Below are 113,235 nucleotides of genomic sequence, written 5' to 3'. Positions count from 1 at the left end.
GCATGGACGACCAGGGCTCGACCTCGTCCTGGTATGTCATGAGCGCGATGGGTTTCTACCCGGTCGATCCTTCGACCGGCGACTACATCCTGGGCAGCCCCCTCTTCGACCGGGTTCGCCTGCACCTGGGCAATGGCAAGGTGTTCGAGATCGTCGCGCGCAACAACTCGGCCCGCAACCTCTACATCCAGTCCGCGACCTTCGACGGCAAGCCCTGGACCAGGCCGTGGTTCAGCCAGGCCGACATCGCGAACGGCGGCACGTTCGTGTTCACGATGGGCCCGGAACCGAACCAGGCCTGGGGCGCCGACCCGCGGCAGGCGCCGCCGTCAATGTCGGGGAAGCAGGCAGGGTCCTTGAAATAAAATCCTGGACGTTACACCACGGCGGCGCCGAACGACTCGGGCCGCCGTGCAAGCAGATGGGACAGCCGTTGAAGACCCGCCTGCAAGCGTCCACGGTCCTTGATGCTGCCCAGGGAGATCCGGATTGCATTCACCGATCCGCTGCCGGTGGCGAATGCCTCCGCCGGCGTGACTGCGATGCCCTCGCTATCGGCTGCACGCGCAAGCTGCGAGGAGTTCCAATACGCCGGCAAATCGATCCATACATGCAGGCCGTCTCCGGCGCCGCCGTAGCGCCCCGCCAGGATGTCCCGCGCCATCCGGTGGCGCAGGCGCGCCTCCTTGCATACGCCCGCCATCAATGCGCCGGCCGAACCATCGAGGATCCACTGGGTGGCCAGTGCGGCCGTCAGGGGCGCGGCCATCAGCGCGAATGATCGTAGCGCGACCAGGAAACGTTCGCGTTCGTCCGGGTCGCGTACGAGCACGAAGGCGACCCGCAAGCCTGGTGTCAGGCATTTCGACAGGGTCGAGATGTAGACCACCTGTTCCGGGGCAAACGAGGCAATCGGCCGTGGCGGGGCATCGGCAAGGAGCCAGTAGGGATCGTCCTCGACGATGCGTACATTGCAGCGCTTGGCGATGCCGGCGAGCTCCTTGCGCCGGCGTTCCGGCATCGTAATGGCGGTCGGGTTCTGCAAGGTCGGATTGAGGTAGACCAGCCCGGGCTTGTGCCGGCGGCACGCTTCCTCGAGCATCCCGGGCAGCATCCCGTGCCTGTCCACTTCCACCGCGATGAGGCGCCGGCCGAACTGGGTCGCCGCGGCGCGCAAGCCGGGATAGGTCGTCGGCTCTGCCAGGATGGCATCGCCAGGCGCCGTCAGCGCGAGGATCAATGCGGCGATCGCCGCCTGCGCACCCGGACAGACGACAAGCTGGCGGGAATCCAGTTGTCCGAACATCGGTGCCAGCCAGGTGGCGCCGGCCTTGCGGTCGGCATCGCTTCCCCCGCCCAGGTGGTAAGTCATCAGCAATTCATTATCCGCCCTCATCAATACTTGAGACAAACCCTGTCTCAGCATGTCGTCGAAGTCCACGCCGTCCGGCGGTGGCGGGGTATTCATGCTCAGGTCGAGGATCGAGGTCAATTCGACTTTCGGCGCCGCGACATAGGTGCCCCGGGCGCCGCGGCCCTCCAGCAAGTTGCGGCGCCTGGCTTCGTCGTAGGCGCGCGTGATCGTCGTCAGGTCGACGTCCAGCTGTGCCGCCAACCGGCGCTGCGGGGGCAGCCGGTCGCCCGGTTTCAGCGATCCGTCCGCCACCGCCGCCTGCAAGGCATCCGCAATCTGCAGGAAACGCGGTCCTTTGTTCCCGGCCAGTCGCGGCAGCCAGCTTGGCAGATCCTCATCTTGTATGGTTCTCAACTGGGACATTTTGTCTCAATGTATGGAAATTGCTTTTAAGTAGAATGCCTCAGAACCTGCAGTAATACCATCCTTGCACCGCGGTCGCTGGCGTTTTCCCATCTCTCACCTCTCTTCTCTCATCTGCATCGGCAAATCATGGACTGGATCCCAATCGTCTTCGTCATATTCAAGTTTCTCGTGCTCGCCACGGGCATGTTCTTCGCCATCAAGTGGCATTACGATCAAGGGAAGAAGGATAAGGACAAGAAGAAGGAGGCACGCGCGGTGCTGCGCGCGGGTGTCAAGGTGGCCGCGATCTTCGTGCTGTCGCTGCTTGGCCTGGGGCTCGTCACCTTCGAGCTGATCAAGATACTCGGTATGTAAGCACGAACAGCGCAAAAAAAAACCGGAACACAAGGTTCCGGTTTCGATACTGCAGCCAGCTAGCGGCTCAACGCTTGCGCGGCGGCGGCAGGTCGGTGCAGACGCCTTCGTAGGCTTCCGCCGCCATGCCGATCGACTCGCCCAGGGTCGGGTGCGGGTGGATGGTCTTGCCGATGTCCACGCCGTCCGCGCCCATCTCGATCGCCAGGGCGATCTCGCCGATCATGTCGCCGGCGCTGGTGCCGACGATGGTGCCGCCGACGATGCGGTGGGTCTCGGCGTCGAACAGCAGCTTGGTGAAGCCTTCCGAACGGCCGTTGGCCACGGCGCGGCCAGAAGCGGCCCACGGGAAGTGGCCCTTCTCGACCTTGATGCCCTTGGCCTTGGCTTCGTCTTCGGTCAGGCCGACCCATGCCACTTCCGGATCGGTGTAGGCCACCGACGGGATCACCTTGGCGTCGAAGAAGGCCTTCTCGCCATGCGCGGCTTCGGCGGCGACGTGGGCTTCATGCACGGCCTTGTGCGCCAGCATAGGCTGGCCCACCAGGTCGCCGATCGCGAAGATGTGCGGCACGTTGGTGCGCATCTGGCCGTCGACCGGGATGAAGCCGCGGTCGGTGACCGCCACGCCGGCAGCTTCCGCGCCGATCTTCTTGCCGTTCGGGCTGCGGCCCACGGCCACCAGCACCAGATCGTAGACCTGGGCTTCCGGCGCCGGCTGGCCCGCTTCCGCCGCTTCGAATGTCACCTTGATACCCTCCGGCAGCGCTTCCACGCCGACGGTCTTGGTCTTCAACATGATGTTGTCGAAGCGGTGGGCGTTGAACTTCTGCCAGACCTTGACGGCCTCGCGGTCCGCGCCCTGCATCAGGCCATCCATCATCTCGACCACGTCGATGCGCGCACCCAGGGTCGAGTACACGGTTGCCATCTCCAGGCCGATGATGCCGCCGCCGATCACCAGCATGCGCTTCGGTACCTGGCGCAGTTCCAGCGCGCCGGTCGAATCGACGATGCGCGGATCTTCCGGCACGAAAGGCAGCTTCACGACCGCCGAACCGGCCGCGATGATCGCCTTCTGGAACCGGACGACTTTCTTGGTGCCGTCCGGACCGGTCACTTCGATGTGGTTCGGGCTCAGGAATTGTCCGACGCCTTGCACCACATTGACCTTGCGCGCCTTGGCCATGCCGGCCAGGCCGCCGGTCATGGTCTTGATGACCTTGTCCTTGTAGGCGCGCAGCTTGTCGATGTCGACGCTAGGTGCGGCGAAGCTGACGCCGATGTCGGCCATGTGCGCGGTCTCGTCCATGATGTGGGCCACGTGCAGCAGCGCCTTGGACGGGATGCAGCCCACGTTCAGGCAGACGCCGCCCAGGGTCGCGTACTTCTCGACCAGTACGGTGTTCATGCCGAGGTCGGCGGAGCGGAAGGCGGCCGAGTAGCCGCCCGGGCCCGCGCCCAGCACCATCATTTCGCACTCGACGTCGACCTGGCCGCCGTAGCTCGAGGCGTTCGGCGCCGGCACGGCGTTCGGTGCGGCCGCATCGGCCTTATGGGCCGGTGCGTAGGAATCGGTCGGGGCGGCGGCGGCGGTCGGTGCGGCGGCCTGGGCGCCGATCTGCGCTGCCGGCTTGTCCGAGGCCGGTGCGGCCGGTGCCGATGCGCCGGCGCCGGCTTCTTCCGACACGGTCAGCAGCAGCGAACCTTCGTTCACCTTGTCGCCGACCTTGACCTTCAGTTCCTGCACGACGCCGGCGTGGGTCGACGGGATCTCCATGCTGGCCTTGTCGGACTCCACGGTCACCAGCGACTGGTCGACCTTGATGGTATCGCCCGGCTTGACCATCAGTTCGATGACCTCGACGTCCTTGAAATCGCCGATATTCGGGACTTTGACTTCCACGGTGCTCATCTTGTCGGCTCCTTACAGCAGCGTCTTGCGCAGGTCGGCCAGGACGTCGGCCAGGTAGGCGGCGAAGCGGGCCGCACCGGCGCCGTCGATCACGCGGTGATCGTAGGACAGTGCGATCGGCTGCATCAGGCGCGGCTGGAAGGTCGAGCCGTCCCAGACCGGCTTCATCGCCGACTTGGACAGGCCCAGGATGGCCACTTCCGGTGCGTTGATGATCGGCGTGAAGTTGGTGCCGCCGATGCCGCCCAGCGACGAGATGGTGAAGGTCGCGCCCTGCATGTTGGCCGGCGACAGCTTGCCTTCGCGCGCCTGCGCGGACAGCTCGCCCATCTCGGTGGCGATCTGCGAGACCGATTTCTTGTCGGCGTCCTTGATGACCGGGACCACCAGGCCGTTCGGCGTGTCCGCCGCGAAGCCGATGTTGTAATACTGCTTCAGGATCAGCGCGCCGTTCGGCTCGTCCAGCGAGGCGTTAAATGCCGGGAACTTCTTCAGCGCGGCAACCGATGCCTTGATCACGAAGGCCAGCATGGTCAGCTTGACCGGCGACTTGGCTTTCGCGTAAGCGGCGTTGGAGTCGACACGGAAGGCTTCCAGGTCGGTCACGTCGGCTTCTTCGAAGTGCGTGACGTGCGGGATCATGACCCAGTTGCGGTGCAGGTTCGGGCCCGAGATCTTCTTGATGCGCGACAGCGGCTGGGTTTCGGTCGGACCGAACTTGCTGAAGTCCAGCGACGGCCACGGCAGCAGGTTCATGCCGGCGCCACCGCCGGCGGCTGCCGGTGCGGCGGTCGGGCCCGCGGCCATCACGCCCTTCACGAAGCCCTGCACGTCCTGCTGGGTGATGCGGCCTTTCGGGCCGGTGCCCTTGACCTTGCCCAGGTCGACGCCGAGTTCGCGCGCGAACTTGCGCACGGACGGCGATGCGTGGGCGCTGGCGAAGCTCGGGGCCGGGCCGGACGATGCTGCGGCCGGAGCAGCTGCAGCTGCCGGTGCTGCTGCCGGTGCGGCGGCGGCCGCCGACGGCGCGGCTGCCGCAGGAGCCTGAGCGGCCGCGGCAGGTGCGGCGCCGGCTGCCGCTTCGACCAGCAGCACCAGCGAACCCTCGCCGACCTTGTCGCCCACCTTGACCTTGATTTCCTTGACGGTACCGGCGTGGCTGGATGGGATCTCCATGCTCGCCTTGTCCGATTCGACCGTGATCAGCGACTGGTCGACCTTGATCTGGTCGCCCGGCTTCACCATCACTTCGATGACTTCGACTTCCTTGAAGTCGCCGATGTCCGGCACGGTGACTTCGACGATGCCGCCCGATGCCGCCGGAGCGGCTGCTGCGGGTGCCTGCGCCGCAGCCGGAGCCGGTGCAGCGGCTGCAGGCGCCGAAGCAGCAGCGGCCGGCGCCGGGGTCGCCGCACCAGCGGCTTCTTCGACGGTCAGCACCAGCGAACCTTCGGCGACCTTGTCGCCGACCTTGACCTTGATTTCCTTGACGACGCCCGCATGGCTGGAGGGGATCTCCATGCTGGCCTTGTCCGATTCCACCGTGACCAGCGACTGGTCGACCTTGATGGTATCGCCCGGCTTGACCATCAGCTCGATGACTTCCACTTCCTTGAAGTCGCCGATGTCGGGGACTTTGACTTCCACAATGCTCATGTTTGTTAGCTCCGTATTTTTGTCATAGGCTTCAGAGGGCCGTCATCCCCGTGAAAACGGGGATCCATACTGAGCTGAGCAAAGTCGCGTACGTCGGCAACTTCGGATTCTCAGCATGGGTTCCCGCTTTCGCGGGAACGACGCTTACTCGAGCATTACAGGGTCGGTGGATAAGGCTTGTTGGCATCGATGCCGTACTTGGCGATCGCGTCCGCCACGGTCTGGGCCGGGATCTTGCCTTCCTCGGCCAGGGACTTCAGCGCGGCGACCGTGATGTAGTAACGGTTCACCTCGAAGAAGTCGCGCAGCGCGGCGCGGGTGTCCGAGCGGCCGTAGCCGTCGGTGCCCAGCACCTTGTAGGTGCGGCCGTTCGGGATGTAGGCGCGGATCTGCTCGGCGAACATGCGCATGTAGTCGGTGGTCGCGACGATCGGGCCCTGCGAATCCTTCAGCAGCTGGGTCACGTACGGCAGACGCGGCGACTGGGTCGGGTTGTGCAGGTTCCAGTGGTCGGCTTCCTGGCCGTCACGGGCCAGCAGCGTGAACGACGGGCAGGACCAGACGTCGGCGGCGACGCCCCAGTCGTTCTTCAGCAGCTCCGCAGCGAAGACCGACTCGCGCAGGATCGTGCCCGAACCCATCAGCTGGACGCGGTTGGCGGCCGACTTGTCGCCTTCCTGGAACAGGTACATGCCCTTCAGGATGCCCTCTTCCTGGCCCGGCTTGATGCCCGGCTGCTCGTAGCTCTCGTTCATGATGGTGATGTAATAGAACACATCTTCCTGCTTCTCCACCATGCGATGCAGGCCGTTCTGGATGATCACCGCCACTTCGTGGGCGTAGGTCGGGTCGTACGGAATGCAGGTCGGGATGGTCGCCGCGATGATGTGGCTGTGGCCATCTTCGTGCTGCAGGCCTTCGCCGTTCAGCGTGGTACGGCCGGCGGTGCCGCCCATCAGGAAGCCGCGGGCGCGGATGTCGCCTGCCAGCCAGACCAGGTCGCCGACGCGCTGCATGCCGAACATCGAGTAGAAGGTGTAGAACGGGATCATCACGCGGTTGTTCGTCGAGTACGACGTCGCCGCGGCGATCCACGAGCACATGCCGCCCGCTTCGTTGATGCCTTCCTGCAGGATCTGGCCGGCCTTGTCTTCGCGGTAGTACATCACCTGGTCCTTGTCGACCGGTTCGTACAGCTGGCCCTGCTGGTTGAAGATACCGATCTGGCGGAACAGGCCTTCCATACCGAAGGTACGCGATTCGTCGACCAGGATCGGCACGATGCGCTGGCCGATTTCCTTGTCCTTCAGCAGCGAGGTGATCACGCGGACGTAAGCCTGGGTGGTCGAGATCTCGCGGCCCGGGGCGGTCGGATCGAGCACGGCCTTGAAGGTTTCCAGGGCCGGCACCGGCAGCTTCTCGTCGGCCTGTTCGCGGCGCGACGGCAGGTAGCCGCCGAGGGCCGCGCGGCGCTCGTGCAGGTACTTGATTTCAGGCGCGTCGTCGGCCGGCTTGAAGAAGGGGATCTCGGCCAGCTTGTCGTCCGGGATCGGGATGGCGAAGCGGTCGCGCATTTCGCGGATGGCTTCGTCGTCCAGCTTCTTGGTCTGGTGCGCGGTGTTGCGCGCCTCGCCCGACTTGCCCATGCCGAAGCCCTTGACGGTCTTGACCAGCAGGACGGTCGGCGAGCCCTTGTTTTCCTGGGCGTTCTTGAAGGCGGCGTAGATCTTGTGCGGATCGTGGCCGCCGCGGGTCAGGCGCCAGATGTCGTCGTCGGTCATGTTGGCAACCATCTTCAGCAGCTCGGGGTGCTTGCCGAAGAAATGCTTGCGCACGTAGGCGCCGTCTTTCGCCTTGTAGTTCTGGTATTCGCCGTCGACGGTTTCCATCATCACGCGCTGCAGGATGCCGTCCTTGTCCTTGGCCAGCAGGGCGTCCCAGCCCGGGCCCCAGATGACCTTGACGACGTTCCAGCCGGCGCCGCGGAAGTCCGCTTCCAGTTCCTGGATGATCTTGCCGTTACCGCGCACCGGACCGTCCAGGCGCTGCAGGTTGCAGTTGACGACCATGACCAGGTTGTCGAGCTTCTCGCGCGCGGCCATGCCGATCGCGCCCATCGATTCCGGCTCGTCCATCTCGCCGTCGCCGCAGAAGACCCAGACCTTGCGGTTGTCGGTGTCGGCGATGCTGCGGGCCTGCAGGTATTTCAGGAAACGCGCCTGGTAGATCGCCATCAGCGGGCCCAGGCCCATCGACACGGTCGGGAACTGCCAGAAGCCCGGCATCAGTTTCGGGTGCGGGTAGGAAGACAGGCCCTTGCCGTCGACTTCGCGGCGGAAGTTCAGCATCTGTTCTTCGCTGATGCGGCCTTCCAGGAAGGCGCGCGCGTAGACGCCCGGCGAGGAGTGGCCCTGGATGTACAGCAGGTCGCCGCCGTGATTCTCGCTCGGGGCCTTCCAGAAGTGGTTGAAGCCGATGCCCAGCACGTTGGCCAGCGAGGCGAAGGACGACAGGTGGCCGCCCAGGTCGCCGTCGGCGCGGTTGGCCTTGACGACCATCGCCATGGCGTTCCAGCGCATCCACGAGCGCAGGCGCTCTTCATATTCGAGGTTGCCCGGGCAGTGCTCTTCGAGGTGCGCCGGGATGGTGTTGACGTATGCGGTATTGCTGGAGAACGGCATCTGGGCGCCGCGGCGGCGGGCCAGATCGACCAGGCGCTCCAGCAGGTAGTGGGCGCGGTCGGTGCCTTCGAATTCGATGACTGCTTCGAGCGCGTCGAGCCATTCCTTGGTCTCGATCGAATCCGGATCATTGGCGGCCTGGGCCGTCAACTGGTCGAGTTGAGCTGACATTGCTACGTCTCCTTGAGTTGGTGCCCCACCCGACCTTGAGCCTGATTGCGGACGTTTGGTGGCGAAAAGACTATCCCTAAATTAAAGCCTGTCGATTCTACCAGTGGAGTACCTGTTTTTCAAAATACGATATACGATTTCATAATATGAAAAATGCTGAGCCGTAACGCATACGCGCTACGTAGGCCGTGCCCGCCGCTTATATATATGTCGCCCCCGCACATATCTTCGCTACCCTACTCAACGGCAGCATCCATAAATATGACGTCGAACGTCCCATCGCGGCGCGCGATACCGGACGGGCACGTATAATTTCGTTTTTGTCCAGAAGCCGAGTCCCGCCATGCCTGCCCAACTGATCGACGGAGTCAAACTTTCCCACCAACTGCGCGCCGACATCGCCCGCCGCGCCGCCGAACTCACCGCCGAAGGCCGCCAGCCCGGCCTGGCCGTGATCATCGTCGGCGACGATCCGGCCAGCCACGTCTACGTGCGCAACAAGGTCAAGGCTTGCAACGAAGCCGGCTTCCACTCGGTACTGGAAAAATACGAGGCCGACTTCAGCGAGCAGGCCCTGCTGGACCGCATCGCGGCCCTGAACACCGAGCCAAGCATCCACGGCATCCTCGTGCAGATGCCGCTGCCCAAGCACATCGATCCATCGAAAGTGATCGAAGCGATCGCCACCACCAAGGACGTGGACGGCTACTCGGTGCTGTCGGCCGGCGAACTGGTCGCCAACCTGCCGGGCTTCCGTCCGTGCACGCCGTACGGCTGCATGAAGCTGATCGAGACCACCGGCGTCGACCTGCGCGGCAAGCACGCGGTCGTGATCGGCCGTTCGAACACGGTCGGCAAGCCGATGGCCCTGCTGCTCTTGCAACAGAATGCCACCGTCACCATCTGCCATAGCGCGACGCCGGACCTGGGCTACCACACCCGCCAGGCCGACATCGTGGTTGCCGCCGTCGGCCGCCGCAATACCCTGACCGGCGACATGGTCAAGCCGGGCGCCATCGTGATCGACGTCGGCATCAACCGCGACGACGAAGGCAAGCTGTGCGGCGACGTCGATTTCGCCAGCGTCAGCGAAGTGGCCGCGCACATTACGCCGGTTCCGGGCGGCGTCGGCCCGATGACGATTACCATGCTGTTGATGAACACGCTCGAGTCCGCGGAACGCGGGCTTGCCAAGAATCAAGCACAGCCTGGCCAGGCCTCGGGCATGGACCCGAAGCCCGGCCTCGCCTGAACACTGAAAGGAATACCATGAGCATCGATGCCAGCAATCCTCTTCTCGCGAATCCACTTCTCGATTTCTCGGGCCTGCCGCGCTTCGATGCGATCAAGCCCGAGCACGTCACCCCGGCGATCGAGCAGCTGATCGCCGATGCTCGCAAGGTGGTCCGGCAGCTGGAAGCGCCCAGCGGCAACGTGAGCTGGGACAGCTTCGTGGTCCCGCTCGAGGAAGCCACCGAGCGCCTGGGGCGCGCCTGGGGCGTGGTCAACCACCTGAACCACGTGATGGACACGCCCGAGCTGCGCGCCACCTACAACGAGAACCAGCCGAAGGTGACGGAATTCTGGACCGAGCTGGGCCAGAACGAGGCGCTGTTCGCCAAATATAAACAGCTGCACGCCAGCCCGGAATTCGTGAACCTGACGCCGGCGCGCAAGCGCATCGTCGAGAACGCCCTGCGCGACTTCCGCCTGGGCGGCGCCGAGCTGCCGGAAAAGCAGAAGGAACGCTTCGCCGAGATCCAGGAGCAGCAGGCTGCGCTCTCCACGCGCTTCTCCGAAAACGTGCTGGACGCCACCAACGACTTCAAGCTGCTGGTCGAGAACGAAGCCGACCTGTCCGGCCTGCCGGACGACGCCAGGGCCGCGGCCCGCGCCGCCGCCGAGCGCGACGGCAAGAGCGGCTGGCAGTTCAGCCTGCACTTCCCCTCCTACTTCCCGGTGCTGCAGTTCGCCGACAACCGCGAGCTGCGCGAGCGGATCTACCGCGCCAACGCCACCAAGGCTTCCGAGATGGGCGTGGTGTTCTCCGACGTCGAGAAGTGGGACAACACCAGCAACATCGCCCAGCTGCTGAAGCTGCGCGACGAGGAAGCCAAGCTGCTCGACTTCCGCAGCTTCGCCGACGTCTCGCTGGAGCCGAAGATGGCCGAGAGCCCGGAACGCGTGATCGAGTTCCTGGAAGACCTGGCCCGCCGCGCCCGCCCCTACGCCGAGAAGGACCTGGCCGAGCTGCGCGCCTTCGCCAAGGACGAACTGGGCATCGAAGAGATGCAGGCCTGGGACGTCGCCTACGCCTCCGAAAAGCTGCGCGAGAAGCGCTATGCCTTCTCGGCCCAGGAAGTGAAGCAGTACTTCCCCGAGCCCAAGGTCGTGGCCGGCCTGTTCGGCGTGATCTCCAAACTGTTCGGCGTGAGCATCGCGCCGGACCAGGGCCCGGTCTGGCATCCGGACGTGCGCTTCTACCGCATCGAGCGCGACGGCAAGCTGATCGGCCAGTTCTATCTCGATCCGTATGCGCGTCCCGGCAAGGGCCAGGGCGCGTGGATGGACGATGCGCGCGGCCGCCGGATGGCGACGGGCGGCATCGTGCAGACGCCGATCGCCTACCTGGTCTGCAACTTCACCCCGCCGGCCATCGTCGACGGCCAGCAGCAGCCTTCGCTGTTCACCCACGACGAGGTGACGACCCTGTTCCACGAGTTCGGCCACGGCCTGCACCACATGCTGACCGAAGTCGACGAATTGAGCGTGTCCGGCATCTCGGGCGTGGAATGGGATGCGGTCGAGCTGCCGTCCCAGTTCATGGAAAACTTCTGCTGGGAGTGGGACGTCCTGCAGGGCATGACCGCCCACGTGAAGACGGGCGAACCGCTGCCGCGCGAACTCTACGACAAGATGCTGGCGGCGAAGAACTTCCAGTCCGGCATGCAGACGCTGCGCCAGGTCGAGTTCTCGCTGATCGACATGCACCTGCACTACGATTTCGACCCGAACAGCCAGAAGACGGTGCAGGCGCTGGTCGACGAGGTGCGCAGCAAGTTCTCGGTGCTGATCCCGCCCGCGTTCAACCGCTTCCAGCACAGCTTCGGCCATATCTTTGCCGGCGGCTATGCGGCAGGCTACTATAGCTACAAGTGGGCGGAAGTGCTGTCGGCCGATGCCTATGCCGCCTTCGAAGAAGCGGTCGAGGCGGGTGGCGGCGCGCTGGATGAAACGGGTAAACGCTTCCACCGCGAGATCCTGTCGGTGGGCGGTTCGCGTCCTGCGCTCGAATCGTTCAAGGCCTTCCGCGGCCGCGAACCGCAGATCGACGCCCTGTTGCGCCACAACGGCATGCAGGCGGCTTGATGGCCCTGGGGCCTGGACGGAGGCGAGCATGAGGGATAGGCAACTCAAGTACCGCGGATGGATGCTGCTGTCCGGCTTGCTGCTTGCCTTCGCCTCCGGCTCTGCTTCCGCCCAGGTCTATAAATGGACCGACGCCCAAGGCACGGTCCACTACGGCGACGCGCCGCCGCCGCAAGCGGCGTCCAGCCAGCTGAAAACGCCGTCCCAGGACGGGGCCGGCCAGGGCGCCGCCCTCCCCTACGAACTGGCGCGGGCGGTCAAGGCCAGCCCGGTCACGCTGTACACCACGACGCAATCCGCCTGCGCCGGCTGCGACCAGGGCCGGGCCCTGCTGCGCGCCCGCGGCGTGCCCTATACCGAAAAGACCGTCAATACCGACGAGGACAAGGAACTGCTGCGCCGGCTCGACGCCAGGCTGGAACTGCCGCTGCTGGTGGTCGGCAGCCGCAAGGTCGCCGGCTTCCAGGAGGCCGCCTGGCAGGCGGCATTGACGGCGGCCGCCTATCCGCGCTCGGCCCAGCTGCCGTCCGGCTACCGCCAGGCGGTGCCGGAACCGGCCGCAGCCGCTTCTCCGACCACCACGGCGCCGGGCAAGCCCTACGGCGTGCGCAACCCCGCGCCGCCGGACGAAGCCGCGGCCCAGGCCGCGGAACAGCAGCCGCACCGCCCGGCCGCACGCGACGCATCTCCGCCCACGACGGCGCCCGGTTTCCAATTCTGACGCATCGAACGCCCATGACCCGGATCGACTTCCATACGAATATCCCCGACAAGCTCGGCTACGCCTGCCGGCTGGCGCGCAAGGCCTATGCCGCGCGCGGCAAGGTCGTGCTGCTGGCCGAGACCAGCGACCAGGCCGACCAGCTCAACGAGGCGCTATGGACGCTGTCCGGCACCGACTTCATTCCGCACGTGATGGCGGGCGATCCGCTGGCACCGGAGACGCCGGTGATCGTCACCTTCGACGAACGCGCCGCCCTGCCCCACCACGACATGCTGGTCAACCTGACGCGCCGCACGCCGGAAGGCATCGACCAGTTCGCGCGCGTGTTCGAGATCATCTCGACCGACGAGGAAGACGCCGCCGCCGGGCGCGCCCGCTACGTCGCCTACCGCAAGCAGCAGTATCCGCTGACCCACTTCGTGGCAGGCCAGTCATGACCGATACCCCATCCTTCGACGAGATCCCGGTCCTGACCGAGGTGGTGGCCGAGCCGGCGCCTGTTTCTGCGCCTGCGCCGGATGTGGTGGCGGAGACGGCGGCGCTTGCCGAACCGGCTGCCGCCGCTGCCGTCGCGCCGATCGAGGATGCCGCCCCGCCCGCAGCTTCGGCGTCGGCCCCTGCGCGGGCCGACGCCGGCGCCCTCGACGACGAGGCCTGGCGCACCCTCGAGGAACGCCTGGTCACGCGCGTACTCGATCGCCTGCAGCCGCGCATCGACGTGGTGCTGGAAGACCAGGTGCGCGACCAGATGGCGATCGTGCTCGACCACGTGGCCGAACGTCTCGGCATGGAACTGCGCGCCGCGCTGCAGCAGTCGATCGAACACGTGGTCGCCCGCGCCGTCCAGCAGGAACTGGCCCACCTGAGCGCGCGCCAAACCTGAGCATTTCGCGGCTTTTCCGACCCGCCGCGGGGCAAGTCCGCACCGGCTTCGTGCAGTCTTCAGCTTTTGCTTTTCCAGTCCGGAAAATTGATGTACCTTTTCCTGGCGTATGACGCAAAACTACTGGAGAACTCGGAGACACGCATGCAGGCCAAACTGAAACTCACCCTCATCCCGGCCGCCGTCGCGCTGGCCTTCGCCGGCTCCGCCGCGGCCCAGCAGGTCGTCAAGATCGGCCATGTGGCGCCGATCTCCGGCCCCAGCGCCCACCTCGGCAAGGACAACGAGAACGCCGCGCGCATGGCGGTCGACGAGCTGAATGCCAAGCCCTTCACGATCAACGGCCAGAAGGTCACGCTGCAGCTGGTCTCCGAGGACGACGGCGCCGATCCCAAGCAGGGCACGGCGGTCGCGCAGAAGCTGGTCGACGCCCACGTCAACGGCGTGATCGGCCACCTGAACTCGGGCACCACGGTGCCGGCCTCGAAGATCTACAACGATGCCGGCATCGTGCAGATCTCGCCGGCCACCACCGCGCCGGCCTACACCCGCCAGCGCTTCCCCGGCGCCTTCCGCGTGGTGGCGAGCGACGCCAAGCTGGGCGGCACGCTGGCGAAGTATGCGGCCAATACGATCAAGGCGAAGAACATCGCCGTCATCGACGACCGCACCACCTACGGCCAGGGCGTGGCCGACGAATTCGTGAAGGGCGCGAAGGCGGCCGGCATCCGCGTCTCCGGACGCGAATTCACCAACGACAAGGCGACCGACTACACCGCCATCCTCACCTCGATCAAGGCGAAGAAGCCGGACCTGGTCTTCTTCGGCGGGATGGACTCGGTGGCCGGACCGATGCTCAAGCAGATGAAGGCGCTGGGCATCCAGGCCGTCTTCATGGGCGGCGACGGCATGTGCACCGAAGCGCTGGGCCGCCTGGCCGGCGACGGCCTGGTGGACGGCAAGGTGATCTGCGCCGAGGCGGGCGGCGTGAAGGGGCCGCAGGAAAAGGCGATGGACGACTTCCGCGCGCGCTACAAGCAGAAGTTCAACCAGGACGTGCAGCTGTACGCGCCCTATGTGTACGACTCGGTGATGGTGATGGCGACCGCGATGCAGAACGCGAAATCGGCCGATCCGGCCAAGTACCTGCCGGTGCTGAAGAACATCAAGTACGAGGGCGTGACCGGCACCATCCAGTTCGACCCGAGCGGCGATATCAAGGACGGGGCGCTGACGCTATATACCTACAAGGGTGGGAAGCGGAGCAAGATCGACGTGGTGCGTTGATTAGCTATGGCATGAATATGAAAAAAGCGCCCTGTTTTCGAGGGCGCTTTTTTATTTCATTGCAGCAGCGTGCGGCTTATTTCTGCGCCAGCACCCACTTGACCAGGCTGCGGGCTTCGGCCTCGCTCACCTGCGGATTGGCCGGCATCGGCACCGGTCCCCAGACGCCCGAGCCACCCTTCATGACCTTTTGCACCAGCTTGTCCTCGGCGCCTTTTTGACCTGCGTACTTCGCAGCGACATCCTTGTAGGCCGGGCCGACCAGCTTGGAGCCGATCGCGTGGCACGCCATGCAGTTCTTGGCTTTGGCCAGGTCGGCCTGCGCGAAGGCGCTGGTCGACACCAGGGCGGAGACCGCCATCAACAACATCAGGGACCGTTTCATTCCGTACTCTCCAAAGTGAAATCCTATGCAAGATTCTATCTTGTTTCCTCTGCGTAGGTGCAGTGGATACAGTCCGTAACGGCTGATACACATTTCGGTTGACGGAATGGCAGGATTTCGTTGCTCAAAGGAACTATTATTGTAAGATGGCCGCAGAAAGTAAAGGAACTCTCATGCCGCTCATCCTCCTGCTCGCCGCCCTGGTCGCCCTGCGCTTCTTCGAAGTCTGGAGGTTCGCCCAACTGTCCTGGGGGTGGATCGTCGCCCTGGCCGTGGTCGCCTTCATCTGGTTCGAATTCATCGAAAAGATGCTCGGCCTCGACAAGAAAAAAGCCCACAAGACCGACGAAGCCCGCCGCAAGGAAAGAGTCAAGCAAGCCTTCGACAAACGCAAATAAAAATTCGGGGTCAGAGCACATTTCGCCCCGAATTCGGGGTCAGAGCACATTTTGCGGCAATTGCTTTCGGTATCGGAATGCTGGCTTGCGGCCTTCCGCTTTGCTGTCCACGCCTGTCAGCGCCAGCTCGCCTATCTTCCTGGTAGAAATTGATCGAAAAAGTGCTCTGACCCCGAACTGGGGTGGAAAAGTGCTCTGACCCCGAATTTGGTTTGCGCGGCTGTGATACATTTCGCGAATAGATGAGTCGGAAATTGCGGGAAATGCATATCACATGAATCTGGAACTGCGTCAGCTGCGCTACTTCGTCACCGTCGCCGAGGAGCTGCATTTCGGGCGGGCGGCGGCGCGCCTGCATATGACTCAGCCGCCGCTGTCGCAGGCGATCGCGGCGCTGGAGGAGTTGCTGGGGGCGCCGCTGTTCGTGCGCAACCGCCGCACGGTGGAACTGGCGCCGGCCGGCAGCGCCCTGCTGCCCGAAGCGCGCCGCATGCTGCTCGAGGCGGATGGCTTGCCGGAGCTGGCGCGGCGCGCGGCCGCCGGCGAGGCGGGTCGCCTGGCGCTGGCCTTCGTCACCTCCTGCGACTACAACGTGCTGCCGGCCTTCCTGCGCCGCTACAGCGAGCGCTATCCGGCCGTCCACCTGAACCTGATCGAAGCGACGTCGGACGTGCAAGCCGAGGAGCTGCTGCGCGGACGCATCGACGCCGGCCTCCTGATCCCGCCGCTGCCGGACAAGTCCCTCGGCCAGCTCGATTACATGAAGGTGCTCGACGAGCCGCTGATCCTGTGCGCCCCCACCGGCCTGGATGCCCTGCGCCGCGAAGGCCCGGTCAAGCTGCAGGACCTGCCGCGCCTGCCCCTGATCGTCTTTCCGCGCGAGATCTCGCCGGCCCTGCACGACGCCATCCTGTCCTGCTTCCGCGCGGCCGGCATCACCCCCGTGATCGGCCAGCTGGCGATCCAGATGCAGACCATCGTCAGCCTGGTGTCCGGCGGCATGGGGCTGGCACTTGTGCCACAATCCGTGTCCAACCTGATGCGGCCCGGCGTAGAATACCGTGCCCTCGCGGACCCGACCCCGCTCGTCGAGACCGGCATCGCCTGGCGCCGCGACAACCCGTCGCCGGTGCTGAAGGGCTTTCTGGAACTACTGAGGAATCACTGATCATGCTCGTCCATCCGAACCCGGACCCCGTCGCTTTCTACATCGGCCCCCTACCGATCCACTGGTACGGGATCATGTACGTGGTCGCCTTCGCCCTCTTCATCATCCTCGGCCGCGTGCGCATCAGGACCCAGCCGCACATCCAGGCCCAGGGCTGGACCAAGGAAGACCTGGACGACATGCTGTTCTACGGGATGCTGGGCGTGGTGATCGGCGGGCGCCTGGGCGAGGTGCTGTTCTACCAGCCGGCCCACTTCCTGGCGAACCCGATCGACATCTTCAAGACCTGGCAGGGCGGCATGTCCTACCACGGCGGCTTCATCGGCGTGCTGCTGGCGATGGCGCTGTGGGCCAGGAAGCGCAAGCGCAACCTGCTCGACGTCTACGACTTCATCGCGCCGATGGTCCCGATCGGCTATGCCTGCGGACGCCTGGGCAACTTCATCAACCACGAACTGCCGGGCCGCATGGCCGATCCTTCCCTGCCCTGGGCCATGAAGTGGCCGGGCATCGAAGACCACCTCGTGCATCCCTCGCCGCTGTACCAGATGCTGGTCGACGGCATCCTCGTCTTCGTCATCATGTGGATCTTCGCGCGCAAGCCGCGTCCGCGCCTGGCGGTCGGCGCGCTGTACACCCTGCTGTACGGCTGCGCGCGTTTCTTCACCGAGTACTTCCGCGTACCGGACTGGGAGACCCATATCCTCGGCATGCCGATCACCTCGGGCCAGGTGCTGTCGGTGCCGATGATCGTGGCCGGCCTGCTGATGCTGGGCTGGGCCTACTCGGACGGTAACAAGCGCGCCGTGCACGCCTAGGCGCGTAGGAGAGAACCCCGCCCTGCGTTTTTGGGTTAGATGGAGCACCGTTCGTGGCCGCACGGGAAACTATCGTGGCCTCATGAAGCACGCCATCTCACCCAAGAAGCTGTATGCAATGCAGCGCATGTCGGCCGCCCTGAGACGCGCCGCAGCCGCGCGGCCCTTCGGCGCCGCCACGGACCAGGCCTTGCGCTGGGCCGCGGCCTGGGGCATGTGCGCCGGCATCCGCACGCCGCGTACCCGATTGCGCCTGCGACGCGATACCCTGATCGGCGTCAGCTGATCCCTGCCAGTTCGAGGATCTTCTTCCACTGCCCCGGCGTCACCGGCGAAATCGACAGCCGGCTGCCCTTCTGCAGCAGCACCATGTCCTCCAGTTCCGGCACGCCGCGCAGCTCTGTCAGCGGCAGGTAGCGGCCCTGGCCGGTGGCCTGCACGTCCACCGAGATCCAGCGCGGATTCTCGCGCGTGGCCTTCGGATCGAAGTAATGGCTGCTTGCGTCGAACTGCGAGGCATCCGGATACGGGGTACTGGCGACCCGCGCGATGCCCGCCACGCCCGGCACCGCGCAGCTGGAGTGATAGAACAGGACGCCGTCGCCGACTTCCATCTGGTCGCGCATGAAATTGCGGGCCTGGTAGTTGCGAACCCCGAACCATGCCACCGTCTTGTCGGGCGCATTCAGGACGTCGTCGAAACTGACTTCATCGGGTTCGGATTTCATCAACCAGTAGCGCATGCGGCTCACTCCAAAAGAACAGCGACAATAAAAAAGCGGCTGCGCACATGAAGTGTCGCAACCGCTCCGGATTGTAGCCCCGCCTGTGCCGTTCTTGCCGGCATCCCGAACCTGACGGCTCAAGGTGGTCACAGTCAGCTCAATTTCGGGTTCGTCAAACTAGTGACGATCACGCCCACCGAGAATGTTCCGCAACCTATGCGATTGAATGGTTCAAGGAATATATGGCAAATCTCGAACACCGCAGGGTAGCCGCCAGTTTACTACGATGAACCGGCATGTCAAACGAATTTGATCTCAGAACAGGTTTTCCTGGGGCGCCAGGGCCTGGTCCAACACCGAGTTCATCGCTTCCAGTTTCTGCTTGACTTCCAGCATGGACTGGTCGCCGAGCGGGCCTTGCGGCGACTTCACGGACAGGAATTCGGCAGCCACCGACAGCGCGGCCATGACGGCGATGCGGTCGGTTCCCTTGACCTTGCCCGTGTCGCGCAGGGCGCACATCTTGCTGTCGAGGTAGTGGACCGCTTCGCGCAGGGTCTGCTGTTCGCCTTCGCGGCAAGCCAGGCGGTAAGACTGGCCCATGATGAGCACATCGAGCTGGATCATTGCGCGGCCTCCTCGTCGTCGGGGTTGGCGGGTGCGTCCTCGTCGACGGTCACCTCGGCGGGTTCGAGTTGGGCGAGCATCGCTTCGACGCGTTGCTGAGCCTGCAGCAGCCGGTTCTTGAAATCGACGTTCTCCGCACTCAGCAGGGCGTTGGCCTGGCGCAGCAGATAGTTCTCGCTGCGCAGCGCCTGGGCCATCTGGGCGAGACGGTCGATTTTATCGGACAGTTCTTGGAATTCGGAAATCATCCATAACTATAGGATCGGGATCGATTTTTCGTCAACAGATGCCGTGCCGTGCGCGGGTTTCAAGAAATGAATGTTAGGCTTTCGCGCTTTCCTACCCCGAATGGGTCGATCCGCTTGCGGAACATCAAAAAAGTCTGGCGAATCGCCAACATCACCGCTTGAAATGGGAAATTATCGTCCCTATAATTAGCACTCGTTAGTGAAGAGTGCTAACAGCTCTTTGCACCGCAGCCGATACCGGGGCGGTTATCAAACGAACAGTCAATCAACAATCAAAGGAGTTTTGCATGAACCTTCGCCCATTGCACGATCGCGTGATCGTGAAGCGTCTCGACCAGGAAACCAAAACTGCGTCCGGCCTGATCATCCCCGATGCAGCGGCCGAAAAACCGGACCAGGGTGAGATTCTCGCCGTGGGCAACGGCAAAGTGCAAGAAAACGGCAACGTCCGTCCGCTGGAAGTGAAAGTCGGCGACCGCGTGCTGTTCGGCAAATACTCGGGCCAGACCGTCAAGGTCAACGGCGAGGAACTGCTGGTCATGCGCGAAGAAGACATCATGGCCGTCGTGGCCCAGTAATCAGTCCAAACACTTTCCTGAATACGGAGAATTAAGAAATGGCAGCTAAAGACGTAATTTTCGGCGACGTAGCCCGCGCCAAGATGGTCGAGGGTGTGAACATCCTGGCCAACGCAGTCAAAGTCACCCTGGGCCCGAAAGGCCGCAACGTGGTGCTGGACCGTTCGTTCGGCGCCCCGACCGTCACCAAGGACGGCGTCTCGGTCGCGAAAGAGATCGAGCTGAAAGACAAGCTCATGAACATGGGCGCGCAGATGGTCAAGGAAGTCGCTTCGAAGACCAGCGACAACGCCGGTGACGGCACCACCACCGCGACCGTGCTGGCACAAGCCATCGTGCGCGAAGGCATGAAGTTCGTTGCCGCCGGCATGAACCCGATGGACCTGAAGCGCGGCATCGACAAGGCCGTCGCAGCGACCGTCGAAGAACTGAAGAAGATCGCCAAGCCGACCACCACCTCGAAAGAGATCGCCCAGGTCGGCACCATCTCGGCCAACTCGGATTCGTCCGTTGGCGAGCGCATCGCTGAAGCGATGGAAAAAGTCGGCAAGGAAGGCGTCATCACCGTCGAAGACGGCAAGTCGCTGAACGACGAGCTGGACATCGTCGAAGGTATGCAATTCGACCGCGGCTACCTGTCGCCGTACTTCATCAACAACCCGGACAAGCAGGTTGCCGTTCACGAGAACCCGTTCGTCCTGCTGTGCGACAAGAAGATCTCGAACATCCGTGACCTGCTGCCGGTACTGGAGCAAGTTGCAAAAGCCGGCCGTCCGCTGGTCATCGTCGCCGAAGACATCGAAGGCGAAGCCCTGGCGACCCTGGTGGTCAACAACATCCGTGGCATCCTGAAGACCGTCGCCGTCAAGGCGCCGGGCTTCGGCGACCGCCGCAAGGCCATGCTGGAAGACATCGCCATCCTGACCGGTGGCCAGGTCATCGCCGAAGAAGTCGGCCTGACCCTGGAAAAGGTCACCCTGGCTGAACTGGGCCAGGCCAAGCGCATCGAAGTCGGCAAGGAAAACACCATCATCATCGATGGCGCTGGCGCCGCTGAAGCGATCGAAGCACGCGTCAAAATGATCCGCGTCCAGATCGAAGAAGCGACCTCGGACTACGACCGTGAGAAACTGCAAGAGCGCGTGGCCAAGCTGGCCGGCGGCGTTGCCGTGATCCGCGTCGGTGCCGCTACCGAAGTCGAGATGAAGGAGAAGAAAGCACGCGTGGAAGACGCGCTGCACGCTACCCGCGCTGCCGTCGAAGAAGGCATCGTCCCGGGCGGCGGCGTGGCCCTGCTGCGCGCCCGCGCTGCCCTGCAGGTCAAGGGCGACAACCCGGACCAGGAAGCCGGCATCAAGATCGTCCTGCGCGCCATGGAAGAGCCGCTGCGCATGATCGTCCAGAACGCCGGTGAAGAGCCGTCGGTCGTCGTGTCGTCGGTCCTGAACGGCACCGGCAACTACGGCTACAACGCCGCCAACGGCACCTACGGCGACATGGTCGAAATGGGCGTGCTGGATCCGGCCAAGGTCACCCGCTCGGCTCTGCAGAATGCAGCCTCGATCGCCGGCCTGATGCTGACCACCGACTGCATGGTCTCCGAGATCGTCGAAGACAAGCCGGCCGGCGGCATGGGCGGCATGGGCGGTATGGGTGGCATGGGCGGCATGGACGGCATGATGTAATCAAGCCGGACGGCTTCACAGCCAACCGAGTAGTAAAGTAAGGCCCGCGGGGTTTGCGCCCCGCGGGCTTTTTTCATTCCGGGAGACGAGCGATGCCAACGGTAAAACTGGACGAACTGGAAAACGCGGCCATCCTGGTCGACGACGGCGAAGGCAGCGCCAAGGCGCTGGTGGCGCGCGACACCGGCATGATCCACCTGCTGAACGACGACTACATGGACGAGGAAGCGCCATTGCCGGGCGACATCGAGGCCGAAGGTTTGTACGTGTCCGTGCCATCGACGCGCGAACTCGGCCTCGGCATGGAGCTTGTGTTCCGCTTTACCGGCCAACACCTGCCTGGGGATATGGAATCGGTACGTGACATGTTCCGCCGCAAGGGCGCCTATGGACGCTTTTCCCGGTTGCTCGAAACACGCGGCGCACGCGACGCCTGGCATCGCTTCCGCGAAGAAGAAACCCGCGCTGCGCTGGAAGGATGGTGCCGGCAGCACGGGCTTGATGTAGCGTAGCGCAGACGACGCTTAGCAAATTGATCCGTAGGTACTCTTACCGGTCGGTACATCGAGACCAAAATAGCAAGAATATCCATCTCCTTTGCTAAAGGTGCAGGAGAGATCGCCTTTGTTTCTCTCTCGGTAATCCGCAGCGCCACTACAAGGTGTCTTTGTGTCTGGCCCGATCTGGTCGAACAGCTCCTTCGCTAGTGGCCCCTTGAACATGAACGCCACCTTGCGGTCCTTTTTCGTTGGAGGCACCATGTCACCCAACTCCCCGCCGAACACCTGGTAGTTGCCCTTCAATGGTTTTGGGCTGCCGTCCCAGGTTTTCGGTTTCTCGGCGGCTTGGGCCAGCGAGTATAGAACAAGGGCACCAGCGATGAATACCAGGCGCGTTCTCATGATGCGTACCTCGGCCAGAGCTCAACATGGAAGTGGTCGTTATGGTTTATCACAGTCTTCACGCGCGCTGGGCCGAGTGCTTTCTGCACCACCTCGTCATTGAAAAAAACAATTCTTGTCCATGGGTGATCCAGGAACAGACGAATCAACCTGATCGTTGCGTCCTGGTCGTACACCTTGTCCCTGTAGGTGCAGCGGGCTCCCTGCCCCGTCAAGTAGTCTTTGCGCACAGGGCGGCAATCCATCTCAATACCCATCCGATGCGTTTTGTGCCTGTCAAATGGCTCGCCTCCGTCGGTGCTGATGTTCCCGATCCCGAATTTCCTGTCACACATCGCCTGCCACTTCCGCTCGATCTGGAAAATGAAGGCAAGCATGTTGGGGTGGGCATATTGCGCAAGCTGACCTGTGCCAGGCACCCCATGCAAGTTCCCGTACACGTAATAGCCGGCTTGTTCAGGCGCCTGAGGCAGCATGAAGTAGCCGCGCCGGTCTTTCGGTTGAATTGGAAGGACCATGGCCAGTTCCTCACGCACACGAATTCCGGCACGCGAGGTCCCAACCACCCGCCGTACCGCCGGCGCCGCCGCCACCGATCCTCTGCTGCGTGTACGACCATTTCACCTTCGAGAAGCACAGCCCGATCTCGTCCTGGACGTTGCCGCCTCCGTCATGCATGACCTGATGGCCCGAATCGGCCGATTCGCCCTTGGTGCCATCGATTTGCAGATATGCGTCAGCTGCCATTCCCTGTCTCCTAATGGTTGAGTGCATCGGCGATTCTTGCTTACCAACCCCTGCTATAGCTTGCGGGGACACAATGCAATAACAGGTACTCCCGATAGCTGAAACTCGATGCGAGAAAGTGAGCGAGTGAGTTCTTGAGAATGAGCCCTTGGGTAGAATGGGCGTTTCACCGCCTCCGAGACACCCATGCTCTACGCTCCCGCCCGCCACGAAGCCTTGGTCCCGCGCGCGTGGGACGAAGCCGAAGCCCGCGCCGCCATCGCCCGCATCGTCGCCGACAGCGAAGCGCAGTTCGACCCGGAACGCTACTGGCCCCTGCACCCGCTCGACCGCGACGGTGACGACGTCGATACCATCGAAACCCCGCTCTACCACGGCGCCGCCGGCGTGATCTGGGCCCTGCACTACCTGCAGGCCTGCGGCGCGGCACGGCTGTCGCGCGACTACCTGGCCGATTGCGAGCTCCTGCTGGCGCGCAACCGCGACTGGCTCGCCGCCCAGGGACTGGCACAGGAACGCGCCTCCTGGCTGATGGGCGACACACCGATCCAGATGATGGCCTGGGCACGCGCGCCCGATCCGCAGCGCGCTGGAGCGCTGCGCGAGCTCGTCGCCGGCAACATCGACCATCCCGCGCGCGAACTGATGTGGGGCGCGCCGGGCACCCTGCTGGCCGCCCTCTTCCTGCACGAGCGGAGCGGAGAGGCCTGCTGGGCCGAACTGTTCCGCGCCACCGCCGACGCCTTGTGGAAGCAGCTCGAGTGGTCCGGCGAGGCCGGCTGCGCCTACTGGACCCAGGAACTGTACGGCAGCCGCTCGACCTACCTGGACGCCGTCCACGGTTTCGTCGCCACCGCCCTGCCGCTGATCCGCGGACGCGGGCTGCTTGGCGATGCGCGCTGGGCCGAATGGCGGCAGTGCATCGCCAACACCGTGCGCCGCACCGCCACGCGCGAAGGCGACCAGGCCAACTGGCGCCCGCAACTGTTCGGCACCCAAAGAGAGGCGAACAAGAAGCTGCTGCAGTTCTGCCATGGCGCGCCGGGCTTCGTGATCTGCCTGGCCGGTTTTCCCGGCGACGAGCTCGACGATCTGCTGCTCGCAGCCGGCGAAGCCACCTGGGCGGCCGGGCCGCTGGCCAAGGGGTCGAACCTCTGCCACGGTACCGGCGGCAACGGCTATGCCCTGCTGGTCCTCTACCGGCGTACCGGCGACCCGCGCTGGCTGCGGCGGGCGCGCGCCTTCGCCATGCACGGCATCATGCAAGTCGAGCGCGACATCGTCCGCTACGGCCAGGGCCACTATTCGCTGTGGACCGGCGACCCCGGCTTCGCCATTTATCTATGGGATTGCATCCGCGCCGAGGCCGCCTTCCCGACCTTGGACGTGTTCCTGCGATAAGTTGCCCATAAGACTATGCTGGGTGTAGACTGGTTCTTGGTCCACAATGTCTTCACCCATGTCCACACGTCCTGTCCGCCTGATCGGCGCCACCGTCCTCGCCCTGTGCGCCCTTGCCGCCTGCAAGCGCGAAGCGCCGCCGCCGCCCAAGCCGGCCGCCGCCGAGGCGCCCGCCGCTCCCACCCGCACACGCGACCAGGCCATCGCCGAACTGATGGCGCTGCCCGAGATCAAGACGTGGTCGGAGCAGATCGAGAAGAGCTCGAAGGGCAAGGTGCACGGCGCCGTGATCGAGGACGATCCCGCGCCGCGCGTCATCGAGGGCAAGGCCTATTACCAGCTCAGCTTCGTGGAAAACCGCAAGCAGGACATTCACCGCCGCGCCAGCTTCCTGGTTGCGAAGAATGGCGACGAGATCCTGGTCGAGGATGGGGAAACGGATACCTTGCAGTCGCTGTCGGAATGGCGGCGGAATATCCGGCACGTTGAGTTGAAGTGAACTTGGACCCCCGCCTTCGCGGGGGCGACGTAATTTAATTGAGATTGATTAAGCACAAACCTCCTGCAGGTTGATGCGCTTATCGTAATCAGCGCCGCTGGCCGCGCGGTGCCCTCGCATGCGAATGCGGCGGCGCCACTCCTCCCCCGGCCGGCGGCTCCCGAATCGCGTCTAACTCCCCTTCCACTCCGCCAGGTAATGCTGGGGCGTCCTGCCCAGCAGCCTCCTGAACATGCTCGTGAACGCGCTCGGACTCGCATAGCCCAGCGCCCGCGCGATCGCGCCCACGCTTTCCCCGCGCGCCAGCATCTCGAAGGCATGGGCCAGGTGGACCTGCTGCACCCATTGGCGGTAATGCAGGCCGGTCTCCTTCGGGAACAGGCGGATCAGGGTGCGCGCGCTGGCGCCGGCGTCCAGCGCCAGGTCGTCCAGGCGGCGCGGGCTGCCCGGCTGCGCCATGATCTCCGTGCACAGCGCCTGCAGGCGGCGGTCGCGCGGCCAGGGCACGGCGATCGGCACCGTCTCCATCGCCGCCAGTTCGGACAGGATCAGGCGCGCCAGGTCGCCGCCGCGGCCCTCGGCCGGATAGTCGACCGGCTCCTGCGCCAGCGCCAGGATCAGTTCGCGCAGCAGCGGACTCACTTCCAGCACCTTGCAATCCGCGACCAGGCTGCCGGCCGCTTCGGCGTCGATGTACAGGGTGCGCATGTTGACGTTGCTGAGCATGGTCAGCTCGTGCAGCACGCCCGGCGCGATCAGCAGGGCGCGGCGCGGCGGGATGATCCAGACGCCCAGTTCCGTGCGCACCCGCATCAGGCCGTCGCTGGCGTACAGCAGCTGCACCCAGGGGTGGCTGTGGGCTTCGATCATGTCGCCGTGGCGGGCCTCGGACGGCACCGCGGTGACCTTGCGCGGCAGGGACAGGAAGCGCGGGCGATAGCGGGGAGAGGGCGTGAGTGTCACTTGGGCGACGAAAAGTGGAATATGCGTTCGGACTGTCCATATTACACTCGTATGCTTTCCAGATCATCCATCGCCATGAGCTCCACGACTTCCACCCCAGCCCCCGTCAAGGCCGCGGCCTCGGGCACCGTGCTGCAGATCCTGTTCTCGGTCGCCTTCGTCCACCTGCTGAACGACTGCGTGCAGGCCGCGCTGCCGGCCATCTACCCGCTGCTGAAGCAGGAATTCGCCCTCAGCTTCACCCAGGTCGGCCTGATCACCCTGACCTTCCAGTGCACCGCCTCGCTGCTGCAGCCCTGGATCGGCTTGTACACCGACAAGCGCCCGATCCCCTTCCTGTTGCCGATGGGGATGTGCATGACCCTGATCGGCGTGGGCCTGCTGTCGGTGGCGGGCAGCTTCGGCATGCTGCTGGTGGGCGCCGGCCTGATCGGCGTCGGTTCCTCGACCTTCCACCCGGAAGCCTCGCGGGTGGCGCGCCTGGCCTCGGGCGGACGATTCGGCTTCGCGCAGTCGCTGTTCCAGGTCGGCGGCAACCTCGGCTCGGCCCTCGGTCCGCTGCTGGCGGCCGCGATCCTGATGGGCAGCGGCCATGGCAAGTTCGCCTGGTGCGCGGTCCTGATCGTGCTGGCGGTGGCGGTGCTGGTGGGCGTGAGCCGCTGGTACGGCAGCCACCTGAAAAACGCGCCGAAGAAGGCGGCCGCCCACGCGGGCCCGGCGCTGCCGCGCAAGCGCGTGATCCAGGCCCTGGCCGTGCTGGCGATGCTGGTGTTCTCGAAGTACATCTACATGGCCAGCCTGTCGAGCTACTACACCTTCTTCTTGATTGAAAAGTTCCATGTGCCGGTCGACACCGCGCAGATGTACCTGTTCCTGTTCCTGGCCTCGGTGGCGATCGGCACCTTCGCCGGCGGCCCGATCGGCGACCGCATCGGCCGCAAGCGCGTGATCTGGGTCTCGATCCTGGGCGCGGCGCCGTTCACCCTGGCCCTGCCCTACGCCAGCCTGGGCTGGACCGCCGTATTGTCGGTGGTGATCGGCCTGGTGATGTCCTCGGCCTTCTCCGCCATCGTGGTGTTCGCCCAGGAGCTGGTGCCGGGCAAGGTCGGCATGATCGCCGGGATCTTCTTCGGCCTGATGTTCGGCATCAGCGGCATCGGCGCCGCCGCGATGGGGCATATCGCCGACGTCGCCGGCATCGAGCAGGTGTACCGGATCGCGTCCTTCCTGCCGCTGCTGGGGATCCTGGCGGCGCTGCTGCCGAATATGGAGAAGGCCCGCCCTACTCGATAACGTTGAGTTCGCTCTCGTCCTCGGTGTAGCGCACTGGCGCCAGGCGATTCTTCTCGATGATCTCGCTCACGGTCGGCCCTTCGCCGGCCAGGGCGATTTTTTCTTGAGCAAGGATTTGCTCGAGGATTTCCATGTCGCTGCAGCGGTTCGGCGCAGCGAATTGCAAGGGTTCAGGATTATCCCGGTACCAGACGCGGTAGATAGGCATGGCAAGCTCCATGATTAGAAGCTTGATTGTATGACAGCTCGGCTGCCGCACGATTCAGCCGCATCGCGAACTTGTCAGACATCTTACATCGGCAAGGCTTCCGTTCCCTGGGCCGCCTCCAGCGCCTCCTGGGCCTTGCGCAGGCGCTCCCTGCTGTTGCCGATGTGCAGGCGCATCGCCGCCCGGGCCGACTCCGCATCGCCGCGCGCGATGGCGTCGACGATCTGCTCGTGCTCGCGCCCCACCTGTTCCATATAGGCCACCGGATCGGCATGGGTCAGCCTTGCCGAATTGATGCGCGCGCGCGGGATGATGTTGGCGCCCAGGTGCTGCAGGATGGCGCGGAAGTATTCGTTGCCGGACGCCTGGGCGATGGCGAGATGGAAGCGCTGGTCCAGCTCGACGGTGTCCTCGCCGCGGCGCGCGGCCTGCTGCAGGGCCGCCAGCGCCGCCCTCACCTCCGCCAGCTGCGGCTCGGTGCGGCGCGCCGCCGCCAGGCCGGCTGCCTCGGTCTCCAGGCCGATCCGCAATTCCAGCAGCGCGATCACGTCGCGCACCGTCACCACGGTGGCCGGGTCGATGCCCATGATGGGCGGCGCCGGCGGCAGCACGAAGGTGCCGATGCCGTGGCGCGTCTCGACCAGGCCGGCCGCCTGCATGCGCGAAATTGCCTCGCGCACGACGCTGCGGCTCACGCCCTGTTCCGCCATGATTTCCGTTTCGGTCGGCAGCTTGTCGCCGGGGTTCAGCTCGCCGCTGCGGATGTGCTCGGTCAGCTGGGCCACCACGAGCTGGGCCAGATTGCGGTGTTTACGAGGTGCTGGGAGCGTCATGTTGCTCATTGCCGACCTTTGGCTCATTCGATTGCTATTTTAGGAATGCCTGATTATACTGGCCCTCAGCTTGTAAGACGTCAGACAACTGGCGCACCACCAATCAGGTAGCACGGAGGCACTCAGATGGACGCACACACGACCGGAACGCCACGCAGCATCCGGATGCACGACAACGATAACGTCGCCATCGTCGCGAACGATGGCGGCCTGCCTGCCGGCACCGTCTTCCCCGACGGCCTGGTATTGCAGGACAAGGTCCCGCAAGGACACAAGGTGGCGCTGCGCCCGATCCCGCAAGGCGAAGCCATCCTGCGCTACAACGTCGCCATCGGCCATGCGCTGCGCGACATCGAGGCGGGCCAGTGGGTCGAGGAATCCCTGGTCGGCATGCCGCCCGCGCGCGAGCTCGACAACCTGCCCATCGCCACCATCCGTCCCGAACCCCTGCCCCCGCTGGAAGGCTATACCTTCGAAGGCTACCGCAACCCGGACGGCTCGGTCGGCACCCGCAACATCCTCGCCATCAGCACCACGGTGCAGTGCGTGTCCGGCGTGGTCGAGTTCGCGGTCAAGCGCATCAAGGACGAGCTGCTGCCCAGGTACCCGAACGTCGACGACGTCGTCAGCCTCGACCACACCTACGGCTGCGGCGTCGCCATCGAAGCGCCGGGCGCCGAGATCCCGATCCGCACCCTGCGCAATATCGCGAAGAACCCGAACTTCGGCGGCCGCGCCATGCTGGTCAGCCTGGGCTGCGAAAAGCTGCAGCCGGCGCGCCTGTTCCCCGCCGGCGCCTTGCCGATCAGGGACGTCGCCGGCCCGGACCACGTCTGCCTGCAGGACAACGCCCACGTCGGCTTCGGCTCCATGATCGAATCCATCATGGACACCGCCGAGCGCCACCTGATGGAACTGAATGCCCGCAAGCGCGAGACCTGCCCGGCATCGAGCCTGGTGGTCGGCGTGCAGTGCGGCGGCAGCGATGCCTTCTCGGGCGTGACCGCGAATCCGGCGGTGGGCTTCGCCAGCGACCTGCTGGTGCGCGCCGGCGCCGCCGTGATGTTCTCGGAAGTGACGGAAGTCCGCGACGGCATCGACCAGCTGACCGCGCGCGCCGTCGACGAAGCCACGGCCCAGGCCATGATCCGCGAGATGGCCTGGTACGACGAATACCTGAAGCGCGGCGGCGTCGACCGCAGCGCCAACACCACGCCCGGCAACAAGAAGGGCGGCCTTGCCAACATCGTCGAGAAGGCGATGGGCTCGATCATCAAGTCCGGCACGGCGCCCATCACCGGCGTGCTGTCGCCGGGCCAGAAGCTGGAGCAGAAGGGCCTGATCTACGCCGCCACCCCGGCCAGCGATTTCATCTGCGGCACCTTGCAGCTGGCCGCCGGCATGAACGTCCACGTGTTCACCACCGGCCGCGGCACGCCCTACGGACTGGCGGCGGTGCCGGTGGTGAAGGTCGCCACCCGCGACGACCTGGCGCGGCGCTGGCATGACCTCATGGACATCAACGCCGGCCGCATCGCCACCGGCGAAGCGACGATTCCGGACGTCGGCTGGGAGCTGTTCCACTTCATCCTCGACGTCGCCAGCGGACGCAAGAAAACCTGGGCCGAGCACTGGCGCCTGCATAACGCGCTGGCGCTGTTCAATCCGGCCCCGGTGACGTAAGACCCGTTTTCATCCAAGCAGCGACCGCGACCGGCTTGTCAAAAGCCGGCGCGGCCGGCGCACGCCCCTACCCATAACAACAGACAGGAGACAGCAGCATGAAGAAAGCAGCAGCACTGATCGTCGGCCTCGCCGCCGGCGCGGCCGCACAGGCCCAGACCCAGGTGCAGATCTACGGCATCGTGGACGCGGCCATCGTCGGCGAGCACGGCGGCGTCGCCAGCCCGTCCACCAAGATCACCAGCGGCGCCGCGTCGGCCTCGCGCATCGGCTTCCGCGGCACCGAGGACCTCGGCAACGGCCTGTCCGCTTTCTTCACGCTGGAGAACGGCACCAAGATCGATACCGGCGAGGTCGATGCCGCCGGCACCATCTTCAACCGCCAGGCCTTCGTCGGCCTGAACACGCGTGCCGGCCAGGTGGCCCTGGGCCGCCAGTACACGCCCTGGCACACGGCGCTGGCCGCGGTCGACCCCTTCGGCACCGGCTATGCGGGCACCTCGAAAAACCTGTTCCCGGACAACGGCACCAACGTCCGCACCAGCAACACGATCACCTATAAATCGCCGAAGCTGAACGGCTTCGACGGCGAACTGGCGTATGCCTTCGGCGAGCAGCCGGATGCCTCGACCGGCCGCCAGTTCGGCGGCGCGATCGGCTACGCCAACGGTCCGCTGGTCCTGCGCGCGGCCTACAACAGCAAGAACAGCGACGTCACCGCCACCGCGAGCGCGCCCTTCGTCAGCCGCTCGCTGGGCCGCAACACCCTGCTGACCGCCGCCTGGCAGTTGCAGGCGGTGTCGCTGCGCTTCGCCTACGGCATCGACAAGGGCTTCAACGCCGCCACGCTGGGCAATGCCAACAATCCCTACGGTGGCGTCAAGCCGACCCCGTCGACCGACGGACGCTCGGTCCTGCTGGGCATCTCCGCGGCGATCGGCCCGGGCACGCTGATGGCGTCGGTGATGCACAAGGACGACCGCACCAGCTTCAACCAGGACGCCAGTTCCTGGGGTATCGGCTACCTGTACGGCCTGTCCAAGCGCACCGGCCTGTACGCGGCCTACGCCCATATCAACAACCAGAACGGCGCAGGCTACACTGTGGCAAACAATACCGAGTCGGGTACCGGCAATACCGGCTACAACCTGGGTATCCGCCACACGTTCTAAAAGGAGACTGGATGTTCGAGATCAGCCAGGTCCGCTGCTTCGTCGCGGTGGCGGAGGAACTGCATTTCGGGCGCGCCGCCGAGCGCCTGAACATGACGCAGCCGCCGCTGAGCCGCCAGATCCAGCTGCTCGAACATCACGTCGGCACCCGCCTGCTGGACCGCAGCAGCCGCGGCGTGCGCCTGACGGCCGCCGGCAAGGCCTTTTTTCCGGAAGCCGCGCGCATCCTGCGCATGGCCGACGAAGCGGTGGTCACGGCGCGCCGGGTCGCCAAGGGCGAACAGGGCTCGCTGGCGATCGGCTTCACCGCCGCCTTCGGCTACGGCCTGCTGCCCGACCTGGTGCGGCGCCTGCGCGAGCGCGCGCCCGGCATCTCGCTCACGCTCAAGGAACTGGTCACCACCTCGCAACTGGAGGGACTGGACAGCGGCCAGCTCGACATCGGCCTGATGCGTCCCCACGCGCGCCATGGCGAACTCGAGACCGTGCTGCTGGCGACCGAGCCGCTGATGCTGGCGATTCCCGAGCGCGAGGCGGCCGACTGGCCGGAGCGGCCCACCCTCGCCTGCGTGCACGGCAAGCCCTTCCTGATGTACTCGCCCTACGAGGCGCGCTACTTCTACCAGCTGCTGAACAACTGCTTCGACGCCGCCGGCGTGACGCCCGACGTGGTCGAGCACATCGGCCAGATCCACACCATGCTGGCCCTGGTCAGCTCGGGCGTGGGCGTGGCCCTGATTCCCACCGCGGCGGCGCGCCTGCAGCTGCGTGGGGTCGTACTGCGCACGATGAGCACCGAGCCTTTCGCACCCGTGCAGACCGTCTGCGCCTACCGCCGCGACAACAACAACCCCATCCTGCAAGTATTTCGACGCGATATCCTGCCTGCGTTCGTACCGGGCTTTACACCTTAGCAACGATCCAATTCTTGAATCGATCCAGACAGTCATTGGTTTGGATGAGCATGATTGGCGGACTAAGATTGGTGTCATAAAAACATAAATCGATCGGACTCCTGCCGCCGGCGGGAGCGATACAACGACATCAGGAGACACTTGTGGAACAAGCACAAGCCATCAGGGCTGCCAGCGCCGCCAAAGTCCAGACCCGCACGCGCTGGATGATTCTCGCCATGCTGTTCGTCATCACCACCATCAACTACGCCGACCGCGCCACGATCTCGATCGCCGCGCCGGGCATCAAGAAGGAACTCGGCCTGGATGCGGTCCAGATGGGCTTCGTGTTCTCGGCCTTCGCCTGGTCCTATGTGATCGCCCAGCTGCCGGGCGGCTGGCTGCTGGACCGCTTCGGTTCCAAGATCACCTACTTCTTCAGCATCTTCCTGTGGTCGGTCTTCACCATGCTGACCGGCGCGGCCGGTTTCGTCGCTGGCGGCGCCGCCGTGACCCTGCTGTTCGCCCTGCGCCTGCTGGTCGGTGCCGCCGAAGCACCTTCCTTCCCGGGTAACAGCCGCATCGCCTCGGCCTGGTTCCCGACCAACGAGCGCGGCCTGGCCGCCGCCATTTTCAATTCGGCGCAGTACTTCGCCACCGTGCTGTTCGCGCCGATCATGGGCTGGCTGGTGCACTCCTACGGCTGGCACAGCGTGTTCTACGTGATGGGCGGCCTGGGCATCGTGATGGCCTTCGTCTGGCTCAAGGTCATCTACGGCCCGAAGGACCACCCCTCGGTCAGCCAGAGCGAACTGAAATACATCCAGGAGGGCGGCGCCCTGGTCGACCTCGACGGCGCGCAAAAGGCCCCGGCCCAGGTCAACACCTTCGCCGCCATCAAGGAGCTGCTGAGCAACCGCATGCTGCTGGGCGTGTACATCGGCCAGTACTGCATCACCACCCTCACCTACTTCTTCCTGACCTGGTTCCCGGTCTACCTGGTGCAGGAGCGCCACATGACCATCCTGAAGGCCGGCTTCGTGGCTTCGCTGCCGGCGATCGCGGGCTTCATCGGCGGCGTGAGCGGCGGCTGGCTGTCCGACCGCCTGGCCAAGCGCGGCTATTCGCTGTCGGTGTCGCGCAAGGTGCCGATCGTGCTCGGCATGCTCATGTCGATGAGCATGATCGCCTGTAACTACATCGAGACCGACATGCTGGTGGTCGCCGTGATGTCGCTGGCCTTCTTCGGCAAGGGCGTCGGCGCGCTGGGCTGGGCGGTCGTATCCGACACCTCGCCGAAGGAAGCCGGCGGCTTGAGCGGCGCACTGTTCAACACCTTCGGCAACACCGCCGGCATCACCACCCCGATCGTCATCGGCTACATCGTGCAGGGCACCGGTTCCTTCTCCGGCGCGCTGGTCTACGTCGGCGCCAACGCGGCGCTGGCGATCGCCTGCTACCTGTTCATCGTCGGCGACATCAAGCGCGTCAGCCTGAGCAAATCGCTGATCGCCAAGTAAATCTTCAAGTTCCAAAGGACGCATCCATGACTACTTACGTATCCGGCGCCCCCGTCGTCACCGACCTGCGCGTCGTCCCCGTCGCCGGCCGGGACAGCATGCTGCTGAACCTCTCCGGCGCCCACGGCCCCTGGTTCACCCGCAACATCGTCCTGATCACCGACAGCGCCGGCAATACCGGCCTGGGCGAAGTGCCGGGCGGCGAGAAGATCCGCCAGACCATCGAGGATGCGAAGCCCCTCATCGTCGGCAAGACCCTGGGCGAGTACAACAACATCCTGAATGCGATGCGCAAGGCCTTCGCCGACCGCGATGCCGGCGGCCGCGGCAACCAGACCTTCGACCTGCGCACCACCATCCACGCCGTCACCGCGGTGGAGTCGGCCCTGCTCGACCTGCTGGGCCAGTTCATGAACGTGCCGGTCGCCGCCCTGCTGGGCGAAGGCCAGCAGCGCGATGCCGTCGAGATGCTGGGCTACCTGTTCTACGTCGGCGACCGCAGGAAGACCAACCTGGACTACCGCAGCGAGCCGGATGCCGGGAGCAGCTGGTTCCGCCTGCGTAACGAGGAAGCGCTCACGCCGGAAGCCGTGGTGCGCCTGTGCGAAGCGGCGCGCGAGCGCTACGGCTTCAACGACTTCAAGCTGAAGGGCGGCGTGCTGTCCGCGGACGAAGAGATGGAAGCCGTCAATGCCATGCACGAGCGCTTTCCGGACGCCCGCATCACGCTCGATCCGAACGGCGCCTGGTCGCTCAAGGAAGCGATCCGCGTGTGCCGCGACAAGCACGGCGTGCTGGCCTATGCCGAGGACCCCTGCGGCGCGGAAGGCGGCTTCTCGGGCCGCGAAGTGATGGCCGAGTTCCGCCGCGCCACCGGCCTGCCGACCGCCACCAACATGATCGCCACCGACTGGCGCCAGATGGCCCACTCGATCCAGCTGCAGTCGGTCGACATCCCGCTGGCCGACCCGCACTTCTGGACCATGCAGGGTTCGGTGCGCGTGGCCCAGCTGTGCGAGATGTTCGGCCTGACCTGGGGCTCGCACTCGAACAACCACTTCGACATCTCGCTGGCCATGTTCACCCACGTCGGCGCCGCCGCCCCGGGCAAGGTCACCGCCATCGACACCCACTGGATCTGGCAGGACGGCCAGCGCCTGACGAAAGACCCGTTGAAGATCGAGGGCGGCCTGGTCCGCATTCCGTCGAAGCCGGGCCTGGGCATCGAAATCGATCTCGATGAACTCGAGAAGGCGCATCAAGCGTATAAAAACATGGGCCTTGGCGCGCGCGACGACGCCGCCGCCATGCAATTCCTGGTCCCCAACTGGACCTTCGACAACAAGCGCCCCTGCCTGGTGCGCTGATCATTTTTCCGCTCACCGGAGACCATCATGAATTACACCACTCCCTACAGCGGCATCCCGAACCGCTTCAAGCAGGACCTGCGCGAGGGCAAACAGCTGATCGGCTGCTGGTCTTCGCTGGCCAATCCCTTCACCACCGAGATCCTCGGCCTGGCCGGCTTCGACTGGCTGCTGCTCGACGGCGAACACTCGCCGAATGACCTGAACAGCTTCATCCTGCAGCTGATGGCGCTGAAGGACAGCCCGAGCGCGCCGGTGGTGCGCCCGCAGTCGAACGACACGGTGCAGATCAAGCGCCTGCTCGACGCCGGCTTCTACAACTTCCTGATCCCCTTCGTCGAGACCGCCGAGGAAGCGGCCCAGGCCATCGCCGCCACCCGCTATGCGCCGGAAGGCGTGCGCGGGGTGTCGGTGTCGATGCGCGGCAACCGCTTCGGCACCATCCCCGACTACCACAAGGTCAGCAACCGCAACATCACGGTGGCGCTGCAGATCGAGAGCCGCGTGTCGGTCGCCAACATCGAGGCCATCTGCGCGGTGGACGGCGTCGACTGCGTCTTCATCGGCCCCTCGGACCTGGCGGCCGGCTACGGCTACCTGGGCAATGCCGGCCATCCGGAAGTGCAGGAAGCGATGCAGCGCGTGTTCGCCGCGGCCAAGGCCGCCGGCATCCCGGTCGGGATCCTGGCGCCGGTGGAAAGCGATGCGCGCCGCTACATCGAGATGGGCGCGACCATGGTCGCCGTCGGCAGCGACCAGGGCCTGTTCCGCGCCGCCACGCAGGGCCTGCGCGACAAGTACGCGCTGTAAAAGACACGCAAAGTTACGGAGAAAGCAATGAGCAAAATCGGATTCATCGGCCTGGGCATCATGGGCACCCCGATGGCGGGCCACCTGATCAAGGCCGGCCACGACGTCTACCTCTACACTCACGGCAGCGTGCCGGGGGCGCTGGTCGAGGCCGGCGGCAAGGCCTGCGCTTCCAGCAAGGAAGTGGCGCAGCACGCCGACGTCATCATCACCATGGTGCCGGATACGCCGCACGTGGCATCGGCCCTGTTCGGCGAGAACGGCGTGGCCGAAGGCTTATCAAAGGGCAAGGTGGTGGTCGACATGAGCTCGATCTCCCCGGTCGAGACCAAGGCGTTCGCGGAACGCATCAAGGCCCTCGGCTGCGACTACGTCGACGCCCCGGTCTCCGGCGGCGAAGTCGGCGCCAAGGCGGCCAGCCTCACCATCATGGCGGGCGGTTCGGAAGCGGCCTTCGATCGCGTCAAGCCGCTGTTCGAACTGATGGGCAAGAACATCACCCTGGTGGGCGGGAACGGCGCCGGCCAGACCTGCAAGGTGGCCAACCAGATCATCGTCGCCCTGAACATCGAGGCGGTCGGCGAAGCCCTGCTGTTCGCATCGAAGATGGGCGCCGATCCGGCCAAGGTGCGCCAGGCGCTGATGGGTGGCTTCGCGGCATCGCGCATCCTCGAGGTGCACGGCGAGCGCATGGTCAAGCGCACCTTCGACCCGGGCTTTCGCATCGAGCTGCACCAGAAGGACCTGAACCTGGCGCTGTCGAGCGCGCGCGCGATCGGCGTCTCGCTGCCGAACACCGCCACCGCCCAGGAACTGTTCAACAGCTGCGCGGCCCACGGCGGCGCCGGCTGGGACCACTCGGGCATGGTGCGCGCGCTGGAGATGATGGCGAATTTCGAAATCGGCCAGCAGCAAAAATGAGCCCGCGCGCGCTGTTGCTGAAGATGTTCGAGGCCGCGATCGAGTCCGCGCAGCCCGGGCATTGCGTGCCGCCGCACCTGCCTTCGCAAGGCGCCGGCCGGACCATCGTGATCGGCGCCGGCAAAGCCTCGGCCGCGATGGCGCGGGCGCTGGAACAGAGCTGGGCCGGCCCGCTGTCCGGCCTGGTCGTCACGCGCTACGGCTATGCGGTGCCCTGCCAGCGCATCGAGATCATCGAAGCCGCGCACCCGGTGCCGGACGAAGCCGGCCTGCATGCGGCCCGGCGCATGATGGAACTGGTCGGCGGCCTGACGCCTGACGACACCGTGATCTGCCTGATCTCGGGCGGCGGCTCCGCGCTGCTGCCCCTGCCGCTCGACGGCATCACGCTGGAAGACAAGCAGCTCGTGAACCGCGCGCTGCTCGCCTCCGGCGCCACCATCGGCGAAATGAACACCGTGCGGCGCCACCTCTCCGCCGTCAAGGGCGGACGGCTGGCGGCGGCCTGCCACCCGGCGCGCGTGGTCACCTTGCTGATCTCCGACGTGCCGGGCGACCGTCCCTGCGACATCGCCTCCGGCCCGACCGTCGGCGACCCGACCACCTGCGCCGACGCACTGGCCATCGTGCGCCGCTACGGCATCGAACTGCCGGCGGCGGTACGCGAGGTGCTGGAGAGCGGACGCGGCGAATCGGTCAAGCCGGGCGACCCGGTTCTTTCGCGCTGCGAAACGCGGATGATCGCGACCCCGCAGATGGCGCTGGAAGCGGCGGCCGCGGTCGCCCGCGAAGCCGGCATCACACCTTATATCCTCGGCAATGCGATCGAGGGCGAGGCGCGCGACGTCGGCAAGGCGATGGCGGGCATGGCGCGCCAGGTGGCGGACTACGGCCAGCCTTTCGCCAGGCCCTGCGTGATGCTGTCCGGCGGCGAGACCACGGTCACGGTGCGCGGCCAGGGCCGCGGTGGACGGAATGTCGAATTTTTACTGTCGCTGGGACTGGCGCTGGAGGGCCAGGCGGGGATTCACGCGCTGGCCGGGGATACCGACGGCGTCGACGGCCAGGAAGAGATCGCGGGCGCGCTGCTGGCGCCTGATTCGCTGGCGCGGGCCTGGGAGCTGGGAATCAGGCCGGCCGATGCGCTGCAGGACAACGACGGGCACGGCTTCTTCGGGGCGCTGGGGGATTCGGTGGTGACCGGGCCGACGCTGACGAATGTGAACGATTTTCGGGCGGTGCTGGTGGAATGACCGTCATTCATTCCCGCGAAAGTCAGCCCTCGATCATCACATTACCTTCCGGATCAAGCCGGTTGCCATACGAAGCAACCCACGCATTGAACAGGCTGCGCCAGAAGCCCTCGCCCGGCTGGCGGAAAGTCGGCGACGGCATCGATTCGATCTGGGCGGCAGCGCTGGACTGGTTGGACATGATTCACCTTTCGAAGAGGATTCTGGAATGGTGACCATGTTAAAGAGCTGCGGATATATCGTCCAATGACATGTTCTGATGCCAGCCATCACTCACGAAAATGGCTCGCACCGTCACTGAATCTCAGCTATCAAGATGGGAAATGAGGGCCTGCGGCGTCGCCGATACTGAAGTCGATGCGCGCGCATGGTGCACGTCCACCGACACGCCCACCGCCATGATGTCGATGAGGAGCAGCTGCAGCACCCGCGAGATCATCGACAGGAAGCTGGTGTTGTCCTCGGGGTGGTCGACCGCCAGCACCACGCTGGCGCGGCGCGCCAGCGGCGACTGGCTGCTGCTGATCGCGATGACGTCGGCGCCGGCGGCGCGCGCCTTGTCGACGGCGCTCAGCAGCTCGGGCAGGCGGCCGGAGTTCGAGATCGCCACCACCACGTCGCCCGGTCCCAGCAGGTCGGCCGCCAGCGAGAACAGGTGGGAGTCGCCGTACAGCGCGGTCGGGATGCGGAAGCGGAAAAACTTGTGCTGGCCGTCCAGCGCCACCACGCGCGCATTCCCCATCGCGTAGAACTCGATGCGCTTGGCGCGGCTCACCAGCTCGATCGCGCGGTCGATCGCGCGCACGTCCAGCTGGTCGCGGAATTTCAAAATCGCCGAGACGGTGTTGTCGATCACCTTGGCCGACAGGTCGTGGGTGCTGTCGCTATGGCGCACCTGGCTGTGGCGCACCGGGATCGAACCGGTCAGCGAGCTGGCGAACTTCAGCTTGAAGTCGGCCAGGCCGAGGAAGCCCAGCGAGCGGCAGAAGCGGATCACGGTCGGCTGGCTGACGTCGGCCAGCTTGGCGATGCCGGCGATCGGCTCGTTCAGCACCAGGCGCGGCTGCTCCAGCACCAGGCTGGCGACGCGCTGCTCGGCCGGGGTCAGTTCAGGTTGCAGCTGGCGGATGCGGTCCATCAGCGTGTTGTCGCCGCTGCGTCCGCGCAGGTGCTCGGACAGGATGTTTGCCACGCCGTCGAAGGCGACGTGCGGGGTGCTGATCACATAGGTCGGGATGTCGGCGATATAGCCCGAGAAGCGGCCCTTGGCCTCGAAGCGGGCGCGGAAGGGCGAGGTCTTGAACCACTCGCCCAGGCGCGGCACGATGCCGCCGCCGATGAAGATGCCGCCGAAGGCGCCCAGCGTCACCGCCAGGTTGGCCGCGGCCCCGCCCAGCATGCCGCAGAAGCACTCCAGCACTTCCAGGCACAGCGGATCCTTGTCGTCGAGCGCGGCGGCGATGATGGCGGCCGAATCGCGCGCCGGCGCATCCACGCCGTTGCGTGCGGCCAGCGCGCGGTGGATGATCTCCATGCCGGGGCCGGAAATCAGGCGCTCGTTCGACACGTGGGTCCACTCGCGCCAGGCGGCCTGCAGGATCGCGAACTCGCGCTCGTCGCTGGGCGCGAAGTTCACGTGGCCGCCCTCGCTGCCGAGGGTGACGAAACCGTCCACGGTCGGGATCCCGCCGGATACACCGAGACCCGTACCCGGGCCCAGCACGCCCAGCACCGCATGCGGCACCGGCTTGCCCGGCCCCACCTGCATCAGGTGTTCCGGCTTCAGGCCCGGAATCGCCATCGCCAGCGCCGTGAAGTCGTTCACGATCAGCAGCGTGGACAGGCCCAGCTCGCGCCTCACCTCGTCGGTCGAGAAGGCCCAGGGCCGGTTGGTCATGCGCACGTAGTCGCCGTCGACCGGATTGGCCAGGGCCAGCGCCGCGTGGTTCAGGCGCACGTCCTCATGTTCGGACAGGTAGAAGCGCAGCAGCGGAACGATGCCGTCGAACTCGTCGCACCTCAGCACCCGTACCGCGCGGTAGGTGCCGGGCGCGGTCTGCAGGGCGAAGCGTGCGTGCGTCGCCCCGATGTCGGCCAGCAGGCGCGGGCCGTCGGCGAAGGCGGTGCGGACATGATCCGGCTGCTCCTGCATATCAGGCTTTCGCCGCCAGGCTGCCGAACCAGGCGCCGTAGGGCGGCAGGGTCACGGTGCTGCCCGCCACCTCGCCCTGCATGCCGTGGCCTTCGAGCCTGGCGGCACCCGCGGCTTGCGGCCAGTCGAAGCTCAAGGGCTGGTCGGTCGTGTTGAACACCGCCAGCACCGACGGGTAGCCGTCCAGGTCCCGGCGCAGGGCCAGCGCCTGTTCCGGCACGTCGTAGAAGGCGATCTCGCCGCGGGTCAGCTGCGGCATGGTGCGGCGCCAGTGGATCATGGCGCGCTGGAAGTTCAGCATCGACTGCGGATCCTTGTCCTGCAGGTCTTCCGCGAGAAGCAGATGCTCGGCCGGCACCGGCAGCCAGGGCTTGCCGGTGGTGAAGCCGCCGTTGGCGTCGGATGCGGTCCACGGCATCGGGGTGCGACAGCCGTCGCGGCCCTTGAACTCCGGCCAGAAGGTGATGCCGTAGGGGTCCTGCAGCAGTTCGAAGGGAACGTCGGCTTCCGGCAGCGCCAGCTCGTCGCCCTGGTAGAGGCAGGGCGTGCCCTTCAGCGACAGCTGGATCGCCAGCACCAGCTTCGACAGCGCCGGCGAGGAATTGGCAACCGAGTCGCCACGCGCCCAGCGCGTCGCCACGCGGATCGCATCGTGGTTGCCGACCGACCAGGAGGCCCAGCCATCCTTCACGCGGGTATTGAATTCCTCGACCTGCTTGCGGATGTGGGCGGCGCTGAATTCCGGCGTCAGCAGGTTGAAGCTGTAGGCCATGTGCAGCTTGTCGCCGCCTTCGGTGTACTCGGCCATCTGGGCCAGCGCATCGTCGGACGAGACTTCGCCGATCGACACCGCACCGAACTCGTTCAGCTGGGCGCGCACGCGCTGCAGGAAGGCGATGTTCTCCGGCTGGGTCTTGTCGTAGATGTGGGCCTGCATGCCGTAGGGGTTCACGTCCGTCACGGTCGAGGTGTCGCGCACCAGCGCCGGCGGATTGCTGCGCAGCTGGCGGTCGTGGAAGTGGAAGACGCAGGCATCCATGCGCACGCCGTCGACGCCGCGCTCGAGCCAGAAGCGCTGGGCATCCAGGTGGGCCTGCTGCACGTCCGGATTGTGGAAGTTGAGCTGCGGCTGGCTGACCAGGAAGTTGTGCATGTAGTACTGCTTGCGACGGGTATCCCACTGCCAGGCCGAGCCGCCGAACACGGACAGCCAGTTGTTCGGCGGGTTGCCGTCCGCGAGCGGATCGGCCCACACATACCAGTCGGACTTCGGGTTGTCACGGCTGGAGCGGCTCTCGACGAACCACGGGTGGTTGTCGGCGGTGTGCGACATCACCTGGTCGATCATGATCTTCAGGCCCAGGCTGTGGGCCTTGGCCACCAGCGCGTCGAAGTCGGCCAGGCTGCCGAACATCGGGTCGACGTCGCAGTAGTCGGCGATGTCGTAGCCGAAGTCCTTCTGCGGCGACTTGAAGAAGGGCGACAGCCAGACGATGTCCACGCCCAGGCCGGCGATGTAATCGAGCTTGGCGGTAATGCCCGGCAGGTCGCCGACGCCATCGCCATTGGTGTCGAGGTAGCTGCGCGGATAGACCTGGTAAATGATGGCTTCTTTCCACCACGGATTGTTGGCGTCGGGAGTGCTCATGATAATGGTGTCCGATTGGTAAATTTTTACGCAATATACAGCATCAATACTGGACTGACAATCGGGGTGAAATTGGCGAGTTTTCGTAAATATCCTTGAAAATCATTGGCTTATCGAAAATCGAACTGAAGAATATATGGTGCTGTAGTAGTCAAACTACAGATTCGATGTTAGGGTGGCGAACTTGCCAAAGAAGTTCTTGTTGCCAAGCTGGGCTTGCTTGCATAGCATCGCGGCAATAGCCGTCGTTCCCGCGAGAGCGGGAAAGACGGGATAACTCGGAGACCTCGATGACCCAAAACCCGCCCCCGGTCCAGACCGGCCGCATGCCGCGCCAGATCCCCTTCATCATCGCCAACGAAGGCTGCGAACGCTTCAGCTTCTACGGCATGCGCAACATCCTGACGCCCTTCCTGATCTCCTCGCTGCTGCTGTTCCTGCCCGAGGCCGAGCGCGCCGGCGAGGCCAAGCACGTGTTCCACACCTTCGTCATCGGCGTCTACTTCTTCCCGCTGCTGGGCGGCTGGCTGGCCGACCGCTTCTTCGGCAAGTACAACACCGTGCTCTGGCTCAGCCTCGTCTACTGCGCCGGCCACGCCTGCCTGGCCGCCTTCGAGAACCACCTGCAGGGCTTCTACCTCGGCCTGTTCCTGATCGCGCTGGGCTCGGGCGGCATCAAGCCGCTGGTGTCGTCCTTCGTGGGCGACCAGTTCGACCATACCAACAAGCACAAGGCCAAGCTGGTCTTCGATGCCTTCTACTGGATCATCAACTTCGGCTCCTTCTTCGCCTCGCTGCTGATGCCGATCTTCCTGCGCGACTACGGCGCCGCGGTCGCCTTCGGCATTCCCGGCATCCTGATGCTGGTCGCGACCCTGGTGTTCTGGAGCGGCCGCAAGAAGTACGTGCACGTGCCGCCGAGCCCCCCGAATCCGCACTCCTTCCTCAACGTGGCGAAGAGCGCCCTGCTGGCCAAGCGCTCGGCCGATGGCCGCGAAGGCCGTCCGGGCCTGGCGGTGGCCAGCGTCGGTGCCGCCGGCGCCGTGGTCTCGCTGGCCATGACCCCGAGCTGGGGCTTCGTGATCGCCGCCTGCACGGCGCTGGTGCTGCTGCTGGCCTTCGGCGGCATCGGCGTGGCGCTGCAGCTGGAGCGGGCGCGCGGCCTGCATCCGGATGATGCGGTGGACGGCGTGCGCGGCGTGCTGCGCATCCTGATCGTGTTCGCGCTGGTGACCCCGTTCTGGTCCCTGTTCGACCAGAAAGCCTCGACCTGGATCGTGCAGGCCAATTCGATGATGCGCCCCACCCTCTCGCTGTTCGGCAGCGAATTCCGCTTCGAGCCGGCGCAGATGCAGGCCCTGAATCCGCTGCTGGTGATGCTGCTCATCCCCTTCAACAATATCGCGGTGTTCCCGCTGCTGCGCAAACTCGGCTGGGAGCCGACCGCGCTGCGCCGCATGACCGCCGGTATCGCCCTGTCCGCCCTGTCGTGGGTGGCGATCGGCACCATCCAGGTCGTGATGGATGGCGGCACCCCGGTCTCGATGGCCTGGCAGATCCTGCCCTATGCCCTGCTGACCATGGGCGAGGTGCTGGTCTCGGCCACCGGCCTCGAATTCGCCTACAGCCAGGCGCCGAGCTCGATGAAGGGTGTGATCATGGCCTTCTGGTCGCTGGCCGTCACGGTCGGCAGCCTGTGGGTGCTGATCGTGAACGCCAGCGTCAAGAACGAGGCGGTGCTCGGCCATATCGCCAATACCGGCCTGGGCGTGATGGCCTTCCAGATGTACTTCTTTGCGGCCTTCGCCTTCCTTGCGGCGCTGGTGTTCGGCTGGTATGCGACCCGCTATCGCGTGGTCGATAACTACCGCACCGAGGCAGCCGCCTGATTCTTAGATTAGCTATCCGATGACAAGTAAAACCCTTACCGCTGCGGGCCTCCTGTCCCTGCTGGCCAGCAGCGGCGTCCACGCCGCGATCTCTCCCGAAGCCTGCGACAGCAAGTCCTTCCAGACCGTGCTGCACCCGGCGGCGGCATCCTTCGATGCGCGCGCCGTCTGGCTCGACCGGCGCCTGGTCGCCTTCCCCGGCGCGTCCGCGGACGGCGTGTTCAAGCTCTATCACTCCCCCACCGGTTCGATCGCCGCAGCCGTCGGCGGCAAGGTCGCCGGCAGCATGGGCGCGCTGACGCTGGTCCCGGCCAGGGGCGCCGTGCCGCCTGCATTGGCGGAGCGCTTCAAATGGGTCGGCGCCGGCCCGGTGCTGCAGCTGGACGAGAACGACGTGTCGAAGATGGGCGAACTGCACCGCCAGCAGCTGGTGCTGGTGCAGGAAGATGCGCAAGGCATCGTGCGCGCGGCCACGCGCGTGCAGGTGGCGGGCGCGCTGGACGACCTGTATGCGGCTGCCGGCAAGCTGGACAAGCTTGGCGTCGACATCGCCAACAACCGTACCAGCTTCAGCGTGTGGGCGCCGACCGCCCGCCAGGCCGCCGTCTGCGTCTACAACACCGGCAGCTCGACCGCGCGCGCCGTCTACCAGCTGGCCTTCGATCCGGCCACCGGCGCCTGGAATGCCGCGGTCCCGGGTGACCTCAGCGGCAAGTACTACAAGTATGCGGTCGACGTGCCGGTCGACGGCGGTGCGGGTTCCGGTGGCATCGTACGCAACCTGGTCACCGATCCGTATTCGGTCAGCCTGACCACCGACTCGAAGCGCAGCTACATCGCGCGCCTGGATTCGCCGCGCCTGAAGCCGGCCGGCTGGGATGCGGCGCCGGCGCCGCAGACGGTCAAGGCCCCGACCGACATGGTGGTCTACGAACTGCACGTGCGCGACTTCTCGATCAACGACGCCAGCGTGCCGGAACGCCTGCGCGGCAAGTACGGCGCCTTTACCCGTCCGGACTCGAACGGCATGCGCCACCTGGCCGCGCTGGCGAAGAGCGGGCTGACCGACATCCACCTGCTGCCCGTCTACGACATCGGCAGCGTGCCGGAAGCCGGCTGCGCGGTGCCCAGGCCTTCCGGCGCGCCGGACAGCGATGCCCAGCAGGCGCTGGTGAAAAAGACCGCGGAAACCGACTGCTTCAACTGGGGCTACGATCCCTATCACTACAACGCACCGGAAGGCAGCTACGCCACCGATCCGGCCGACGGCGCGCGCCGCGTGGTCGAGTTCCGCGAAATGGTCGACGGCCTGCACAAGCTGGGCCTGCGGGTCGGCATGGATGTCGTGTTCAACCACACCTTCAGCGCCGGTCAGGTCGAAAAATCGGTGCTGGACCGCATCGTCCCCGGCTACTACCACCGCCTGAACGCGCTAGGGGGCATCGAGCGCTCGACCTGCTGCGACAACACGGCCACCGAAAACCTCATGATGGGCAAGCTGATGATCGATTCGGTGGCCCTGTGGGCGACCCAGTACAAGATCGATTCCTTCCGCTTCGACCTGATGGGCCACCAGCCGCGCGCCACCATGGAACAGCTGCAGCGGACCGTGAACGCCGCTGCCGGCCATCCCGTGCAGCTGCTCGGCGAAGGCTGGAATTTCGGCGAGGTCGCCAACGGCGCGCGCTTCGTGCAGGCGTCGCAGCTCTCGCTGAACGGCAGCGGCATCGGCACCTTCAACGACCGCACCCGCGACGCCGTGCGCGGCGGCTCGGCCGGCGATTCCGGCGAGGCGCTGTTCGCGCGCCAGGGCTGGATCAACGGCCTGGTCTACGATCCGAACGGCCACGGCCGGCACGATCCGCGCGAACTGCTGCGCGCCGCCGACATGGTGCGCGCCGGCCTGGCCGGCTCGATCCGCAGCTATCCGCTGCAGACCTTCGACGACAAGACCGTGCCGCTGGAAGCGATCGACTACGGCGGCCAGCCGGCCGGCTATGCCAGCGAACCGTCGGAAGTCGTGAACTACGTCGAGAACCACGACAACCAGACCCTGTTCGACAACAACGTATTCAAGCTGCCGGCTTCGACCCCGTCGTTCGAACGCGCCCGCGTGCAGGTGCTGGGCATGGCCGTCGACGCCTTCGCGCAGGGGATCGCCTACTACCACGCCGGCATCGACGTGCTGCGCTCGAAGTCCCTCGACCGCAACAGCTTCAACTCGGGCGACTGGTTCAACCGCCTCGACTGGACCTACCGCGACAATTACTTCGGCACCGGCCTGCCGCCGGCGGAAGATAACGGCAAGGACTACGCGCTGCTGCAGCCCCTGCTGGCCAACCCGGCCTTCAAGCCGGCGCCGTCGGATATCGCCTTCGCGCGCGACGCCTTCCGCGACCTGCTGGCGATCCGCGCCAGCTCGACGCTGTTCCGCCTGCCGAGCGCCGCGGAGATCAAGCGCCGCCTGCGCTTCTTCAACACCGGTTCGAACCAGAACCCGACCGTGGTCGCCGCTCACCTGGACGGCGCGGGCTACCCGGGCGCCAACTATCCGGGAGCTAACTACAGGGGGATCAGCTACTTCATCAACGTCGACAAGGTCGGCCACACCGTGACCGATCCCCGGGCGGCCGGCAAGGCGCTGCACCTGCATCCGGTGTTCCTGGCCCCGAACGCGGCCGACAAGCGCGCGACCCAGGCGAGCTTCGATCCGGCCACCGGCGCGTTCAGCATTCCGCCGCGCACGGCGGTGGTGTTCGTGGAGGACTGAGCCGGCCGAGCCGGCGCTGGCGCATCCAGGAAGAAACGAAACAGGCCTTGACCGCCGCTGGTGCTAGACTTTTTCCCTCACTTCAGGGAGAACCGGCATGGAAAAGATCCGGGCCTTTGCCGCCCAGTCGGCGGGCGGCCAGCTTGTTCCTTTCGACTACGATCCGGGGCCGCTGGGCCCGGAAGACGTCGAGATCAAGGTCGAGTATTGCGGTGTCTGCCACTCCGACCTGTCGATGCTCGACAATGAATGGGGCATCACCACCTACCCCTTCGTGCCGGGCCACGAAGCGATCGGGCGCGTGGCCGGCCTCGGCGCCATCGCCGAGACCAAGGGATTGACGCTCGGCCAGCGCGTCGGCGTCGGCTGGAACGTGCGCAGCTGCCAGCATTGCGCGGCCTGCCTGCGCGGCGACTTCCAGCTCTGCGAGACCGTGCAGGCGACCATCGTCGGCCATCACGGCGCCTTTGCCGACCGCGTGCGCGCCCACTGGGTGTGGAGCGTGCCGATCCCGAATGCGCTGGCGTCGGGCAATGCGGGGCCGCTGCTGTGCGGCGGCATCACCGTGTTCGCGCCGCTGCTGCAGCTGCACGTGCCGCCGACCGCGCGGGTGGCGGTGTTCGGCATCGGGGGCCTGGGGCACATGGCCCTGATGTTCACGAAGGCCTGGGGCTGCGAGGTCACGGCCTTCACCTCCTCGCCCACCAAGGTGCAGGAGGCGATGTCCTTCGGCGCTCACCATGTGGCCTCGAGCCGCTCCGAAGCCGACATGCAGCGCCTGGCGGGCAGCTTCGACTTCGTCTTCATCACCGCCAATGCGGCGCTCGACTGGGATGCCGTGATCGGCCTGCTGGCGCCGGGCGGACGCCTGCACTTCCTGGGCGCCGTGCTGGAACCGGTGCCGGTGCAGGTGATGAGCCTGGTGATGGGGCAGCGGGCGATCTCGGCCTCGCCGACCGGCAGCCGCTCCCAGATCGACACCATGCTGCGCTTCGCCACCCACCACCACGTCGCGCCCAAGGTCGAGCACTTTCCGATGAGCCGGGTGAACGAGGCGATGGACCACCTGCGGGCCGGCAAGGCCAGTTACCGGATCGTGCTCGACGCCGATTTTGCGTAGACGAGGCCAGACCAGCGGCGGCGGCCGAAGCAGGCCAGCGTTAGTGCGGCCGCCGTGCACAGCCAGCCGAACAGGTCGCCGCTGCGGGTATAGAGCGTCGTTCCCGGCAGCGCTGCCGGCATCCGGCCCAGCAGGGTCGCACCGGGCAGTTCCGCCGAGGGCTTCGACGCCGTCACGCGGCCGTAGGCATCGCTGATCGTCAGCAGGCCTTCGCGCGCCGCGCGCAGCATCGGCATGCCGGTTTCCACGCCGCGCACGGCGGACAGGTGCGCCGCGTAGTCGCCGTCCTCGCCGAAGTCCCAGGCCGGCACCAGCAGGGCCTGGGCGCCCAGTTCCGCGTAGTCGCGTCCCATCGCCGCGAAATGCATGTCCTTGCAGATCGCCAGGCCGAATCTCAGCCGATCCTGGTGTCCCGCCATCGTCTGCACCGCGAAGGCCGAGTCGGCCGCGAAGTCGCGCTCCGGCGGCGCCAGGTGGTGCTTGACGTAGTCGGCGGCCAGCTCGCCGTCGGGCGCGAACAGCCACAGGCGGTTGGTCTTGCGGCCGTCGTCGACGCCGACACCCAGGGCCAGCCAGACCTTGGCGCGCGCAGCCAGCGCCGCCATCCTCGAACGCAAGACCTCCGCTTGCGCCGGCGGCAGCACCGCAATCTTCTCGGGCAGCAGTACCAGCCGCGCGCCCTGCCCGGCCAGGCTCTCCACGTGATGCTCGTACTGCGTCCAGATGCGCTCGACCTGGGCGCCTGGTACGCGCGGGCCGATGAAATCGTCGATCACCGCCATGCCGACCAGCTCTCCGTGGGCCGGCGCGGCCGCCGGGATGCGGGCTAAGCCGAAGCCCAGGCAGCCGGCAGCCAGCAGCAGCGAAGCGGCCAGCGGCCAGCGCGCCGCCCGCCAGCCGTGCACCGCCGCCCACGCCAGCGCGGCCGGCGGCAGCGACAGCACGAACACCAGCCCGGGCACGCCCAGCAGCGAGGCAAGCTGCAGCGCGGGCGGGAAGCCGGCCTGGGAATAGGCGATGCTGTCGAAATTGCCGTCCGGGTGAAGATGGGCCAGCAGGGTGTCCACCGCACACCACATCAGCGGATAGGCCAGCACCGTCCACGCCGACGAAGACGCCAGCATCACGCGCCGCGCCTGCGACACCACCAGCACCCACAACAGCGCCAGCAGCAGGGTCACGAACAGCGCCGCCGCCAGCGGCATCACCAGGGTGTGGTAGTGCAGGTCGGCGCTGGCGGCCACCGCACCGGCCAGCAAGGACCAGCCCAGGGCCGCGCGCGTGGAACTGCGCAGCGCGGCTACCAGCAGCGGCGCCGGCGCCAGCCAGGCCAGCCACCAGACCGGATGCAGGCTAAAACTCCAGCGCATCATCAGCCCGCCGAGAAGCGCAAGCGCGGCATTGAGCATGTGATCACCTCGAATGCGCATCGCTTCAGGCCTTCCGCGTAAAACCGTCCGCGCTCCACTGTTCGCTGCCCACGCCATGGCGGACCGTGAACAAGCCCTCCGGGTCGTAGCGCTCCTTCACCTGCAGCAGCTTCGGATAGTTGGCTCCCCAATACGTGTCTTGCCAGCGCTGCTGGAAGAAGTCGCTTTCCGAGACGTAGGCGCCGGCATTCGGCGCCACCTTGCGCAGCACATCCATCGCCCGGCGGACCTTGGCGGCGCGGCGGTGGGCCTCCTGTTCGTCGACCTTCGCGCCCGGCATGCCGGGATAGGCCGGACCGCCGCCGCCGGCGATGATGGCGAGCGCGAAGGCATCGGCCACGCCGGGGTTGGTCGCCGTGCTGCGGGTGGCCGCGAGCGCCTGCGGCGGCGCGCCGGCGATTCCCTTGTTGAAGTGCAGCTCGACCCACCACTGCTGCGAAGCCGCGCACAGGCTGTCCACCAGCCGCGCCTGCGCCCCCTCTTCCAGCAAGGCGGCCGGCAGCCAGCTCGATTCGTAGCCGTGGATGTACCAGCCGACCTGGCCGCGGTCGCCCTCCCACACGGCGTGGTGGGCCGGCGCGCCTTCGCGCTCGTCCTTCACCATGAGGCCGGGCGCGGTCTTGCTCCAGAAGTCGGCGTCCCAGAAACGGCGCGCTGGCACCGCCATGATGGTCGGCTCCTTGAAGCTGTAGTCGTTGTTGGCGCGCACCCAGTCGAGGAAAGGCGCCCATACCGCCTTTGCCTGGGCGCCGTCCAGGCCCTGGAACACCATCGCCAGGTGCAGCGTCCTGCCTTCGCGCAGCGACACCTGCTCGCCCCAGTGCTCGTTGAACAGGCGCTCGCGGTAAAAGGCGATGAAGCGCGCGACCAGGGCCTTGAATGCCGCGTCCGAATCGGCCGTGATGTCGCCGAACACGCCGCCGAAATATTCCGGCAACTCGTGCGTGCGCAGGGTGAGCCGCGTGACCACGCCGAAGGTGCCGCCGCCGCCGCCCTTGAGGGCCCAGAACAGCTCGGGATTGTTGTGCGCGTTGGCGATCCGCACCTGGCCGTCGGCAGTGACGATTTCCGCTTCGAGCAGGCTGGCCGCCGCGGTGCCGTAGCGTTTCGAGAAGCTGCCGAAGCCGCCGCCCGTCACCAGCCCGGCCACGCCCACCGTGGTGCAGCCGCCGCCCTGCACGTAGCGGCCGGCCTTGGTGGTCACGGCCGTGTAGGCGTCGATCCACATCGCGCCGGCGCCGACGCTAACCGCCGGCAAGGCCTCGGCCTGCGTGCCTCCCTGCGGCACGAAGGCATCAATCAGGGTGATGTCGTTCATGGCGCGGGTCCACACCAGCAGCGAGTCCGGCGCGTTCGAGCCGCCCTTGTAACTGTGGCCGCCGCCCTTGACCACCAGGCGCAGCTTGTGGGTGCGGGCGAAGTCCACGGCGGCGGCGACGTCGAGCGCATTGCGCGCCGCGACCGCATAGGCGCTCGGCTGCGACAGCCAGGCGTCCAGCCAGCCGCTGGTCTGGGTCAGGGCGGGATTGTCGCCGACGACGTAGGGATTCTTCAGCTGCTCGCGCATCGCCGCGCAGGCGGCGGCATCGGTGGCGCAGCCGGCGAAGGGCGAGGCCAGCTTCAGCAGCCGTCCGGAGGTCGCGCGGCGCAGGCCCTCCCAGTCGGCGGCGCCGGGCCAGCCGGGCATACCGGGGCGCACACGGACCAGCACCGCCTTTCCCTTCGCCTGCGCCCGCGCCGGTCCGGGCAGGCCGCCCGCTACCAGCGCGGCGCCCAGGGAAGCTTTCAGAACCTCGCGTCGTTTCATGCTTCATCCCTCGTTGTTGGTTTGTTCGCAACAAGGATGCAGGAAGCCGGACGGGCCGGCAATCGCTTTGTGGCGAACCGGGATTGGCCGGTGGCGAAACGGTCGCCTTCCACATCCTAGAAATTTTAGTTGCTATTACATGGAAGTTAACGCTACATTTGTCACGCAATATCATACCAACAAGGAGAATCCCCCGATGCCGCCTGCCCGACCTGTGCCCATGCTTCAGCGCCGCCTGCTGCGCTTCTCCCTGCTGCCCGCCGCCCTCGGCGCCGCATTTTCCGCCCATGCCCAGCAAGCCGGCGCCGGCGCAGCGGTCCAGCAGGTGCAGGTACAAGGCAGCACGGCCGCCTACGATGCGCGCCGCGACGATACCGCCATGAAGACCGTGGTCCGCCACGACGAGATCGTGCGCTATGGGGACACCAGGCTGCTCGAGGTCCTGAAGCGCATCCCCGGCGTGACCGTGGGCGGCGCGGCCGGCCATGGCGGCGAGGTGCGCATGCAGGGCCTGGGCAGCGGCTACACGCAGCTGCTGGTGAACGGCGAACGCCCGCCGGCCGGCATGCAGGTCGATACCCTGGCGCCCGAGATGGTCGAGCGCATCGAAGTGATGCGCGCCGCCAGCGCCGAGTTTTCGATGGAGGGCATCGCCGGCACCATCAACATCGTGCTGAAGAAAACGGTGCGCAAGCCGGAACGCGAGCTGAAGATCGGCTACGGCATCGGACGCGATACCCGCAGTCCGAACGCCAGCCTGCGCCTGGCCGACCGCGACGGCGCCTTCGGCTACGAACTGGCGGGCAGCCTGGCGCACGACGGCTTCCGCGGCGAGGCGCCGGGCCGTGAGGAAGCCGTCGACGCCGGCGGACGCCGGACCCTGCTGCGCACCACGGCCGGCCACGAGGACGGCAGGATGACGACGCTGAATTTGACACCGAAACTGCAGTGGAAGCTCGACAGCGGCGATACCCTCGGCCTGGAGACCTTCCTGAACCTGAACCGCTTCCGCATCGGCGTGAATGCGCCCACCGCCACCCTGCTCGGCGAGCTTCCGCCTTATCCGGACAAGCAGTATTGGATGGCCAACGACAACGATGTCCTGCGCAGCACCCTGGAATGGGCGCATGCGCTGGCGTCCGGCGCGCGGCTGGAGGCGAGGCTGGGCGCCTCCGCCAGCCGCACCGACAACACGACCCGGCGCGCGGCCGGCGGCAATCCGGCGGTGGGGCCGCTCACGCGCACCATCGATTCGCGCGGCCGCGACCGCGGCCTGAGCACGACCGGCAAATATACGGTGCCGCTGTTCGACGGCCATGCGCTGGCGCTGGGCTGGGACGGCGCCTGGGACCGCCGCAGCGATGCGCGCCGCGAGCACGACTACCTCGACCCCACGGCACCCATTCCCGCCGGCGACGAGCATTACAGCGGCCACGTGGCGCGCCTGGCGGGCTATGCCCAGGACGAGTGGACGCTCACACCGCAGCTCTCGCTCTACCTCGGCGCGCGCTGGGAAGGCGTGCGCATCGAGGCCGACGGCAACAGCTTCGGCACGGCGCGCTCGCGCTCCGGCGTCTTCAGCCCGGTGCTGCAGGTGCTGTACAAGCCGCCCGGCATGAAGGACGACCAGCTGCGGCTGGCCGTGGCGCGCACCTACAAGGCACCCGGCATGGACCAGCTGCTGCCGCACCGCTACACCTCGGTCAACAACAACCCGGCCGAGCCGGACACCGAAGGCAACCCGAACCTGAAGCCGGAACTGGCGCTGGGCATCGACGCCGCCTGGGAGCATCGCTGGGCGGAGGGCGCGATGCTGGCACTGAGTGCGTCCACGCGCCGCATCGACGACACCATGCGGGCGCTGGTGGTGTTCGACGGCGGACGCTGGATCGCCCTGCCCGTCAACCTCGGCAAGGCGCGCACCCATACGCTGCAAGTGGAGACGGCCTTTCCGCTGCGGACGCTAGTGGATGGCGCGCCGCCGCTCGAACTGCGCGCCAACGTCGCGCGCAACTGGTCCAGCGTGGATGCGGTGCCGGGGCCCGATAACCGGCTCGACGAGCAGGTGCCGCTATCGGCCAATCTCGGCGTCGACTACCAGGGCAAAGGCGTGACGGCGGGTGCGAACTTCGGCTTTCGCAAGGGCGGGCGGGTGGCGGTGGCGGCCAACCAGGCGGTCTGGCTGCACGTGCAGCGCGATCTCGAACTGTACGCGCTGTGGCCGGTCGACAAGCGCAACCGGCTGCGCATCAGCGCCGCCAACCTGCTGGGAATGGACATGGTCAACGAGCGCAGCTACACCGACCTCGCCGACGGGACGACCCTACGCAACCGGATCGCCAACATCGGCCATCCGAGCCTGAAGCTGAGCCTCGAGTCCAGCTTCTGAAGGGCCAGCGTCTGAAGGAGCGGAGGACGGCGGTTCCGCCGCCCTGCCCGGGCCGGGACAGAATGCGCACAGCATGATCAGCGTGGCCAGGATCGCCAGCCGCTTGAGGTCATCCGGATGCATCACGGCAGTCTCCAATGAGGGAAGATCCCCCATTGTGGAATGCCGTGTGGAAACGTTCTTGATCCAGCCGGCCCGGCGATCAGATGTCCAGGTGGGAGATCAGCAGGCGCCGGCGCTCGCTGTCGCCCTCGCCGCCGTCGCCGTTCTCCTGCCCCAGCGAGATCCCGACCGCCATGATGTCGATGAGGAGCAACTGCAGGATGCGCGAGATCATCGAGAGGAAGGTCGTGCTGTCTTCGCTGTGGTCGACCGCCAGGCAGATGCTGGCCTTCCTCGCCAGCGCCGACTTGCTGCTGGTGATGGCGATGACGTCGGCGCCGGCCGCGCGCGCGGTGTCGACGGCCGACAGCAGCTCGGGCAGCTGGCCGGTGGTCGAGATCGCGATCACGACGTCGCCCGGTCCGAGCAGCTCGGCGGCCAGGCCGAACAGGTGGGAGTCGCCATAGGACGAGGTCGGGATGCGGAAGCGGAAGAACTTGTGCTGGCCGTCCAGCGCCACCACGCGCGAATTGCCCATCGCGTAGAACTCGACCCGCTTGGCTTTACGCAGGATCTCGATGGCGCGGTCGATCGAGTTCACGTCCAGCTGGTCGCGGAACTTCAGGATCGCCGATACCGTGTTGTCGATGACTTTCGCCGACAGGTCGTGGGTGCTGTCGGTCATGCGCACCTGGCTGTGGCGCACGGGGATGGTGCCGGTCAGGCTGCCCGCGAACTTGAGCTTGAAGTCGGCCAGGCCGGAAAAACCCAGCGAGCGGCAGAAGCGGATCACGGTCGGCTGGCTGACGTCGGCCAGCTTTGCGATCTCGGCGATCGGCTCGGACAGCACCTTGCGCGGATGCTCGAGCACCAGGGTCGCGACGCGCTGCTCGGCCGGCGACAGCTCGTGCTGCAGGTGCTGCACCCGTTCCATCAGGGTGTTGGCGCCGGTGCGGCCGCGCAGGTGCTCGGACAGGATGCTCGCCACGCCATACAGGGCCGGATTCGGCGTCATGATGACGTAGGTCGGGATCTGCGCCAGGTAGTCCGAGAAGCGGCCCTTGGCTTCGAAACGGGCGCGGAACGGCGACGTGGCGAACCACTGCGCCACGCGCGGCACGATGCCACCGCCGATGAAGATGCCGCCGAAGGCGCCCAGGGTCACCGCCAGGTTGGCCGCGGCGCCGCCCAGCATGCCGGCGAAGCATTCCAGCACTTCCAGGCACAGCGGGTCGTTCTGCTCGAGCGCGCAGCTGACGATTTCCGCGGCGTTGCGGCCGGGTGCCTGGACCTTGTTACGCAGAGCCAGCGCGCGGTAGATGATCTCCATGCCGGGGCCGGAGATCAGGCGCTCGTTCGACACGTGCTGCCACTCGCGCCAGGCGTACTGCAGGATCGCGAACTCGCGCTCGTCGGCCGGCGCGAAGTTGACGTGTCCACCCTCGCTGCCGAGGGTGACGAAGCCGTCGACGGTCGGGATCACGCCGGACACTCCCAGGCCCGTGCCCGGCCCCAGCACGCCGGCCACCGCATGCGGCTGCGGCTTGCCGCCGCCGATCTGCAGCAGCTCGTCCGGCTTGAAGCCCGGCAGCGCCATCGCCAGCGCCGTGAAGTCGTTCACGATCAGCAGCGTGGTCAGGCCGAGCGCGCGCCGCACCTCGTCGGTGGAGAACTGCCAGTCGCGGTTGGTCATGCGGATGAAATCGCCGCTGATGGGATTCGCCAGCGCGAAGGCGGCATGGCTGATGCGCACGCCGTTGGTCTGCGCCAGGTAGGCGTTCAGCAGCGGGACGATGCCGGGATAATCGTCGCACAGCAGCACGGCGACATTGCGCAGCACGCCCGGCGCGCTCTCCAGCGCAAAGCGCGCATGGGTGGCGCCGATGTCGGCCAGCAGGCGGGGCCCGTCGGAGTAGGCGGCGCGGGGTTGCTTTTGTTCGGTGGTGTCAGGCTCGATGGTCATTGCGCTAGGATACCATTGATTGATTGGCACCAAAATGCCTCGCTCGTCGTTCCCGCCTTCGCGGGGACGACGAGCTATTAACTACTCCGCCTGCGCCGGCTGCGGCACCGCCGCCCCCTCGACCCGCACATCCGGCATGAATAGCAAGATCACCAGCGCCACCAGCACGATCGCCGTACCTGCGCCGAAGATGTTGGCGATGGCGTGCCGGTAGACTTCGCGCATGGCCGGGTCGAGCACGGCGCCGCTGCCGGCGCTGGCTGCCGCCTCGATGCCGTGGGCGTGCAGCTGGTGGGCCAGGATGGCGCCGGAGCCGGTTACGCCCAGCAGGCCGCCGAGCGAGCGGAAGAAGGTCAGCATGGCGGTGCCGACGCCGCGCCGCGCCACCGGCAGTGCGCTCTGCACGACGATGGTCATGTTCGGCATCACCAGGCCCAGGCCGGCGCCCAGCAGGAAGATCGGCGGCTCGATGAACAGGTAGCCGCGGCCGCTGCCCATGGCCCAGGCCAGCATGCCGAAGGCGGCCACCGCCACCGCCAGCCCCACCACCTGCACCTCCTTGTACTTGTTGGCGCGCGCCACCAGGCGGCCGATCACCGCCGACGACAGGATCATCCCGGCCATCATCGGCACCGTCAGCATGCCGGAATTCGCCGGGCTGCTGCCCATCACGAGCTGGAAGAACAGCGGGAAGAACACGCTCGATCCCATCAGGCCGACGAAGCTCAGCGCCATCACCACGCTGGCCAGGTTGAACACCCGGTTGCCGAACAGGTCGGGCGGCAGCACCGGCTCGGCGGCGCGGCGCAGGTGTACAAGCAGCCAGGCGCCCAGCACCACCGTCAGCGCGGCGCAGACCTTGATCTGCGGCGCGCTCCAGGCCCATTCGGTGCCGCCCAGGGCCAGGATCAGCAGCAGCGAGACGATGCTGCCGGTGAGCAGAATCGAGCCGAGATAGTCGATGCGGTGCGCGTGCGTGACGGCGGGTTTGCGCAGCGAGCGCGCGATCGACCAGCAGGCGAAGGCGCCCACCGGCAGGTTGATGAAGAAGATCCAGTGCCAGGACAGCAGATCCGTCATCAGGCCGCCCAGCACCGGACCGAGCACGCTGGTGACGGCGAACACGATGGCGATCGAGCCCTGGCGCTTGGCGCGGTCCTTCGGCGCCACCAGGTCGGAGATGATGATCTGGGCCAGCGGCATGAAGCCGCCGGCGCCCATGCCCTGGATGGCGCGGAACACGATCAGCTCCGTCATGCCGCCGGCCAGGCCGCACAGCACCGAGCCGACCAGGAAGGTGGCGAGGGCCGTGAAGATCATCGGACGGCGGCCATACTGGTCGGCCATCTTGCCGTACAGGGGCATGGTGGCGGTCGAGGCCAGCACGTAGGCGGTCACCACCCAGGACAGGTGGGCCATGCCGCCGAGGTCGGCGACGATGCGCGGCAGCGCGGTGGCGACGATGCTCTGGTCGAGGGCGCCCAGGCCGAGCACGGCCATCAGGGCGAAGTAGACGGCGCGGATCTCCTTCTCGGAAACCGGCGCGGGTGAGGTGGCGTGCGGATTCTGGGTCATGGGTTCATCTTACGACAAGACCCGTGAATTCAGCGCTAGCGTGCCCCCTTCCCCGCCTGCCTTCCCGCCAGCCAGGCCAGCACCGCGCCCGCCACCAGCACCGCCGCGCTCAGGCTGAAGCTGGCCCGGTAGCCGCTGGCATCGAAGAGGATGCCGCCGATCGTTGCGCCGGAGGCGATCGCCAGCTGCACCACCGCCACGATCAGGCCGCCGCCCGCCTCCGCATCCTGCGGCAGGGTGCGCGCCAGCCAGGTCCACCAGCCGACCGGCGCCGCGGTGGCGACCAGGCCCCACAGGCCGAGCAGCGCGGCGGTGGCGGGCAGCGAGGAACCGAAGGCCATCAGGGCCAGGCCGATCGCCGCCATCACGAGCGGGATGACGACCAGGGTGCGGTACAGCTGCTTTTCCAGTACCGCGCCGATCAGGGTGGTGCCGATGAAGCCGGCCACGCCGACGATCAGCAGCATGCCCGAGACCATCGACACGCCGGCATGGGTCACGTTCTCCAGGAAGGGCCGCAGGTAGGTGAAGAGCGCGAACTGCCCCATGAAGAACAGCGCGGTGCCCGCCATCCCCAGCGCCACCACCGGGCGCTTCAGCAGCCGGAAGGCGGCGCCCGCCCCTGCCCCGCCCTCGGCATGCATCTTCGGCAGGCTGAAGAACTTCCAGCCGAAGGCGATGGCGGCCACCGGCACCACGGCGAAGAAGGCGCCGCGCCAGCCGATGACGCCGCCCAGGAAGCTGCCCAGCGGCGCCGCCACCACGGTCGCCAGCGCGTTGCCGCCGTTGACGATCGCCAGCGCCTTCGGCACCGCGCGCTCCGGCACCAGCCGCATGGCGGTCGCCGCCGACATCGACCAGAAGCCGCCGATCGCCACGCCGATGAAGGCGCGGCCGGCCATGAAGACCGTGTAGTCGGGCGCGAAGGCGGCCACCGTGCCGGACACCATCATCATCAGGGTCAGGGCCAGCAGCAGCACCTTGCGGTCCAGCCGTCCGGCCAGCGGCGCGATGAACAAACTCGTCACCAGCGCAAACGCGCCGGACACCGAGATCGCCTGGCCGGCCTGGCCTTCGCTGATGTGCAGATCTGCTGCGACCGGCGTCAGCAGGCTGACCGGCATGAATTCGGACGCCACCAGCACGAAGGCGCCGAGCGCCATCGCGAACACCGCGCCCCATGCCGCCGGCCTGCTTTCCACTTCCGCCGCAGCGGCAGGGAGTCGCATGTCCATATCCGTCTCCTCAAGCCGCCAGAGTCGCGCTGTCGATCACGAAGCGGTACTTGACGTCGCCCTTGAGCATGCGCTCGTAGGCGGCGTTGATCTCGTCGGCCCGGATCATCTCGATGTCGGACACGATGCCGTGCTCGGCGCAGAAGTCCAGCATTTCCTGGGTTTCCGGGATCCCGCCGATCATCGAACCGGCGATGGCGCGGCGCTTGGTGATCAGGTTGAACACCTGCGGCGACGGGTGCGGCGTGGCCGGCGCGCCGACCAGCACCATGGTGCCGTCGCGCTTCAGCAGGTTCAGGTAGGCGTCGAGGTCGTGCGGCGCCGCCACGGTATTCACGATCAGGTCGAGCGTCTTCGCACGCGCGGCCATCGCCGCAGGGTCCCTGGACACGACCACTTCGTGCGCGCCCAGCGCTTCCGCATCCTTGCGCTTCGATTCCGAGGTCGTGAAGGCGACCACGTGGGCGCCCATCGCACGCGCCAGCTTGATGCCCATGTGGCCGAGGCCACCGATGCCGACGATGCCCACGGTCTTGCCGGGGCCGGCCTTCCAGTGGCGCAGCGGCGAGTAGGTGGTGATGCCGGCGCACAGCAGCGGCGCGACGGCGGCCAGCTGGTCTTCCGTGTGCTTCACGCTCAGCACGAAGCGCTCGTGCACGACGATCTGCTGCGAGTAGCCGCCCAGCGTGTGGCCGGGAGCGTCCTGGGTCGGGCCGTTGTAGGTGCCGACCATGCCGTCGCAGTACTGCTCGAGGCCTTCCTCGCAGTCGGCGCAGTGCTGGCAGCTGTCGACCATGCAGCCGACGCCGACCAGGTCGCCGACCTTGTGCGTGTGTACGTGATCGCCAACCGCCGACACCCGCCCGACGATCTCGTGGCCCGGCACGCAGGGAAACAGGGTGCCGGCCCACTCGGCGCGCACGGTGTGCAGGTCGGAGTGGCAGACGCCGCAGAACGCGATGTCGATCTGGACGTCGTGCGGACCCGGCGCGCGGCGGGTGATGTCCATCGATTCCAGCGGCTTGTCGCTGGCATAAGCACCATAGGCTTTCACGGTCATGCTGGTTCCTTTCATTCGCAAAGAGCGCATGATACGAGCAAACCCACCCGCGAAACGGTGCCGGAATTGCATGGGCTTATGAATGCAGCTCATGAATCACATCGTTAATTAACGCTAAACTGTCATCAATGGCCCGCGAAAACATCAACGACATCCTCGTCTTCCTCGCCGTCGCGCGCGAACGCAGCTTCACGCGCGCGGCGGCCAAGCTCGGCATGACGCAATCGGCGCTCAGCCACATCATCCGCGGGCTGGAAGAGCGCCTGGGCGTGCGCCTGCTGACCCGCACCACGCGCAGCGTCTCCCCCACCGATGCCGGCGAGCGCCTGCTGCAGAACGTGGGGCCGCGCCTGGAAGAGATCGAGGCCGAGATCGCCGCCGTCAGCGACCTGGGCGACAAGCCGGCCGGCCTGGTGCGCATCACCGCCATCGACCACGTGGTCGACAGCGTGCTGTGGCCGCGCCTGGCGCCGCTGCTGCCGCAGTATCCCGACCTGCACGTGGAAATGAGTGCGGACTACCGCCTGGTCGACATCGCCGCCGAACGCTACGACATCGGCGTGCGCTGGGGCGACCAGGTCGACAAGGACATGATCGCGGTGCGCCTGACGCCGGACATGAAGATGATGGTGGTCGGCGCCCCGTCCTACTTCGCGCACCGGCCGGTGCCCGGCTCGGCCCAGGACCTCATGAAGCACAACTGCATCAACCTGCGCCTGGCCAGCAGCGGCGGCCTGTATGCCTGGGAGCTGCGCCACGAGGGCCGCGACATGGAAGTACGGGTGCGCGGCCAGCTCACCTTCAACAGCGCCTACCAGATCCTGCACGCGGCGCTCGACGGCTGCGGGCTGGCCTTCATTCCGGAAGACCTGGCCGGCGCCCACGTGCGCGCCGGACGCCTGCAAAGCGTGATGGAAGACTGGTGCCCGAGCTTCCCGGGCCTGCACGCCTACTACCCGAGCCGGCGCCAGAATTCGCGCGCGCTGGCCTTGGTGATCGAGGCGATCCGCTACAAGGGCTAGTACAGCTTCGCCAGGTCCTTCCTGAGCTGTACCACCGTGGGCGTCACCACGTTCAGGAAGGCCGCTTCGCGCGAGCGCCGGGCAAAGGCCCTGCCCTCGCTGCCCAGCAGGGCGCGTCCGCCGAGGGCCTGGAGTTCCAGCCGCACCGCATCGGCCGCCATCTCGACCATGCGCAGGCGCAGCAGCAAGAGCTCGCGCGGCCGTTCGCGCAGGCCGCTCCCGTCCAGGCCCGCAAGCAGGACCGCTTCGAGATCCCGGGTTGCCGATTCGAGCGCTGCGAGTTCAGTAGACTGCGCGCCGGCCAGCGCCTGCCGCGTCGCCCGCAGCGAGGCGCGCGCCAGTCCGAGCCCCAGTCCGCACTGGAGTCCGACGAAGACCGGACGGATGGCGGGCAGGAAGACCCGCGCCTGCGGATGCAGCTGCCAGGACTCGTCGACCGTCACCTGGCCGAGGTGCAGCGCCGCCGTATTCGTGCCGCGCAGCGCCAGCAGCTCGAGGTCCGGCGTCCGCTGCAGTCCCTGCGCATCGTGCGGCACGGCGAACACCGCGGGATTGTCGCCCTGCGCATCCCCGGCCGCGATCGCGGCGACGAAGCCTTGCCGGCGCAGGTTGCTGGCCCAGGGCACGGCGCCGTTCAGGCGCATGCCCCCGGCCCCCGTCGTGAAGGACGTGCGCAGGCGATCCAGGCCGCCCAGGAACTTCATCGCATTCGACAGCCCCGGCGCGCCGGCCAGCCTTCCCTGTTGCAGGTCCGGCATGAGACGCGCGGCCAGTTCCCGGTTCGGGCTGGCCAGCACGCATTCCATGAAGGCGCGCTGCGCCCAGAACACGAAGGCGGCGCTGAGCGAATGTTCGGCCAGTGCCGCGACCACGCGCACGGCGCTGCCCGGCGTTCCGGTTGCGAACAGGCCGGATTGCGCCAGCCGCGCCAGCAAACCATCCCCTTCATCGGGAAGAGTATCGAGTGCTTCCGCACGCTCCCTGATCCAGTCGACAAGCGATTCATCCAGCACGGCCATCGATTTACCTTTTATGAAATTGCATCGATGGTAAGCGAAAACAAGGTCCATACATGCGCCGGCGCCGAGATACGTACGCTCCCAGCAGAAAACAAAAAAACCAGCGAAAATAAGAACTTACGAATTCAAGGACCTTCCTTTCGCCATGTCCAATGTAGCTTCTTCGACTATCCCCCGCCGTGCGGCGATGAATCCGACCCCGCTCGGCGTCTCGCTGCTGCTGATCGTCCTCGGCGCGTTCTATCTCGCACAGACGGTCAGTGCCAAGATTTCCGCGCTGTTCGTGGTCGGCGCGCTGCTCGGCCTCTCGCTGTACCACGCGGCCTTCGGCTTCACCTCGTCGTGGCGCGTGTTCATCGCCGACGGCCGCGGTGCCGGCCTGCGCGCGCAGATGCTGATGCTCGCCGTCGGCGTCGCGCTGTTCTTCCCGGCGCTGGCCAGCGGTACGCTGTTCGGCAATCCCGTCACCGGCCTGGTGTCGCCGGCCGGCACCTCCGTCGTCATCGGCGCCTTCATGTTCGGCATCGGCATGCAGCTCGGCGGCGGTTGCGCTTCCGGCACCCTGTACACGGTGGGCGGCGGCAGCACGCGCATGATCGTGACCCTGGCCGCCTTCATCGCCGGCTCGGTGATCGCCACCGCGCACATGCCCTTCTGGACCTCGCTGCCCCAGCTCAAGCCGGTCTCGCTGGTGAAGACCCTGGGCCTGGCGCCCGCGCTGCTGCTCAACTGGCTGGTGTTCGCGGCCATCGCGGCCATTACTATCGTCGTCGAGAAGCGCCGTCACGGCCGCCTGGTCGCCCCGCAGCTGCCGGCGGACCACGCCGCCACCTGGCTGCACGGCCCGTGGCCGCTGGTGGCCGGAGCCCTGGCGCTGGTCGTGCTCAACTTCGCCACCCTCGCGCTGTCGGGCCGTCCCTGGGGCGTGACCTCGGCCTTCGCGCTGTGGGGCGCCAAGGCGGCGTCAAGCATCGGCATCGACACCGCCAGCTGGGCCTACTGGTCGACCAAGGCCAACGCCGCCGCACTGGCCGCGCCGGTCTCGCATGACGTGACGTCGGTGATGGACATCGGCATCGTGCTCGGCGCCATGCTGGCGGCCGCACTGGCCGGCCGCTATTCGCCGGTGTGGAAGCTGCCGCTGCGTTCCGTCATCGCGGCCGTCGTCGGCGGCCTGCTGCTGGGCTACGGCGCCCGCCTCGCCTACGGCTGCAATATCGGCGCCTACTTCAGCGGCATCGTGTCGGGCAGCCTGCACGGCTGGCTGTGGCTGGTGGCCGCGTTTGCCGGCAACGTCTTCGGCACCCGCCTGCGTCCGCTGTTCGGCCTCGAGGTCGAGCGGGTGAAACCAAGCGCCTGCTGATTCGCCTATCCTTCCACGACCGGATGCGCAAGGTGTCCGGTCTTTAGATAAAAACTCACTCCCTGCCAGCCGGCGATGAAGTTGCCCTGTTCGCCGGCCGGCAGCCTGATCCAGCTTCCTGCTCCGTAACGCCGCTCGCCATCGGCGATCTCGCCCTCGAGCACCAGCAGTTCGGCACCCCCGACCACCCCTCCCAAGATCGCCTGCCCCGCTTCCAGGCGCTGCAGGCACACCTGCTCGGCAGGGCTCGAAAACAGCGGGCAGGTCATCCTGTCGCCGTCACGCCGCCAGGCGGCGGGATCGCGCGTATCGATACGCACGCGCTGTTCGTCATCCGGCATCATCTGGCGCAGCTTGACGAAGATGAGCGCGCCCCCGGCACTGGAAGGCTGGTGCGCCGTCCCCGGCGGATTGCGCAGATACCAGCCGGCCGGGAAGTCCCCGGTCTCGTCGGAGAAGGTGCCCGACAGGACCAGGATCTCTTCCCCGCCCGGATGCGCGTGCGGCGGGAAGCGCGAATCCGGGGCATAGCGCACGATGCTGGTGGCGCGGGCTTTCTCCTCGCCGATCCGGTCCAGCATCATCCGCTCGACACCCGCCTGCGGCGACGCGGCCCATTCGTACTGGCCGGGTTCGACGATGACGCGCCGTGAATAGTCTGCGTTGACGAACATGCGTTCCTCCTTACTTGCCCGCCAGGCCCTTCAATAGGGCCGCATGGAAGGCCGCCGGGTCCTGCATCTGCGGCGCATGCCCCATGTTCTCGAACTCGACCAGGGTCGCGTGCGGGATCGCTTTCGCGGTGCGCTTGCCCAGCTCCGCATAATTGCCGAGCCTTGGCCGCAGCTCGGCCGGGGCGGCATCCTTGCCGATGGCGGTGTTGTCCTTCGTCCCGATCAGCAGCAGCACCGGCATCTTCAGCAGCGGGAACTCGTAGACCACCGGCTGGGTGTAGATCATGTCGTACAGCAGGGCCGAGTTCCAGGCCACCAGCCGTTTGCCCGGCCCACGATACATCCCCGCCAGCATCTGCACCCAGGGCTCGTATTCGGGCTTCCACTGGTTCACGTAATAGGTCGATTTCTCGTAGTTGCGGATCTTGTCCTCCGTGGTGCCAAGCTCGCGCTCAAACCATTTGTCGACGCCCAGCGACGGCACGCCCAGCGCCTTCCAGTCCTCGAGACCGATCGGATTGGCCAGCACCAGCTGCTCGGTCTGGTCCGGATACAGCAGGCCGTAGCGCACCGCCAGCATGCCGCCGGTGGAGTGGCCCATGACGGTCGCCTTCCTGACGCCGATCGCTTCCAGCAGCGCATGCGTGTTGGCCGCCAGTTGCTGGAAGCTGTACTGGTAGTGCTCGGGCTTGGTCGACTTGCAGAAGCCGATCTGGTCCGGCGCCACCACGCGGTAGCCGGCCTTGCTCAAGGCCTCGATCGACGATTGCCAGGTGGCCGCGCAGAAGTTTTTGCCGTGCAGGAGAACCACGGTGCGGCCGTTCGGCATGGCCGGCTTGACGTCCATATAGGCCATGTGCATCGGTACGCCTTGCGAAGTGAAGCGGTACTGCTGCACCGGGTAGGGATAGTCGAAGCCTTCGAGTTCGGGGCCGTAGGCGGGTTCGGCGGCCCGGACGGCGCCCACGACGAGGCTCAACAGCAGTGCGGTGGCACGGAAACGGAGGTGGACAGGCATCATGCTTTCCCGACGGATTACGATGCCTGCGAGTCTAGCCTATCCACGAAATCACTTCAGCACCGCTTCCGCATCGACGATATCGACGCCCTGCAGCTGGCCCAGCCAGCTATCGAACCAGGGCTTGTGCGAAGCGCCGACGATGGTCAGCACGCGCGCGGCCGGGCGTTCGCGGAAGGTCTCGCGGATGTTGGCGACCATGCGCAGGTTGCGCACTTCCCAGCCGCCGACGAACATGCGCGGATAATTTTCCGGAGAGTTTGCGCGCATGGCCGGGACCACGTTGGCTTCGGCGAGCGTTTTCAGGTTATTCGGGTCGTTGACGTAGCGGTACAGCGGCACCAGGTCCGGGGCCTGCTTGAGCACGTCCTCGCGTTTTTCGAGTTCCTTGAACCCTGTGTGGGAGGCCCAGGCGGCTTCGAGCGCCTTGACGTAGGCCTTGGCGTCCGCGACGTCGATATTGTCGCCGGTATGGTTGTCGACCGCGTGGACCCGCTCCAGGCCCAGGCGCGCGGCCAGGCGGGCGGCGATCTGGTAGCTCTCGTTGTTGCGCTTGCCGATCTGCGCCAGCTGTTCGACCAGGGCGGCGTCCAGGCCGTCGCCGCTGCGGCGCTCGGCCTCGGGCAGGCGCAGCCACTGCACATAGGCGGATGCCGGTTCGTGCGCCGCCAGGAACAGCGCGGCCAGATGGCGCCGCTGGGCCGGCGTGGGCGGCGACGGCTGCGCGGGCCAGGCCTTGAGCGTCGCAGCGATCCCGGCCAGGGCGCCCGGGATATCGAGACCGGTGGCCTTGCGCGCCGCCTCGGGCGCGTCGCAATAGCCGGCGCCGTATTTGGCGGGATGGCGCAGCGCGAGGTCGCATTCCTCGCCGGGTTCGTTCTCGACGGTGATGATCTCGGGCCTGAAGGCCGCGAGCTTGTCCAGCACGCCGTCCAGCGCTTTCGGATCGAAGCTCTTCGGCATATAACGCAGGTGCACGGTGCCCAGCACCAGTACCTGGGCGCGCGCTCCCGCCATGTCGCGGTCGAGCGCCGTCAGGTCGATCGACTGCGCCTGTACCGCGAGCGGTAATGCAGCGACGAGTCCCCAGCTCCACTTGGTCCACTTGCCCATCCTCTTCCCCCTTTCGAACGGTGTTTGTCGTAGCCGCTCAATGTAGAGAGGAGAGAGGAGGAGCTCAACGGCGATGTGGACAGAATGCTATTTTCGCAGTCCAGCCTGTCGAAAAGCCGGATCGGCCCTTATCCAGCACACCACCACCACGGCCAGGCCGATCACGGTCGGCGCCAGCTGGGACCAGGGCTGCCCTACCCTGACCGTATTGCCGACGGCCGCCGAGAGCATCCCGAACAGGCAGCCGAGGATCTTGTAGATATGCTCGTAGCGCCACAGCCTGGCATGCCAGCGCTTCGGGAACAGCCAGCGCGCCGCATCGTAAGCCAGCAGCATCGCCACCGCCGCCAGGGTCGAATACAGGACCGATGCCGACGCCCCCACCATGGCGCCATCGGCGAACAGGCGGCGCACCAGCATGGCGGTGAGCGCGGCGGCGCCCAGCAGCAGGGCGACATCGAGCCTGTCGGGTCCCGCGGCCCGCGTGTAGATGACGTGCCAGCCGCTCAGCAGCTGGTAGGACACCAGCACGGTCAGCACCGCGAACAGGGGCAGGAAGCGGAACACCGCATTGCCGATCGCGGCGCTCAGGCACACCACCGCGGTGAGCAGCACGAACACGCGTCCGCGCCGGCGGTGCAGGATTGCGTCCTTCGGCTTCCACAGCACATACATGCCGAGGACGATGGCGGCGCTGCCGGCCAGGACGTGAACGAGGATGTTCAGCAAGTGTGGGATCGTCATGCATCCCAAGGTAGGGAAAACGGCAAGGGGACACAAGAACGGCGGAACGAAGCGCCGCTTTTGTGCCCCCAACTGCAAATACGAGGATCGAAGCGCGGATCAGTCCAGCGCAATCAGCGCCACCGGCGCCGCCAGCTCGAACTTCACCTTGCCGCCCGAGACCATGGCGGACTTGCCGGTGTACCAGTCGCGCACCGTCTGGCCGTCCGAGAACACGCCGGACACCGGGATCGCCACCGGGCGGTCCTGCGGCAGGCCGAGCGCCACCACCACGCGGTCGCTCACGCCGTTCTTTTCATAGGTGCGCTTGAAGACGTAGGGGCTGGACTGCAGCATCTGGTGCACACCCGCGCCCACCGCCGGATGCGCATGGCGGAAGCGGCCCAGGCGCGCCCAGTGCTCGCGCACTTCGGCCACGCCGAACAGGCCGACGCGGCTGTTGTTCTTCAGCTGGTCCCAGTTCATGAAGGAGCGCAGGTTGGCGTCGCCTTCCGCGCCCTCGATCTTGAGCACGCGCGCGGTCTCGTCGCCGTAATAGATCTGGGCCGCGCCCGGCGCCAGCAGCAGCTTGTTGGCCGCTTCCATCGGGTGTTCGCGCATGGCGTCGAAAGGATGGCCGTCGTCGTGGGAATCCAGGTAGTTCAGCACCGACACACCCTTCAGCGGGCCGTTCAGCGCCGCCGAATAGCCGGAGAACAGCTGTTCGTAGCCCCCGGCCGCGTCGCGCGCCATGCTGAAGTTGATCATGCTGTCGAAGCCGTTGTCGTAATAGTCGACCCTGGTGCCGCCGTCGTAAGTGAACTCGCGGCCGGCCTTGATCGAGTAGCCATAGGTCTCGGCCGTCATGAAGAACGGCAGGTTGCCGATTTTCTCCACCGCCTGCTTCCCGGCCGGGGTCCGCTTCCAGTCCTCGTAGGCGGCGCTCGCGACCTTCTTGAGGTCCTTCCACACGCCCGGCTCGGTGTGCTTGACGGTGTCGGCCCGGAAGCCGTCGAAGCCGTACTTGCGTACCCAGTCGGCGTGCCACTTCATCAGGTAGTAGCGCGGCGCACGCGGGTAGCCGGTGCGCTTGAAGAAATCGTCCAGCTCCCTGGTTTCGCGCTCGTAGCGCCCTTCCTTCTTCCACTTGGCGGCGACTGCCGGCGGCACCTCGACCTTCTCGTTGCTCTCGGTGCGGAAGTCCGGCAGGTTCTTCACCAGGGTGCAGCTGACCGTCGTCGCCATGTCCTTGTACGTGCAGGTGGGCGCGGTGCGCACCCACTCGGCCGGCCACGCCGGATCTTCCGCGGTGACGGGGCCGGTGTGATTCATCACCACGTCCAGCAGCACGCGGATGCCGCGCGCATGGGCGGCGTCGACCAGCTCGTGCATGTCCTTCTCGGTGCCGAGGTTGGCGTCGATGCTGGTGAAGTCACGCGCCCAGTAGCCGTGGAAACCGTAGGACTTGCCGGTGCCCTCGTCGGTGCCGGCGTGGATCTGCTCGACCGGCGGCGTGATCCAGATCGCGTCCACGCCCAGGTCGTCGAAATACCCCTCCTTGATCTTCTGCGTCACGCCGGCCAGGTCGCCGCCCATGAAGCCGCGGGCGACGGCGGCATCCGTCTTGCGGCCATAGGCGTGGTCGTTGGCCGGGTTGCCGTTGTTGAAGCGGTCCGTCAGCAGGAAGTAGACGGTCGCGTTTTCCCAGGTGAAGGGCTTGCCTTTGATGGGCGACAGGTCCGGAGCGGCGGACGCGGCGCCGAAGGCGAGCAGCAGGGAGACGGCAAGGGCGGAGAATTTCATTCAGGGTCCTTTATGGTTAATGACGGATCATGTGATGACACTTGGTTCGTTACGCCCGGTACGCCGCTTCAGCTCCGACACCTCCTCCGCAATCGCAATCAAGGGCGCCAGGGCCTCCTGGGTATCGAGATCATGGCGCGCCGGATCTGCCTCGTAGCGCTCGAGGTAGACCCGCACGGTCGCGCCCTCGGTGCCGGTGCCGGACAGGCGCAGCACGATGCGCGAGCCGTCCGTCATGATGATGCGGATGCCCTGGCGCGTGGCGACCGAGTTGTCGACCGGGTCGGTGTAGACGAAATCGTCGGCCTGGGCCACGCGGAAGTCGCCGAAGGTCTGGCCGGCCAGCGATTCCAGTTTTGCGCGCAGGTCGACCATCATGCGGTCGGCGGCTGCCGCATCGACGGCTTCGTAGTCATGGCGCGAATAGTAGTTGCGGCCGAAGCGGGCCCAGTGCTCCTGCACGATCCGGTTGACCGGTTTTCCGGTCGCGGCGATCAGGTTCAGCCAGAACAGCACGGCCCACACGCCATCCTTTTCGCGGATGTGGTTCGAGCCGGTGCCGTAGCTCTCCTCGCCGCACAGGGTGGCGAGATTGGCGTCGAGCAGGTTGCCGAAGTACTTCCAGCCGGTCGGGGTCTCGAAGCAGGAGATGCCCAGCGCTGCGGCCACGCGGTCGGCCGCCGTCGACGTCGGCATCGAGCGTGCGATGCCGGTCAAGCCGCCGCGGTAGCCCGGCGCCAGGGTGGCGTTGGCGGCGATGATGGCGAGGCTGTCCGAGGGCGCCACGGCGAGCTTGCGGCCGACGATCATGTTGCGGTCGCCGTCGCCGTCCGAGGCGGCGCCGAAGTCGGGCGCGTCGGGGCCGTTCATCAGCGCCACCAGTTCGGCCGCGTTGACGGGGTTCGGGTCCGGATGGTGGCCGCCGAAGTCCTCGCGCGGTTCGGCGTTGATGACGGTGCCCGCAGGTGCGCCCAGCATGCCTTCGATGATGGCTTTGGCGTAGGGGCCGGAGACGGCGCTCATGCCGTCGAAGCGCATCGTGAAACCGCCCTTGAACAGTGCGCGGATGGCATCGAAGTCGAACAGGCGGCTCATCAATTCGGCGTAGTCGGCCACCGGGTCGATGATCTCGACGTCCATCTCTTCGAGACGGCTGGCGCCGAGCTGGTCGAGGTCGACCGGGCCGGCGTCGCTGATGCGGTATTCCTTCAAGGCCTGGGTGTGCGCGAAGATCGCCTCGGTGATCTTTTCGGGGGCCGGGCCACCGTTCTCGATGTTGTACTTGATGCCGAAGTCGCCGTCCGGACCGCCGGGATTGTGGCTGGCCGACAGCACGATGCCGCCGAACGCGCCGCGCTTGCGGATCACGCAGCTCACCGCCGGCGTCGAGAGGATGCCGCCGCGTCCGACCAGCACTTTCGCCACCTTGTGTGCGGCGGCCATGCGCAGGATGGTCTGGATCGCGTTGCGGTTGAAATAACGGCCGTCGCCCCCGAGCACGAGGGTGCGGGAGCTAGCTTCGCCCAGGGTCAGGAAGATCGCCTCGACGAAGTTTTCGAGGTAGCCGGGTTGCTGGAACTCGGTCACCTTCTTGCGCAGACCCGAGGTGCCGGGACGCTGTCCGGCGAACGGCGAGGTCGCTACTGTCTGAATCGTCATCTCGTGCTCCTGTATCGATGCTTGGTTTGTTGTCAAACCTTCATGATAGGACAGGAGCCGAAATGATGGCGCAGGCTTACTTCTCTGCCTGATCCGTGACAAACAACGTCAATACGGCCGCCAGCACCATGCAGGCGCCGCCCAGCACCAGGGTCAGCACCGTGTGGCCGCCGAAGAAGTGCTTGGTGAAGAAGCCGAGCAGCAGGCCGCTGACGATCTGCGGGATCACGACGAAGAAGTTGAACAGACCCATGTAGTAGCCCATCCGGCTGGCGGGCAGCGCGCCGGCCAGGATCGCATACGGCATCGTCAGGATGCTGGCCCAGGCGATGCCGACGCCGATCATCGGCAGCATCAGGGCCTGCTTGTCGTGGATGAAGAAGATGCTGGCCAGCGACAGGCCGCCGAGCGCCAGGCAGATCGTGTGGCAGGTCTTGCGGCTGGTGGCGCGCGCCAGCACCGGCAGCAGGAAGGCGGCCAGCGCCGATACGCCGTTGTACACGGCGAACATCACGCCGACGTAGTTGCCGGCATCCTGGTAGGCCGCCGATTGCGCGTCGACGGTGCCGTAGACGTTGTCGGCGATCGCCGTGCCGGTGTAGATCCACATCGCGAACAGCGCGATCCAGGTGAAGAACTGGACGAAGGCCAGCTGCACCATGGTCTTCGGCATCTGGCTGAAGCCGCCGACGATCTCGCGCAGCGCCACGCCGAAGCTGCGGGCGTGCTGGCGCTGGGCCTTGAAGCTGTCCAGGTCGGGCGGCGGCAGTTCGGTGGCGGTGAACACGGTCCAGCTGACGGCGGCCAGGAACACGGCGCCGCCGACGTAGAAGGAATACTTCACCGTATCCGGAATCGCGCCGTTCAGCGGGACGTTCGAGACGCCGTAATGCGCGAAGATCTGCGGCAGCAGCGAAGCGATCACCGCGCCGCAGCCGATGAAGAAGGTCTGCATCGCGAAGCCGGCGGTCTGCTGGGACGGATCGAGCTTGTCGCCGACGAAGGCGCGGAAGGGTTCCATCGACACGTTGATCGCCGCATCCATCATCCACAGCACGGCCACCGCCATCCAGACGGCGGCGGAATTCGGCATCAGGAACAGGGCGATCGCGGCCAGGATGGCGCCGATGAAGAAGAAGGGACGGCGGCGGCCCCAGGTCGGGTGCCAGGTATTGTCGCTGAGGTAGCCGATCACCGGCTGCACCAGCAGGCCCGTGACGGGCGCGGCGAGCCAGAACAGCGCCAGGTCGTCGGGCGAGGCGCCAAGGGTCGAGAAGATCCGGCTGGTATTGGCGTTCTGCAGGGCGAAGCCGAACTGGATGCCGAAGAAGCCGAAGCTCATGTTCCACAACTGCCAGAACGACAGGCGCGGCTTGAGCGAATGAGTTTGCATTTCCATCTGTGTCCCCTAACGGTGCCCGGACTCGTGCCGAACTACCTCCATGTAGCAAAGTAACATGGGGATTGTTGAGTGTCAATCCGGACAATACCTAGGATGGCGGGGTGATTTTGTAGTCAAACAACAGACTACGGACTTGTCAACGTCATTCCCGCGAATGCGGGAATGACGGTCTCACGGTTGACGGGTGCTTAGCCCTTCTTGAACGGCTTCTTCTCGCCGAACTTCTTCTTCGGCGCCGCCTTGATCGGCTCTTCGCCGTCACGCGTGATGTTCAGCTGGCGGCCCGCCACCCAGACCTTCTGCAGGTGCTGCAGCAAGTCCTGCGGCAGGTCGGCCGGCATGTCGAGGGTCGAGTAGTCGTCGTAGATCTCGATGCGGCCGATTTCCTTGGACGGGATGCCGCCTTCGTTGGCGATCGCGCCGACGATATTGCCCGGCTTGACGCTGTTCGCGTGGCCGACTTCGATGCGGTAGGTCGCCATGCCCGGTTCCGGCGCGCGCATCACGCGCTCCTTCTTGAAGCCTTCGCGCGCCGGACGCGCGGGACGCTCGTCGTTGCCGAAGTTTTCGCGGCCGAAGCTTTCACGGCCGGCGCGGGCCGGGCGCGTATCTTCGCGCCATTCCGGGCGCGGCTCGCGCTCCTTCCACTCCGGCTTCGGCTCGCGGTCCGGCTTCTCCAGCAGCAGCGGCTCGTCGCCGCGGTTCAGCTTGGCCAGGGCGGCGGCGATGTCGATCGCCGGCACGTTGTGCTCGCGCTCGTATTCCTCGATCAGGGAGCGGAACATCTCCAGCCCGCCGGCGGCCAGGGCCTCGCCGATCTGGTCCTTGAATTTGGCGATGCGCACGTCGTTGACGGCCTTGATGGTCGGCAGGGTCAGCTGGGCGACCGGCTGGCGGGTGGCGCGCTCGATCGCCTTCAGCAGGCCGCGTTCGCGCGGGGTCACGAACAGGATCGCCTCGCCGCTGCGGCCCGCGCGGCCGGTGCGGCCGATGCGGTGGGTGTAGCTTTCCGGGTCCGACGGCACGTCGTAGTTGATCACGTGGCTGATGCGCTCGACGTCCAGGCCGCGCGCGGCGACGTCGGTGGCGACCAGGATGTCGATCTTGCCGTTCTTGAGCTGCTCGATGGTGCGCTCGCGCTGCTGCTGGGCCAGGTCGCCGTTGATGGCGGCGGCCGCGAAGCCGCGCGCCTGCAGCTTGGACGCCAGTTCCTCGGTGCCCAGCTTGGTGCGGGCGAAGATGATCATGCCGTCGAAGGGTTCGGCTTCCAGGATGCGCGTGAGCGCCTCCAGCTTCTGCAGGCCGGCCACCAGCCAGTAGCGCTGGGTGATGTTGGTGGCGGTGGTGGTCTTGGCGGCCACCGTCACTTCCTTCGGCTCGTTCAGGTAGGTGGTGGCGATGCGCTTGATCTGCGGCGGCATGGTGGCCGAGAACAGCGCGGTCTGGCGCGATTCCGGCGTCTCCTGCAGGATGCGCTCGACGTCGTCGATGAAGCCCATGCGCAGCATTTCGTCGGCCTCGTCCAGCACCAGGGTGGTGAGCTGCGAGAGGTCGAGCGTGCCCTTGTCCAGGTGGTCGATGACGCGGCCCGGGGTGCCGACCACGACCTGCGCGCCGCGGCGCAGCGCCGACAGCTGCGGGCCATAGGCCTGGCCGCCGTAGATCGGCAGCACGTGGAAGTTCTTCAGGTGCGCCGCGTAGCTCTGGAAGGCTTCGGCCACCTGGATCGCCAGCTCGCGCGTGGGCGCCAGCACCAGCGCCTGCACGGCCGGGTTCTTGACGTCGATGCGCGACAGGACCGGCAGCGCGAACGCCGCGGTCTTGCCGGTGCCGGTCTGGGCCTGCCCGAGGATGTCGCGGCCTTCCAGCAGGAGCGGAATGGTGGCGGCCTGGATCGGCGACGGCGTTTCGTAACCGACGTCCTTCAACGCCTTGAGGATGGGTGCGGGAAGGTTCAGGTCGGCAAACGTCGGGAGCGGGGTGTCATGCATGTAGGAAATTCTCTTAAAAATCGTAGGCAAACCTGCAGTTTACTCTTTCACAGCTTGCGAAGCTCGATTATTTACGTAGGGTAGGCGGCTTTTTCGCCGAAATGCGCGCCGCAACAACGTTCGCGCCGCCCACGCGCGGACGGCAGATGCTTTACGATAATTCAACTCTTCGCGATCGAACCGTCCACCCGACCCTGCCATGTCCCGTCCCGATTTCAACCACCTGCAAGCCTTCATCCTCGTCGCCCGCGAGCGCAGCTTCACGCGCGCCGCGGCCCAGCTGGGCGTGTCGCAGTCGGCGCTCAGCCACACGATCCGCGCGCTGGAATCGAAGCTCGGCGTGCGCCTGCTGACCCGCAGCACCCGCGGCGTGTCGCCGACCGAGGCCGGCGAAAAACTGTACGCCTCGCTGGAGCCGCACTACGAGGGCATCGAAGCGGGCCTGGCGGCGCTGGGCGATGCGCGCGGCAAGCCGGCCGGCACCATCCGCATCACCACCCACGACCACGCGGCCGGCACCATCCTGTGGCCGAAGCTGTCGAAGGTCCTCGCCGATTATCCGGACCTCAGGGTCGAGATCAGCATCAACTACGGCCTGATCGACATCGTCGCCGAGCGCTTCGATGCCGGCGTGCGCCTGGGCGACCAGGTGGCCAAGGACATGATCGCCGTGCGCATCTCGCCGGACATGAAGCGGGCCGTGGTCGCCAGCCCCGCCTACCTGGCCGGACGGCCGCTGCCGCGGACGCCGCAGGACCTGACCCGCCACAACTGCATCAACCTGCGCCTGGCGACCCATGGCGGGCTGGCGCCGTGGGAATTCGTCAGCGACGGCAAGCCGCTGCAGGTGCAGGTCGAGGGCCAGGCCATCTTCAACACCACGCCGCAGAAACTGCAGGCGGCGCTCGACGGTGCCGGGCTGGCCACGCTGCCGGACGACATGGTGCTCGAACACGTCGCCGCCGGCCGCCTGGTACGGGTACTGGAAGACTGGTGCCCCACCTACCCCGGCTACCACCTCTACTATCCGAGCCGGCGGCAAGCGTCACCGGCGTTTGCGCTGGTGGTCGACGCGCTGCGCTACCGACCGGATTAGTGAAATTTCCTCATATCGCTATTGAATGAGTAGCGACTACTCTCATGAGTCGGCGCTGGCTATAGTGGAATCTCCATCCACCAGCGAGCACCAGCCATGCCTCACATTATCGTCAAGCTCTGGCCCGGCAAGTCCGAGCGCCAGAAGCGCCAGCTGGCCGACGAGATCACGAACAGCGTCACCCGCGTCCTGCAATACGGCGACGAATCCGTCTCGGTCGGCTTCGAGGAAGCAGCGTCCGGCGACTGGATGAAGGCGGTGTACCAGCCCGACATCCTCGACAGGCGGGACACGCTGTACAAGAAGCCGGGCTACGGGCCGCTGGGAGGCCTGCCATGAAACGCCTGATCCTGGCCGCCGGCGCCCTGCTCGTCTGCGCCGCCGCCCAGGGCGCCCCACTCAAGAAGGAGAAACCGTCGATGACACCCGCACTCGATCACTATACCCGGCACCTGGTACTCGGCGACTTGTGGCAGCGCCCCGGCCTGTCGCCGCGCGACCGCGGCATCGTCACCCTGTCGGTGCTGGTCGCGAAGAACCAGGCCCACGAACTGCCCTTCTACCTGAACCGCGCCCTCGACAGCGGCGTCAAACCGGGCGAGATCGCCGAACTGATCACCCACCTGGCCTTTTATTCGGGCTGGGCCAACGCCACCGCCGCCGATGCCGCCGCCCGCGCCGTATTCGCGGAACGGAAGATCGACATGGCCCGGCTGCCGCCGGCCCGGCCGTCGCCGCTGCCGCTCGACGAAAAGGCGGAAGCCGCGCGCGCCAGCGGCGTCGAGGAAAACTTCGGCAAGGTGGCGCCGGGCGTCGTGCAGTACACGACCGATGCCCTGTTCCGCGACTTGTGGCTGCGTCCCGGCCTGGCGCCGCGCGAGCGCAGCCTGGTCACGGTCAGCGCGCTGGTCGCCAACGGCCAGGTCGCCCAGGTCACCTATCACCTCAACCGCGCCATGGACAACGGCCTCACCGAACAACAGGCCGCCGAGGCGCTGACCCAGCTCGCCTTCTACGCCGGCTGGCCGAATGTGTTCTCGGCCATGCCGGTCTTCAAGGACGTCTTCGCAAAACGAAAGGAATGAGCATGCATCTCAAACGCGTCGGTTCCCAGCCCTCGATGAAGGGCCCGGAACAGTACTTCACCGGCACCGTCCGCATCGACCCGCTCAACAGCGCGCCCGAACCCTCGCGGGTGTCCTGTGCCAGCGTGACCTTCGAACCGGGTGCGCGCTCGGCCTGGCACACGCATCCGCTGGGCCAGACCCTGGTGGTGACCGCCGGCTGCGGCTGGACCCAGTGCGAGGGCGAGGACATCGTCGAGATCCGCGCCGGCGACGTGGTCTGGTGCCCGCCGGGCCACAAGCATTGGCATGGCGCGTCGCCGACCACGTCGATGACGCACATCGCCATCCAGGAAGCGCTGGATGGCGTGAACGTGGTGTGGCTGGAGAAGGTCAGCGACGAGCAGTATCTGGCGGGGCCGCCGCAACGATAGCGGCAATGAAATCGTCGTGCGTCGGCATCACGTCGACGCACTTGCCGATCACCTGCTCGATATTCCCGAGGAAGCCGAGCAGCTCCTTTTCGTCCAGCAGGCCGGCCAGCGGATGGTGGCCGCGCGGGCGCACGCCCTGGCCGTGGAAGACCTGCTGCCAGCCGACTTCCGTGAACAGCTCGTTGTTCTCGCGGATCACGCGGCCGTTCGACTTGTACAGCTCCACCTTACGGCGCAGGGTGTCCGGGATGTCCATGGTGCGGCAATGGTCCCAGAACGGCGTGTCGCTGCGCTCGGTCGCGTGGTAGTGCAGGATGATGAAGTCGCGGATGCGCTCGACCTCGAATTCGCACTGGCGGTTGAATTCGTCGATGCCGGCCTGGTCGAAGCCGGCGTCCGGGAAGAAGTCCAGCAGGCGCGAGACGGTCGACTGGATCAGGTGGATGGACGTGGATTCCAGCGGCTCCAGGAAGCCGGACGAGAGGCCCACCGCGACCACGTTCTTGTTCCACACCTGCTTGCGCTTGCCGGCCGTGAAGCGCAGCATGCGCGGCTCGGCCAGGGCCTTGCCGTCCAGGTTCTTCATCAGGATGGAGGCGGCTTCGTCGTCGCTCATGAAGCGGCTCGCGTACACGTGGCCGTTGCCGGTGCGGTGCTGCAGGCCGATGCGCCATTGCCAGCCGGCCGGACGCGCGGTGGCGCGCGTATAGGGCTGCAGCGCTCCACTCGATTCGCAGGGCACGGCCCAGGCGCGGTCGCAGGGCAGCCAGTGGCTCCAGTCCTCGAAGCCGGTCTTCAGGGTCTGCTCGATCAGCAGGCCGCGGAAGCCCGAGCAGTCGATGAACAGGTCGCCGCCGATCGCCAGGCCGTTTTCCATCACCACCGATTCGATGAAGCCATTCTCATGCTGGCGCACCTCGACCACCTTGCCCTCGGTGCGCACCACGCCGCGGCTTTCGGCGAACTTGCGCAGGTAGCGCGCGTACAGGCCCGCATCCAGGTGGAAGGCATAGGGGATGTTGGCCAGCGGCGAATTCGGCATCTCGGACTGCGGCCGCATGAACTTGCCGGCTTTGGCCGCCATGCGGTTGAGCGAATAGTGTTCGAGGTCCGGCGCCTTGCCGGCCTGCCAGGCGCGCAGCCAGTACTGGAAGAACTCGAGCGTCCACAGGGGCTGGCCGAGGACACCGAAACCGTGCATGTAGCGCTCGCCCACCCTGCCCCAGTCGGCGAACTCGATGCCGAGCTTGAAGGTGGCCTTCGTCTCGCGCATGAATTCGTCCTCGTTGATGCCGAGGGTCGTATTGAACAGGCGGATCATCGGGATCGTCGATTCGCCGACGCCGACGGTGGAGATCTCGTCCGATTCGATCAGGCGGATCGCGTACTTGCCGCGCAGGAGATGCGACAGCGAGGCGGCCGTCATCCAGCCGGCGGTGCCGCCGCCGACGATGACGATGTTCTTCAGGAGGGTCTCGGTTTTCATTGTTCTGCCAGCATATGGAAAAAGCCTCTTGCGCGGCTACGCCGGGCAAGAGGCTTTATATACGACCTATCGGCTCACGCCAACACAGGATTACAGCTTGTAGTTCAGGCCGAACAGCACGGTGCGGCCGAAGCGGGTGTCTTCGATGACGTTGTCCTTCGTCTTGCGATAGCGGATGTAGTGCGCGTCGTTCAGGTTGTTCATCTCGATCAGCAGCGACAGACCCTTCATCGGACCACTCTGGAACTCGTAGCCGAACTGCAGGTCCAGCACCTTCTCGCCCTGGATGTAGCTCAGTTCGCGGTCGCCGGTGTTGCTGGACACCTCGCCGATGAAGTCCGAACGGTAGCGCTCAGCCGCACGTGCCGAGAAGCCGTTCTTCTCGTAGTACAGGGTCAGGCTGGCGACGCGCTTGGACAGGCCCGGCAGGCCCATCGTGCCCGAACCGCCCTGGGCGATGTCCGGCAGGTTGACCGCGCTGGCGTTCTGCGAAGCGTTGGCCACCACGCCGAAACCGTCCAGGTAACGGGTCAGGGTGTTCAGCGGCAGCGATGCGGCCAGTTCGATACCCTTCAGGTTGCCGCCGTTGCCGTTGACCGGCGAGGTGAACAGGCCGATATTGGTCGGCGCCTTCACGGTGCTCGGCAGCAGGAAGGGCGTGAAGTCCACGGTGCGGGCAACGTTCACGACATAGGTGTCGAGCTTCTTGTAGAACACCGCGGCGCTGACGTAGGCCTTGCTGTCCCAGTACTTCTCGTACGACAGGTCGATGCCCTTGGCGCGGAACGGGTCCAGTTTCGGATTGCCGCCGCTGCCGCTGTAGATCTGGCGGTTGGCGTCGTAGCCGAAGCTGCCGCTGGCGCGCATGTCGTTCAGGGTCGGACGGGCCATGATCTTGGCCAGGCCGAAGCGCAGGCTTTGCTGGTTGCCCAGGTCGCCGATCAGGTTCAGGCTCGGCAGGAAGTCGTTGTAGCTGGTGCCGTCGGAAACCGGTGCGGTCGGACGATTGGCATCGCTGGTGCCGCCGTTCTTGTCGACCGAGTACGCGGTCGAATCCTGCTTGGTATGGATCATCTGCACGCCGAGGGCGCCACGCAGCGGGATCGCGCCGATTTGCGAGTCGATGCCCAGCTTGGCGAAGGCGGTCGCGACTTTCTCGTTGACGATCCAGTCCTTGTTCCAGATATCCGGGTGATCCTTGCGCTTCAGGTCATACAGGCTCCCGATGTTGGCGACCGGGTCGAAGGTCGGCACGCTGATGCCGCTGTCGCCGGCCAGGGCCGAGCCGCTGCCCGACGGGAACGGGATGCTGGCGTAGGGATTGCCGGCACCACCCTTCACGGACATCAGGTTCTCGGTGTACTCGCGGGTCTTGGAACGGCTCGACACGTTCACGCCGGTGGTCAGCTTGCTGAAGAACATACCCTCCGGCAGGTCGCGCGTGGCGTCCAGGCGGATGGCGTTGATCTTGTCGTAGTTATGCGGGAACTTGACGTAGCCGGCCTGGATGTCGGCGCCGCCCCAGCCCTGCGGGTCGGTCAGCTTGGACACGTTGGTGTCGGCGTAGTTCAGGTTCGGCACGAAGGTGTGGCTGCCGGCGGTGAACTGGACGCTGGCCAGGTTGGTCGCGAGCGAGCTGCCATAGGTTTCGATGTTGGTGCCGGTACGCTCGGCCGAGTTGAACGACAGGTCGAGGTTCGCGGTCCAGTCCTGGTTCACACGCAGCTTGTTGTTCCAGCCGATCGACTTGCTGGTGTCGCTCCATGCCACGGCGTCGTTGCGGATGACGGCGCGCACGTTGTTGACGGTGCCGGCGGTGACGTTGTTGCCCGACAGGGTCGCATTGACCAGCTGGCCCGGACGGTCGTACTGCGGATTGCCCGGATTGTCGAACAGCGGCATCTGGATGCCGTGGGTGCGGGTGTCCTTATTGTACTTGGTGTAGAACAGGTCGACGGTGCTGGTGAAGTCCTTGCTCGGACGGTACTGCACGACACCCATGAAGCCGTTGCGGTCCTGCTCGTACTTGTCGGTCCAGGAGTTGAAGCCGTTGTACGGGACGTTGACGGTCTGGCCGTTGTAGGTGGTGGTGCCGTTGCCCCAGCCTTCGAAGCGGGTGGTATCGCCGCTCTTGCCCTGCAGGCGAGCGAAGCCGAAGGCCACGCCGATCTGGCGGTTCATGAACTGGTCGATGTACGAGAAGGTGAAGCGGTTGCCGTGGCCCTTTTCGTTATCCATGCCCAGGCCGGTCTTGTCGCGGCGGTAGTTGACCGCCATGACGCGCTTGTTGAAGTCCAGCGGACGCACGGTCTGCAGGTCGACGGTGCCCGACAGGCCCTGGCCGACGAGGGCGCCGTCCGGGGTCTTGTAGATCACCACGCCCGACAGCAGCTCGGACGGGTACTGGTCGAATTCGACGCCGCGCGAGTCGCCGGTCGAGACTTGCTCGCGGCCGTTCAGCAGGCCGGTCGAGAAGTCCGGGGACATGCCGCGGATCGAGATGACGGAGGCGTTGCCGTGGGCGTCGCGCTGGGCGGTCACGCCAGGCAGGCGGGCGATCGATTCGGCGATCGACTGGTCCGGCAGCTTGCCGATGTCTTCGGCCGAAATCGCTTCGACGATCGAGTCGTTGTTCTTCTTGACGGAGATGGCAGCCTCGATGCCGCGGCGGATACCCGTCACGGTCACGGTCGAGATGCCGGAATTGGTTGCGCCGGTAGCGGCAGCGTCCTGGCTGCTGGTCTCCTGCGCGAGCGCGGCATGGCCGCTCAGGGCCATGAAGACGGCGCAGCCTGCTGCAACCGGGCTGAGCTTGAATGCAATGCTGCCCGGCACAGAGCGCGCCGCGCGCTTATTGATAAGGTTCATTTGTCCCCTCAAATCGTTCAAATCTATGTTTTTCCCGAAAACACTAGCCGGAGAGCCATCACTACGGGAGCCAGAAGCAAACGTTCTTAGACGTTCTGCTAACGATTCTGTACTAAAACTAGATGCACTGTCAACGCAACTTGCCTTCGACTACGCGAATCTCGATTTTTTACGTGCTTTTCTTAGAGTGAAGCCGTATATCGTTGTATTCGAGCTACAAAGCACTCATACAGACGATGTAGTCGTACTACAAACAGCTTACTTTGCACCAAGAATGTTTGATTTCGCACCAAGTTGGTGCAAATTTACGTAGTAGATTTTCAGCTTCTGTCAAGACAGGCGGTCGCAGGCACGTATTTATGCTCTAGAAAAGGTGTAGCAAAACTAGAGATTCAAATAGTCACTGTCGTTGAAGACACATCTTCGCTGGTGTATTCTCTGGGCAATAATTGCAATGACGGCACACTTTCCAGGACGCTAGCGTCCGCCAGCCGATGTAGTTGCGCTACTTACGGAGACCCTTCCATGCCCGCCACGATCCGCCGCACCCTCGCCAGCCTCCTCATCGGCACCGCCTTCCTCGCCAGCGGCGCGGCGCGGGCCCAGGCACCCGCCATCGACCACGTCGATCCGCCCTTCTGGTGGGCCGGCATGCACGACCAGCGCCTGCAACTGATGATCCACGGCCCGGCCATCGCCGACCTCGAGCCGGCGCTCGACTATCCGAGCGTGCGCATCGCCCAGGTGACGCGGGTCGCCAACCGCAACTACCTGTTCATCGACCTGGTCGTCGATGGCAAGGCCGCGCCGGGCAGCCTGCGCATCGATTTCCGCGGCAAGGGCGATGCGGCCTCGCGCAGCACCTCCCATACCTACCGCCTGCTGGCGCGCGAACACGGCTCCGCCCAGCGCAAGGGCTTCGATACCAAGGATGCGATCTACCAGATCATGCCGGACCGCTTCGCCAACGGCGATCCCAGCAACGACAGCGTGGCCGGCATGGCCGACAAACTGGATCGCAAGCTGGGCCACGGCCGCCACGGCGGCGACATCCAGGGCATCATCGACCACCTCGACTACATCGCCGGCATGGGCTTCACCCAGCTGTGGCCGACGCCGCTGGTCGAGAACGACATGCCGGCCGCTTCCTACCACGGCTATGCCGCCACCGACCACTACAGGATCGACCCGCGCTACGGCAGCAACGAGAATTACCTGCGCCTGTCGAGGGAAGCGAAGAAGCACGGCATCGGCCTGATCCAGGACGTGGTGCTGTCCCACATCGGCAAGAACCACTGGTGGATGAAGGACCTGCCGACGCCGGACTGGATCAACCACGCCGGCAAGTTCGTCGCGACCCAGCACCACCGCACCGCCGTGCAGGATCCCTACGCCTCGAAGGAAGATGCCGGCAACTTCACCACCGGCTGGTTCAGCCCCGGCATGCCGGACATGAACCAGACCAATCCGCTGGTGGCCAACTACCTCATCCAGAACAATATCTGGTGGATCGAATACGCCGGCCTTTCCGGCCTGCGGATCGACACCTTCGGCTATTCCGACGGCGCCTTCCTGACCGAATACACGAAGCGCCTGATGGCCGAGTACCCGCAGCTGAACATGGTGGGCGAGGAATGGAGCAAGCTGCCGGCCGTGGTCTCGCACTGGCAGCGCGGCAAGGTGAACTTCGACGGCTATGTCAGCCACATGCCCAGCATGATGGACTTCCCGCTGACGGAAGCGATGCGCACGGCGCTGGCGGATAAGGATGGCAAGAACATCTTCAGCGACGTATATGAAACCCTCTCGCTCGACCACCTGTATCCGGACCCGAGCCGCCTGGTGCTGTTCGAAGCCAACCACGACATGGCCCGCATCTACAGTGTCGTGGGCGAAGACTACGACCGCTACAAGATGGACATCGCCTTCGTGATGACGATGCCGCGCATCCCGCACTTCTATACCGGCGACGAGATCCTGATGACCAGTGCGACCAAGGAGCGCGACGACAACAGCTACCGCCGCGACTTCCCCGGCGGCTGGGCCGGCGACAGGATCAACGCCTTCACCGGCGCCGGCCTCACGCCGCGCCAGCGCGAGGCCCAGGATTTCGTCAAGAAGCTGGTCAACTGGCGCAAGAACAGCCCCGTCATCCATCACGGGAAGCTGATGCACTACGGGCCGGAGAACAATACCTATGTCTACTTCCGCTACGACGACAGCAGGAAGGTGATGGTGGCCTTGAATGCCAACGACAAGGAGACCGTGCTGGATGCGGGGCGCTTCCACGAGATGCTGTCGGGTGTGGCGTCCGGGCGCGATGTACTCACCGGGAAGACCTACTCGCTGAAGGACGAGATTCGCCTGCCGGCCAGGTCGACCCTGATCCTTGAACTCTGACCCAGGGTGGGCACACCGTGCCCACGCAAACGCCAACCGTACGCAAACGTCACGTGGGCACGGCGTGCCCACCCTACCCATGAAGCCGACTATTCTTGCCATCGCCGCGGCCTTCGTCGCGCAAACCCTCCCCGCCATCGCCGCGGAAGCGCCGCCGCTGCGCTACGACATCTACGTCCGCGGCGCCTTCAACGGCTGGGGCACCGACAACCGGCTCGCCTACCAGGGCAAGGGCATCTACGAGACCGACATCCTGGTCAGCCCCGGCAACCACGCCTTCAAGATCGGCAGCAAGGACTGGAACGCCGAGTGGGTCGCGAATCCCTCGGCCAGCGTGACGGTGGCGCCGGACCAGGCCTATCCGCTCGCCACCGAGGCCGGCCCCGAAGACTACCTGTTCACGAAGCAGACCGCGACCTTCCGCTTCCGCGTCGACGTCTCCGATCCCGCCAGGCCGGTACTGAGCGTCAGCCGCGTCGAGACGGCGTCCGCCGGACCGGCCGTCGATCCGCACGCCGGCGCCGGCGCGAGCGCTTCGCTCAGTTTCCCGACCTGGGACGGCAAGCAGGAAACCGCGCGCTTCTCGGTGAAGGATCCGCAGGCGCCGCTGCGCAGCTATGCGCACTCGACCACCATGCAGCTGCGCGACCCCGGCCCGCAATACCTGACATACCAGGAAGACCCGCTGCTGCCCCGCGTGCGCAGCGGGAACCTGGCCTTCGATGCCCTGTTCGCCCTGGCCGCCCACGAGATGCGCCAGGACTCGGTGAAGGAAATCCGCGACGGTAACTACAACGGCAACAACGCGATTCCCTGCGACTGCTTCGAGACCGGCGAGAAGTGGCACTACGTCTGGACCCGCGACCTGTCCTATGCGGCCGACCTGGGCCTGGCCATGCTCGATCCCCAGCGGGTGCGCAATTCCCTGCTCTTCAAGCTGTCCGGCTGGCGCGACGGCGTGCCGAAGGCGCCGCAGGTAGCGGGCACGCCCGACGGCCTGCAGATCGTGCAGGACACCGGCAGCGGCGGCAGCTGGCCGGTCAGCACCGACCGCATCACCTGGGCCTTCGCCGCCGAGGAGGTGCTGAAGTCGCTGCCGCCCGCCGAGCGCAAGGCCTTCGCCGCCACCGCCCTGGCCGCCCTGTCGAACACGATAGCCAACGACCGCATCGCCGCCTTCGACAAGTCCACCGGCCTGTACACGGGCGAGGAATCCTTCCTCGACTGGCGCGACCAGAGCTACGCTGCGTGGATTCCGCAGGACCTGGCCTCGATGGCGAGTTCGAAGGCGCTGTCGACCAATGCCGGCCACTACAAGGCCCTGACCCTGGCAAGCCGGCTGGCGCGCGAACAGGGCGACCAGGCACGCGCGGCACGCTACGAAGGCTGGGCCAGAGACCTGAAGCGCGCCGTCAACGCCCGCCTGTGGCTGGACGACGCCGGCATGTACAGCAGCCTCACCGCCGCCCATTTCGACGGCGCGCCGATGCACAAGTTCGACTGGCTGGGGCAGTCGCTCGCCATCCTCACCGGCATCGCCGACGACAAGCGCGCGCGCCGCATCCTGGCCAGCTATCCGCACGGCCCGATGGGCGCGCCGGTGATCTGGCCGCAGCAGCTCGACATGCCGGTCTACCACAACCGCGCCATGTGGCCCTTCGTGACGGCCTATGGCCTGCGCGCTGCCGCGGCGGGCCGCAACGTGGCCGTCGCCGATGCCGCCTACGACTCGCTGATGCGCGGCGCGGCCCTGAACATGTCGAACATGGAGAACCTCGAGTGGCTGTCCGGCCAGCCGCTGCTGCTGGACGAAGCCCACCCTAACCTGATCGGGCCGGTGATCAACTCGCGGCGCCAGCTGTGGTCCGTCGGCGCCTACCTGGGCATGGTGGTGCGCAATGTATTCGGCGTCTCGACCACCCTTGACGGCATCGCCCTGCAGCCCTTCGTGACGGCCAGGCTGGGCGCCAGGGTGTTCGCGGGCGGCGACGCGGCCTCGCTGGACAACCTGCGCCTGCAGGGCCATGTGCTGAACGTGACCCTGCGCCTGCCGGCGCGCGCCGCGGCGGGCACAAACGGCGCGAACGGCGCGAACGGCGTCTATACCGTCGAGCGGATCCTCCTGAACGGCAAGCCGGCCGGCAGCAGCATTCCGTGGAGCGCGCTGGCGGCGGACAACCGGATCGAGATCGTGCTCGGCAAACTCGACGCCGGCGAGCAGGCGATCCGCCGCGTGAACGCCGATCCCTACGTGGAGACGCCGGCCGTGTTCGGCCCGCACGAGCCGGTCATCGCCGGCCTGAAGCGCGACGGCGCCGGCCACGCCGCGCTGGTCATCGAAGCGAAGGATACGGGCAAGGTACGCTACAACGTCTACCGCGACGGCAAGCTGGCAGCCTCGCAGCTGCCGGCCGGCGCCTGGGTCGACGGCAAGGCCTCCGCCACCGCCTGCTATGCCGTCGAAGCGGAATTCACCGGCTCGGGCAACCGCAGCCACCACAGCCGGCCGCGCTGCGTGGATGGCGGCGTCGAGATCCCGGCCACGGACAAGCGCGTGAGCGCGGACGTGGCGCTGGCTCCGCCGAACGCCCGCTTCGACGAAGCCCACCTGGCCGGCTGGGGCAAGCCGCAGGACCGCTTCAGCGTCAGGGACATCAAGGTGCCGGCGGCCGGCGACTACGCCGTGCAGGTCCGTTATCACAACGGCGCCAACCAGGTGAACCTGGGCATCAGCGGTGGCGTAAAATGGCTGACGGTCAAGGATGAGTCGGGTACCATCGTCGCGCAGGGCGTGGTGCAGCTGCCGCACGCGCGCATCGAGAAGGCGCATACGCCAACGGTGTATTCGACGCCGCTGGCGGTGAAGCTGAAAGGGAACGGCGCATACCGCGTCGAGATGAGCGACTTCTACAATATGAGCTACCTGCAGAGCAACGGCAGCTTCAGCGCGGCCGGCGGCCTCGATGGCCCATCCAACCGCTTCGACATCTATGGCGTGCGCCTGCTGCGCGTGCGCTGAACAGGACAGCCATGAAACGAATCAGCATGAACACGAGGGCAGCGGCGGCAACGGCCGCGCTGCTGGCGCTGGCGGCCTCCCAGGCCGGCGCCACCACGGTGCGGGTGCACTACCCGGCCGGCAAGGAAGAGATCCGCATCGTCGGCGACAAGGGACCAATGAGCTGGTCGAAGAGCGCGCCCGCCCAGCGGCCCGAGGGCCCCGTGAACGTCTGGACCTATACCTGGCCGGACGAACTGGGCGACGTGCAGATGAAGCCGACCCTGGGCGCGGACAAGATCTCGATCGGCGGCGCCTACAAGCTGCCGGCCGGCGCCACGGTCGACATCTATCCCTTCTTCGGCGCGCCGTTCGGCAAGGTGACGATCGTGAAGGACGTCGCCTCGCCCCAGCTGAAGAACAGCCGCTCGCTGCGCATCTACCTGCCGCCCAGCTATGCGGAGAACCCGGCCAAGCGCTACCCGGTGCTCTACATGCACGACGGCCAGAACCTGTTCGACGCCAAGACCGCCTCCTTCGGCGTCGAATGGGGCGTCGACGAAACCATGAACCGCCTGGTGGCGATGGGCACGGCGGACGAGGTGATCGTGGTCGGCATCGACAACACGCCGGACCGCATTCCCGAATACACGCCCTGCTGCGACCCGAAATACGGCGGCGGCAAGCTCGATGCCTACGGCGCCTTCATCGTCGACATCGTCAAGCCCTACATCGACCGGACCTACCGCACGCTGCCGGGCAAGGCGAATACCGCGATCATGGGCTCCTCGCTGGGCGGCATCGCATCGGTCGCGATCGCGCAGCGCTATCCGGACATCTTCTCGAAAGCGGGCGGCGTCTCCAGCTCCTTCTGGTGGAACAACGGCGCCCTCATCACCAAGCTCCCGGCGCGCGTGCCGGTCAAGTTCTACCTCGATGCCGGCACCAGGGACGATGGTCTCGACGACACGACGAAGATGGTCGAGGCCATGCGGGCCAAGGGTTACAAGGAAAGCGAGGACCTGCTGTTCTTCAAGGCCGAGGGCGGGAAGCACAACGAGGCTTCCTGGGCGGCGCGGGTGGAGAAGCCGATTACGTGGTTTTTCCCTTGGGGGAGTACGAAGCAGTAACGCTATTCGAGTTCCAGGCTATACAAATTACTCCCCGCATCCTCCGGCACCAGATGCGTAAAGTGCACGAAATTCATCCCCAGCTTGCGCAGCAAGCCGTTCGACGCCAGGTTGTTGGGTGAGGTAATGGCCAGCAGGCGCCGGATGCCGATGGTCGGCGCGTAGTCCAGCACGGCGCGCGCCGCTTCGAAGGCATAGCCCTGGCCGCGCCAGGCGGGCAGGTAGGCGTAGCCGATGTCGATCTCGTCCAGGGTATCGCGCTTGATCAGGCCGCACATGCCGATGGCGACGTGCCCGTCCGGGCTTCCGTCCTCCTTCAGTTCGACCATGTACAGCGAGTGGCCGCGCGTCTCCTGCATCGCGATCGGCCCGGCCAGCAGGGCCTGGCGGGCATCGTCGAGGCTGCGGATGCCGCGGTCGCCGATGTGCTCGATGAAGGCCAGGTCGTTGACCAGCGTGTAGTAGAAGGCGGTGTCGTCGAGGTTGGCGGTGCGCAGCCGCAGGCGCGCCGTGCGGGCGATTTCCATGCGTTCAGTCTTCCTCCGGATGGTCCCAGCGGGCCGGGTCTTCCAGCAATTTGTACATCACATAGGCGTCGACATACCCCAGGCGGCGGTGCCGGTAAGCCTTGGGCAGGGTGCCGACGATCGAGAAGCCGAGCCGCTTCCACAGGTTGATGGCCGGCGAATTGGTGCTGACCACGTAATTGAACTGCATCGCCAGGTAGCGCTGGCGGCGCGCCTCCTCGATGCTGTGCTCGCCCAGCATGCGGCCGATGCCCACCCCCTGGGCGTTCGGGCTGACCATATAGGAGGCGTTGGCCACGTGGTCGCCGCGTCCGAGATGGTTGGGCTGCAGCTTGTACATCCCGAGTATGCGCTCGCCGCCCTTTACCGCCACGAAGGTCGTCGCACTGGGCGCGAACCAGTAGTCATGACTGTCTTCACGGCTGGTGGCGGGACCATGGGCGAATGTCTCGCCGCTGGCGACATGCGCCTGGAAGATGGTCCACATGGCGCTGAAGTCGGCGTCGCGCGCTGGTCGAATCTGGATGTCTCTCACTGCAGGCCTGCTCGAATGTAACGAAAGGGCAAGATTCTAAACCGGGAATTGTCCGCACGGCTAGGGAAAAATGTAACCGCATTTACATAAAGAAATTGAATTACAGTAAGCAACTTTTCCCGAATTTTTAGGATGTTTGTCCGCTGTGTTTACCCATTTTCTCCTGTGTTTACCTTGTATAGACATAGTGGGCTAACATTCTTACTCCTTGCGTGTCAAACGGAAATTTACAACGCCTGGCCGGCCCGGCAGGCGCAGGCTGGCGTGTGCTGGCGGCGCTTCGCTGACGATCTGTCCGCGGCGCAACACCAGGCGGCGGGCGGCGCGCAGGCGGATCGCCTCGGCCGGGCTGCCGGCGTCGAGCAGCACCAGGTCCGCGTAGCAGCCGGGGGCGACGCCATAGCCTTGCAGGCCGAGGATACGCGCCGGTGTTTCCGTCACCGCCTGGAAGCACTGGCGCATCGCGGCCTGGCCCGTCATCTGGGCCACGTGCAGGCCCATGTGGGCCACCTCCAGCATGTCGCCGGAACCGAGGCCGTACCACGGGTCCATCACGCAATCGTGGCCGAAGGCGACCGGCACCCCGGCCGCCAGCAGCTCCGGCACGCGGGTCATGCCGCGCCGCTTCGGATAGCTGTCGTGGCGGCCCTGCAGGGTGATGTTGATGAGCGGGTTCGCGATCGCCGCCACGCCCGATTCGGCAATCAGGGGCAGCAGCTTGCTGACATAGTAGTTGTCCATCGAATGCATCGAGGTCAGGTGGGAGCCGGTCACCCTGCCCTGCAGCCCCAGGCGCTGGGTCTCGAAGGCCAGGGTCTCGATGTGGCGCGACAGCGGATCGTCGCTCTCGTCGCAATGCATGTCGACCATCAGCCCCTGCTGCGCCGCGAACTCGCACAGCAGGCGCACCGATTCCGCGCCCTGCGCCATGGTGCGCTCGAAGTGCGGGATGCCGCCGACCACGTCCACGCCCATCGCGATCGCACGTTTGAGCTTGTCGAAAGCGCCGGGGCTGCGCAGCAGGCCGTCCTGCGGGAAAGCGACCAGCTGCAGGTCAAGGTATGGCGCCACGCGCCGCTTCACCTCGAGCAGGGCCTCGACCGCCAGCAGCCGGTCGTCGCAGACGTCGACGTGGGTGCGGATCGCCAGCAGCCCGCGCGCCACCGCCCAGTCGCAGTAGCGCATCGCGCGTTCGATGAGGTCTTCCTGCAGCAGTTGCGGTTTCAGTTCGCCCCACAGCGCGATCCCTTCGAGCAGGGTGCCGGACTCGTTCACGCGCGGCAGGCCGTAGCTGAGGGTGGCGTCCATGTGGAAGTGGGCGTCGACGAAGGGCGGGCTCACCAGGTCGCCGCCGGCGTCGATCTCGCGCCGGCCTGTCAGCGCCAATTGCGGCCCGACCTCGGCGATGCGCTCGCCGTCGATGGCGATGTCCATGGAATGGCGGCCATCGGCCAGGGTGGCGTTGCGGATTACCAAGTCCATACGAGTCTCCCGATGAGGTAATTAATTGTACTGTCAATGACCTGGATTAAGAAACTATGCTGCAACGCAAGATTTCCTTATAAAAACAACACAAAATACTTCTTTCCAACACTATCGAACCGCTTTACACTAGTTCTTATTGCAGTGCGTCATAACTGAATAAAAAGGGATCCAGATGACTCCATTTTCCGACCAGTTGTCCGCAGTACGCCAGGCTCAATGGGAAGCCCAGCTCGACTTGTTCCGCAACCTGAGCGCCCGTGCGCTCGAGAGCGCCGGCCAGATCGCCGCGCTCAACGTGCGCACCTCGCGCGCATCGATCGAGCAGGCGGCCGGCACCGTGAAGCACCTGCTCGAAGCGCGCGAACCGCGCGACCTGCTGGCCCTCGGCTCCGCCGCCCAGGGACAATGGCATACCCTGTTCTCCTACGGCCGCGAACTGTTCGGCCTTGCCGTCGGCGCACGTGCGCTGCCGGCCACCATCCCGCTGCTGGCCGCGCCGGCACCGACCGCCAACGTCCCGACCAGCTATGCCCAGGCCATGGAACAGGTCTCGATCGCCACCGCCGATGCCGCCACCATCACCGGTGAGATCGCCGCCGCCGCGGTAGACATCGGCGCCGCGCATGCCGAAGCCGCGCTCGATGCCGCCCAGCCGAAAGCCGCGCCGAAAGCCGAAGCCGCCAAGCCTGCGGTCGAAGCTGCGCCGGCACCGGCAATCGCGCCCGCCGACGCCAAGCTGGCCCAGGCCGAAGCCCTCATCGACACCGCCATCGCCGACGACGTCCCGCCGGCCGAGCCGAAGCCGCTGGCCAAGGCCCTGCACGAGATCTCGCCCCTGCCGGCCGGCGCCGAGCATCCGCTCGCTTCCACCGTGCCGCTGGAAGCCCAGGTCAAGGTCGAATTGCCGCCGGTGACGCCACCGGAAAGCATCGCTCCTGCAAAGCCGCCGCGCAGCTCGCGCAGGAAGTAAGCGGCCAGGGCAGGCCCTTGCCAAAAATAGTACAGTAGCGGTCCTCGGAACAAGAACCAAGAACAGGACACGCAATGGGTTTGGCAAGGCTGATCGGCGGCTTCGTACGCCGGCACTGGCGTTCGTATGCCTCGTCGGCGGTGATGCTGTTCGGCGTCGCCCTGTGCTCGGTGCTGGTGCCGCGCAAGGTCGGCGCCACCATCGACGCCCTGGCGGCGCACCGCATCCAGGGACAGGAACTCACGATCCAGCTGCTGCAGCTGCTCGGCCTCGGGCTGGCGATCTACGTCCTGCGCGTGGCCTGGCGGCTGCGCCTGTACTCCGCCGCCTACCGCCTCGGGGTCGAGCTGCGCACGAAACTGTATGCGCGGCTCTCAAGCCAGGGCCCGGCCTTCTACCAGCGCCAGCGCACCGGCGACCTGATGGCGCTCGCCACCAACGACATCGACGCCATCGAGCAGGCCGCCGGCGAGGCGATGCTGGCCGGCTTCGACGGCACCCTCACCCTCGTCATGGTGTTGGGGATCATGTTCCTCGGCGTCGACTGGCGCCTGACCCTGATCGCCCTGCTGCCCTTCCCGCTGATGGCGCTGGCCTTCTGGCGCATCTCGAGCCACATCCACACCGCCTCCAGCGATTCGCTGAAGCGCTTTTCCGCCCTCAACGACCACGTGCAGGAAACCCTGAGCGGCGTACGCACCCTGCGCGCCCTCGGCCTGGAACAGCGCAGTGCGAAACAGTTCGGCGAACTGGCCGCGAACGCGGCCGCCGCCAGCCTCACCGCACAGAAATGGGAAGCGGCCTACGAACCGGCGGTGGGCCTGACCCTGACCGCGGCCACCGGCCTGACCCTCGGCCTGGGCGGCTACCTGGTGTGGAACGACCAGCTCACCATCGGTTCGCTGACCAGCTTCACGATGTACCTCGGCCAGCTGATCTGGCCGATGTTCGCGGCCGGCTGGGTGCTGTCGCTGATCGAACGCGGACGCGCTGCCCTGGCGCGCCTGCAACCGCTGCTGGATGCGCCGCTCACGGTCGATGACCACGGCACCGTCGACGTACTGGCGCGCGGACCGCTGGTGCTGCGCGACGTGAGCTTCGCCTACACGGGTCAAGAGAAGCCGGCGCTGAAACAGGTGTCGGTCAGCCTGGCGCCGGGCCAGACCCTGGGCCTGGTCGGCCCCACCGGCGCCGGCAAGTCGACCCTGCTGCGGGTGCTGCTGCGCCAGGCCGAACCCCAGCACGGCACGGTCACCTGGGGCGGCCATGCGCTGGATGAATACACGCTTGCCACCCTGCGTTCCGGGATCAGCTGGGTGCCGCAGGAATCCTTCCTGTTCTCGGCCTCGATCGCCGAGAACATCGCGCTCGGACGTCCGGGCGCCTCGCGCGCCGAGATCGAGCAGGCGGCGAAGATGGCCGACATCCACGACGACATCCTGCGCTTCCCGGACGGCTACGACACCCCGGTCGGCGAAAAAGGCATCACCCTGTCCGGCGGCCAGCGCCAGCGCGTGGCGATCGCGCGCTCGCTGCTGGTGCAAAGCCCGCTGCTGCTGCTCGACGATGCCCTGTCCGCGGTGGACACCGGCACCGAGACCCGCATCCTCGAACACCTCGACGAGCTGCGCGCGAACCGCCCGGAACTGTCGGCGGTGATCGCCAGCCACCGCCTGTCGGCCGTGGTGAAGGCCGATCTCATCATCGTGCTGAAGGATGGCCGCATCGTCGAATCCGGCACCCACGAGGCCCTGCTCGCCGAAGACGGCTGGTACGCCAGCCAGTGGCGCTATCAACAACTGGAGGCGAGCCTCGATGCAGTCTGAAGCCAATAACAATAACAGTAACAAGAACAAGAACAGGACCACCCCGGCCCAGGCGAAACAGGCAGCCGGCCTGCTGCGCCGCGCCGCGCATCCGGACCGCGCCCACCTGGCCTGGGCCACCGGCTGGCTGATCCTGGCCGCCGGCCTCGAAGTGCTCGGTCCCCTGCTGGGCAAGAAGCTGATCGACGAACACCTGCTGCCCCACCATCTCGACTGGACCCGCATGGCACTGCTGCTGGCCGGCTTACTCCTTACCGGCTGGGCCGCGTCCTGGATCCGCTTCCTGCAGCTGGTGCGTTTATCCGGCCTGGCGATGCGCTCGGTGCAGCGCCTGCGCGAATGGGTGTACGGCCACGTGCTGCGCCTGCCGATGGCCTTCTTCGACCGCGCCATCACCGGCCAGCTGGTGAGCCGCGTGACCAACGACACCGAGGCGGTGAAGACCCTGTACATCCAGGTGTTGTTCGTGATCCTCGACTCTACCATCGTGCTGGTCGGGACCTCGATCGCGATGGCCTGGCTCGACTGGCGCCTGATGCTGATCGTGCTGGCCCTGCTGCCGGCCGTGCTGGGCATCATCTGGCTGTATCAGCGCCTCTCCGCACCGGCCGTCACCCGCGCGCGGGCGCTGCGCAGCGACATCAACGCCCAGATGGCGGAATCGATCGGCGGCATGAGCGTGCTGCAGGCGAACAATGCCCAGCACCGCTTCGGCGAGCGCTTCGCCGCCACCAACGACCAGCACTACACGGCGCGCGTGGCCGAGCTGCGCGCCAATGCCTTCCTGCTGCGCCCCGCCCTCGACTTCCTCAACGTGATCCTGCTGGCGGTGGTGATCTTCAGCTTTGGCCGCCAGAGCATGGGCGCGGTCGAGGTCGGGGTGCTGTACGCCTTCATCAGCTATATCGCGCGGGTGGTCGAGCCGCTCATCCAGATCACGATGCAGTTCAGCGGCCTGCAGCAAGCGGTGGTGGCGACCGCGCGCGTGGCCGCCCTGCTGGACGAAACCAATGCGCCGGAACACGGCAGGCGCACCGGCAGCGGCGGCCGTCCGGCCGACGGTCCGGCGAATATCGATCCGCATGCGCCGGCGGTGCGGGTGCGCGACCTGAGCTTCGCCTACGTCGAAGGACAGACCGTGCTGCATCACCTGTCGCTCGAGATCCCGCAGGGCGCCTTCTTCGGCATCGTCGGCCATACCGGCAGCGGCAAGTCGACCCTGCTGTCGCTGCTGCTGCGCTACTACCCGGTCCAGGACGGCAGCATCGAGGTCCACGGCGAGCCGCTGGCCGCCATCGACAACGAACGCTTCCGCAGCGAGGTCGGGCTGGTGCCGCAGGATCCCTTCCTGCTGGCGGCGTCGGCGCGCGAGAACATCGACATGGGGCGTGGGCTCTCCATCGAGGCGATCGAGACCGCGGCACGCGCCGCCCACGCCCACGACTTCATCGCGGCGCTGGAACAGGGCTACGACACGCCGCTGGGCGAAGGCGGCTCGCGCCTGTCGTCGGGCCAGAAGCAGCTGATCGCGATCGCGCGCGCCCTCGCCGGCCGTCCGCGCATCCTCCTGCTGGACGAAGCGACCTCCCGCATCGACAGCCAGACCGAGCAGATCGTGCAGCAGGCCGTGGTCGGGCTGCGCGGCAAGGTGACCGTGATCGCCATCGCGCACCGCCTGTCGACCATCCGCGATGCCGACCGCATCATCGTGCTGAACCACGGCCGCATCAGCGAAGCCGGCAAGCATGAGGAGCTGATGCGCATCGAAGGCGGCCTGTACCAGCGCCTCTACCTGCTGCAGCAACTGGCGGTTTGACCAAGGCGATAGCGCCTGTCTATACAGCCCATGAACCCAAGGAATACATATGTAGCTTTTTCGCATATACCCGGGAAAATATGTATTTCTTTGTAGCAAGCGGCGTACAATGACCGGCTGTGTCCCGCACGGGACGATCGTCACGCCCCTGAGGAACTATGTTGGCAGGCCACCATCGCGGATCGCATCACCGGCGCAGCCTCGGGCTGCTGGCGGCGCTATTCCTGGCGTCGAACCTGGCCTTCGCCGACGCTCCCGCGCCGCTGGCCCAGCGCCTGGCCGCGCTCCAGGACGTGAGCCGCTTCGTCCCGCAGCGCGCCCTGCCGCAGCTGATGAAACTGGAGCGGGAAAGCCGCGCCGCGCCGCTGGCTGAAAAAGCCGCCTTCCTCGACCTCGCCTGCAAGACCTACAACACCCTGGGCAAGAACGATGTCGCCAACAAGCTGTGCGACGAGCTGATCCAGCTCGGCCAGCAGCATGCCGACAACACGATCACGGCGCGCGGCCTGCTGGCCAAGGGCTATGTGCAATTCTCCCTGAACGAGCTGGCCCTGTCCCACCAACTGATCTGGCAGGCCGAAAAACTGGCTGCCGGCAGCCGCGACATGGACCTGCGGGTACGCGTCACCATCTCTTCCGGCGAGTCCTTCGGCGAGGATGGCAACTTCCCGATGGCGCTGACCAGGCTGCAGGCGGCGGCCAACCTCTCACGCGAGAGCGGCCAGCCGATGCTGATGGTGATCGCCTACAACTCGCTGGCGAATCTGTACGAACAGATGCGCGAATACGAAAAAGGCTTCGACGCGCTGAAGGAGGCCTACCGCGCTGCGGAGAGCATCGACTCCCCGGGGCGCCTGGCGACACTCAAGAATACCGAATACGCACTGTCGATGGACACCGGCCAGACCCAGCGCGGCCTGAAGGCCCTGCTGGAAGCGGTGGAGCTGGAGCGCAGGATCGGCGCCGGCCCGATGATCGCGACCGCGCTGGTCAACCTGTCCGACTTCTACCTGAAGGAGAAGGATTATCGTAATGTCCTCTCCTACGGCCAGCAGGCGCTGGAACAGGCGCGCCTGATCAACAAGGAAAATTCGATGGCGACGGCGCGCGTCAACATCGGCCAGGCCTACCTGGCCCTCGGCCGCCTGGCCGAAGGCAAGAAGAGCATCGAAGAAGGCATGGCCTGGTACGAAAAATCGGGCGACAAGCCGCAGCTGCAGGCTGTGCTGGCCGAATACGGCGATGCGCTGGAGCGGGCCGGCGACCTGCCCGGCGCCCTGGATGCCTACCACCGCGAGCGCACGCTGTCGAACGAGCTGTTCGAGACGCGCCGCCAGAAGGCGGTGATGGAGCTGCAGGAAAAATACGAGGCCGACAAGGCCAGGCGCCAGATCGAACTGCTGCGCCAGGAAAACCAGGTCAAGACCACCGAGATCGACAACCGCCGCCTGCAGCAGCGCGTGTGGTGGCTGCTGGCGCTGGTGTTCGCGCTGTCCTCGGTGATCGTCTACTTCTTCTACCGCAAGGTACGCCAGGCCAACGCCCAGCTCGAGGAAAAGAACCTGGAACTCAAGCAGCAGAGCGCACGCGACCCGCTGACCGCCCTGTACAACCGCCGCCACTTCCAGGAGTTCATGCGCGGCCAGCAGGACATCGCCCTGGCATCGGCGAACGACGAGATGGTCAGCGCGATGTACCTGATGGACGTCGACCACTTCAAGCACATCAACGATACCTACGGCCACGGCGCCGGCGACGCGGTGCTGCGCGAGATTTCCGACGCCCTGCGCGAGATCCTGCGCGAGACCGACATGATCGTGCGCTGGGGTGGCGAGGAATTCCTGGCCTTCCTGCCGGCGGTGCCGCGCGGCAGCCTGGACGACGTGGCGCGCCGCCTGCTGAGCGGCATCCCGGCCCGCACCATCGACTACCAGGGCGTCCAGCTGTCGGTGAACGTCTCGATCGGCTTCGCGCCCTTCCCGCTGGCGCCGGGCGGCAAGTCGATGTCCTGGGAACGCGCCGTCAACCTGGTCGACATGGCGCTCTACCTGGCCAAGGGCCACGGCCGCAACCGCGCCTACGGCGTGCAGGGCTTCGCCCACGAGACCGGCATGACCATGGAGCAGATCGAGCAGGATATCGAGGCTGCGTGGCGGGCCGGCAGCGTCGAGCTGTCCGTGGTGCAGGGCAGCTGGCCGGAGTTGCGGGCGGTTTCCTGAGCCGGGCGCTCAGCGCGCCGCTTCCTGGATCTTCTCGCCCGCCTTCTCGACCTTCTCCCCGACTTTCGCCGTCACATGATCCAGGTTGCGGCTGGCTTCCGCAGCCGCTTCCTTCGCCTTGTCGCGCGCCCGCTCGGCGGCGGCGTCGGCCTTGACCACCTGGTCCTGGACCGCGCCCTGCACCTTGGCACCGGCATCGTCGACCGCCTTGCCGGCCTTCTGGGCGGGGCCCATGCCGTCGCCGGACGTCGATTGATTGCAGCCGGCCAGCAGGGCGGCGAGCAAAAGGGCTGGTGTCGATATGCGATTCATGCTGCTCCTCCTTTCCGTTACTGGAACCTTGCCTGCTGCTCGGCCTGGGTCTTGAGTGTCCGGCACTCGCGGTTGCCGGCATCGACCATGGTCAGGCATAGCGTCATCTTGTCGGCCGCGGCACCGTAATTGCCGTTCGCCATGTCGCGTTGCGCGCTCTGGATCAGGTTGTACGCGGACTGGGATTTGTCGGCGCCAGCGGCGGCACTGCGCGGCACGGCCAGCGGATGGGCGGCGTCGCGGCGCGCCGTCTCGATGCGCTCCTTCAGCGCGCGCGTGGCGTCGTCCTCGCCCCAGCGCTTCGTGAACGCCTGCAGGCGGGCAAGTGCCTTGTCCCAGCCGTCGGCCTCCAGCGCCGATTCGACCGCGGCGCTGGTCTCGCTCCAGGCCTTGGCGCGCTGGCGCCGCTTCGTACAAATGGCCGCTTCGTCGTTCAGCGCCTGCTGCAGGCGCTGCAGCTGTTCCGGTGTGGCGCGGGTCTTGCGCAGGGCGATCAGCTCGGCCTGGGCATCACTGCCCTTGCACTCGCGCGCCAGGGCGACCGCGGCGTCGATGCGGCGGTCGATCTTCTTCGTCGACGGCTTGGCCATCAGCCACAGGCCCCACAACACGGCCAGCGCCAGCAGCCACCAGCGCAGCCGGATCGGCTTGCGCTGTGCCGGGTGTGCGGCCAATGGCGGGCGCGGGACTTCCTGGCGCGGCGGCGATGGCGATGGCGGTGGCGTTGGCGGAGGTGGCGGAGGTGGCGGAGGCGGCGGCGGCGCGGAAGGGCTCCTGGCGCTGTGGCCGAAGGCGGTCGCGCTCGGAGTGGGCGGCATGGGAGGCTCGGGCTCGGGCTTTGCTTCGGGCCTGGTTTCGGGCCTGGGCGCCGGTGTGATGTCGGGCGGCGGCGCATCGGACCATCCCGACAGCGATGCCGCCGCGCTCGCCCCTGCACCGGCGCGCGACTGCGCCGTCCCGCACCAGGGACAGTAGCTCACGGGGCGCGGCGCCGGCCGGCCGCAGGCCTCGTTGATACAGCGGTAGATCGCTTCGTCTTGCACGGTGCTCCCTTATTGCGGATCCGGGATCCCGTCGTCCGGATCCGGGATCGCGGCGTCGATGCCGCCCGCCAGTTCCGGGATCTCGCCGACCGTCTTCCACTTGTCCAGGCGCGGGTTCCACTGCATGTTCCAGATGCGCGTGCCAGGGTCGATCTCGCCGCGCGCCAGCTGCTGCGCCACCTCTTCCAGTGCATACGGGCCGTGCTGGGCACCGTTCAGGAACAGCTTGTAGCGCGAGGCCATCGGGGTCGCGCCGACGACGAATGCCGCCGGTCCGAGCTCGCCCGGATGCACCCCGGCCGCCGCCGGCGCCGCCGGCATCGACGGGCTGACGATGGTGGCGGCGGCAGGCGCCGCGTGCGCCGCATGTGCCATATCCATCGCCGCCAGGCCGCCCCCGGCCGGCGCCGACGAGCGCCGCTCCAGCGCCTGCAGCGCGCGCGCCTCGCTGGCCAGGAATTCGGGCCGGATCACCCGCTTGTCGCTCGGGCGCTCGACCTCCCACTGGTAGGCGTCGCTGGCGGAATCCGGCACCGTCTCGCTCCACAGCTCGAGCTGGGCCAGGGCCGCCTCGACCTGGGCCGGCGACAGCTCCGGCTGGATGGTCGCGGCGCGCCGCATCCACTGGTCGTACAGGCGCCGCGCCGTGATGGTCGGCAGCGAGGGCGAAGGCAGCTGGGCGCCGGTTTCGTCGACTTCCAGCCTGGGCTCGTAGACGCGCAGCTGGTAGTGGCGCATCAGCGCCGCCAGCAGCGCCAGCCGGTAAGGCCCCATCGTGCCGAGGCGCTGGCGCACGGCGGCGATCACCTGCTCGCGGTAGTAGGGCGGCAGGCCGTTCGAGCGGATCGCGTACTCGTTGCCGATCTGTAGCCATTCGCCGGAACCCGGCTCGACCTCGAACAGGTATTGCCCGCGCGGCTGGAAGGCGGCCTCGCGGTCGCCCGCATCCTGCTTGCGGCGGATGACGCCCAGCGCCACCGCTTGCAGGAACCATTCGTAGTCGTCGGCCAGGCGGTTCAGCTCGTCCATCGAGGGCGAGATCGGATGGCGGAAGCGGGTCGAGTCGAAGTGCAGGTGGGTCGGGATCTTCGGGTTCTCGATCTGGTAGGAAGCGCGCCAGGTCGGCAGGCCGCGCAACACCGTCATCGGATAGCCGGACAGTTCGATGTAGCAGACCGCCCGCCCCGGCTCGCCGGTGTTGACGATGGCGACCGCATCGCCGTGCAGGAAGCCGGTCGGCACGGCGGCGCGGATCTCGGGTTCCAGCCTGCGCCAGGCCGACGGATCGCCGACGCCGATGAAGCACTTGAACTGGTCGGCGCTGGGCGTGAACTCGGCCGAGAAGCGCGCGTTAATCCAGGGCATGCTGCTCTTGATCCATTCGCTGAACACGCGGTGGCGCTCCTGGGGCGACATGGCGTTCAGGCGCTCCAGGAGCGGATCGACGGCCGCCGCCGGTTCTTGCCCGGCCGCCTGCATGGTCAGGGTTTGGAAACTGAGCTGAGTCTGCGCGCGGCGGAACAGCTTCAGCAGCAGGTCGGCGCGCAGGCGCTCGTCGCCGAGCTGCGGGAACAGCTTGGCCGAGCCGCCGAATTCCAGCAGCACCTCTTCGGCCCAGCCGCTGACGTCGCTGGTGAGACGTACCGGCTGCGGCAGCACGTCGCTGGCCAGCTTGATGTAGGTGGCGTGTTCCTGGCGCGCGTCGGCGCGCAGCTGGCCGATGCGCTGGTCGCAGGCGGCCAGCATGGCCTGGACCGAACGCCGTCCTTCCTGGAATTCGCCGGCGATCCCGCTCCATTGCACCTGTCCCTGCTCGTCGGTGCCCTGCGGATTGCCGAGCCAGGCCGACATGCTGTTCATGACGTCGATGGCCTGGCCCGATGCGACGGCCAGCAGGTGGAAGCGCAGGTAGTCGGCGATGTCGCGCTTCAGGTGATTCATCACCTCGCGCGACTGGGCATCCTTGCCGAACAGGCGGCCGGCGGCCTGCGACAGGTTGTTCAACGATTCCTCGACCTGGCGGGTGCGCAGGGCGTCGCGGATGTCGCGGTAGCGCTTGCCGTTGCGCTGGGCGTTGGCGAGGTCGCGCTGGGCCAGCCTGCTCTTCACCTGCTCCAGCAGCGACAGCACGAACTCCAGCCCGCCCTGCTTGCGGTCGTCCAGCAGCATGTAGAGGCGACCGCGCACGTTCAGGCGCAGGTTGGCCAGCAATTCTCCGGTGTGGCGCTTGATGCGGTCTTCGCTGGTCTCGGCGGTGGCGCCGGCTTCGCGGATGGCGTCGCGCTCCAGGTTCGGCAGCAGCTCGACGATCTTCTCGCGCCACAGTTTGAGGTCGTAGGACGCCATGATGCGGTCGATCTCGAGCTGCACCTTGCTCTCGACCCGCTCCAGCAGCGAGCGCTGGTCCTTGTCCATCAGGAGCATGTCGGTGAGCGCGTATTCCTGGAAGGGCGTGACGTCCACCGTGCCCTTGCGGAAGTCGGGGAATTCCGAGAAGGGATGTTCGCCCATGCCCATCTGCTCGCGCATGAAGCTGTCGCGCTCCGCATCGGTGGCGCGGCGCGCGGCGCTACCGTCGGTGCTGGCGAGACCGAAGAAGGCCTTCACCATCAGCGCCGCCAGTTCATAGGCGCGGATATCGTCGCGCAGGCTTTGCTGGGTGTCGAGCACGGCCTGGCCGAAGGCCGAGTACACCTTCGAGTAGGACAGGCGCATGTCGCCGAAGCGCTGTTCCGGCACCCGCGGATTGTAGGGACCGAGCTTGTGCTGCTGCTGGTTGACCGCCACCGAGCGCTTGCGGTTGGCGAAATCGGCGGAGGCGAAATCCTCGAACAGGGTGTCCGCCACCATCTGGTAGACGTCCTTGATATCCTGGGTCGCCTTGTTGGCCAGGTTGGCGGTGTCGACGAAATAGACGTCGTCGAAGGGCGCGCCGCGGCCGACCACGCTGTCCGGATCCATCCACTGCACGCGCGCATTCATGTCGCGCATGCTGGTCTCCAGCTCCATCAGGGTCGCGTAGGCATTGGCCTCGGTGCGTTCCTTGTTGGCCTTTGCATAGCCCGAAGGCAGGAACATCACCAGGTCGACCTGGCTGTCCGATACCTCCTGGCGCGCGATGGCCTTGGCGATCCAGCCCAGGTCGATCGCGCTGCCGGCCCCGGTGCCGCCGGCGTTGGAGGCGATGACGACGATGCGGAACTTGCTGGTATCGACCTGCAGGCCGAGGCGCTGGTAATTCTCCTTGCGCTCGATGCCGGCGTTCGAACTGAGGAAGTTCAGCGCGCCCTTGATGCGTCCCCTCAGCTTGGGATACTTGTCGAACAAATACAGCCGCGCCAGCGCGCGGATCTGGCCCGCGCCCTTGGACGGGTCGATGCCCAGCGAGCGCAGCTTCTTCGGCCGCAGCGGCATCCAGTTTTCAATCAATGGGAACCGTGCCAGGCTGTCGTCGGACTCGTGGTACTGCGGCAGGTCGAGCGGCTCGACCAGCCGCTCCTCGTCCGTCAGCTTGACCAGTTCGAACCAGGGGTCGGTGCGCTGCGACTTGCCTTCGTCGATGATGGCCTGGTTGTCGAGGTCGAAGTGCAGGAAGCGCGCGACGGGGAAGTCGGCGATCGACTCCACGCGGGTCGGGTGCTGGCGGTTCCAGACCGCCGACAGGATGCGGCGGCGGATCCGCATCATGACTTCCATGCCGGTGCCGCCGGCGCCGATGAACAGGGTCGGCCGCAGGTCGACTTTGAGTTCGGCCTTCTGGTTCAGGGCCGAGGGATCGGGAAAATCTGCCATGTCATGCATCCTTACTTATTTTGTACACTTAGCGGCGGCCAATGAACAGTGCCGCTACCAGAGCCACCACGCCGATCACGACCAATGGTCCCGTGATCGCCAGGGTCAGGTACTTGGCCGCGTTGATGATCGCCAGCACCGCGGCGAAGGACAGGAAGGCCAGGCCGACGAACATCAGCCAGCCCGCGCTGCCGGCCGAGGACGGTGCCACGCGCCTGACGACCAGGTGGTGCACGTAGGCGTTCCGCACGAAGAAGTAAATCACCAGCAGCACCACGAACACCGCGCCGCCGATGGCCAGGTCGCGCGCCGAGGTGTCGCGCAGCGGCGCCGCGCTGGTGTTGGTGGCGCCGCCCGGCGCGATCTCGACCGGCTGGCTGGCGGTATCGGGCGCCGTCTTCGGCATCCCTTCCTGGGGCGTGGTCGGCGCGGTCGGCGTCGTCTGGCCCGGCAGCTTGAAGCCGGGATCGGTCGATGTGGGTGCGGTCTTCTGGTCTTGCATGGGGTCCTCTTGGGTATGTTCTTGTTTCATCGCCCCAGCCTGACCTGGGCGCCTTCGCGCAGGTCGGTCAAGCGGTGGCCGAACAGCGTCGTCTTCAGGCGGGCCACTTCCCTGCCCGCCTTGTCGTAGATCGGTTGGGTGGCGCCGGCGCGCGTGTGCACGGTGCGCAGCTCGTCCTCCACGGTCAGCTGCACGCGACGCGGACGGGCATAGGCATACGCTGCCCCCAGACCCGCCGCCAGCAGGGCCAGCGCCGCGCCGATCAGCGCCACCAGCGGCCCCGAGCCGTAGTGCACCCTTACTTCGAGCGGCAAGATGGCGGTCGAGGCCTGGATCTCGCCTGGTGGCGTGAAGATCTCGGGCAGCGGATCGCCGGGGAACAGCGCCGCCATCCGGTCGCGGAAAGCCTGCGACAGCACCAGCTTCTGGCCGGCCAGGTGCAGTTCGATTCGTCCCGGCAGCACATAGGCCGAGCCGGCCGACCTGATTGCCTCCATCGACCATTTGCCCGGCAGCCTGGCCACCGGCAGCTGGATGCTGGATGCCAGCGGCTCGGCCTTGCCGGGCGCCAGCTGGTCGACCCTGCTGCGCTCCAGCTCGATCGGGCGGTTCTCGCCGGCCAGCATCGAGCGCGCGCTGATGGTGGCGCCGGCGATCGTGTAGGGATAGATCGTGTTCTCCAGCTGCCACTGGATGCGGGTGCTCGGCGCCACGGCGCCCGGTTCGACGTCGGCGCGCAGGCGCCCGCCCGCATCCATCGCCAGCGCGACGCCGGCCGCGCCTTCGACCCGGCGCGGCACCAGGCGCACGGTGTCGCGGTCCAGCGGTTTCAGGCGCGCCGGCGGTTCGGTGATCACGCGCTGCACACGGCCGGATGCCAGCAGGGCGTCGAGCGCCTGCACGCCTTCCTTCCCGGCTGCGAACACGTAGACCATCAGGCCGTTCGCGCTGTAGTGCTCGCCCTTGACCGGCATGCGCAGCGGGAAGGCCAGCGCCTTGTCGATCGCGGCGCCGCGGTGGATCAGCGCGTAGAACTCGCGGTTGCGCGCCGCGGTCGCCTGGTCGTTGTTGGGACTGTTGCGGTTGTTCGTCACCAGCCAGATCAGGCCGGGGTTGCCTCCCAGGACCTGGTTCAGGGCCGCCTCGACGGCTTCGCCGAGGTCGGTGTCGGCCAGCGCCGCGCCACCCGATTTGCCCGCGCCCGCGCCGGGCTTGCGCGCGGTCTGCAAACCGGCCAGCGCCGCCTGGACGTGGGCATGCAGGGTCTTGGGGTCGGCCTGCTCGGACAGCAGCCCTCTCGGCGAGGGCGCGCCCGGCAGCGACTGGTTGAAGGCGGCCAGCACCAGGGCGTCGCCGGGCTGCACCACGCTGGCGACGAGTTCCGTCACCAGCGGCTTGAAGGCCGACGCCGGATCGCTGTAGAAGGGCTCCATCCAGCCCGAGTTCTGCACCAGCACCACCTGTGGGATGCCGAAGGCCGGCGCGGCGGCGCCGAGCAGGCCTGCCGTGAGCATCGCCAACCGTGTGGCAAGTGAGACGAGCACGCGCCTCACGACGGCTCTTCCAGGTTCCAGCCGCGGATCCGGTTCCAGTCTGGGTGGTGCAACCAGAGATGGTTGGCGTACACGAAGGGCAGGCACTCGAGCGGGCGCGACAGGCGTGCGATCTCGTCGAGGATGACGTTGCGCCGGCCTATCCATTCGACCGTGGTGCGGGCGATCACGCGGTCGGCCAGCGCGTCTTCCGCGCGGCCGGTGTATTTATGGAAGCGCAGCACCAGCCCGCTGGGCTGGCTGCGGTTGTTGTTGAAGCTGCGCAGCAGCGGCAGCACCAGGGAATCGTCTTCGTTCTGGTCTTCGACGTGTTCGCCGGACCAGGGTTCGTCGACCACCGGGTGGCCGCGCCGGAACAGCAGGTTGGCAAAGCCCAGGCGGGCGCCGTCGATCGGCTCGCGCTGCGGCTTGTCCGTCCCGAGTTCGAGGAAGCAGTAGGACTGGCCGTCGTGCCCGATCAGCCACAGGCGGCCGTCGCGGCTCAGGGTCGGGCCGCCGAACTGCAGGCGCGGCAACCAGGTGTCGGGCCAGGGCAGGAAGCGCGGCGCCTCGCCCGGACGCCACAGCAGCTGGCCTTCGTCGTGCAGCCAGAACAGCTGGCCGTCGTAGTCGATCGGCCGGCTCCAGCCGGACAGCGGCAGCGCGCCGCATGCATACTGCGGGCCGGGCGCGAGGTCGGCATCGAGCGAGGCCAGCACCAGCACGCCGGCATTCCCGCGCACCAGGCAGGCGAGCTGGCGCCGCAGGGAACCCGGCGCGGCGACGAGCGGCGCGCCCAGCACCGGTTCGAGGCGGTAGGTTTCGTTGATCGGGTTGATCCACAGGCGGTAGAGCCCCTGGGCAGTCGGCACCAGGCCGACTTCGCCGCGGCGCGGCTCCAGCGCCGGCAGCCAGCCATACTCGGACGCGCCGAAGCGCAGGTCGGCCGTGCCCTCTTCCGGCACCAGCACATGCCACAGGGCGCCCAGCGGATCCCAGTACTGCAGCACGCCGCGCCCCGGGGCCAGGGCCAGCAGGCGCTGTTCCGGAAAACCGTAGCCGGCGGCGATGAACACGCACTGGGCGTTCGGCGGCGGCGGCATCGAGGTATCGAAGCGGCCGATGTGGGGCGCGGCCGGGCGCTCCTCGAGGCTGTCGCCGAGCGGCAGCGAGGTGACGGGCAGGCCGTGCGGCACATGGCGCGGCAGCAGCTGGTCGGCATGCGGGCCATACCAGTCGGGGCGGCGCTGCTGGCGTCCGGCCAGGCGCTCCAGGGGGCGGCCGCATTCGGGACAGAAGGAGAAGCCTTCCGGATAGATGGGCGAGTGCTCGCAGCTCTCGCCATCGCAGGAAGGAAGAGAGGCGCCGAGCAGGTGCGCGAAATCGGCCACGCGTCCGCGCGCATGGGTGCTCCAGTCGATCCGGCCCAGGCCTTCGCTGGCGGCCAGTTCGAACTGCCCGTTCTCGTTTTCCAGCCAGACACTGGCCGGAGTTTCCCATCGGTATGCCACTGGGTTTGCCATTGTCCCCCGCTGTCGGTCGTCAAAAACGCCACGGCCCGCTCCATTCCCGGGGCCGTTGTGCTTTTGGAATCATAGCGCCAGCATGGGGGGCATGGCGCCCCGTTCACGAAAGGAGCGCGGGGCAGCGCTTCAGGGATCAAATGACGGGCTGTTCAGCGGAACTTCTGGACGCATCGACGGACACGACCTGGCGGATCTTCCAGCTGCCATTCTCCAGCACCATCGCCAGGGCCAGCACCTGGCGCGGGCCGTCGTCCTCGCCGTTTTCCCCGCCGCCGAGGGTGACGACGACATCCGCGGCGCCGGCGCGCCGACGCATGGTGGCCGCATGCACGCTGCGCTGCCAGGCCGGGCGGTAGCCGGCGGACTGGGTGAAGTAATCGCGCTGCGGCAACCGGCCGCCCTGCAGCCTTTCGACCAGCTTCGCCGCCAGCTCCTTGGTCACGTAGCGGGTGAAGGTGTCGTAGCGGTCGCTGAGCGGATCCTGGTCGGCGCTCAGGGCCTCGAGGTACCAGCCGTAGAACTCGGCCGCCACCACGTCCGGCGCGACCGTGCCCGCCCTGGCTTCGGCCGCTTGCGCAGGCGAGCCCGCGGCCAGCAGCAGCGCCAGCAGCAGCGCAGTTAAATTAAAGATAGGAAATTTTCCTTTTATAATCAACATGATAAGACTCCCTGACAGGCAAACTGTGCAGCAAAGCCGGCCTCGTGTCCGTGAGCTGCCGCAAGCACTGCCGCCCGCATCCCGGCGGCCGGGGCAAGGCTATAATGACGGGTTGCCTCCCATCGTCCCGACGCCATGAACGCCATCGAGCTCCCGAATCCCGACCTGCCCGCTTCCGCCATCGACGCCGCCACCGCGCATCTGCGCGACGTGCTCGCGATCGCGCTCGAACACGGGCCGGGCAAGCGCGCGCTGGTCGTGTTCGACCGCCGGACCGGCCTGTCGCGCGCCCTGATGGAGGCTTACCGCCGCAACCTGCCCGAGGCCGACTTCATCGACTTCGACGCCGTCACGCCGGACACGGTACTCGCGGCCTTCAAGACCTATGCGCCGGGCGACCTGGTGGTACTGGTGCAGTCGACCAACTTCCGCCTCGACGGCTTCCGTTTGCGCGTGGAGCTGTTCAAGCTGGGACTGAAGGTGATCGAGCATGTGCACCTGTCGCGCATGCCGGGTGCGCAGGGCGAGCACTACATCGAGTCTCTCGCCTACGATCCCCGCTACTTCCGCGGTGTCGGCCACGCGCTCAAGCGCCGCATCGATAGCGCCTCGCGCGCCGAAGTCCATGGCGGCGACGCCGTACTGGTATTCGATTCGCCGTTCGAATCGGCCAAGCTGAACGTCGGCGACTACGGCGCGATGAACAACGTCGGCGGCCAGTTCCCGATCGGCGAAGTATTCACCGAAGCGCGCGACCTCGAAGCCGTCAACGGCCGCGCCCAGGTCCACGTGTTCGGCGATACGAGCTATCTGGTGAACCGGCCGGATGCCCCGGTCACGCTGGTGATCGAGCGCGGCCGCGTGGTCGCTGCGGAGAACGTCACGCCCGAGTTCCAGCAGGTGCTGGACATCATCCGCCGCGACGAAGGCGAGGTCTGGGTGCGCGAACTCGGCTTCGGCATGAACCGCGCCTTCTCGCGCGAGCGCCGGGTCGACGACATCGGCACCTACGAGCGCATGTGCGGCATCCATCTGTCGCTGGGCGCCAAGCACGGCGTGTACGCCAAGCCGGGATTCAAGCGCAAGGATGCGCGCTACCACATCGATGTGTTCGTGGTGACCGATGCGGTGTACCTGGACGATGAACGGGTGTATGCCGACGGGGGCTGGGTCGTCTAGCGCATGGCTCAAAGGCCATGAAGCATGGTTGGTGCTTCGTGCGTCCCGATGATCGTTGCGATGTCCCTTCCGGCAGAAACCTCTTCATGGGTCGTCGAACTGGTTTCTGTATGCAAAGGCATCATATTGGCCGCGAAGAGATGCTCGAGTTCGGCATCACCAGGCAAGGCGACACTGTTACTGCTGTTTTCTGGAATCTGCCAATAGCCTCCGGGTTCGGGGACGTAACCAAAGCCTCCGGCGCCGCTCCCACCTCCAGTCCATCCCCGCCATCCGATCCGGAATCGCCCGTGACATAGGCCGGAGCGTTCCAGTTACTCGGGTTTTTGCAGAAAGCGACGTATTTCGGATCTTCCCTGAATTTTTGCGTCGCTGCGGCGATACCCGCTATTTCATACATTGACGATCGCGGATCGATACCGTTCAAGGCTTGCAGCATCGAGTCATAAAGATTCGGCAAAGCCGTCGTGCCCGCGACGAAATGCGTACCGGACTCCTGAGCCACTTTGAACGCATAAAACGACGCCATCCCTTCCCGCTGCATGCACCATTCCGCTTTCGCATCGATTGATGCGCCATCGCCCGGCGCTGTCATGTAGGCGCGCTGCTGGTAATAGGCATGCCCCAGCTCGTGTATTGCGATCGCTTGCGCCGCTTGAACGGGAGTAATGCCTGCGGTTTGCGCAAGTGCGTCGACAGCCTTGGTACCCACATAAATGACGCCATATTGGACCACTCCAGACTGGTCGACGTTGCCATTGCCTTCTCTTCCAAGATTATGGCTTTACCCTGAGATCAAGATTAAGGGTTACAACACATTGTTTACGAACGAATGCGGCAGCGGAAAGCTCCGGATACTGGCGGTTTATTTTCTTATATTGAAGAAGCACTGTTTCGGGTTCTTCCGGGCCGAAAAACATGTCACCGACAGGCATTTCCGGCCGGCGTCCGGGCGTTCCAAACAGAACATCAAGATCGGACAAACGGTAGCAGTCCCCGGACCCAGGCAGGGTCAGCGTCAGGATGCCGCCAGCCGGCGTCGACAGCGGACGGTATTCGACTTCAAAACTCGATAAGCGGGCTGGTTCGGCGTCATCCTCATTCACGTACGAACAGAACTTGAAACGTTCTTCACAACCCGAAGGTTTATATTTCCCTGGAAAGTCGTGTTTGACACGCCCCATCGTCAGCAAATCAGGATGCTTTACATACGCGTATGCCTTTTCGACAATCTGAGCGGCATTCTGCGTATTTTTACCGGCAATATCATTCCCTTGCCAATTGGCCGCCCAATTTTCTCCAGCAATGAATATCTGAAGAAAGACAAGAATAAGGGTCAATTTGCAATGCTTCATCATATCGCTCCCAGGTGCGATTAAATTTAACGAAAAAATAACGCACCGTCAAATCCTCAACACGAGAATTTCACGAAAAAAGACAGGAGAATTTCCCCTATATATTTCCTTATAAAAACTCACAAAATATAACGATGGCGCGCGTAAGCGCCGTAATGAATCCGCTCCAACGCGGCGGGGTCTCTCCGCATGCCGCTGAACGGCCGACGGTAGGCGAATCGCTCCGCTTCGCATAAACTCTCCTTCTCGATCACCGCGGAACGATTTCCATGTTCAAGCTCAATCAGGAACAGCGCAGCCAGTTCTCTACCATTTCGTATTCACTGGCTCCCAGTCCATCCCCGTCTATCAGGCCACGATTAAAAGCCTGATTCGTCGCATCAAGTCACGCTGCCGTCTAGAGTACTTTGGTGCTTACGAAAACGACAAAATGAAAGGGCTACATGCTCACTGTTTCATCGTCATTGAAACGAGCAAGAAGACACCGTTCAAGCTGCTGGATGTGAACGATGGAGCGTACCTACACAAGCTGGCAGAGCGCCACGGGCTAACTCGTCGTATTCACTCATTCGGCTTCACAGCCGACCCAGAAGGCACCAGCAATGCAGCGGGAATGGTGGATGGCGGACCCACAGCCCACGGTAACGAGGAAGCCAGAGACGAAAGCAAAGCCAGCACAGACGATGAGCGCCACAGTGCTAGCCGAGCTAGCCCGTATTACGAAAGGAGAGAAATGACGCCAGCTCAACGATACCTGGCCTCTCTCTACGAGAGGTGCGTGGATACCGATATGGACACCGAACAGGTACGCCGGTATCTATTGGATCGGGGAATTCGTAAGACGCCGGGACAGGTCGCATGGGAGCTGGAGCACGAATTCAGCTTCTACGGCTACGCCGACAGTCACCCACCAAAGCCGGTTATGAGCGTAGAGGATTACGACAAGATGGTGTGCCGCTCACATTGAGTGAGCGGCGTGAGGAATAACGCGTGGGTTTATGCTTTGCGACGACGAGCAAATGCCAGCCCTGCCATAGCCAGCCCCATCAGGGCTAGCGAGCTTGGTTCTGGAATGACATAGACCTTCGCATATTCAAAACTGCTTTCGAAAATGAAGCCACCTTCATACGGTTCCCAATGGTCGACATCAAGACTAGCGTTTGGTGTGTAGCCACCTGAGCCATCTTGATCCACTTGAATCGTTTTGCCGAAGATTTCAGATGCTTGATCAAATTGCAAGTTCCACCTTCCGTCTATCACTCCGTCAAAATAAACGCCCCAAAGGCCGGGAGCCTGAAAATTAGGTGGAATTGGCTCATCAACATACTTGCCGTGCGTGTACGCATTAACTCCAGTTTTGGAAATGCTAAAACCAGTAGAGCCGTAATAACCCACATAACCATCGTAGTAGGGGATGTACTGCCATTGCGAGTCAAAGTCGAAGCCAAAAGCTTGCATTTTTATTATTTCACGCACGCGGCCGCAACTCCCGCTCATGCCGCCGACATAGGAAACATCGCATGAGTCAAGTTCAAACATTATTGAGTGTTTGAATTTTCCTTTGGCATATTCTTCTGGGCTTATCCAATCAGGCGTAGGATGGTAGCCACCACCCATAGTATTCCAATAGTTCCCAGTCGCTTCAATAACGAGAACTGGACCAGCAATTGCTACCTGAGTGCAGAGAGCCAGTATAAGACCAGCTCCAATTGAGAAAATACGACGCATGTAAGTCTCCAAAGATACAATAATAGAAAATAAATGTCCAGTTAATCGGCGCTGAGTTCAGAGTGACTTCTATGACTTCTTCCGTCGCCCTACAAAGGCCAATGCAGCTAGAGCGATACTCATCAAGCCAAATGAACTCGGCTCGGGAACGTCTATAATTCCATTTGGCGCAAGAGTAAAAATCGCGTATGTGACATTAAGCTCCGATACCATATTCCAATCACGAAGTGCCGAGAATCCTCCCACTCCGTGATACGGAAGCGCAGTATCGTTACTAAATGAGCTATTGATAGCGGCAGCACCATAAACATATTCAGTGTCACTCATATAAGGAATGAAAACCCAGCATTCGTCAATTGCCGTGCATCCCCGAATTTTATATGGTTGAGTATCGAACATTCCTGCTTTACCATCGACGAATACTTGATCAAGCAGCGCTGGTATCGCTGCCTGGGCAGCTGCGAACGTATTGAAAGCAAAAGCGGAGGCCGAGCAATTTTTGAAAACCGAATTGCATGAACCATCGGCAAATGTAACATCGTACAATGTCCCTGCTACATCGACATTTTTAGCGCCGACGAGCAGACCATGTACGTTCACAAAAAGAGTAGGAGTGGCGTTAGCCTGTGTAACGGAAGTGATTGTAATAAATGCGAGCAAAGCGCTAAGGAATTTAGTGATGTTCATAAGATCTTCTGCTCCGACAGGACTAGTTGATTGCTTGCGTAACATTGTGGATAGTCTGGTTCTCGTAGCTGTAAAGGGCGAGTCAACGCAGAGCCATTAGCTTCTTAGTATTGCAGATGTGCGAGGTTTTTAAACGTGCGCACCGGTTAGTGGCGGTCGCCAAAGCATGTAAATTCGAGCAGAAGTGCCAACAGAACGGTTTCAAGTTGCGTGATCATCTGAGATGAACGGTTGCCGTATTGGACGATGGCAATAGTCCCACAAAGAGGTAATTTTTGCAACAATTATTGTCGAGTTTGCATTGTGTTGCTCACGCCTCAAGGCATTAGCAACGTCTATGCATAGAGAAGCTAACTTGAACGGAGCATCCGGACGCTCAGGTGGGTCAGTCGAAGCTGATGACCCTTGTAGTTCAGCCTATTAAAACCGGCGTTTTCCTTAAAAGGAAATGCGATCTGCTATTGGTTGAGCGCGCATGCCATCGGTGGCATCTACTGGATGGGGGAATTCGTAAGACGCCATATCAGGTTACCGATGATCTGGACAACGTATTCCAGTTCACAGGCTACAGCGCCAGCCATCAGGCGAAGCCGGGGCAGAGCGTGGCAGAGTGGGACAGGGCGATAGACAGGGCATAACCCGGCCTCCCATTGATCGGTTGGTCGGGCAGAGAAATGCCTTTGTTATTTCGGCGCTGGATCGTTTCGGTTCAAAAAATACGCTCGCGTCAGAGTGTAGATATCATTATTTGCTACAGCCGAATAATCCTCTGATTGCTTGCTTGGGAAGTTTTTAGAGCAAACACTTTTGAATAGGGCTTCGCCAATACTACCCGGAATAGGCTCGGACGGCTTTCCCGGTGAAGTTATTGTTTGCATCAAGAGCTGATTCTTATCGTAGGTGACCATAGTTAGCGGCTGCAATGTTTGCTTATTACAGTCGATGTTGTACTTCATGGCAGTGGCGTAACTTCCGTCCTTGTCCGGCGTGGCTTCCGAATTTACCGATTTGATCCAAATGATTGCGCCACCTGATCGCTTTACAACCGTGTCCATGTCGAAGAAGTAAACCGCTCTATCTCCACCAACGGAGTGAAAAACGTACCAGCTTGCAGCATGTGCGCTGCACGCAAGCATCGATCCGATAACAAAAGTGGCTATTTTCGTGCGCATACGCTTTCCTGTTTGGCGAAAGCATCATGCTAGCACGACAACTTTCCTATTTACAACAAATCAAGCCACGATTGTATCTGCCTGCTCCACCCGTGCGGCATTCTGCTGGGTCACCGAATCCATCTGGCCGATCGCGTCGTTGATCTCGACGATGCCCGCCGACTGATCCTCGGTAGCGCGCATGATCTCGCCGAAGATGCAGGCAACGCGCTCGCCATGCTGGAATAAATGACGCTTTAGCAGTAATCGAACATTTATTTTTACGGCTTGCCAAACAGACATTGCCCGTTTTTCTTGCAATAAAAGTAGTACTGTGCCGCCAAAACATCCCCATGGACAGATTGGACTGATATACTCATTCAGTATCTTTTAATGCACTTTCGGTGTTTTAACCATGGACTGCCACATCGAGATTTTTCACGAAGGCCAGTGGCTGGAAGCCGCGCGGGCCAGCTTGTCCGATGTGGTGCGCAACGGCTTCCGCGCAAGCGACTGCGTGTTCGAATACGAGCTGGATTATGCGTTCGGCGAAGCGACGCTGCCGGTGTCGCTTGCGCTCCCGGTAGATGCGGCCCGGCATGTCCTGCAAGCTTGGCCCGCCTTTCTGTATGACCTAGTTCCGCAAGGTAACGGGCGCCGCTTCCTTCTCGACCGTCTTCAACTTCCCGATGCCCAGTCGTCCGATCTGCCGTTGCTGCGCGCAGGCGCTTTCAACCCCATCGGACGGCTTCGCATCCGGGAGGCAGTGCAGTATTTCGAACAGCATGTCGAGCGCCATGGCCCGACCGCAGACGGTTTCGAGTTCGCAGAGTTGCTGGGGCGCGCGCCCGACTTTCATGAAGCGATGATGGTCCATGGCATGCTGGCAGCCGGCGGCACAGGCATCCAGGGCGTCGCTCCCAAGTACTTGCTGACCGAAGCCCACGATGGAAAATGGTATCCGGACGCGGCACTTCCGGATGATCAGGCGCGGCGCCACTACATCGTCAAGCGCCCGCGCGGTCCATCCGAAGCCGACCGCAAGGTACTGCGCAACGAAGTCCGCTACATGGAAGTTGCACAGCGCTTCGGCATCCGCTGCTTCGACCTCCCTTCCCTGCATGCCGATATGCTGTTCATTCCGCGCTTCGATCGCCGTGCCCAGGACGGACATGTGCTGCGCTTTCATCAAGAGAGCGCGGCTTCCATCGCCAATCTCGGTGGCTTCGGCATCCAGGCCAACCAGTTCCAGCTGCTCGCGGCGATTCGCCGTGTGGTCGACGTGCCGATCGACGAAACCATCGAATTCATCCAACGCGACGTGCTCAACCTGGCGATGCGTAATACCGACAACCACGCCCGCAACACGGCCGTGCAGACCGTCGACGGCGTCACCCGCATCACGCCGCTGTTCGACTTCGCGCCGATGTATCTGGACCCTGAGGGCATTACCCGTGCGTCGCGCTGGTATCACCCCGAGACGGGCAAGGAGCTGCGTAGCTGGGAGGAGGTCTTGCCGCACCTGGCCCTGCCCTCGTCCGAACACCAGCAACTGGTCGAGGCGCTGGTGCGGTTCGGCGAGCAACTGGCAGGACTGCGAGACTGCATGCGTGAGACCGGCGTCGACGAGGACATCGTCGAATTCGTTGGACCCAGCATCGAGAAGCAGCGCACCCAACTTCTGGCATTGAGGTCATCATGAGCAAACGAAAACCGATGGACAAGACCCAGGCACGGGAGCGGCGTAACCGGCTGCTGGAAAGCGCTGCCGCGGCCGAACTGTCGCTGACAGAAGGCGTGCGTGAGATGCGTGCGATTGCCGGCATGACGCAGGACGAGTTCGCGGCTCACCGTGGGGTTAGCGCGCGGGTCATCAAGGCGCTCGAACTGGGCCAGGGGAATCCGACCGTGGCGACGCTGAACCGGATCGGGGAGTTCTTTGGTTTGGAGGTGGCGTTCGTGCCAATTCAACGAAAGCCGAATGCTAAGCAGCAGCCCGAGCTAGCAACGGCGTTGACCGAGCTGCAGGCGCTGCCTTTCAATCCTGACCTCGTCCTCAAACATGAGGATGT

97 protein-coding genes, 1 other RNA gene and 1 pseudogene (2 of these 99 running past the window's edge) are annotated in these 113,235 nt (G+C 65.6%); 48 read left to right on the top strand and 51 right to left on the bottom strand.

Annotation, left to right across the window (positions count from 1 at the left end; all coding sequences use genetic code 11):
- Nucleotides 1-365: the end of a GH92 family glycosyl hydrolase gene (locus tag AC1DOQ_RS14050; protein ID WP_477364955.1), read on the top strand. Its footprint begins 1,963 nt before the window's first position; 365 of the gene's 2,328 nt are visible here — the last part of the coding sequence; the start codon falls outside the window, past its left edge; it ends in the stop codon at nt 363-365.
- Between the two features lie 11 nt (nt 366-376).
- Here the strand turns inward: AC1DOQ_RS14050 and AC1DOQ_RS14045 are convergent, their stop codons facing one another.
- Nucleotides 377-1,777, bottom strand: coding sequence for an aminotransferase-like domain-containing protein (locus tag AC1DOQ_RS14045; protein WP_477364952.1), 1,401 nt, complete (start codon nt 1,775-1,777; stop codon nt 377-379).
- Between the two features lie 129 nt (nt 1,778-1,906).
- On the opposite strand from AC1DOQ_RS14045, the gene AC1DOQ_RS14040 reads away from it, so the two are divergent.
- A complete protein-coding gene (locus tag AC1DOQ_RS14040; protein ID WP_477364950.1) occupies nt 1,907-2,134 on the top strand; it encodes a hypothetical protein in 228 nt (75 codons plus the stop codon).
- Between the two features lie 67 nt (nt 2,135-2,201).
- On the opposite strand, the gene lpdA is transcribed toward AC1DOQ_RS14040, so the two are convergent.
- The 3 genes from lpdA to aceE all read right to left on the bottom strand — a co-directional run bounded on the left by lpdA (nt 2,202) and on the right by aceE (nt 8,557).
- Complete coding sequence (gene lpdA / locus AC1DOQ_RS14035; RefSeq protein ID WP_477364948.1) at nt 2,202-4,049, bottom strand: dihydrolipoyl dehydrogenase; 1,848 nt, start codon at nt 4,047-4,049, stop codon at nt 2,202-2,204.
- Nucleotides 4,050-4,061: 12 nt separating this feature from the next.
- The gene (gene aceF, locus AC1DOQ_RS14030) at nt 4,062-5,705 is read right to left on the bottom strand and encodes a dihydrolipoyllysine-residue acetyltransferase (protein ID WP_477364945.1); all 1,644 of its coding nucleotides are present in this window, start codon (nt 5,703-5,705) and stop codon (nt 4,062-4,064) included.
- Between the two features lie 155 nt (nt 5,706-5,860).
- Nucleotides 5,861-8,557 carry a pyruvate dehydrogenase (acetyl-transferring), homodimeric type gene (gene aceE / locus AC1DOQ_RS14025; protein WP_477364942.1) on the bottom strand — a complete coding sequence of 899 codons (2,697 nt, stop codon included), beginning with the start codon at nt 8,555-8,557 and terminating at the stop codon, nt 5,861-5,863.
- A gap of 343 nt (nt 8,558-8,900) precedes the next feature.
- Between aceE and folD the strand changes: the two genes are divergently transcribed.
- The 6 genes from folD to AC1DOQ_RS13995 all read left to right on the top strand — a co-directional run bounded on the left by folD (nt 8,901) and on the right by AC1DOQ_RS13995 (nt 14,820).
- Nucleotides 8,901-9,809, top strand: a complete 909-nt coding sequence (gene folD / locus AC1DOQ_RS14020; RefSeq protein WP_477364939.1) for a bifunctional methylenetetrahydrofolate dehydrogenase/methenyltetrahydrofolate cyclohydrolase FolD — start codon at nt 8,901-8,903, stop codon at nt 9,807-9,809.
- Between the two features lie 17 nt (nt 9,810-9,826).
- Nucleotides 9,827-11,926, top strand: coding sequence for a M3 family metallopeptidase (locus AC1DOQ_RS14015; RefSeq protein WP_477364936.1), 2,100 nt, complete (start codon nt 9,827-9,829; stop codon nt 11,924-11,926).
- 28 nt (nt 11,927-11,954) lie between these two features.
- Complete coding sequence (locus tag AC1DOQ_RS14010) at nt 11,955-12,647, top strand: glutaredoxin family protein (protein ID WP_477364933.1); 693 nt, start codon at nt 11,955-11,957, stop codon at nt 12,645-12,647.
- A 14-nt stretch (nt 12,648-12,661) separates the two neighbouring features.
- Nucleotides 12,662-13,087 (top strand): DNA polymerase III subunit chi, encoded by a 426-nt coding sequence (locus AC1DOQ_RS14005; RefSeq protein WP_477364930.1) that lies wholly within the window; start codon nt 12,662-12,664, stop codon nt 13,085-13,087.
- On the top strand, nt 13,084-13,533 hold the full coding sequence (locus AC1DOQ_RS14000) for a hypothetical protein (RefSeq protein ID WP_477364927.1): 450 nt from the start codon (nt 13,084-13,086) through the stop codon (nt 13,531-13,533). The genes AC1DOQ_RS14005 and AC1DOQ_RS14000 overlap by 4 nt, the downstream gene beginning before the upstream one ends.
- A gap of 144 nt (nt 13,534-13,677) precedes the next feature.
- Nucleotides 13,678-14,820: a branched-chain amino acid ABC transporter substrate-binding protein gene (locus AC1DOQ_RS13995; RefSeq protein ID WP_477364924.1), complete on the top strand. Its 1,143-nt coding sequence runs from the start codon at nt 13,678-13,680 to the stop codon at nt 14,818-14,820.
- 76 nt (nt 14,821-14,896) lie between these two features.
- Here the strand turns inward: AC1DOQ_RS13995 and AC1DOQ_RS13990 are convergent, their stop codons facing one another.
- Nucleotides 14,897-15,205: a c-type cytochrome gene (locus AC1DOQ_RS13990; protein ID WP_477364921.1), complete on the bottom strand. Its 309-nt coding sequence runs from the start codon at nt 15,203-15,205 to the stop codon at nt 14,897-14,899.
- 173 nt (nt 15,206-15,378) lie between these two features.
- On the opposite strand from AC1DOQ_RS13990, the gene AC1DOQ_RS13985 reads away from it, so the two are divergent.
- From AC1DOQ_RS13985 to AC1DOQ_RS13970, 4 genes are all read left to right on the top strand, one after another.
- Nucleotides 15,379-15,603, top strand: coding sequence for a TIGR04438 family Trp-rich protein (locus AC1DOQ_RS13985; protein WP_477364918.1), 225 nt, complete (start codon nt 15,379-15,381; stop codon nt 15,601-15,603).
- 274 nt (nt 15,604-15,877) lie between these two features.
- Nucleotides 15,878-16,771 carry a LysR family transcriptional regulator gene (locus AC1DOQ_RS13980; RefSeq protein WP_477364915.1) on the top strand — a complete coding sequence of 298 codons (894 nt, stop codon included), beginning with the start codon at nt 15,878-15,880 and terminating at the stop codon, nt 16,769-16,771.
- A 2-nt stretch (nt 16,772-16,773) separates the two neighbouring features.
- Nucleotides 16,774-17,589 (top strand): prolipoprotein diacylglyceryl transferase, encoded by an 816-nt coding sequence (gene lgt / locus AC1DOQ_RS13975; RefSeq protein ID WP_477364912.1) that lies wholly within the window; start codon nt 16,774-16,776, stop codon nt 17,587-17,589.
- Between the two features lie 82 nt (nt 17,590-17,671).
- The gene (locus tag AC1DOQ_RS13970) at nt 17,672-17,875 is read left to right on the top strand and encodes a hypothetical protein (protein ID WP_477364909.1); all 204 of its coding nucleotides are present in this window, start codon (nt 17,672-17,674) and stop codon (nt 17,873-17,875) included.
- On the opposite strand, the gene AC1DOQ_RS13965 is transcribed toward AC1DOQ_RS13970, so the two are convergent.
- The 4 genes from AC1DOQ_RS13965 to AC1DOQ_RS13950 all read right to left on the bottom strand — a co-directional run bounded on the left by AC1DOQ_RS13965 (nt 17,868) and on the right by AC1DOQ_RS13950 (nt 19,189).
- On the bottom strand, nt 17,868-18,332 hold the full coding sequence (locus AC1DOQ_RS13965) for an EVE domain-containing protein (protein WP_477364907.1): 465 nt from the start codon (nt 18,330-18,332) through the stop codon (nt 17,868-17,870). The genes AC1DOQ_RS13970 and AC1DOQ_RS13965 overlap by 8 nt on opposite strands.
- Nucleotides 18,333-18,404: 72 nt before the next feature.
- A non-coding RNA gene (ssrS, locus tag AC1DOQ_RS13960) (6S RNA) lies at nt 18,405-18,585 on the bottom strand.
- Between the two features lie 44 nt (nt 18,586-18,629).
- On the bottom strand, nt 18,630-18,941 hold the full coding sequence (locus AC1DOQ_RS13955) for a cell division protein ZapA (RefSeq protein ID WP_477364904.1): 312 nt from the start codon (nt 18,939-18,941) through the stop codon (nt 18,630-18,632).
- On the bottom strand, nt 18,938-19,189 hold the full coding sequence (locus AC1DOQ_RS13950; RefSeq protein ID WP_477364901.1) for a hypothetical protein: 252 nt from the start codon (nt 19,187-19,189) through the stop codon (nt 18,938-18,940). The genes AC1DOQ_RS13955 and AC1DOQ_RS13950 overlap by 4 nt, the downstream gene beginning before the upstream one ends.
- A gap of 287 nt (nt 19,190-19,476) precedes the next feature.
- Here AC1DOQ_RS13950 and groES point away from each other — a divergent pair, with 287 nt between their 5' ends.
- The 3 genes from groES to AC1DOQ_RS13935 all read left to right on the top strand — a co-directional run bounded on the left by groES (nt 19,477) and on the right by AC1DOQ_RS13935 (nt 21,964).
- Nucleotides 19,477-19,767, top strand: coding sequence for a co-chaperone GroES (gene groES / locus AC1DOQ_RS13945; RefSeq protein ID WP_052233260.1), 291 nt, complete (start codon nt 19,477-19,479; stop codon nt 19,765-19,767).
- A gap of 38 nt (nt 19,768-19,805) precedes the next feature.
- Nucleotides 19,806-21,452, top strand: a complete 1,647-nt coding sequence (gene groL, locus AC1DOQ_RS13940) for a chaperonin GroEL (RefSeq protein ID WP_477364898.1) — start codon at nt 19,806-19,808, stop codon at nt 21,450-21,452.
- Nucleotides 21,453-21,544: 92 nt separating this feature from the next.
- Nucleotides 21,545-21,964, top strand: a complete 420-nt coding sequence (locus tag AC1DOQ_RS13935; protein ID WP_477364895.1) for a hypothetical protein — start codon at nt 21,545-21,547, stop codon at nt 21,962-21,964.
- Between the two features lie 12 nt (nt 21,965-21,976).
- Here the strand turns inward: AC1DOQ_RS13935 and AC1DOQ_RS13930 are convergent, their stop codons facing one another.
- The 3 genes and pseudogenes from AC1DOQ_RS13930 to AC1DOQ_RS13920 form a co-directional block, all read right to left on the bottom strand.
- Complete coding sequence (locus AC1DOQ_RS13930; protein WP_477364892.1) at nt 21,977-22,354, bottom strand: hypothetical protein; 378 nt, start codon at nt 22,352-22,354, stop codon at nt 21,977-21,979.
- Nucleotides 22,351-22,872, bottom strand: a complete 522-nt coding sequence (locus AC1DOQ_RS13925) for a hypothetical protein (protein WP_477364889.1) — start codon at nt 22,870-22,872, stop codon at nt 22,351-22,353. Before AC1DOQ_RS13925 ends, AC1DOQ_RS13930 begins: the two co-directional genes overlap by 4 nt.
- 10 nt (nt 22,873-22,882) lie before the next feature.
- Nucleotides 22,883-23,002: pseudogene (locus AC1DOQ_RS13920) on the bottom strand (Hcp family type VI secretion system effector); the annotation flags it as partial.
- Between the two features lie 285 nt (nt 23,003-23,287).
- Here AC1DOQ_RS13920 and AC1DOQ_RS13915 point away from each other — a divergent pair.
- Entirely contained in the window at nt 23,288-24,502 is a 1,215-nt protein-coding gene (locus tag AC1DOQ_RS13915) for a lanthionine synthetase C family protein (protein WP_477364886.1), read from the top strand.
- 58 nt (nt 24,503-24,560) lie between these two features.
- On the top strand, nt 24,561-25,001 hold the full coding sequence (locus AC1DOQ_RS13910; protein ID WP_477364883.1) for a hypothetical protein: 441 nt from the start codon (nt 24,561-24,563) through the stop codon (nt 24,999-25,001).
- A gap of 171 nt (nt 25,002-25,172) precedes the next feature.
- Here the strand turns inward: AC1DOQ_RS13910 and AC1DOQ_RS13905 are convergent, their stop codons facing one another.
- A complete protein-coding gene (locus AC1DOQ_RS13905) occupies nt 25,173-25,964 on the bottom strand; it encodes an AraC family transcriptional regulator (protein ID WP_477364880.1) in 792 nt (263 codons plus the stop codon).
- A 75-nt stretch (nt 25,965-26,039) separates the two neighbouring features.
- Here AC1DOQ_RS13905 and AC1DOQ_RS13900 point away from each other — a divergent pair, with 75 nt between their 5' ends.
- Nucleotides 26,040-27,257: an MFS transporter gene (locus AC1DOQ_RS13900; protein WP_477364878.1), complete on the top strand. Its 1,218-nt coding sequence runs from the start codon at nt 26,040-26,042 to the stop codon at nt 27,255-27,257.
- Here the strand turns inward: AC1DOQ_RS13900 and AC1DOQ_RS13895 are convergent.
- Together AC1DOQ_RS13895 and AC1DOQ_RS13890 are read right to left on the bottom strand one after the other, a co-directional pair.
- Nucleotides 27,247-27,465 (bottom strand): hypothetical protein, encoded by a 219-nt coding sequence (locus AC1DOQ_RS13895; protein WP_477364875.1) that lies wholly within the window; start codon nt 27,463-27,465, stop codon nt 27,247-27,249. The genes AC1DOQ_RS13900 and AC1DOQ_RS13895 overlap by 11 nt on opposite strands.
- A gap of 83 nt (nt 27,466-27,548) precedes the next feature.
- Nucleotides 27,549-28,307: a FadR/GntR family transcriptional regulator gene (locus AC1DOQ_RS13890; protein WP_477364872.1), complete on the bottom strand. Its 759-nt coding sequence runs from the start codon at nt 28,305-28,307 to the stop codon at nt 27,549-27,551.
- 117 nt (nt 28,308-28,424) lie between these two features.
- On the opposite strand from AC1DOQ_RS13890, the gene garD reads away from it, so the two are divergent.
- The 8 genes from garD (at nt 28,425) to AC1DOQ_RS13850 (ending at nt 37,917) form a co-directional block, all read left to right on the top strand.
- Nucleotides 28,425-29,981 (top strand): galactarate dehydratase, encoded by a 1,557-nt coding sequence (garD, locus tag AC1DOQ_RS13885; protein WP_477364869.1) that lies wholly within the window; start codon nt 28,425-28,427, stop codon nt 29,979-29,981.
- Nucleotides 29,982-30,079: 98 nt separating this feature from the next.
- On the top strand, nt 30,080-31,153 hold the full coding sequence (locus tag AC1DOQ_RS13880; protein WP_477364866.1) for a porin: 1,074 nt from the start codon (nt 30,080-30,082) through the stop codon (nt 31,151-31,153).
- A gap of 11 nt (nt 31,154-31,164) precedes the next feature.
- Nucleotides 31,165-32,067, top strand: a complete 903-nt coding sequence (locus tag AC1DOQ_RS13875) for a LysR family transcriptional regulator (protein WP_477364863.1) — start codon at nt 31,165-31,167, stop codon at nt 32,065-32,067.
- 206 nt (nt 32,068-32,273) lie between these two features.
- Nucleotides 32,274-33,566, top strand: coding sequence for an MFS transporter (locus tag AC1DOQ_RS13870; protein WP_477364991.1), 1,293 nt, complete (start codon nt 32,274-32,276; stop codon nt 33,564-33,566).
- Between the two features lie 26 nt (nt 33,567-33,592).
- The gene (gene gudD / locus AC1DOQ_RS13865; protein WP_477364859.1) at nt 33,593-34,933 is read left to right on the top strand and encodes a glucarate dehydratase; all 1,341 of its coding nucleotides are present in this window, start codon (nt 33,593-33,595) and stop codon (nt 34,931-34,933) included.
- A gap of 27 nt (nt 34,934-34,960) precedes the next feature.
- Nucleotides 34,961-35,743 carry a 2-dehydro-3-deoxyglucarate aldolase gene (gene garL, locus AC1DOQ_RS13860; protein WP_477364856.1) on the top strand — a complete coding sequence of 261 codons (783 nt, stop codon included), beginning with the start codon at nt 34,961-34,963 and terminating at the stop codon, nt 35,741-35,743.
- A gap of 27 nt (nt 35,744-35,770) precedes the next feature.
- Complete coding sequence (gene glxR, locus AC1DOQ_RS13855; RefSeq protein WP_477364853.1) at nt 35,771-36,664, top strand: 2-hydroxy-3-oxopropionate reductase; 894 nt, start codon at nt 35,771-35,773, stop codon at nt 36,662-36,664.
- Nucleotides 36,661-37,917 (top strand): glycerate kinase type-2 family protein, encoded by a 1,257-nt coding sequence (locus tag AC1DOQ_RS13850; RefSeq protein ID WP_477364850.1) that lies wholly within the window; start codon nt 36,661-36,663, stop codon nt 37,915-37,917. Before glxR ends, AC1DOQ_RS13850 begins: the two co-directional genes overlap by 4 nt.
- Before the next feature lie 22 nt (nt 37,918-37,939).
- Here the strand turns inward: AC1DOQ_RS13850 and AC1DOQ_RS13845 are convergent, their stop codons facing one another.
- The 3 genes from AC1DOQ_RS13845 to AC1DOQ_RS13835 all read right to left on the bottom strand — a co-directional run bounded on the left by AC1DOQ_RS13845 (nt 37,940) and on the right by AC1DOQ_RS13835 (nt 41,717).
- Nucleotides 37,940-38,098, bottom strand: a complete 159-nt coding sequence (locus tag AC1DOQ_RS13845; RefSeq protein WP_477364847.1) for a hypothetical protein — start codon at nt 38,096-38,098, stop codon at nt 37,940-37,942.
- A 123-nt stretch (nt 38,099-38,221) separates the two neighbouring features.
- Complete coding sequence (gene glk / locus AC1DOQ_RS13840) at nt 38,222-40,069, bottom strand: glucokinase (RefSeq protein ID WP_477364844.1); 1,848 nt, start codon at nt 40,067-40,069, stop codon at nt 38,222-38,224.
- Between the two features lies 1 nt (nt 40,070).
- Nucleotides 40,071-41,717, bottom strand: a complete 1,647-nt coding sequence (locus AC1DOQ_RS13835) for an alpha-amylase family glycosyl hydrolase (RefSeq protein WP_477364841.1) — start codon at nt 41,715-41,717, stop codon at nt 40,071-40,073.
- A 290-nt stretch (nt 41,718-42,007) separates the two neighbouring features.
- On the opposite strand from AC1DOQ_RS13835, the gene AC1DOQ_RS13830 reads away from it, so the two are divergent.
- From AC1DOQ_RS13830 to ahr, 3 genes are all read left to right on the top strand, one after another.
- Nucleotides 42,008-43,606, top strand: a complete 1,599-nt coding sequence (locus AC1DOQ_RS13830; protein WP_477364838.1) for a POT-type proton-dependent oligopeptide transporter — start codon at nt 42,008-42,010, stop codon at nt 43,604-43,606.
- A 19-nt stretch (nt 43,607-43,625) separates the two neighbouring features.
- Complete coding sequence (locus AC1DOQ_RS13825) at nt 43,626-46,376, top strand: alpha-1,6-glucosidase domain-containing protein (RefSeq protein ID WP_477364835.1); 2,751 nt, start codon at nt 43,626-43,628, stop codon at nt 46,374-46,376.
- A 97-nt stretch (nt 46,377-46,473) separates the two neighbouring features.
- Nucleotides 46,474-47,496 carry an NADPH-dependent aldehyde reductase Ahr gene (ahr, locus tag AC1DOQ_RS13820; protein WP_477364832.1) on the top strand — a complete coding sequence of 341 codons (1,023 nt, stop codon included), beginning with the start codon at nt 46,474-46,476 and terminating at the stop codon, nt 47,494-47,496.
- Here ahr and AC1DOQ_RS13815 read toward each other — a convergent pair.
- Together AC1DOQ_RS13815 and AC1DOQ_RS13810 are read right to left on the bottom strand one after the other, a co-directional pair.
- Nucleotides 47,463-48,905, bottom strand: coding sequence for a nitrilase-related carbon-nitrogen hydrolase (locus AC1DOQ_RS13815; RefSeq protein WP_477364829.1), 1,443 nt, complete (start codon nt 48,903-48,905; stop codon nt 47,463-47,465). The genes ahr and AC1DOQ_RS13815 overlap by 34 nt on opposite strands.
- A 25-nt stretch (nt 48,906-48,930) precedes the next feature.
- On the bottom strand, nt 48,931-50,733 hold the full coding sequence (locus AC1DOQ_RS13810) for an FAD-dependent oxidoreductase (protein ID WP_477364826.1): 1,803 nt from the start codon (nt 50,731-50,733) through the stop codon (nt 48,931-48,933).
- Between the two features lie 220 nt (nt 50,734-50,953).
- Between AC1DOQ_RS13810 and AC1DOQ_RS13805 the strand changes: the two genes are divergently transcribed.
- Nucleotides 50,954-53,122, top strand: coding sequence for a TonB-dependent receptor plug domain-containing protein (locus tag AC1DOQ_RS13805; RefSeq protein WP_477364823.1), 2,169 nt, complete (start codon nt 50,954-50,956; stop codon nt 53,120-53,122).
- A 202-nt stretch (nt 53,123-53,324) separates the two neighbouring features.
- Here the strand turns inward: AC1DOQ_RS13805 and AC1DOQ_RS13800 are convergent, their stop codons facing one another.
- The 4 genes from AC1DOQ_RS13800 to AC1DOQ_RS13785 form a co-directional block, all read right to left on the bottom strand.
- Complete coding sequence (locus tag AC1DOQ_RS13800) at nt 53,325-55,187, bottom strand: glucokinase (protein WP_477364820.1); 1,863 nt, start codon at nt 55,185-55,187, stop codon at nt 53,325-53,327.
- Nucleotides 55,188-55,268: 81 nt separating this feature from the next.
- Nucleotides 55,269-56,762, bottom strand: coding sequence for an MDR family MFS transporter (locus AC1DOQ_RS13795; RefSeq protein WP_477364817.1), 1,494 nt, complete (start codon nt 56,760-56,762; stop codon nt 55,269-55,271).
- Nucleotides 56,763-56,797: 35 nt separating this feature from the next.
- Entirely contained in the window at nt 56,798-57,997 is a 1,200-nt protein-coding gene (locus AC1DOQ_RS13790) for an MFS transporter (RefSeq protein ID WP_477364814.1), read from the bottom strand.
- A gap of 10 nt (nt 57,998-58,007) precedes the next feature.
- A complete protein-coding gene (locus AC1DOQ_RS13785; RefSeq protein ID WP_477364811.1) occupies nt 58,008-59,057 on the bottom strand; it encodes an NAD(P)-dependent alcohol dehydrogenase in 1,050 nt (349 codons plus the stop codon).
- Nucleotides 59,058-59,185: 128 nt separating this feature from the next.
- Between AC1DOQ_RS13785 and AC1DOQ_RS13780 the strand changes: the two genes are divergently transcribed.
- A complete protein-coding gene (locus AC1DOQ_RS13780) occupies nt 59,186-60,079 on the top strand; it encodes a LysR family transcriptional regulator (protein ID WP_477364808.1) in 894 nt (297 codons plus the stop codon).
- Here AC1DOQ_RS13780 and AC1DOQ_RS13775 read toward each other — a convergent pair.
- Nucleotides 60,076-61,098, bottom strand: a complete 1,023-nt coding sequence (locus AC1DOQ_RS13775) for an acyl-CoA dehydrogenase (protein ID WP_477364805.1) — start codon at nt 61,096-61,098, stop codon at nt 60,076-60,078. The two genes, AC1DOQ_RS13780 and AC1DOQ_RS13775, sit on opposite strands and share 4 nt — an antisense overlap.
- A 145-nt stretch (nt 61,099-61,243) precedes the next feature.
- Here AC1DOQ_RS13775 and AC1DOQ_RS13770 point away from each other — a divergent pair, with 145 nt between their 5' ends.
- Entirely contained in the window at nt 61,244-62,461 is a 1,218-nt protein-coding gene (locus tag AC1DOQ_RS13770; RefSeq protein WP_477364802.1) for a YeeE/YedE family protein, read from the top strand.
- A gap of 5 nt (nt 62,462-62,466) precedes the next feature.
- On the opposite strand, the gene AC1DOQ_RS13765 is transcribed toward AC1DOQ_RS13770, so the two are convergent.
- The 8 genes from AC1DOQ_RS13765 to AC1DOQ_RS13730 form a co-directional block, all read right to left on the bottom strand.
- Nucleotides 62,467-63,135, bottom strand: coding sequence for a cupin domain-containing protein (locus AC1DOQ_RS13765; RefSeq protein ID WP_477364799.1), 669 nt, complete (start codon nt 63,133-63,135; stop codon nt 62,467-62,469).
- 10 nt (nt 63,136-63,145) lie between these two features.
- Nucleotides 63,146-64,153: an alpha/beta fold hydrolase gene (locus tag AC1DOQ_RS13760; RefSeq protein ID WP_477364796.1), complete on the bottom strand. Its 1,008-nt coding sequence runs from the start codon at nt 64,151-64,153 to the stop codon at nt 63,146-63,148.
- Between the two features lie 51 nt (nt 64,154-64,204).
- Nucleotides 64,205-65,266, bottom strand: a complete 1,062-nt coding sequence (locus tag AC1DOQ_RS13755) for a DUF5694 domain-containing protein (protein WP_477364793.1) — start codon at nt 65,264-65,266, stop codon at nt 64,205-64,207.
- An 87-nt stretch (nt 65,267-65,353) separates the two neighbouring features.
- Nucleotides 65,354-66,010 (bottom strand): hypothetical protein, encoded by a 657-nt coding sequence (locus tag AC1DOQ_RS13750; RefSeq protein ID WP_477364791.1) that lies wholly within the window; start codon nt 66,008-66,010, stop codon nt 65,354-65,356.
- Between the two features lie 99 nt (nt 66,011-66,109).
- A complete protein-coding gene (locus AC1DOQ_RS13745; protein ID WP_477364788.1) occupies nt 66,110-67,792 on the bottom strand; it encodes an alpha-amylase family glycosyl hydrolase in 1,683 nt (560 codons plus the stop codon).
- A 27-nt stretch (nt 67,793-67,819) separates the two neighbouring features.
- Nucleotides 67,820-69,451: an alpha-D-glucose phosphate-specific phosphoglucomutase gene (locus AC1DOQ_RS13740; RefSeq protein WP_477364785.1), complete on the bottom strand. Its 1,632-nt coding sequence runs from the start codon at nt 69,449-69,451 to the stop codon at nt 67,820-67,822.
- A 76-nt stretch (nt 69,452-69,527) separates the two neighbouring features.
- Nucleotides 69,528-70,850, bottom strand: a complete 1,323-nt coding sequence (locus tag AC1DOQ_RS13735; protein ID WP_477364782.1) for an MFS transporter — start codon at nt 70,848-70,850, stop codon at nt 69,528-69,530.
- 191 nt (nt 70,851-71,041) lie between these two features.
- On the bottom strand, nt 71,042-72,844 hold the full coding sequence (locus AC1DOQ_RS13730; RefSeq protein ID WP_477364779.1) for a DEAD/DEAH box helicase: 1,803 nt from the start codon (nt 72,842-72,844) through the stop codon (nt 71,042-71,044).
- 199 nt (nt 72,845-73,043) lie between these two features.
- Here AC1DOQ_RS13730 and AC1DOQ_RS13725 point away from each other — a divergent pair, with 199 nt between their 5' ends.
- The 4 genes from AC1DOQ_RS13725 to AC1DOQ_RS13710 all read left to right on the top strand — a co-directional run bounded on the left by AC1DOQ_RS13725 (nt 73,044) and on the right by AC1DOQ_RS13710 (nt 75,438).
- Nucleotides 73,044-73,940, top strand: a complete 897-nt coding sequence (locus AC1DOQ_RS13725) for a LysR family transcriptional regulator (protein WP_477364776.1) — start codon at nt 73,044-73,046, stop codon at nt 73,938-73,940.
- A 96-nt stretch (nt 73,941-74,036) separates the two neighbouring features.
- Nucleotides 74,037-74,279, top strand: coding sequence for a tautomerase family protein (locus tag AC1DOQ_RS13720; protein WP_477364774.1), 243 nt, complete (start codon nt 74,037-74,039; stop codon nt 74,277-74,279).
- Nucleotides 74,276-75,025 carry a carboxymuconolactone decarboxylase family protein gene (locus tag AC1DOQ_RS13715; protein ID WP_477364771.1) on the top strand — a complete coding sequence of 250 codons (750 nt, stop codon included), beginning with the start codon at nt 74,276-74,278 and terminating at the stop codon, nt 75,023-75,025. Before AC1DOQ_RS13720 ends, AC1DOQ_RS13715 begins: the two co-directional genes overlap by 4 nt.
- A gap of 2 nt (nt 75,026-75,027) precedes the next feature.
- On the top strand, nt 75,028-75,438 hold the full coding sequence (locus tag AC1DOQ_RS13710) for a (R)-mandelonitrile lyase (protein ID WP_477364768.1): 411 nt from the start codon (nt 75,028-75,030) through the stop codon (nt 75,436-75,438).
- On the opposite strand, the gene AC1DOQ_RS13705 is transcribed toward AC1DOQ_RS13710, so the two are convergent.
- Nucleotides 75,398-76,924 (bottom strand): tryptophan halogenase family protein, encoded by a 1,527-nt coding sequence (locus tag AC1DOQ_RS13705; RefSeq protein WP_477364765.1) that lies wholly within the window; start codon nt 76,922-76,924, stop codon nt 75,398-75,400. The two genes, AC1DOQ_RS13710 and AC1DOQ_RS13705, sit on opposite strands and share 41 nt — an antisense overlap.
- 90 nt (nt 76,925-77,014) lie before the next feature.
- Nucleotides 77,015-79,792 (bottom strand): TonB-dependent receptor, encoded by a 2,778-nt coding sequence (locus AC1DOQ_RS13700; RefSeq protein WP_477364762.1) that lies wholly within the window; start codon nt 79,790-79,792, stop codon nt 77,015-77,017.
- A gap of 525 nt (nt 79,793-80,317) precedes the next feature.
- On the opposite strand from AC1DOQ_RS13700, the gene AC1DOQ_RS13695 reads away from it, so the two are divergent.
- The 3 genes from AC1DOQ_RS13695 to AC1DOQ_RS13685 all read left to right on the top strand — a co-directional run bounded on the left by AC1DOQ_RS13695 (nt 80,318) and on the right by AC1DOQ_RS13685 (nt 86,320).
- Nucleotides 80,318-82,192, top strand: coding sequence for a glycoside hydrolase family 13 protein (locus AC1DOQ_RS13695; protein ID WP_477364759.1), 1,875 nt, complete (start codon nt 80,318-80,320; stop codon nt 82,190-82,192).
- 79 nt (nt 82,193-82,271) lie between these two features.
- On the top strand, nt 82,272-85,211 hold the full coding sequence (locus AC1DOQ_RS13690) for an MGH1-like glycoside hydrolase domain-containing protein (protein WP_477364756.1): 2,940 nt from the start codon (nt 82,272-82,274) through the stop codon (nt 85,209-85,211).
- 11 nt (nt 85,212-85,222) lie between these two features.
- A complete protein-coding gene (locus AC1DOQ_RS13685) occupies nt 85,223-86,320 on the top strand; it encodes an alpha/beta hydrolase (protein WP_477364753.1) in 1,098 nt (365 codons plus the stop codon).
- A 2-nt stretch (nt 86,321-86,322) separates the two neighbouring features.
- On the opposite strand, the gene AC1DOQ_RS13680 is transcribed toward AC1DOQ_RS13685, so the two are convergent.
- From AC1DOQ_RS13680 to AC1DOQ_RS13670, 3 genes are all read right to left on the bottom strand, one after another.
- Nucleotides 86,323-86,847, bottom strand: coding sequence for a GNAT family N-acetyltransferase (locus AC1DOQ_RS13680; protein ID WP_477364750.1), 525 nt, complete (start codon nt 86,845-86,847; stop codon nt 86,323-86,325).
- A gap of 4 nt (nt 86,848-86,851) precedes the next feature.
- A complete protein-coding gene (locus tag AC1DOQ_RS13675; RefSeq protein WP_477364747.1) occupies nt 86,852-87,382 on the bottom strand; it encodes an N-acetyltransferase family protein in 531 nt (176 codons plus the stop codon).
- A gap of 201 nt (nt 87,383-87,583) precedes the next feature.
- Nucleotides 87,584-88,864, bottom strand: coding sequence for an amidohydrolase family protein (locus AC1DOQ_RS13670; protein WP_477364744.1), 1,281 nt, complete (start codon nt 88,862-88,864; stop codon nt 87,584-87,586).
- Nucleotides 88,865-89,039: 175 nt separating this feature from the next.
- Between AC1DOQ_RS13670 and AC1DOQ_RS13665 the strand changes: the two genes are divergently transcribed.
- The 4 genes from AC1DOQ_RS13665 to AC1DOQ_RS13650 all read left to right on the top strand — a co-directional run bounded on the left by AC1DOQ_RS13665 (nt 89,040) and on the right by AC1DOQ_RS13650 (nt 95,698).
- Nucleotides 89,040-89,837 carry a phasin family protein gene (locus tag AC1DOQ_RS13665; RefSeq protein WP_477364741.1) on the top strand — a complete coding sequence of 266 codons (798 nt, stop codon included), beginning with the start codon at nt 89,040-89,042 and terminating at the stop codon, nt 89,835-89,837.
- A gap of 74 nt (nt 89,838-89,911) precedes the next feature.
- Nucleotides 89,912-91,663: an ABC transporter ATP-binding protein gene (locus AC1DOQ_RS13660; protein WP_477364737.1), complete on the top strand. Its 1,752-nt coding sequence runs from the start codon at nt 89,912-89,914 to the stop codon at nt 91,661-91,663.
- Entirely contained in the window at nt 91,653-93,479 is a 1,827-nt protein-coding gene (locus AC1DOQ_RS13655) for an ABC transporter ATP-binding protein (RefSeq protein ID WP_477364734.1), read from the top strand. The genes AC1DOQ_RS13660 and AC1DOQ_RS13655 overlap by 11 nt, the downstream gene beginning before the upstream one ends.
- A gap of 158 nt (nt 93,480-93,637) precedes the next feature.
- On the top strand, nt 93,638-95,698 hold the full coding sequence (locus AC1DOQ_RS13650) for a tetratricopeptide repeat-containing diguanylate cyclase (protein ID WP_477364731.1): 2,061 nt from the start codon (nt 93,638-93,640) through the stop codon (nt 95,696-95,698).
- A 9-nt stretch (nt 95,699-95,707) separates the two neighbouring features.
- Here the strand turns inward: AC1DOQ_RS13650 and AC1DOQ_RS13645 are convergent, their stop codons facing one another.
- Together AC1DOQ_RS13645 and AC1DOQ_RS13640 are read right to left on the bottom strand one after the other, a co-directional pair.
- Complete coding sequence (locus AC1DOQ_RS13645; protein WP_477364728.1) at nt 95,708-96,010, bottom strand: hypothetical protein; 303 nt, start codon at nt 96,008-96,010, stop codon at nt 95,708-95,710.
- Nucleotides 96,011-96,027: 17 nt separating this feature from the next.
- Nucleotides 96,028-96,684, bottom strand: a complete 657-nt coding sequence (locus tag AC1DOQ_RS13640) for a hypothetical protein (protein ID WP_477364725.1) — start codon at nt 96,682-96,684, stop codon at nt 96,028-96,030.
- A gap of 142 nt (nt 96,685-96,826) precedes the next feature.
- Between AC1DOQ_RS13640 and AC1DOQ_RS13635 the strand changes: the two genes are divergently transcribed.
- Complete coding sequence (locus tag AC1DOQ_RS13635) at nt 96,827-96,985, top strand: hypothetical protein (RefSeq protein ID WP_477364722.1); 159 nt, start codon at nt 96,827-96,829, stop codon at nt 96,983-96,985.
- Between the two features lie 77 nt (nt 96,986-97,062).
- On the opposite strand, the gene AC1DOQ_RS13630 is transcribed toward AC1DOQ_RS13635, so the two are convergent.
- The 5 genes from AC1DOQ_RS13630 to AC1DOQ_RS13610 all read right to left on the bottom strand — a co-directional run bounded on the left by AC1DOQ_RS13630 (nt 97,063) and on the right by AC1DOQ_RS13610 (nt 105,063).
- Nucleotides 97,063-100,845, bottom strand: coding sequence for a tubulin-like doman-containing protein (locus AC1DOQ_RS13630; RefSeq protein ID WP_477364719.1), 3,783 nt, complete (start codon nt 100,843-100,845; stop codon nt 97,063-97,065).
- Nucleotides 100,846-100,873: 28 nt separating this feature from the next.
- The gene (locus AC1DOQ_RS13625; RefSeq protein WP_477364716.1) at nt 100,874-101,347 is read right to left on the bottom strand and encodes a hypothetical protein; all 474 of its coding nucleotides are present in this window, start codon (nt 101,345-101,347) and stop codon (nt 100,874-100,876) included.
- A 26-nt stretch (nt 101,348-101,373) separates the two neighbouring features.
- Entirely contained in the window at nt 101,374-102,861 is a 1,488-nt protein-coding gene (locus AC1DOQ_RS13620) for a hypothetical protein (protein ID WP_477364713.1), read from the bottom strand.
- Between the two features lie 35 nt (nt 102,862-102,896).
- Complete coding sequence (locus tag AC1DOQ_RS13615) at nt 102,897-104,390, bottom strand: hypothetical protein (protein ID WP_477364710.1); 1,494 nt, start codon at nt 104,388-104,390, stop codon at nt 102,897-102,899.
- Nucleotides 104,391-104,538: 148 nt separating this feature from the next.
- Nucleotides 104,539-105,063 carry a DUF3828 domain-containing protein gene (locus AC1DOQ_RS13610; protein WP_477364707.1) on the bottom strand — a complete coding sequence of 175 codons (525 nt, stop codon included), beginning with the start codon at nt 105,061-105,063 and terminating at the stop codon, nt 104,539-104,541.
- A gap of 135 nt (nt 105,064-105,198) precedes the next feature.
- On the opposite strand from AC1DOQ_RS13610, the gene AC1DOQ_RS13605 reads away from it, so the two are divergent.
- Nucleotides 105,199-106,242, top strand: a complete 1,044-nt coding sequence (locus AC1DOQ_RS13605) for a M29 family metallopeptidase (RefSeq protein ID WP_477364704.1) — start codon at nt 105,199-105,201, stop codon at nt 106,240-106,242.
- A gap of 121 nt (nt 106,243-106,363) precedes the next feature.
- Here AC1DOQ_RS13605 and AC1DOQ_RS13600 read toward each other — a convergent pair whose 3' ends face one another.
- On the bottom strand, nt 106,364-106,954 hold the full coding sequence (locus AC1DOQ_RS13600; protein WP_477364701.1) for a hypothetical protein: 591 nt from the start codon (nt 106,952-106,954) through the stop codon (nt 106,364-106,366).
- Nucleotides 106,955-107,018: 64 nt separating this feature from the next.
- Nucleotides 107,019-107,600 (bottom strand): hypothetical protein, encoded by a 582-nt coding sequence (locus AC1DOQ_RS13595; RefSeq protein WP_477364698.1) that lies wholly within the window; start codon nt 107,598-107,600, stop codon nt 107,019-107,021.
- A gap of 427 nt (nt 107,601-108,027) precedes the next feature.
- Between AC1DOQ_RS13595 and AC1DOQ_RS13590 the strand changes: the two genes are divergently transcribed.
- Nucleotides 108,028-108,564: a hypothetical protein gene (locus tag AC1DOQ_RS13590; protein WP_477364695.1), complete on the top strand. Its 537-nt coding sequence runs from the start codon at nt 108,028-108,030 to the stop codon at nt 108,562-108,564.
- A 29-nt stretch (nt 108,565-108,593) separates the two neighbouring features.
- Here the strand turns inward: AC1DOQ_RS13590 and AC1DOQ_RS13585 are convergent, their stop codons facing one another.
- The 4 genes from AC1DOQ_RS13585 to AC1DOQ_RS13570 all read right to left on the bottom strand — a co-directional run bounded on the left by AC1DOQ_RS13585 (nt 108,594) and on the right by AC1DOQ_RS13570 (nt 111,466).
- Nucleotides 108,594-109,325, bottom strand: a complete 732-nt coding sequence (locus tag AC1DOQ_RS13585; protein WP_477364692.1) for a PEP-CTERM sorting domain-containing protein — start codon at nt 109,323-109,325, stop codon at nt 108,594-108,596.
- A 69-nt stretch (nt 109,326-109,394) separates the two neighbouring features.
- Complete coding sequence (locus AC1DOQ_RS13580) at nt 109,395-110,012, bottom strand: PEP-CTERM sorting domain-containing protein (protein ID WP_477364690.1); 618 nt, start codon at nt 110,010-110,012, stop codon at nt 109,395-109,397.
- Between the two features lie 683 nt (nt 110,013-110,695).
- On the bottom strand, nt 110,696-111,184 hold the full coding sequence (locus AC1DOQ_RS13575; RefSeq protein WP_477364687.1) for a surface-adhesin E family protein: 489 nt from the start codon (nt 111,182-111,184) through the stop codon (nt 110,696-110,698).
- Between the two features lie 60 nt (nt 111,185-111,244).
- The gene (locus AC1DOQ_RS13570; RefSeq protein WP_477364684.1) at nt 111,245-111,466 is read right to left on the bottom strand and encodes a hypothetical protein; all 222 of its coding nucleotides are present in this window, start codon (nt 111,464-111,466) and stop codon (nt 111,245-111,247) included.
- Nucleotides 111,467-111,578: 112 nt separating this feature from the next.
- On the opposite strand from AC1DOQ_RS13570, the gene AC1DOQ_RS13565 reads away from it, so the two are divergent.
- Both AC1DOQ_RS13565 and AC1DOQ_RS13560 read left to right on the top strand, forming a co-directional pair.
- The gene (locus AC1DOQ_RS13565; RefSeq protein ID WP_477364681.1) at nt 111,579-112,865 is read left to right on the top strand and encodes a type II toxin-antitoxin system HipA family toxin; all 1,287 of its coding nucleotides are present in this window, start codon (nt 111,579-111,581) and stop codon (nt 112,863-112,865) included.
- Nucleotides 112,862-113,235, top strand: partial view of a helix-turn-helix domain-containing protein gene (locus tag AC1DOQ_RS13560; protein ID WP_477364678.1) — the 5' portion only. Its footprint extends 226 nt past the window's final position; 374 of the gene's 600 nt are visible here — the first part of the coding sequence; its start codon is at nt 112,862-112,864; its stop codon lies off the right edge, out of view. The genes AC1DOQ_RS13565 and AC1DOQ_RS13560 overlap by 4 nt, the downstream gene beginning before the upstream one ends.

The organism is Massilia sp. 01N417, assembly GCF_056399645.1.
The sequence above is the reverse complement of the archived record's forward strand: the minus strand, read 5'-3'. Positions and strand labels throughout refer to the sequence as shown.

Excerpts from the sequence above, each read along its gene's own strand:
- AC1DOQ_RS14045 (WP_477364952.1), bottom strand. The coding sequence starts at position 1,777 with ATGTCCCAGTTGAGAACCATACAAGATGAGGATCTGCCAAGCTGGCTG.
- AC1DOQ_RS14040 (WP_477364950.1), top strand. The coding sequence starts at position 1,907 with ATGGACTGGATCCCAATCGTCTTCGTCATATTCAAGTTTCTCGTGCTC.
- lpdA (WP_477364948.1), bottom strand. The coding sequence starts at position 4,049 with ATGAGCACCGTGGAAGTCAAAGTCCCGAATATCGGCGATTTCAAGGAC.
- aceF (WP_477364945.1), bottom strand. The coding sequence starts at position 5,705 with ATGAGCATTGTGGAAGTCAAAGTCCCCGACATCGGCGACTTCAAGGAA.
- aceE (WP_477364942.1), bottom strand. The coding sequence starts at position 8,557 with ATGTCAGCTCAACTCGACCAGTTGACGGCCCAGGCCGCCAATGATCCG.
- folD (WP_477364939.1), top strand. The coding sequence starts at position 8,901 with ATGCCTGCCCAACTGATCGACGGAGTCAAACTTTCCCACCAACTGCGC.
- AC1DOQ_RS14015 (WP_477364936.1), top strand. The coding sequence starts at position 9,827 with ATGAGCATCGATGCCAGCAATCCTCTTCTCGCGAATCCACTTCTCGAT.
- AC1DOQ_RS14010 (WP_477364933.1), top strand. The coding sequence starts at position 11,955 with ATGAGGGATAGGCAACTCAAGTACCGCGGATGGATGCTGCTGTCCGGC.
- AC1DOQ_RS14005 (WP_477364930.1), top strand. The coding sequence starts at position 12,662 with ATGACCCGGATCGACTTCCATACGAATATCCCCGACAAGCTCGGCTAC.
- AC1DOQ_RS14000 (WP_477364927.1), top strand. The coding sequence starts at position 13,084 with ATGACCGATACCCCATCCTTCGACGAGATCCCGGTCCTGACCGAGGTG.
- AC1DOQ_RS13995 (WP_477364924.1), top strand. The coding sequence starts at position 13,678 with ATGCAGGCCAAACTGAAACTCACCCTCATCCCGGCCGCCGTCGCGCTG.
- AC1DOQ_RS13990 (WP_477364921.1), bottom strand. The coding sequence starts at position 15,205 with ATGAAACGGTCCCTGATGTTGTTGATGGCGGTCTCCGCCCTGGTGTCG.
- AC1DOQ_RS13985 (WP_477364918.1), top strand. The coding sequence starts at position 15,379 with ATGCCGCTCATCCTCCTGCTCGCCGCCCTGGTCGCCCTGCGCTTCTTC.
- AC1DOQ_RS13980 (WP_477364915.1), top strand. The coding sequence starts at position 15,878 with ATGAATCTGGAACTGCGTCAGCTGCGCTACTTCGTCACCGTCGCCGAG.
- lgt (WP_477364912.1), top strand. The coding sequence starts at position 16,774 with ATGCTCGTCCATCCGAACCCGGACCCCGTCGCTTTCTACATCGGCCCC.
- AC1DOQ_RS13970 (WP_477364909.1), top strand. The coding sequence starts at position 17,672 with ATGAAGCACGCCATCTCACCCAAGAAGCTGTATGCAATGCAGCGCATG.
- AC1DOQ_RS13965 (WP_477364907.1), bottom strand. The coding sequence starts at position 18,332 with ATGCGCTACTGGTTGATGAAATCCGAACCCGATGAAGTCAGTTTCGAC.
- AC1DOQ_RS13955 (WP_477364904.1), bottom strand. The coding sequence starts at position 18,941 with ATGATCCAGCTCGATGTGCTCATCATGGGCCAGTCTTACCGCCTGGCT.
- AC1DOQ_RS13950 (WP_477364901.1), bottom strand. The coding sequence starts at position 19,189 with ATGATTTCCGAATTCCAAGAACTGTCCGATAAAATCGACCGTCTCGCC.
- groES (WP_052233260.1), top strand. The coding sequence starts at position 19,477 with ATGAACCTTCGCCCATTGCACGATCGCGTGATCGTGAAGCGTCTCGAC.
- groL (WP_477364898.1), top strand. The coding sequence starts at position 19,806 with ATGGCAGCTAAAGACGTAATTTTCGGCGACGTAGCCCGCGCCAAGATG.
- AC1DOQ_RS13935 (WP_477364895.1), top strand. The coding sequence starts at position 21,545 with ATGCCAACGGTAAAACTGGACGAACTGGAAAACGCGGCCATCCTGGTC.
- AC1DOQ_RS13930 (WP_477364892.1), bottom strand. The coding sequence starts at position 22,354 with ATGAGAACGCGCCTGGTATTCATCGCTGGTGCCCTTGTTCTATACTCG.
- AC1DOQ_RS13925 (WP_477364889.1), bottom strand. The coding sequence starts at position 22,872 with ATGGTCCTTCCAATTCAACCGAAAGACCGGCGCGGCTACTTCATGCTG.
- AC1DOQ_RS13915 (WP_477364886.1), top strand. The coding sequence starts at position 23,288 with ATGCTCTACGCTCCCGCCCGCCACGAAGCCTTGGTCCCGCGCGCGTGG.
- AC1DOQ_RS13910 (WP_477364883.1), top strand. The coding sequence starts at position 24,561 with ATGTCCACACGTCCTGTCCGCCTGATCGGCGCCACCGTCCTCGCCCTG.
- AC1DOQ_RS13900 (WP_477364878.1), top strand. The coding sequence starts at position 26,040 with ATGAGCTCCACGACTTCCACCCCAGCCCCCGTCAAGGCCGCGGCCTCG.
- AC1DOQ_RS13895 (WP_477364875.1), bottom strand. The coding sequence starts at position 27,465 with ATGCCTATCTACCGCGTCTGGTACCGGGATAATCCTGAACCCTTGCAA.
- AC1DOQ_RS13890 (WP_477364872.1), bottom strand. The coding sequence starts at position 28,307 with ATGAGCAACATGACGCTCCCAGCACCTCGTAAACACCGCAATCTGGCC.
- garD (WP_477364869.1), top strand. The coding sequence starts at position 28,425 with ATGGACGCACACACGACCGGAACGCCACGCAGCATCCGGATGCACGAC.
- AC1DOQ_RS13880 (WP_477364866.1), top strand. The coding sequence starts at position 30,080 with ATGAAGAAAGCAGCAGCACTGATCGTCGGCCTCGCCGCCGGCGCGGCC.
- AC1DOQ_RS13875 (WP_477364863.1), top strand. The coding sequence starts at position 31,165 with ATGTTCGAGATCAGCCAGGTCCGCTGCTTCGTCGCGGTGGCGGAGGAA.
- AC1DOQ_RS13870 (WP_477364991.1), top strand. The coding sequence starts at position 32,274 with ATGATTCTCGCCATGCTGTTCGTCATCACCACCATCAACTACGCCGAC.
- gudD (WP_477364859.1), top strand. The coding sequence starts at position 33,593 with ATGACTACTTACGTATCCGGCGCCCCCGTCGTCACCGACCTGCGCGTC.
- garL (WP_477364856.1), top strand. The coding sequence starts at position 34,961 with ATGAATTACACCACTCCCTACAGCGGCATCCCGAACCGCTTCAAGCAG.
- glxR (WP_477364853.1), top strand. The coding sequence starts at position 35,771 with ATGAGCAAAATCGGATTCATCGGCCTGGGCATCATGGGCACCCCGATG.
- AC1DOQ_RS13850 (WP_477364850.1), top strand. The coding sequence starts at position 36,661 with ATGAGCCCGCGCGCGCTGTTGCTGAAGATGTTCGAGGCCGCGATCGAG.
- AC1DOQ_RS13845 (WP_477364847.1), bottom strand. The coding sequence starts at position 38,098 with ATGTCCAACCAGTCCAGCGCTGCCGCCCAGATCGAATCGATGCCGTCG.
- glk (WP_477364844.1), bottom strand. The coding sequence starts at position 40,069 with ATGCAGGAGCAGCCGGATCATGTCCGCACCGCCTTCGCCGACGGCCCG.
- AC1DOQ_RS13835 (WP_477364841.1), bottom strand. The coding sequence starts at position 41,717 with ATGAGCACTCCCGACGCCAACAATCCGTGGTGGAAAGAAGCCATCATT.
- AC1DOQ_RS13830 (WP_477364838.1), top strand. The coding sequence starts at position 42,008 with ATGACCCAAAACCCGCCCCCGGTCCAGACCGGCCGCATGCCGCGCCAG.
- AC1DOQ_RS13825 (WP_477364835.1), top strand. The coding sequence starts at position 43,626 with ATGACAAGTAAAACCCTTACCGCTGCGGGCCTCCTGTCCCTGCTGGCC.
- ahr (WP_477364832.1), top strand. The coding sequence starts at position 46,474 with ATGGAAAAGATCCGGGCCTTTGCCGCCCAGTCGGCGGGCGGCCAGCTT.
- AC1DOQ_RS13815 (WP_477364829.1), bottom strand. The coding sequence starts at position 48,905 with ATGCTCAATGCCGCGCTTGCGCTTCTCGGCGGGCTGATGATGCGCTGG.
- AC1DOQ_RS13810 (WP_477364826.1), bottom strand. The coding sequence starts at position 50,733 with ATGAAACGACGCGAGGTTCTGAAAGCTTCCCTGGGCGCCGCGCTGGTA.
- AC1DOQ_RS13805 (WP_477364823.1), top strand. The coding sequence starts at position 50,954 with ATGCTTCAGCGCCGCCTGCTGCGCTTCTCCCTGCTGCCCGCCGCCCTC.
- AC1DOQ_RS13800 (WP_477364820.1), bottom strand. The coding sequence starts at position 55,187 with ATGACCATCGAGCCTGACACCACCGAACAAAAGCAACCCCGCGCCGCC.
- AC1DOQ_RS13795 (WP_477364817.1), bottom strand. The coding sequence starts at position 56,762 with ATGACCCAGAATCCGCACGCCACCTCACCCGCGCCGGTTTCCGAGAAG.
- AC1DOQ_RS13790 (WP_477364814.1), bottom strand. The coding sequence starts at position 57,997 with ATGGACATGCGACTCCCTGCCGCTGCGGCGGAAGTGGAAAGCAGGCCG.
- AC1DOQ_RS13785 (WP_477364811.1), bottom strand. The coding sequence starts at position 59,057 with ATGACCGTGAAAGCCTATGGTGCTTATGCCAGCGACAAGCCGCTGGAA.
- AC1DOQ_RS13780 (WP_477364808.1), top strand. The coding sequence starts at position 59,186 with ATGGCCCGCGAAAACATCAACGACATCCTCGTCTTCCTCGCCGTCGCG.
- AC1DOQ_RS13775 (WP_477364805.1), bottom strand. The coding sequence starts at position 61,098 with ATGGCCGTGCTGGATGAATCGCTTGTCGACTGGATCAGGGAGCGTGCG.
- AC1DOQ_RS13770 (WP_477364802.1), top strand. The coding sequence starts at position 61,244 with ATGTCCAATGTAGCTTCTTCGACTATCCCCCGCCGTGCGGCGATGAAT.
- AC1DOQ_RS13765 (WP_477364799.1), bottom strand. The coding sequence starts at position 63,135 with ATGTTCGTCAACGCAGACTATTCACGGCGCGTCATCGTCGAACCCGGC.
- AC1DOQ_RS13760 (WP_477364796.1), bottom strand. The coding sequence starts at position 64,153 with ATGCCTGTCCACCTCCGTTTCCGTGCCACCGCACTGCTGTTGAGCCTC.
- AC1DOQ_RS13755 (WP_477364793.1), bottom strand. The coding sequence starts at position 65,266 with ATGGGCAAGTGGACCAAGTGGAGCTGGGGACTCGTCGCTGCATTACCG.
- AC1DOQ_RS13750 (WP_477364791.1), bottom strand. The coding sequence starts at position 66,010 with ATGACGATCCCACACTTGCTGAACATCCTCGTTCACGTCCTGGCCGGC.
- AC1DOQ_RS13745 (WP_477364788.1), bottom strand. The coding sequence starts at position 67,792 with ATGAAATTCTCCGCCCTTGCCGTCTCCCTGCTGCTCGCCTTCGGCGCC.
- AC1DOQ_RS13740 (WP_477364785.1), bottom strand. The coding sequence starts at position 69,451 with ATGACGATTCAGACAGTAGCGACCTCGCCGTTCGCCGGACAGCGTCCC.
- AC1DOQ_RS13735 (WP_477364782.1), bottom strand. The coding sequence starts at position 70,850 with ATGGAAATGCAAACTCATTCGCTCAAGCCGCGCCTGTCGTTCTGGCAG.
- AC1DOQ_RS13730 (WP_477364779.1), bottom strand. The coding sequence starts at position 72,844 with ATGCATGACACCCCGCTCCCGACGTTTGCCGACCTGAACCTTCCCGCA.
- AC1DOQ_RS13725 (WP_477364776.1), top strand. The coding sequence starts at position 73,044 with ATGTCCCGTCCCGATTTCAACCACCTGCAAGCCTTCATCCTCGTCGCC.
- AC1DOQ_RS13720 (WP_477364774.1), top strand. The coding sequence starts at position 74,037 with ATGCCTCACATTATCGTCAAGCTCTGGCCCGGCAAGTCCGAGCGCCAG.
- AC1DOQ_RS13715 (WP_477364771.1), top strand. The coding sequence starts at position 74,276 with ATGAAACGCCTGATCCTGGCCGCCGGCGCCCTGCTCGTCTGCGCCGCC.
- AC1DOQ_RS13710 (WP_477364768.1), top strand. The coding sequence starts at position 75,028 with ATGCATCTCAAACGCGTCGGTTCCCAGCCCTCGATGAAGGGCCCGGAA.
- AC1DOQ_RS13705 (WP_477364765.1), bottom strand. The coding sequence starts at position 76,924 with ATGAAAACCGAGACCCTCCTGAAGAACATCGTCATCGTCGGCGGCGGC.
- AC1DOQ_RS13700 (WP_477364762.1), bottom strand. The coding sequence starts at position 79,792 with ATGAACCTTATCAATAAGCGCGCGGCGCGCTCTGTGCCGGGCAGCATT.
- AC1DOQ_RS13695 (WP_477364759.1), top strand. The coding sequence starts at position 80,318 with ATGCCCGCCACGATCCGCCGCACCCTCGCCAGCCTCCTCATCGGCACC.
- AC1DOQ_RS13690 (WP_477364756.1), top strand. The coding sequence starts at position 82,272 with ATGAAGCCGACTATTCTTGCCATCGCCGCGGCCTTCGTCGCGCAAACC.
- AC1DOQ_RS13685 (WP_477364753.1), top strand. The coding sequence starts at position 85,223 with ATGAAACGAATCAGCATGAACACGAGGGCAGCGGCGGCAACGGCCGCG.
- AC1DOQ_RS13680 (WP_477364750.1), bottom strand. The coding sequence starts at position 86,847 with ATGGAAATCGCCCGCACGGCGCGCCTGCGGCTGCGCACCGCCAACCTC.
- AC1DOQ_RS13670 (WP_477364744.1), bottom strand. The coding sequence starts at position 88,864 with ATGGACTTGGTAATCCGCAACGCCACCCTGGCCGATGGCCGCCATTCC.
- AC1DOQ_RS13665 (WP_477364741.1), top strand. The coding sequence starts at position 89,040 with ATGACTCCATTTTCCGACCAGTTGTCCGCAGTACGCCAGGCTCAATGG.
- AC1DOQ_RS13660 (WP_477364737.1), top strand. The coding sequence starts at position 89,912 with ATGGGTTTGGCAAGGCTGATCGGCGGCTTCGTACGCCGGCACTGGCGT.
- AC1DOQ_RS13655 (WP_477364734.1), top strand. The coding sequence starts at position 91,653 with ATGCAGTCTGAAGCCAATAACAATAACAGTAACAAGAACAAGAACAGG.
- AC1DOQ_RS13650 (WP_477364731.1), top strand. The coding sequence starts at position 93,638 with ATGTTGGCAGGCCACCATCGCGGATCGCATCACCGGCGCAGCCTCGGG.
- AC1DOQ_RS13645 (WP_477364728.1), bottom strand. The coding sequence starts at position 96,010 with ATGAATCGCATATCGACACCAGCCCTTTTGCTCGCCGCCCTGCTGGCC.
- AC1DOQ_RS13635 (WP_477364722.1), top strand. The coding sequence starts at position 96,827 with ATGGGAGGCTCGGGCTCGGGCTTTGCTTCGGGCCTGGTTTCGGGCCTG.
- AC1DOQ_RS13630 (WP_477364719.1), bottom strand. The coding sequence starts at position 100,845 with ATGGCAGATTTTCCCGATCCCTCGGCCCTGAACCAGAAGGCCGAACTC.
- AC1DOQ_RS13625 (WP_477364716.1), bottom strand. The coding sequence starts at position 101,347 with ATGCAAGACCAGAAGACCGCACCCACATCGACCGATCCCGGCTTCAAG.
- AC1DOQ_RS13620 (WP_477364713.1), bottom strand. The coding sequence starts at position 102,861 with ATGCTCACGGCAGGCCTGCTCGGCGCCGCCGCGCCGGCCTTCGGCATC.
- AC1DOQ_RS13610 (WP_477364707.1), bottom strand. The coding sequence starts at position 105,063 with ATGTTGATTATAAAAGGAAAATTTCCTATCTTTAATTTAACTGCGCTG.
- AC1DOQ_RS13605 (WP_477364704.1), top strand. The coding sequence starts at position 105,199 with ATGAACGCCATCGAGCTCCCGAATCCCGACCTGCCCGCTTCCGCCATC.
- AC1DOQ_RS13595 (WP_477364698.1), bottom strand. The coding sequence starts at position 107,600 with ATGATGAAGCATTGCAAATTGACCCTTATTCTTGTCTTTCTTCAGATA.
- AC1DOQ_RS13590 (WP_477364695.1), top strand. The coding sequence starts at position 108,028 with ATGAAAGGGCTACATGCTCACTGTTTCATCGTCATTGAAACGAGCAAG.
- AC1DOQ_RS13585 (WP_477364692.1), bottom strand. The coding sequence starts at position 109,325 with ATGCGTCGTATTTTCTCAATTGGAGCTGGTCTTATACTGGCTCTCTGC.
- AC1DOQ_RS13580 (WP_477364690.1), bottom strand. The coding sequence starts at position 110,012 with ATGAACATCACTAAATTCCTTAGCGCTTTGCTCGCATTTATTACAATC.
- AC1DOQ_RS13575 (WP_477364687.1), bottom strand. The coding sequence starts at position 111,184 with ATGCGCACGAAAATAGCCACTTTTGTTATCGGATCGATGCTTGCGTGC.
- AC1DOQ_RS13570 (WP_477364684.1), bottom strand. The coding sequence starts at position 111,466 with ATGTCTGTTTGGCAAGCCGTAAAAATAAATGTTCGATTACTGCTAAAG.
- AC1DOQ_RS13565 (WP_477364681.1), top strand. The coding sequence starts at position 111,579 with ATGGACTGCCACATCGAGATTTTTCACGAAGGCCAGTGGCTGGAAGCC.